102 protein-coding genes (2 of these 102 cut by a window edge) are annotated in these 115,343 nt (G+C 67.3%); 10 read left to right on the forward strand and 92 right to left on the reverse strand.

The genetic code is table 11. The annotated features are described in order from the left end of the window. Nucleotides 1-725: the 3' portion of an SDR family NAD(P)-dependent oxidoreductase gene (locus F464_RS0110140; RefSeq protein ID WP_018989692.1), read on the forward strand. The gene continues 19 nt to the left of window position 1, outside the view; the window shows 725 of its 744 coding nt (coding positions 20-744); the start codon falls outside the window, past its left edge; the stop codon is at nt 723-725. 239 nt (nt 726-964) lie between these two features. On the opposite strand, the gene F464_RS0110145 is transcribed toward F464_RS0110140, so the two are convergent. The 76 genes from F464_RS0110145 to F464_RS0110520 form a co-directional block, all read right to left on the reverse strand. Then, nucleotides 965-2,020, reverse strand: a complete 1,056-nt coding sequence (locus F464_RS0110145; protein ID WP_018989693.1) for a 2-oxoacid:ferredoxin oxidoreductase subunit beta — start codon at nt 2,018-2,020, stop codon at nt 965-967. Next, nucleotides 2,017-3,885 (reverse strand): 2-oxoacid:acceptor oxidoreductase subunit alpha, encoded by a 1,869-nt coding sequence (locus F464_RS0110150; RefSeq protein ID WP_018989694.1) that lies wholly within the window; start codon nt 3,883-3,885, stop codon nt 2,017-2,019. Before F464_RS0110150 ends, F464_RS0110145 begins: the two co-directional genes overlap by 4 nt. Beyond that, nucleotides 3,882-5,669 carry an FAD-dependent oxidoreductase gene (locus F464_RS0110155; RefSeq protein WP_018989695.1) on the reverse strand — a complete coding sequence of 596 codons (1,788 nt, stop codon included), beginning with the start codon at nt 5,667-5,669 and terminating at the stop codon, nt 3,882-3,884. The genes F464_RS0110150 and F464_RS0110155 overlap by 4 nt, the downstream gene beginning before the upstream one ends. Before the next feature lie 141 nt (nt 5,670-5,810). Then, complete coding sequence (locus tag F464_RS0110160) at nt 5,811-6,275, reverse strand: CBS domain-containing protein (protein ID WP_018989696.1); 465 nt, start codon at nt 6,273-6,275, stop codon at nt 5,811-5,813. An 18-nt stretch (nt 6,276-6,293) separates the two neighbouring features. Next, the gene (locus F464_RS0110165; protein ID WP_018989697.1) at nt 6,294-8,450 is read right to left on the reverse strand and encodes a 3-hydroxyacyl-CoA dehydrogenase NAD-binding domain-containing protein; all 2,157 of its coding nucleotides are present in this window, start codon (nt 8,448-8,450) and stop codon (nt 6,294-6,296) included. Nucleotides 8,451-8,477: 27 nt separating this feature from the next. Beyond that, nucleotides 8,478-9,683 carry an acetyl-CoA C-acetyltransferase gene (locus F464_RS0110170; protein ID WP_018989698.1) on the reverse strand — a complete coding sequence of 402 codons (1,206 nt, stop codon included), beginning with the start codon at nt 9,681-9,683 and terminating at the stop codon, nt 8,478-8,480. 34 nt (nt 9,684-9,717) lie between these two features. Further along, entirely contained in the window at nt 9,718-10,713 is a 996-nt protein-coding gene (locus tag F464_RS29875) for an LLM class flavin-dependent oxidoreductase (protein WP_018989699.1), read from the reverse strand. Between the two features lie 22 nt (nt 10,714-10,735). Then, nucleotides 10,736-11,665 (reverse strand): LLM class flavin-dependent oxidoreductase, encoded by a 930-nt coding sequence (locus F464_RS0110180; protein WP_018989700.1) that lies wholly within the window; start codon nt 11,663-11,665, stop codon nt 10,736-10,738. A 123-nt stretch (nt 11,666-11,788) separates the two neighbouring features. Next, complete coding sequence (cofE, locus tag F464_RS0110185) at nt 11,789-12,556, reverse strand: coenzyme F420-0:L-glutamate ligase (protein WP_018989701.1); 768 nt, start codon at nt 12,554-12,556, stop codon at nt 11,789-11,791. Nucleotides 12,557-12,559: 3 nt separating this feature from the next. Further along, a complete protein-coding gene (npdG, locus tag F464_RS0110190; protein ID WP_018989702.1) occupies nt 12,560-13,246 on the reverse strand; it encodes an NADPH-dependent F420 reductase in 687 nt (228 codons plus the stop codon). Nucleotides 13,247-13,313: 67 nt separating this feature from the next. Continuing rightward, entirely contained in the window at nt 13,314-15,773 is a 2,460-nt protein-coding gene (cofH, locus tag F464_RS0110195; protein WP_018989703.1) for a 5-amino-6-(D-ribitylamino)uracil--L-tyrosine 4-hydroxyphenyl transferase CofH, read from the reverse strand. Further along, nucleotides 15,760-16,509 (reverse strand): 2-phospho-L-lactate guanylyltransferase, encoded by a 750-nt coding sequence (gene cofC, locus F464_RS29880; RefSeq protein WP_018989704.1) that lies wholly within the window; start codon nt 16,507-16,509, stop codon nt 15,760-15,762. The genes cofH and cofC overlap by 14 nt, the downstream gene beginning before the upstream one ends. Continuing rightward, nucleotides 16,497-17,471, reverse strand: coding sequence for a 2-phospho-L-lactate transferase (cofD, locus tag F464_RS0110205; RefSeq protein ID WP_018989705.1), 975 nt, complete (start codon nt 17,469-17,471; stop codon nt 16,497-16,499). The genes cofC and cofD overlap by 13 nt, the downstream gene beginning before the upstream one ends. A gap of 26 nt (nt 17,472-17,497) precedes the next feature. Beyond that, nucleotides 17,498-18,613 (reverse strand): acyl-CoA dehydrogenase family protein, encoded by a 1,116-nt coding sequence (locus tag F464_RS28235; protein ID WP_018989706.1) that lies wholly within the window; start codon nt 18,611-18,613, stop codon nt 17,498-17,500. Continuing rightward, nucleotides 18,613-19,779, reverse strand: coding sequence for an acyl-CoA dehydrogenase family protein (locus F464_RS0110215; RefSeq protein WP_018989707.1), 1,167 nt, complete (start codon nt 19,777-19,779; stop codon nt 18,613-18,615). Before F464_RS0110215 ends, F464_RS28235 begins: the two co-directional genes overlap by 1 nt. Before the next feature lie 3 nt (nt 19,780-19,782). Further along, on the reverse strand, nt 19,783-20,859 hold the full coding sequence (locus tag F464_RS0110220; RefSeq protein WP_084600464.1) for an LLM class flavin-dependent oxidoreductase: 1,077 nt from the start codon (nt 20,857-20,859) through the stop codon (nt 19,783-19,785). Next, the gene (locus F464_RS29885; protein WP_018989709.1) at nt 20,856-21,899 is read right to left on the reverse strand and encodes an LLM class flavin-dependent oxidoreductase; all 1,044 of its coding nucleotides are present in this window, start codon (nt 21,897-21,899) and stop codon (nt 20,856-20,858) included. The genes F464_RS0110220 and F464_RS29885 overlap by 4 nt, the downstream gene beginning before the upstream one ends. Before the next feature lie 57 nt (nt 21,900-21,956). Next, a complete protein-coding gene (locus tag F464_RS0110230) occupies nt 21,957-23,621 on the reverse strand; it encodes a class I adenylate-forming enzyme family protein (RefSeq protein ID WP_018989710.1) in 1,665 nt (554 codons plus the stop codon). A 268-nt stretch (nt 23,622-23,889) separates the two neighbouring features. After that, on the reverse strand, nt 23,890-24,444 hold the full coding sequence (locus F464_RS0110235; protein ID WP_018989711.1) for a nuclear transport factor 2 family protein: 555 nt from the start codon (nt 24,442-24,444) through the stop codon (nt 23,890-23,892). A gap of 58 nt (nt 24,445-24,502) precedes the next feature. Then, nucleotides 24,503-25,279, reverse strand: coding sequence for an SDR family NAD(P)-dependent oxidoreductase (locus F464_RS0110240; RefSeq protein ID WP_018989712.1), 777 nt, complete (start codon nt 25,277-25,279; stop codon nt 24,503-24,505). 60 nt (nt 25,280-25,339) lie between these two features. After that, nucleotides 25,340-26,266: an amidohydrolase family protein gene (locus F464_RS0110245; RefSeq protein WP_018989713.1), complete on the reverse strand. Its 927-nt coding sequence runs from the start codon at nt 26,264-26,266 to the stop codon at nt 25,340-25,342. Between the two features lie 81 nt (nt 26,267-26,347). Beyond that, the gene (locus tag F464_RS28245) at nt 26,348-27,154 is read right to left on the reverse strand and encodes a tyrosine-protein phosphatase (protein ID WP_018989714.1); all 807 of its coding nucleotides are present in this window, start codon (nt 27,152-27,154) and stop codon (nt 26,348-26,350) included. Beyond that, nucleotides 27,151-27,894: an SDR family NAD(P)-dependent oxidoreductase gene (locus F464_RS0110255; RefSeq protein WP_018989715.1), complete on the reverse strand. Its 744-nt coding sequence runs from the start codon at nt 27,892-27,894 to the stop codon at nt 27,151-27,153. The genes F464_RS28245 and F464_RS0110255 overlap by 4 nt, the downstream gene beginning before the upstream one ends. A gap of 25 nt (nt 27,895-27,919) precedes the next feature. Beyond that, entirely contained in the window at nt 27,920-28,717 is a 798-nt protein-coding gene (locus F464_RS0110260; protein ID WP_018989716.1) for an SDR family NAD(P)-dependent oxidoreductase, read from the reverse strand. A 13-nt stretch (nt 28,718-28,730) separates the two neighbouring features. Beyond that, nucleotides 28,731-29,147, reverse strand: a complete 417-nt coding sequence (locus F464_RS0110265; RefSeq protein WP_018989717.1) for a nuclear transport factor 2 family protein — start codon at nt 29,145-29,147, stop codon at nt 28,731-28,733. Between the two features lie 49 nt (nt 29,148-29,196). Further along, nucleotides 29,197-30,234 carry an NAD-dependent epimerase/dehydratase family protein gene (locus F464_RS0110270; protein ID WP_018989718.1) on the reverse strand — a complete coding sequence of 346 codons (1,038 nt, stop codon included), beginning with the start codon at nt 30,232-30,234 and terminating at the stop codon, nt 29,197-29,199. 68 nt (nt 30,235-30,302) lie between these two features. Then, the gene (locus tag F464_RS0110275; RefSeq protein ID WP_018989719.1) at nt 30,303-32,261 is read right to left on the reverse strand and encodes an oxidoreductase; all 1,959 of its coding nucleotides are present in this window, start codon (nt 32,259-32,261) and stop codon (nt 30,303-30,305) included. A 248-nt stretch (nt 32,262-32,509) separates the two neighbouring features. Continuing rightward, a complete protein-coding gene (locus F464_RS28250) occupies nt 32,510-33,037 on the reverse strand; it encodes a nuclear transport factor 2 family protein (RefSeq protein WP_018989720.1) in 528 nt (175 codons plus the stop codon). A gap of 198 nt (nt 33,038-33,235) precedes the next feature. Next, nucleotides 33,236-34,375, reverse strand: coding sequence for a hypothetical protein (locus F464_RS0110285; protein ID WP_018989721.1), 1,140 nt, complete (start codon nt 34,373-34,375; stop codon nt 33,236-33,238). Between the two features lie 38 nt (nt 34,376-34,413). Then, nucleotides 34,414-35,631 carry a hypothetical protein gene (locus F464_RS0110290; RefSeq protein ID WP_026295902.1) on the reverse strand — a complete coding sequence of 406 codons (1,218 nt, stop codon included), beginning with the start codon at nt 35,629-35,631 and terminating at the stop codon, nt 34,414-34,416. Between the two features lie 85 nt (nt 35,632-35,716). Further along, on the reverse strand, nt 35,717-36,682 hold the full coding sequence (locus F464_RS0110295) for a phosphotransferase family protein (protein WP_018989723.1): 966 nt from the start codon (nt 36,680-36,682) through the stop codon (nt 35,717-35,719). Beyond that, nucleotides 36,679-37,122, reverse strand: a complete 444-nt coding sequence (locus tag F464_RS0110300) for a hypothetical protein (protein WP_157353675.1) — start codon at nt 37,120-37,122, stop codon at nt 36,679-36,681. The genes F464_RS0110295 and F464_RS0110300 overlap by 4 nt, the downstream gene beginning before the upstream one ends. Before the next feature lie 56 nt (nt 37,123-37,178). Beyond that, nucleotides 37,179-37,670: a nuclear transport factor 2 family protein gene (locus F464_RS0110305; protein WP_018989725.1), complete on the reverse strand. Its 492-nt coding sequence runs from the start codon at nt 37,668-37,670 to the stop codon at nt 37,179-37,181. A gap of 81 nt (nt 37,671-37,751) precedes the next feature. Next, nucleotides 37,752-38,561 (reverse strand): SDR family NAD(P)-dependent oxidoreductase, encoded by an 810-nt coding sequence (locus F464_RS0110310; protein WP_018989726.1) that lies wholly within the window; start codon nt 38,559-38,561, stop codon nt 37,752-37,754. 325 nt (nt 38,562-38,886) lie between these two features. Further along, nucleotides 38,887-39,645, reverse strand: coding sequence for an SDR family NAD(P)-dependent oxidoreductase (locus F464_RS0110315; protein ID WP_018989727.1), 759 nt, complete (start codon nt 39,643-39,645; stop codon nt 38,887-38,889). 23 nt (nt 39,646-39,668) lie between these two features. Further along, nucleotides 39,669-40,715, reverse strand: a complete 1,047-nt coding sequence (locus F464_RS0110320) for an NADP-dependent oxidoreductase (protein ID WP_232428884.1) — start codon at nt 40,713-40,715, stop codon at nt 39,669-39,671. A 28-nt stretch (nt 40,716-40,743) separates the two neighbouring features. Next, nucleotides 40,744-41,514: an SDR family NAD(P)-dependent oxidoreductase gene (locus tag F464_RS0110325; RefSeq protein ID WP_018989729.1), complete on the reverse strand. Its 771-nt coding sequence runs from the start codon at nt 41,512-41,514 to the stop codon at nt 40,744-40,746. Nucleotides 41,515-41,572: 58 nt separating this feature from the next. Continuing rightward, complete coding sequence (locus tag F464_RS29890; RefSeq protein ID WP_157353677.1) at nt 41,573-42,253, reverse strand: EthD domain-containing protein; 681 nt, start codon at nt 42,251-42,253, stop codon at nt 41,573-41,575. Nucleotides 42,254-42,294: 41 nt separating this feature from the next. Beyond that, nucleotides 42,295-43,041 carry a glucose 1-dehydrogenase gene (locus F464_RS0110335; protein ID WP_018989731.1) on the reverse strand — a complete coding sequence of 249 codons (747 nt, stop codon included), beginning with the start codon at nt 43,039-43,041 and terminating at the stop codon, nt 42,295-42,297. Nucleotides 43,042-43,099: 58 nt separating this feature from the next. Then, a complete protein-coding gene (locus F464_RS0110340) occupies nt 43,100-45,586 on the reverse strand; it encodes an efflux RND transporter permease subunit (RefSeq protein WP_018989732.1) in 2,487 nt (828 codons plus the stop codon). A 15-nt stretch (nt 45,587-45,601) separates the two neighbouring features. Beyond that, nucleotides 45,602-46,726 carry a WD40/YVTN/BNR-like repeat-containing protein gene (locus F464_RS0110345; protein ID WP_157353679.1) on the reverse strand — a complete coding sequence of 375 codons (1,125 nt, stop codon included), beginning with the start codon at nt 46,724-46,726 and terminating at the stop codon, nt 45,602-45,604. Nucleotides 46,727-46,805: 79 nt separating this feature from the next. After that, entirely contained in the window at nt 46,806-48,191 is a 1,386-nt protein-coding gene (locus F464_RS0110350) for a DUF1329 domain-containing protein (RefSeq protein WP_018989734.1), read from the reverse strand. A gap of 35 nt (nt 48,192-48,226) precedes the next feature. Then, nucleotides 48,227-49,891: a DUF1302 domain-containing protein gene (locus F464_RS0110355; protein WP_157353681.1), complete on the reverse strand. Its 1,665-nt coding sequence runs from the start codon at nt 49,889-49,891 to the stop codon at nt 48,227-48,229. Nucleotides 49,892-50,104: 213 nt separating this feature from the next. Next, nucleotides 50,105-50,506, reverse strand: coding sequence for a hypothetical protein (locus tag F464_RS28260; protein ID WP_018989736.1), 402 nt, complete (start codon nt 50,504-50,506; stop codon nt 50,105-50,107). Then, complete coding sequence (locus F464_RS0110365) at nt 50,503-52,263, reverse strand: FAD-dependent oxidoreductase (RefSeq protein ID WP_018989737.1); 1,761 nt, start codon at nt 52,261-52,263, stop codon at nt 50,503-50,505. Before F464_RS0110365 ends, F464_RS28260 begins: the two co-directional genes overlap by 4 nt. Before the next feature lie 546 nt (nt 52,264-52,809). Further along, entirely contained in the window at nt 52,810-53,994 is a 1,185-nt protein-coding gene (locus F464_RS0110370) for an MFS transporter (protein WP_018989738.1), read from the reverse strand. 59 nt (nt 53,995-54,053) lie between these two features. Beyond that, nucleotides 54,054-54,797: a TetR/AcrR family transcriptional regulator gene (locus F464_RS29895; RefSeq protein ID WP_018989739.1), complete on the reverse strand. Its 744-nt coding sequence runs from the start codon at nt 54,795-54,797 to the stop codon at nt 54,054-54,056. Nucleotides 54,798-54,842: 45 nt separating this feature from the next. Then, nucleotides 54,843-57,215, reverse strand: a complete 2,373-nt coding sequence (locus F464_RS0110380; protein WP_018989740.1) for a CaiB/BaiF CoA transferase family protein — start codon at nt 57,213-57,215, stop codon at nt 54,843-54,845. After that, nucleotides 57,212-58,423 carry an FAS1-like dehydratase domain-containing protein gene (locus F464_RS0110385; protein ID WP_018989741.1) on the reverse strand — a complete coding sequence of 404 codons (1,212 nt, stop codon included), beginning with the start codon at nt 58,421-58,423 and terminating at the stop codon, nt 57,212-57,214. Before F464_RS0110385 ends, F464_RS0110380 begins: the two co-directional genes overlap by 4 nt. A gap of 83 nt (nt 58,424-58,506) precedes the next feature. Beyond that, nucleotides 58,507-60,498 carry an oxidoreductase gene (locus F464_RS0110390; protein ID WP_018989742.1) on the reverse strand — a complete coding sequence of 664 codons (1,992 nt, stop codon included), beginning with the start codon at nt 60,496-60,498 and terminating at the stop codon, nt 58,507-58,509. A 162-nt stretch (nt 60,499-60,660) separates the two neighbouring features. Next, the gene (locus F464_RS0110395; protein ID WP_018989743.1) at nt 60,661-61,104 is read right to left on the reverse strand and encodes a universal stress protein; all 444 of its coding nucleotides are present in this window, start codon (nt 61,102-61,104) and stop codon (nt 60,661-60,663) included. 54 nt (nt 61,105-61,158) lie between these two features. Further along, complete coding sequence (locus F464_RS0110400; RefSeq protein ID WP_018989744.1) at nt 61,159-62,013, reverse strand: cache domain-containing protein; 855 nt, start codon at nt 62,011-62,013, stop codon at nt 61,159-61,161. Between the two features lie 443 nt (nt 62,014-62,456). Beyond that, nucleotides 62,457-62,861, reverse strand: a complete 405-nt coding sequence (locus F464_RS0110405; RefSeq protein ID WP_018989745.1) for a DUF6285 domain-containing protein — start codon at nt 62,859-62,861, stop codon at nt 62,457-62,459. After that, complete coding sequence (locus F464_RS0110410; RefSeq protein ID WP_018989746.1) at nt 62,861-63,871, reverse strand: phosphotransferase family protein; 1,011 nt, start codon at nt 63,869-63,871, stop codon at nt 62,861-62,863. Before F464_RS0110410 ends, F464_RS0110405 begins: the two co-directional genes overlap by 1 nt. Nucleotides 63,872-63,910: 39 nt before the next feature. Next, a complete protein-coding gene (locus F464_RS0110415; protein WP_018989747.1) occupies nt 63,911-65,083 on the reverse strand; it encodes an acyl-CoA dehydrogenase family protein in 1,173 nt (390 codons plus the stop codon). Nucleotides 65,084-65,119: 36 nt separating this feature from the next. Further along, a complete protein-coding gene (locus tag F464_RS0110420) occupies nt 65,120-65,971 on the reverse strand; it encodes a 3-hydroxybutyryl-CoA dehydrogenase (RefSeq protein ID WP_018989748.1) in 852 nt (283 codons plus the stop codon). Nucleotides 65,972-66,016: 45 nt separating this feature from the next. Next, nucleotides 66,017-67,204, reverse strand: coding sequence for an acetyl-CoA C-acyltransferase family protein (locus F464_RS0110425; protein WP_018989749.1), 1,188 nt, complete (start codon nt 67,202-67,204; stop codon nt 66,017-66,019). A 215-nt stretch (nt 67,205-67,419) separates the two neighbouring features. Further along, nucleotides 67,420-68,451 carry an NADP-dependent oxidoreductase gene (locus tag F464_RS0110430; protein ID WP_018989750.1) on the reverse strand — a complete coding sequence of 344 codons (1,032 nt, stop codon included), beginning with the start codon at nt 68,449-68,451 and terminating at the stop codon, nt 67,420-67,422. A 196-nt stretch (nt 68,452-68,647) separates the two neighbouring features. Then, complete coding sequence (locus F464_RS0110435) at nt 68,648-69,442, reverse strand: SDR family oxidoreductase (RefSeq protein ID WP_018989751.1); 795 nt, start codon at nt 69,440-69,442, stop codon at nt 68,648-68,650. A gap of 48 nt (nt 69,443-69,490) precedes the next feature. Continuing rightward, complete coding sequence (locus F464_RS0110440; protein WP_018989752.1) at nt 69,491-70,228, reverse strand: SDR family NAD(P)-dependent oxidoreductase; 738 nt, start codon at nt 70,226-70,228, stop codon at nt 69,491-69,493. 29 nt (nt 70,229-70,257) lie between these two features. Then, nucleotides 70,258-71,667 (reverse strand): FAD-dependent oxidoreductase, encoded by a 1,410-nt coding sequence (locus F464_RS0110445; protein ID WP_018989753.1) that lies wholly within the window; start codon nt 71,665-71,667, stop codon nt 70,258-70,260. A gap of 76 nt (nt 71,668-71,743) precedes the next feature. Beyond that, nucleotides 71,744-72,754, reverse strand: coding sequence for a hypothetical protein (locus tag F464_RS30910; protein WP_018989754.1), 1,011 nt, complete (start codon nt 72,752-72,754; stop codon nt 71,744-71,746). Between the two features lie 160 nt (nt 72,755-72,914). Further along, on the reverse strand, nt 72,915-73,655 hold the full coding sequence (locus F464_RS28270; RefSeq protein ID WP_018989755.1) for a TetR/AcrR family transcriptional regulator: 741 nt from the start codon (nt 73,653-73,655) through the stop codon (nt 72,915-72,917). 36 nt (nt 73,656-73,691) lie between these two features. After that, entirely contained in the window at nt 73,692-74,207 is a 516-nt protein-coding gene (locus F464_RS28275) for a VOC family protein (protein WP_018989756.1), read from the reverse strand. 10 nt (nt 74,208-74,217) lie between these two features. Beyond that, the gene (locus F464_RS0110465) at nt 74,218-75,273 is read right to left on the reverse strand and encodes a zinc-dependent alcohol dehydrogenase (protein WP_018989757.1); all 1,056 of its coding nucleotides are present in this window, start codon (nt 75,271-75,273) and stop codon (nt 74,218-74,220) included. 26 nt (nt 75,274-75,299) lie between these two features. Beyond that, nucleotides 75,300-75,785, reverse strand: coding sequence for a hypothetical protein (locus F464_RS0110470; RefSeq protein WP_018989758.1), 486 nt, complete (start codon nt 75,783-75,785; stop codon nt 75,300-75,302). Next, nucleotides 75,782-76,783 (reverse strand): phosphotransferase family protein, encoded by a 1,002-nt coding sequence (locus F464_RS0110475; protein WP_018989759.1) that lies wholly within the window; start codon nt 76,781-76,783, stop codon nt 75,782-75,784. The genes F464_RS0110470 and F464_RS0110475 overlap by 4 nt, the downstream gene beginning before the upstream one ends. Before the next feature lie 3 nt (nt 76,784-76,786). Then, a complete protein-coding gene (locus tag F464_RS0110480; protein ID WP_018989760.1) occupies nt 76,787-77,566 on the reverse strand; it encodes an SDR family NAD(P)-dependent oxidoreductase in 780 nt (259 codons plus the stop codon). Nucleotides 77,567-77,592: 26 nt separating this feature from the next. Next, a complete protein-coding gene (locus F464_RS0110485) occupies nt 77,593-78,006 on the reverse strand; it encodes a nuclear transport factor 2 family protein (RefSeq protein WP_018989761.1) in 414 nt (137 codons plus the stop codon). Between the two features lie 66 nt (nt 78,007-78,072). Beyond that, nucleotides 78,073-78,537: a VOC family protein gene (locus F464_RS28280; protein ID WP_157353683.1), complete on the reverse strand. Its 465-nt coding sequence runs from the start codon at nt 78,535-78,537 to the stop codon at nt 78,073-78,075. A 90-nt stretch (nt 78,538-78,627) separates the two neighbouring features. After that, nucleotides 78,628-79,902 carry a multidrug effflux MFS transporter gene (locus F464_RS0110495; protein WP_018989763.1) on the reverse strand — a complete coding sequence of 425 codons (1,275 nt, stop codon included), beginning with the start codon at nt 79,900-79,902 and terminating at the stop codon, nt 78,628-78,630. Further along, a complete protein-coding gene (locus F464_RS0110500) occupies nt 79,892-80,689 on the reverse strand; it encodes an enoyl-CoA hydratase/isomerase family protein (protein ID WP_018989764.1) in 798 nt (265 codons plus the stop codon). The genes F464_RS0110495 and F464_RS0110500 overlap by 11 nt, the downstream gene beginning before the upstream one ends. Nucleotides 80,690-80,729: 40 nt before the next feature. Beyond that, nucleotides 80,730-81,512, reverse strand: coding sequence for an SDR family NAD(P)-dependent oxidoreductase (locus tag F464_RS0110505; RefSeq protein ID WP_018989765.1), 783 nt, complete (start codon nt 81,510-81,512; stop codon nt 80,730-80,732). Then, nucleotides 81,509-82,618 carry an acyl-CoA dehydrogenase family protein gene (locus F464_RS0110510; protein ID WP_018989766.1) on the reverse strand — a complete coding sequence of 370 codons (1,110 nt, stop codon included), beginning with the start codon at nt 82,616-82,618 and terminating at the stop codon, nt 81,509-81,511. Before F464_RS0110510 ends, F464_RS0110505 begins: the two co-directional genes overlap by 4 nt. Next, nucleotides 82,615-83,814 carry an acyl-CoA dehydrogenase family protein gene (locus tag F464_RS0110515; protein WP_018989767.1) on the reverse strand — a complete coding sequence of 400 codons (1,200 nt, stop codon included), beginning with the start codon at nt 83,812-83,814 and terminating at the stop codon, nt 82,615-82,617. The genes F464_RS0110510 and F464_RS0110515 overlap by 4 nt, the downstream gene beginning before the upstream one ends. A gap of 149 nt (nt 83,815-83,963) precedes the next feature. Beyond that, nucleotides 83,964-85,103: a phosphotransferase family protein gene (locus F464_RS0110520; RefSeq protein ID WP_018989768.1), complete on the reverse strand. Its 1,140-nt coding sequence runs from the start codon at nt 85,101-85,103 to the stop codon at nt 83,964-83,966. Between the two features lie 461 nt (nt 85,104-85,564). Between F464_RS0110520 and F464_RS0110525 the strand changes: the two genes are divergently transcribed. The 8 genes from F464_RS0110525 (at nt 85,565) to F464_RS0110560 (ending at nt 94,003) form a co-directional block, all read left to right on the forward strand. Further along, on the forward strand, nt 85,565-86,254 hold the full coding sequence (locus F464_RS0110525) for a carboxymuconolactone decarboxylase family protein (protein WP_018989769.1): 690 nt from the start codon (nt 85,565-85,567) through the stop codon (nt 86,252-86,254). Next, nucleotides 86,251-88,386: a 3-hydroxyacyl-CoA dehydrogenase NAD-binding domain-containing protein gene (locus F464_RS0110530; RefSeq protein WP_018989770.1), complete on the forward strand. Its 2,136-nt coding sequence runs from the start codon at nt 86,251-86,253 to the stop codon at nt 88,384-88,386. Before F464_RS0110525 ends, F464_RS0110530 begins: the two co-directional genes overlap by 4 nt. 51 nt (nt 88,387-88,437) lie before the next feature. After that, nucleotides 88,438-89,640: an acetyl-CoA C-acyltransferase gene (locus tag F464_RS0110535; protein ID WP_018989771.1), complete on the forward strand. Its 1,203-nt coding sequence runs from the start codon at nt 88,438-88,440 to the stop codon at nt 89,638-89,640. Nucleotides 89,641-89,768: 128 nt separating this feature from the next. Further along, nucleotides 89,769-90,566, forward strand: a complete 798-nt coding sequence (locus F464_RS0110540) for an enoyl-CoA hydratase/isomerase family protein (protein ID WP_018989772.1) — start codon at nt 89,769-89,771, stop codon at nt 90,564-90,566. A gap of 21 nt (nt 90,567-90,587) precedes the next feature. After that, on the forward strand, nt 90,588-90,923 hold the full coding sequence (locus tag F464_RS0110545; RefSeq protein ID WP_018989773.1) for an EthD domain-containing protein: 336 nt from the start codon (nt 90,588-90,590) through the stop codon (nt 90,921-90,923). A 25-nt stretch (nt 90,924-90,948) separates the two neighbouring features. Next, nucleotides 90,949-91,746, forward strand: coding sequence for an SDR family NAD(P)-dependent oxidoreductase (locus F464_RS0110550; protein WP_018989774.1), 798 nt, complete (start codon nt 90,949-90,951; stop codon nt 91,744-91,746). After that, nucleotides 91,739-93,274, forward strand: coding sequence for a class I adenylate-forming enzyme family protein (locus F464_RS0110555; RefSeq protein WP_018989775.1), 1,536 nt, complete (start codon nt 91,739-91,741; stop codon nt 93,272-93,274). The genes F464_RS0110550 and F464_RS0110555 overlap by 8 nt, the downstream gene beginning before the upstream one ends. 87 nt (nt 93,275-93,361) lie before the next feature. Then, a complete protein-coding gene (locus F464_RS0110560; RefSeq protein WP_018989776.1) occupies nt 93,362-94,003 on the forward strand; it encodes a TetR/AcrR family transcriptional regulator in 642 nt (213 codons plus the stop codon). Here the strand turns inward: F464_RS0110560 and F464_RS0110565 are convergent, their stop codons facing one another. The 13 genes from F464_RS0110565 to F464_RS0110625 form a co-directional block, all read right to left on the reverse strand. Continuing rightward, on the reverse strand, nt 94,004-94,690 hold the full coding sequence (locus F464_RS0110565; protein ID WP_018989777.1) for a carboxymuconolactone decarboxylase family protein: 687 nt from the start codon (nt 94,688-94,690) through the stop codon (nt 94,004-94,006). Nucleotides 94,691-94,778: 88 nt separating this feature from the next. Continuing rightward, on the reverse strand, nt 94,779-96,284 hold the full coding sequence (locus F464_RS0110570) for an aldehyde dehydrogenase family protein (RefSeq protein WP_018989778.1): 1,506 nt from the start codon (nt 96,282-96,284) through the stop codon (nt 94,779-94,781). A gap of 321 nt (nt 96,285-96,605) precedes the next feature. Then, nucleotides 96,606-98,003: a DUF1329 domain-containing protein gene (locus tag F464_RS0110575; protein ID WP_088179115.1), complete on the reverse strand. Its 1,398-nt coding sequence runs from the start codon at nt 98,001-98,003 to the stop codon at nt 96,606-96,608. A 10-nt stretch (nt 98,004-98,013) separates the two neighbouring features. Further along, complete coding sequence (locus F464_RS0110580) at nt 98,014-98,616, reverse strand: response regulator transcription factor (protein WP_018989780.1); 603 nt, start codon at nt 98,614-98,616, stop codon at nt 98,014-98,016. Then, nucleotides 98,613-100,466: a sensor histidine kinase gene (locus tag F464_RS0110585; protein WP_084600469.1), complete on the reverse strand. Its 1,854-nt coding sequence runs from the start codon at nt 100,464-100,466 to the stop codon at nt 98,613-98,615. The genes F464_RS0110580 and F464_RS0110585 overlap by 4 nt, the downstream gene beginning before the upstream one ends. Before the next feature lie 169 nt (nt 100,467-100,635). After that, nucleotides 100,636-101,115, reverse strand: a complete 480-nt coding sequence (locus F464_RS28285; RefSeq protein WP_018989782.1) for a cache domain-containing protein — start codon at nt 101,113-101,115, stop codon at nt 100,636-100,638. A 9-nt stretch (nt 101,116-101,124) separates the two neighbouring features. Then, a complete protein-coding gene (locus F464_RS29900) occupies nt 101,125-102,138 on the reverse strand; it encodes a HupE/UreJ family protein (protein WP_084600470.1) in 1,014 nt (337 codons plus the stop codon). Continuing rightward, the gene (locus tag F464_RS0110600) at nt 102,135-103,082 is read right to left on the reverse strand and encodes a peptidyl-prolyl cis-trans isomerase (protein ID WP_157353685.1); all 948 of its coding nucleotides are present in this window, start codon (nt 103,080-103,082) and stop codon (nt 102,135-102,137) included. The genes F464_RS29900 and F464_RS0110600 overlap by 4 nt, the downstream gene beginning before the upstream one ends. A 56-nt stretch (nt 103,083-103,138) precedes the next feature. Next, a complete protein-coding gene (locus F464_RS0110605) occupies nt 103,139-105,064 on the reverse strand; it encodes a DUF3604 domain-containing protein (protein WP_198292256.1) in 1,926 nt (641 codons plus the stop codon). Nucleotides 105,065-105,119: 55 nt separating this feature from the next. Beyond that, entirely contained in the window at nt 105,120-107,573 is a 2,454-nt protein-coding gene (locus F464_RS0110610) for an efflux RND transporter permease subunit (protein WP_018989786.1), read from the reverse strand. A 27-nt stretch (nt 107,574-107,600) separates the two neighbouring features. After that, a complete protein-coding gene (locus F464_RS28295) occupies nt 107,601-108,761 on the reverse strand; it encodes a WD40/YVTN/BNR-like repeat-containing protein (RefSeq protein WP_084600472.1) in 1,161 nt (386 codons plus the stop codon). A 64-nt stretch (nt 108,762-108,825) separates the two neighbouring features. Next, on the reverse strand, nt 108,826-110,208 hold the full coding sequence (locus F464_RS28300) for a DUF1329 domain-containing protein (RefSeq protein ID WP_084600473.1): 1,383 nt from the start codon (nt 110,206-110,208) through the stop codon (nt 108,826-108,828). Between the two features lie 24 nt (nt 110,209-110,232). Beyond that, entirely contained in the window at nt 110,233-111,894 is a 1,662-nt protein-coding gene (locus tag F464_RS0110625; protein WP_026295907.1) for a DUF1302 domain-containing protein, read from the reverse strand. Between the two features lie 749 nt (nt 111,895-112,643). Here F464_RS0110625 and F464_RS0110630 point away from each other — a divergent pair. Further along, nucleotides 112,644-113,663, forward strand: a complete 1,020-nt coding sequence (locus F464_RS0110630; RefSeq protein WP_018989790.1) for an NADP-dependent oxidoreductase — start codon at nt 112,644-112,646, stop codon at nt 113,661-113,663. A 52-nt stretch (nt 113,664-113,715) separates the two neighbouring features. Here the strand turns inward: F464_RS0110630 and F464_RS0110635 are convergent, their stop codons facing one another. The 3 genes from F464_RS0110635 to F464_RS0110645 form a co-directional block, all read right to left on the reverse strand. Then, nucleotides 113,716-114,168 (reverse strand): nuclear transport factor 2 family protein, encoded by a 453-nt coding sequence (locus F464_RS0110635; RefSeq protein ID WP_084600475.1) that lies wholly within the window; start codon nt 114,166-114,168, stop codon nt 113,716-113,718. Between the two features lie 23 nt (nt 114,169-114,191). Next, on the reverse strand, nt 114,192-114,953 hold the full coding sequence (locus F464_RS0110640) for an SDR family NAD(P)-dependent oxidoreductase (protein ID WP_018989792.1): 762 nt from the start codon (nt 114,951-114,953) through the stop codon (nt 114,192-114,194). 81 nt (nt 114,954-115,034) lie between these two features. Next, nucleotides 115,035-115,343, reverse strand: the 3' portion of a protein-coding gene (locus F464_RS0110645) for an alcohol dehydrogenase catalytic domain-containing protein (RefSeq protein WP_018989793.1). It continues 741 nt past the right edge of the window; only the last 309 of its 1,050 coding nucleotides appear in the window; the start codon falls outside the window, past its right edge — the gene reads right to left on this strand; its stop codon occupies nt 115,035-115,037.

Consider the following 115,343-nt stretch of genomic DNA (forward strand, 5'->3'; position numbering starts at 1 on the left):
TCACCGACAAGGTCGTGCTGGTCACGGGTGCCAGCCGCGGCCTGGGGCGTGCGATGGCGCTGGGCTTCGCGGAATGCGGCGCGGACATCGTCGCGACGAGCCGCTCCGCCGAAAGCTGCGCCGAGGTCGTCGCGGAAGTCGAGCGGCTCGGGCGCCGCGCCGTCGCCATCGGCTGCCACGTCGGCAAGTGGGACGAACTGCCGCGGCTCGTCGCAGGGGCCCTCGAAGCCTTCGGCCGCATCGACGTGCTGGTGAATAACGCCGGCATCGCGCCGGTCGCCGACTCGTCCGCGGCGGTGAGCGAGGAGCTGTTCGACAAGATCGTGGACGTGAACCTGAAGGGCCCGTTCCGCCTTGCCGCGTTGGTCGCCGAGCACATGCGTACGTCCGGCGGCGGCGCCATCATCAACATCACCAGCACCGCCGCGATCCGCCCTGAACCGGTGTATCCGGTCTACGCCGCAGCCAAGGGCGCGCTCAACATCGTCACGCGCGCACAGGCGATGGAGTTCGGCCCCACGGTGCGCGTCAACGCGATCATGGCCGGCCCGTTCTGGACCGACATCTCGCGCGCCTGGCGCGAGGAGTACGACCGCAACGCGCCGTCGGCGGTGAAACGCATCGGCCGCCCGGATGAGATCGTGTCGAGCGCGCTATATCTGGCAAGCCCGCGTTCGAGCTACACCACCGGGGCGATCATCCAGCTCGACGGAGGAATCCTGTAGGGGAAGGATACGGTCGGCCAGGCGCCGGGCCCCGGCGCAGGCGTTGCAGATGCCGGCCGTCTTTCCGCCGCCGAGACGGATGCGGATCGGCTCAGCCCGACCTTCTCCCGCGGATGGCCCCTGGCGCGGCACCGGCTCGCCGGCCCCGCTTGCGCGCGCACTGTCGGACCACAGGTCGCGCACCCGGCGCGGCGAGTGTACGGCGCGGTCGAGCGAAACACGAACGGGCGTCACGCGGCTTACCTCAGCGACGCATTGAGTGCGGCCAGTGCGCCGCTGCCCGGACATAGATAGGCGTCCCCGAGCTGGTTGAGCGACTTCTCGACGGTGTTGAGGTGCGCGTGCATGTCCTCGCCGCTGCTATCGACGTACAGCAGGCCGGTGACGATCTCGCCCAGTGCCTGGCGTTCCTGCAGGTAGTTCATCGCGCCGATACGGTCCGACGGATCGTAATCGACGCCGAGCTTCCTCAGGTGCAGGATCGAGCCGTCGTGCTGCACCACGCGGCGCAGGCTGCCCGGCGGGTAGGAGGCTTCGATCTGCGCCTTGGGCAGGATCACGTCCAACCGGTTCACCGCCGCGTTGTGTTCGCGCACGTAGTCGTAGCTCTTGGTCGAGCCCGTGTGGTTGTTGAAAGTCACGCACGGGCTGATGACGTCGATGAAGGCCGGCCCACCGTGGCGCAGCGCGCCCTTGATGAGCGGCACGAGCTGCTCCTTGTCGCCCGAGAAGCTGCGCGCGACGTAGGTGGCGCCCAGCTGCAGTGCGAGCGCGGCCAGGTCGATCGGACTGTCGCTGTTGATGACGCCCTTCTTGCTCTTGGAGCCCTTGTCGGCGGTGGCCGAGAACTGGCCCTTGGTGAGGCCGTACACGCCGTTGTTCTCGACGATGTAGGTCATGTTCACGCCGCGGCGCATCGCGTGGGCGAACTGGCCGATGCCGATCGAGGCCGAGTCGCCGTCGCCCGACACGCCCAGGTACAGCAGGTTGCGGTTGGCGAGCGCGGCGCCGGTGAGCACCGAAGGCATGCGCCCGTGCACCGAGTTGAAGCCATGCGAGTTGCCGAGGAAGTAGTCGGGCGTCTTCGACGAACAGCCGATGCCCGAGAGCTTGGCGACCTTGTGCGGTTCGACGTCGAGGTCGAAGCAGGCCTGCACCACCGAGGCGCTGATCGAGTCGTGGCCGCAGCCGGCGCACAGCGTCGAGATCGCGCCTTCGTAGTCGCGGCGGGTGTAGCCGAGGGCGTTGCGCGGGGTGTCGGGGCGCAGCAGTTTCGGTTTGGCGAGATAGGTCATGGAGCCACCTTGCGCAGCGGGTTGGCGTGGGGTTCGAGGGCGCTGACCTTGAGTGCGGCGAGTTCGTCGGCGATGCGCCCGGCGATGAAGCCCGCCGTGATCGGCGTGCCGTCGTAGTGCAGCACGCGCACGAGCTTCTTCGGCGAGATTTCGCCCTCGTTGATGAGCATCGTGCGCAGCTGCGCGCTCTCGTTCTGCTCGACGACGAAGACCTGGTCGTGCGCGGCGATGAAGTCCATGACTTCATCGCTGAACGGGAAGGCGCGCACGCGCAGGGTGTCGAGGTGGAGACCGTCGTCCTGGAGCAGCGTGATCGCCTCGGCCATCGCCGGGCTGGTCGAGCCGTAGCAGATTGCGCCGACGCGGGTCGGCGCCGCGGCCTTCGTCAGCACCGGCGCGGGCACCAGCGTCTTGGCCGTATCGAATTTCCGCCGCAGGCGCTCCATGTTGTACACGTAGTCGGTACCGGCCTCGCTGTACTTGGCGTACGGGTTGCGCGTGGTGCCGCGCGTGAAGTAGGCGCCCTTGGTCGGATGCGTGCCGGGAATCGTGCGGTACGGGATGCCGTCGCCGTCGACGTCGAGGTAGCGGCCGAAGTCCTTGCCGGCTTCGAGGTCCTCGTGGCTCAGCAGTTTGCCGCGGTCGTAGCGGCGGCTGTCGTCCCAGTCGAAGGGCTTGCACAGGCGCTCGTTCATGCCAATGTCAAGGTCGAGCATGACGAACACGGGTGTCTGCAGGCGCTCGGCGAGGTCGAAGGCCTGCGCGCCGAGCGTGAAGCATTCGTAGGGGTCTTCGGGGAAGAGCAGCACGTGGCGCGTGTCGCCGTGCGACGCGTAGGCGCACGCGAGCAGATCGGACTGCTGGGTGCGCGTGGGCATGCCGGTGGAGGGCCCGCCACGCTGCACGTCGTAGATGACGGCCGGGATCTCGGCGAAATACGCGAGGCCGAGGAATTCCTGCATCAGCGAGATGCCGGGGCCCGAGGTGGCGGTGAAGGCGCGCGCGCCGTTCCAGCCGGCACCGATGACCATGCCGATCGCCGCGAGTTCGTCCTCGGCCTGGGCAATGGCGTAGCGGGCGCGGCCGCTGTCGGGTTCGGTGCGGAACTTGCGGCAGTAGCTGGAAAAGGCTTCGATGACCGAGGTCGAGGGGGTGATCGGATACCAGCCCGTGACGGTGGCGCCGCCATACACGGCACCGAGGCCGCAGGCGCTGTTGCCGTCGATGAAGATGCGGTCGCCGACTGCGTCGGCACGTTCGACACGCAGCCCCAGCGGGCAGGCGAAATGCTGGCGCGCGTAGTCGTGGCCGAGGCGCAGCGCCCGCAGGTTGGCGTCGATGAGCTTGTCCTTGCCGCGGTACTGCTCGGAAACGAGCCGTTCGGTGACCGCGAGGTCGATGTCGAGCAGCCCTACCAAGGCGCCGACGTACATGATGTTGCGCACGAGCTGGCGCTGGCGCACGTCGGGGTAGTCGCGGCTGCACAGCTCGGTGAGCGGGATGCCGATCACGCTGATGTCGTCGCGGAATTTCGAGCGCGGCAGCATCTTCGTCGAGTCGTACACGAGGTAGCCGCCCGGGGCGAGTTCGGCGACGTCGCGGTCCCAGGTCTGCGGGTTCATCGCCACCATCATGTCGCAGCCGCCGCGGCGGGCGAGCCAGCCGGCGCCGGAGACGCGCATCTCGTACCACGTCGGCATCCCCTGGATGTTCGACGGGAAGATGTTGCGCGGCGACACGGGCACGCCCATGCGCATGATCGCGCGCGCGAACAGTTCGTTCGCCGAGGCCGAGCCGGAGCCGTTGACGTTGGCGAACTTGATGACAAAGTCGTTGGTGCTGCGAATTGCCTGTCGGGTGTTCATACTGGGGTGACCTCCGCTCCGGCGTGCGCGGTGTGCAGGACGAACTTCTGCATGTCCCATGCGCCGGTGGGACAGCGTTCGGCACACATGCCGCAATGCACGCAGACGTTTTCGTCCTTGACCATGACCCGCCCGGTCTTGAGACCGTCGGCGTGGTACAGGGACTGTTCGGTGTTGGTGGCAGGCGCCTTCAGCCGCTGCCGCAGCTCGGCTTCCTCGCCGTCGGCCGTGAAAGTGATGCACTCGCTCGGGCAGATGTCGATACAGGCGTCGCACTCGATGCACGCGTGCGGCGTGAACACCGTGGCGACGTCGCAATTGAGACAGCGGGCGGCCTCCTTGCACGCCAACTCGACGTCGAAGCCCAGCTCGAGTTCGAGGCGCACGTCGCCGAGCGTCGCGGACAGGTCGCGCACCGGCATCTTGCGCCGGCGGTCCTCGGACACGTCGTTGGCGTAGCTCCACTCGTGGATGCCCATCTTCTGGCTGACGAGCCGGGTGAGCGGCGCCGGACGTAGCGCCACATCCTGCCCCTGACAGAACCGGTCGATCGAGATCGCCGCCTCGTGCCCCTGGGCGACGGCCGTGATGATGTTCTTCGGCCCGAACGCGGCGTCGCCGCCGAAGAAGACGTCGGGCCGCGTCGACTGCAGGGTTTTCGCGTCCAGCACCGGCATGCCCCAGCGATCGAAGTCGACGCCGATGTCGCGCTCGATCCACGGAAAGCTGTTCTCCTGGCCGATGGCGACGAGCACGTCGTCGCACGGCATGAGCACGGCCGGCGCGCCCGTCGACACGAGCGAACGGCGGCCCTTGGCGTCGTACTCCGCGCGGACCGTGTCGAAGCGCACGCCGGTGAGGCGGCCCTTGTCGTGCACAAATTCGAGCGGAACGAGGAAGTTGTGGATCGGAATGCCCTCGTGGATGGCTTCTTCCTTTTCCCACGGCGAGGCTTTCATTTCGTCGAAACCGCTGCGCACGACGACCTGCACGTCCTCGCCGCCGAGGCGCCGCGCCGAGCGGCAGCAGTCCATCGCGGTGTTGCCGCCGCCGAGCACGAGCACGCGGCGGCCGATGCTGGTGGTATGGCCGAAGGCGACGTTGGCGAGCCAGTCGATACCGAGATGGATGTTGGCCGCGGCTTCCTGGCGGCCCGGCAGCTCGGCGTCGCGGCCGCGCGGCGCGCCGGTGCCGACAAACACCGCGTCCCAGCCCGCGGCGAGCATGTCGCGCAGGCTGTCGACCCAGTGATTGAGGCGAACCTCGACGCCGAGTCCCTCGATGTAGCCGCACTCCTCGTCGATGATCGCGTCGGGCAGGCGGAATTTGGGGATCTGGCTGCGCATCATGCCGCCGGCAGAGGTGCCGCTGTCGAACACGGTGACGCTGTAGCCGAGCACGGCGAGGTCGCGCGCGACGGTCATCGATGCCGGCCCTGCACCGATGCAGGCGATGCGCTTGCCGTTCGGCTGCTGCGGCGGTCGCGGCAGGCGGTCGGTGATGTCGCCCTTGAGGTCGGCGGCGACGCGCTTGAGACGGCAGATTGCCACCGGCTGCTCTTCGACCCGGCCGCGCCGGCAGGCCGGTTCGCAGGGACGGTCGCACACCCGGCCGAGGATGCCGGGGAAGACGTTCGAGCGCCAGTTGATGGCATAGGCGTCGGCGTAGCGGCCGGCCGCGACGAGCCGGATGTATTCCGGAACGGGCGTATGCGCGGGACACGCCCACTGGCAGTCGACCACCTTGTGCAGGTAGTCGGGCGCGCCGAGGTCAGTCGGTTTCAAGGGCAATCCACCTCACAAAATAACGCCTGACCTTTCCAGTCTCCTCCGGTCCGGCCCTGCACTTTATAAAACATACGTGTTTGTTTTATTCTGAAGAGGGAGCGGAGCGCTGTCAAGCGGTTGCCGCCCTCCCCTGTGGTTTCAGCTTTCCGTTTCGGGTTCCGGCCAGTCGTTGATGTAGCGTTTGAGCAGCCGGTTCTCGAAACTGCATTCGGTGTAGGCGGCCTTGGCGACGTCCTGCAGCGAGATCACGCCGAGCAGGTGCTCGTCCCCGATCACGGCCAGGTGGCTGATGTGGTTCGCGGTCATCACCCGCCGCACGCAGTCGATCGAATCGTCGGGGCTGCCGAGGATGGGGTTGCCGTTCATGATCTCGCCGACCGGCTGGCCGAGCGCGCCGGCCCCCCGCGCGCTCAACGCGACGAGCACCTCGCGCAGCGTCATCAGGCCGTGCAGCTGATCGTCCTGCAGCACGACCAGCGACCCGACATCGTGTTGCACCATGAGCTTGAGGGCATCCAGCAGCAGGGTATCCGGGGGAACGCCGTGGATTTGCGAACCGCCCGCCCTGTCGCCCTTGATCTGGAGTATGTCGCGTAACAGCATGGTTTCCCCCTTGATGGTTTAAGCGGGCAGCGGATAGAAGCGCTCGCCGCTTTCAGCCCGTGCCGCCAGCCACGGCGAAGGCTCGAAACGGGCGCCCCAGCGGGCCGCGAGACGCCTGCATTGCGCGACGAAGGGCCGGATGCCGACGGTGTCGATGAACGACAGCGCGCCCCCGGTCCAGCCCGGATAGCCGACCCCGAGAACCGAGCCGAGGTCGGCGTCCGCCGCCTCGGTGACGATGCCCTGTTCGTAGCAACGCGCGGCCTCGAGCGCCTGGACGTAGAGCAGGCGCGTCTTCAGGTCCTCAACGTCCGGCTGCTCGGCCGCCGCCGGGAAGGCGGCGGCGATGCCCGGCCACAGGTGCTTCTTCGCGCCCGCGGGGTACTCGTACAGCCCGCCGCCCTGGCGCCGGCCCAGACGCTTGTGATCCTCGACGAGCGCGCGCAGCACCTCGCGCCCCGCGGGGTGCGTGAATTGCGCGGGCAGGCCGTCGGCCTCGGCCTGCTGGATGACTTTCCAGCGCAGCTCCTGCGTGGTCTCGTCGAGCACCGCGAGCGGCCCGATCGGCATGCCGGCGTTGCGCGCGGCATTCTCGATGAGCGCCGGTTCGACGCCGTCGGCAAGCATCTGCAGGCCCTCGTCGACGTAGGTGCAGAACACGCGCGTGGTGTAGAAGGCCGGACCGTCGTTGACGACGATCGGGGTCTTGCGCAACTGGCCGACGAGATCGAGCGCGCGGGCGAGCGCGGTGTCGCTGGTCTGCTTGCCGACGATGACCTCGACCAGCGGCATCTTGTCGACCGGCGAGAAGAAGTGCATGCCGATGAAGTTGGCGGGGCGCGAGGACTTCTCGGCCAACGTGCTGATCATCAGGGTCGAGGTGTTGCTGGCGAACACGGTGTCGGGGGCGATCACGGCCTCCGCCTTCGCCGTGACGCCGGCCTTGATCGCGCGGTCCTCGAACACTGCCTCGATCACGAGATCGCAGCCGTCGAGCGCTTCGTAGCGCGTCACTGGATGGATGCGCGCGAGCAGCGCATCCATTTTTTCCGCAGTGCTGCGGCCGCGTTCGAGGTCCTTCGCGAGGATGCGGCGCGAATATTCCTTGCCGCGCTCGGCGTTTTCCTGCGCCGAATCGAGCAGGACCACGTCGATGCCCGCAGAGGCCGCACAATACGCGATGCCGCCGCCCATCGTGCCGGCCCCGAGGATGCCGAGGCGGCGCACGGCCGATTTCGGCACTCCCGCCGGGCGGCGCACGAGCTTGTTGGCCGCGGTGCGGTTGATGAAGGTGGTGCGCATGATGTTGCGCGCGACGGGGTCGACGAGCAGGCGGCCGAAGTATTTCGCCTCGACCGCGAGGCCGCGGTCGATGGGCAGCTGCGTGCCTTCGAACACTGCCGACAGGATCGCCTTCGGCGCGGGGTAGTTGTCGAGGTAGCGGCCCCGCACGCCGGCAGTGCCGAGCATGAAGCTCTGGCTTGCATGCGGGGCGAGGCAGCCGACGCCGCCCGGCACGCGGAAGCCCTTCTTGTCCCACGGCTGCACCGGATCGGGCGATTCCAGCAGCCAGCGGCGGGCCGTGGCGACGACGTCGGCGAGCGGCGCCAGCGCATGCACGATGCCCAGCTTCGCCGCGGCGGCGGGCTTGACGTGATCGCCGCCGAGGATCAGCGGCAGCGCCTTCTCGATGCCGATCAGGCGCGACAGGCGTTGCGTACCGCCGGCGCCCGGCAGCAGGCCGATGGTGACTTCGGGCAAGCCGACGACGGCCTTCGGGTCGTCGGCAAGCACGCGGTAGTGACACGCCAGCGCGAGTTCGAGGCCGCCGCCGAGCGCCAGCCCGTTCATCGCCGCCGCCACCGGCTTGCCGCAGGTTTCGAGGCGGCGGAACAGCGAGGACAGTTCCCACACGCATTCGACGCCGCGTTGCGGGGTCCAGCCGCGGTCGTGCGCCTCGACCAGATCCTTGAGGTCGCCGCCGGCGACGAAGCCGTTGCTCTTGCCAGAGCAGATGATCACGCCGCGCACATCGACGCGGGCGACGACTTCGTCGAGCATCAGGCCGAGGTCGGCGATCAGTTCGTTGGCCAGCACGTTCATCGGGCGGCCAGGCAGGTCGATGGTGACCAGCGCGATGCCGTCCGCGTCGACTTCCAGTTTCAGTGTATTCATCGTTGTTCCCGGAATGTGACAGGCGTCTCAGACGCGCTCGATGATGGTGGCGGTGGCCATCCCCGCAGCCGCGCACAGGGTGATGAGCGCCGTATGGAGGTCGCGCCGCTCGAGTTCGTCGAGGACGATGCCGACCAGCATCGTGCCGGTGGCGCCCAGCGGATGGCCCATCGCGATGGCGCCGCCATTGACGTTCACGCACTCCGGCCCCACATCCATGTCGCGCATGAAGCGCATCGCGACCGCAGCGAAGGCCTCGTTGATCTCCCACAGGTCGATGTCCTTCGGCGTCATGCCGCAGCGCGCGAGCAAGCGGTGCGCGAGCGGACCCGGCCCGGTCAGCATGATCGACGGTTCGCTGCCGGCCGACATCCAGCCCCGTACCCGGGCGCGCGGCCGCAGCCCGCTGTCGCGGCCGAAGCCGGCGCTGCCGACGAGCATCGCCGCGGCGCCGTCGACGATGCCGCTCGAGTTGCCGCCGGTATGCACGTGGTTGATGGTTTCGATGCGCGGATAGCGGCTGATCATCACCGCGTCGTAACCGGCGTCGCCGGTCGCGACAAAGGCGGGCTTGAGCTTCGCGAGGTCCGCCAGCGAGCAACCGGGCCGGACGTGTTCGTCGCGGGCGCACACGACGTCGCCGATGACGTCGCGCACCGGTACCACGGAGCGCGCGAACCAGCCCTGCTCCCAGGCGTGGGCGGCGCGGCGCTGGCTTTCCACCGCGTAGGCGTCGAGCATGTCGCGCGTGTAGCCGTCCATGGTCGCGATCAGGTCCGCGCCGATCCCCTGCGGCACATAGTGGGTGTTCCACGTGACATCGGGATCGGTGTAGCACGCGCCGCCGTCGGAGAACATCTGCACGCGCGACATCGATTCGACGCCGCCCGCGACCATCGCCTCCGCCTGCCCCGCGATGACCTGCGCCGCGGCCGCGTTGACCGCCTCCAGGCCGGAGCCGCAGAAGCGGTTGATCTGCAGCCCGGGCACGCCCTGGTCGTAGCCGGCGACGAGCGCCGCCATGCGCGGCAGGTTGGCCCCCTGGTCGCCCACCGGGGTAACGCAGCCGAGGATCACGTCCCCGACCAGCGCGGTGTCGAGCCCGCTGCGGTCGCGCAGCGCGGCCAGGGTTTGCGCGGCCAGGCGCGTCGGCGTGATTTCGTGCAGCCCGCCGTCCGGGCGGCCCTTGCCGCGCGGCGTGCGCACGTGGTCGTAGATGAATGCACCAGTCATTCGGCTTCCTTCATGGAGTGGTGTCGCCCGCCGCTTACTTGCGGAATTCGGGCAGGACCTTGTTCGAGAACAGTTCGAGCTGCACCGGCGGGACGGTGATCGAGTGCACGCCGAGCTGCTCGAAGCGCTTCAGCTCGGTGACCACCATGTCGGGCGTGCCGCACAGCAGGCTGTCGACGAAGGCGACATAGGCGGGATGGTCGAAGGGCGGGTTGAACAGCGGTTCGCCCTTGTCGTCCATGAGGTAGCCGTAGCAGCGGATGTGCTCGTTGTAATACACCTCGAGGAACCAGTCGCGGGCGTCGCGCGCCTCGGCCAGCGTGTCGCCGACGAAGACGTCGCGGAACAGCGCATAACGCAGGCGCTCCGCGGGGCGGCCCGCCTCGCGGGCGAGACCGAGGTAGATGTCGACGATTTCCTTGGTGCGGTCGTAGTCGGAGTTGGCCAGCCAGTAGTCGAATCCGCCCGCCGCCGCGCGTTGTGCGCCGACGCGCGAGGTGCCGCCGCAAAACCACATGTCGATGGGGCGCTGCAGGGGCCTCGGCGACAGCTGCTGGTCCTTGTACTCGTAGTGCTTGCCCTGGAAGCTGAAACGCTCCTGGCTGGTGGCGAGGCGGATGATTTCCATCTGCTCCGACAGGCGTGCACCGCGGGTGTTCTTGGCAGTACCGATGCCGTCGAATTCCATCGGCCGGTAGCCCATGCCGAGCCCGAGCGTGACCCGCCCACCCGACAGGATGTCGACCGTCGCGGCGGCCTCGGCGGCACGGATCGGGTCGTACAGCGGCAGCAGCATGGCGCCGGTGATGAGACGGATCTTCGACGTCGCCGCCGCCGCGGCGCCGAGCGCCTGCAGCGGGAAAGGCAGGAAGCGGTTGTATTCGAAGTGGTGTTCGGAGGCGACGACGCCGTCGAAGCCGAGGCGCTCGGCCTCGACCGCGGTGGCGACGAGCGTGTCGTAGTTTTGCGGTACGGCGCCGGGTAAGCCGCGCAGCACGAATTGGCCGGCGAATGAGGTCCAGAATTCCATGTCGTTTTCCTTGCGATCTTTTTCAGGCCTGCAGTCTTGTCTGGACCTCGTTCGCAAAACGCTCGAGGTCGTTCGGGGCGGCATCGCGGTAACGCCACACGAAGTGGCCGATGCGGGTCGCGGCCGCGGCGGCGCGGATGGCGCAGGTGATGTCGTGGGCGGAGCCGCCGAAGGTGTGCGCGTCGGAGGCGCCGTCGATGGCGACGTTGCGCTCGAGGACGGCTTCGACCTCGTAGCTGTGGCGCCCGCAGCCGTCGGCGATCGCGCGGTAACGCGCGAGGCGCTCGATCGCCTCGGCCGTCGTCAGGTTGACGCCCGCATAGGGGGAGACGCCGTTGCGCGCCGCCCATTCGAGCGTTTCGTCGTCGTCGATCGCGACATACACGGGCAGGTGGGTGCTGACGGGCTTGGGCGTCAGCGCGAGGAAGTCGGCGGTCGTGCGGGTGGCGCCCCATTCCCACTGCGGCAGGTATTCGCCCGTCCACGCGGGGTAGCTCAGGCCGGCCGGCGCGTCGTCGGGGGTGTGCGTCGGAAAGCGCACGTACTTGCCGCGGTAGCGCACCTCGTTAGTGGCCCAGGCGCCGCGGATGAACTCGATGGTTTCGTGCACCATCAGCGGATCGACCTTCTGCCGGCTGGCCGGCGCGTACGCGACCCCGCCGCGGCCATGCGAGAACTGGTCGAGCAGCGTGATCTCCTCGGCCAGACGCACCGGAAACTCGCCCGCCACGCTGCGTGCCAGGGCGCGGCAGTGAATGCTCTTGGTGCGGCGCGCGGCAAAGGTCATGAATACGGCGGGCTGGGCGCAGCCGGCCTGGCCGGTCTTGCCCTCCGCAACCCACGCGCTGTCGAAACCCAGCGCATCGCCGCGCTCGATCTCGCCGATGACCCGGTGCCACTGCGTCGCGGCCGGCTCATCACCGCCCAGATCCCAGCTCAAGCCTACCTTCATATGACCTCCAATTTGGTGATTTGACTGCCGACCGCTCTAATAAAAACCAACACGGTCGTTTGTTTCTGAGAGATTAACACAACCGCCCGGGCTGTAAAGCCTTTCCCCGCGGCAAGCGCAGGCTCACGCGAACAGGTCTTCGGCGCGCGGGCGGATCAGCGAGGCCGAACCAGCCGTCGAGGGCCGCAGCTGCGCGCCGCGCACATGGACGACCGGGATCGCCTCGGCCGCCTGCCCCATCACGAACGACGCGGCCGCGGCGAGCTCGTCGGCCACCGCGACCTTGGTGATCTGCAGCGCCCTTCCGAAAAGGTCGGACTCGCCGATCATGTCGACCACCGGCTCGAAACCGGCCGTGCCGATTGCGAAGCCGGCGGTGCCGTCGCGCCACGGCCGGCCGGCGGAGTCGTTGATGATGATGCACAGCTCGGCACCGGTGGCCTCGCGCAGGCGTGCGCGCAGCTGCGCCGCGCTGCGGTCGGGATCGACCGGCAGCAGGAGCACGCGCGGGCGTTGCGGGTCGCTGCGGATGTTGGACTGGTCGATGCCGGCGTTGGCATGGACGTAACCGCGGCGGTGACGCACGATGACCGCGCCGCGCCGGTGGCGCATGACCTCGACCGATTCCCGCAGCATCAGCTCGACGATGCGCGGGTCCTTGTCCGCCTGCTCCGCCAGGGCCTGCGCCTCGGCCGACGGCTCGATGTCGTCGAGGTAGGCGTAGCGGTTTTCCGCTTTCGACACCACCTTCTGCGCCAGCACCAGCAGGTCGCCGTCGGCGGGTACGATCTGCGCGCGCGCGAGCGCATCGAGAATCATCGGCACCAGATCGTCGCCGGGTTCGACCAGCGGGAAACCGGGCAGTCCCGTCAGCTCCATGCGCGCGCTCATGATCTACGCTCCCGCTGCGGCGATGCCGGTGAGGCGAATCCCGGCATGACAGCCATACTGCTTGTTGATGAAGATCAGCGCCGAGGTCAGCGCCTCGACCGCCGCCGCATTGGCGATGCTGCCGGCGTGGAAGCCGCGCAGGCCCGCCGCCTCGACGAGGCCGATCACCGTCTGGCGCGCCTCCTTGCTGTCGCCGCACACCAGCACGTCGCAGTCGAAACCGTGGCCGTCCTTGAGGTGCTCGGCGGCGACGTTCTGGAAGGCGCTGACGACGCGCACCGACTCGCCGAGCAGGTTCTGCGCGATCTGCCCGGCCGAGCCTTCCGGCGGCAGCTGCACGCGCGCAACCTTGGGCGGCACCAGCGGCACGGTGACGTCGATGAGGATCTTGCCGGCGAGGGCGTCGCGGATCGATTCGAGCGTCGCACGCTGGTGGGCGAACGGCACCGTCAGCGCCACGACGTCGGCCTCGCGTGCGGCGGTCGGGTTGTCGGCCGCATGCACGCTCACGGCCTTGCGGCCGCGTTCGGCCATCACGGCGCGCAGCGCGGCGACCGCTTCTTCGGCCTTGTCCGCCGTGCGCGAGCCGATGATGACGTTGTAGCCGGCCTGCGCCCAGCGCCGCGCGAGGCCGGTGCCGAGGTCGCCGGTGCCGCCGATGATCGCGATGGTGGGGAGCTTGTCGGTCATGCAGGTTCTCCTGGAATGTCCCGCGCCATGCGCGGGGGATGGGATGGGTTGCAGCGGGTCGTCCGCGTCATACGCCGGCAGCGGCGCGCTCGGCGCCCTGTGCCAGCACCGGACGCACGACTTTGCGCGGCGGCGTGTTGACGATCTGCGCCAGCGGTGCCGCGGCGAACGAGGCCGCCCGCCGCTCCTCGGCCACGGCGCCGTAAGCGGTGCTGCGCTGGCGCGGCTCGCGCCCGGCGCTGCGGATCAGGCGCTCCATCTCGGCCGGGGGCTTCTCCTGGCCGTGCTGCGCGCCGGCGGCACGGGTGATCATCTCGTTCATCAGCGTGCCGCCGAGGTCGTTGGCGCCCGCCGCCAGCGCCACGAGCGCGCCGGCGTCGCCCATCTTCACCCACGAGGTCTGGATGTTGTCGATGAGGCCGTTGAGCACGAGGCGGGCGACGCTGTGCATCAGCACCGCTTCGCGGAAGGTCGGCCCCTTGCGTGCGCGCCCCTTCAGGTACATGGGCGCCTGTTCGCCGACGAAGGGCAGCGGCACGAACTCGGTGAAGCCGCCCGTCTGGCGCTGCAGCTCGCGCAGGCGGACGAGATGGCGCGCCCAGTGCACGATGCGATCGACATGACCGAACATGATCGTCGAAGTCGTCCTGAGGCCGACGCGGTGCGCGCTGCCGACCACTTCCAGCCACTCGTCGGTGCGCAGCTTGTCGGGACAGATGACCGCCCGCACCTCGTCGTCGAGCATTTCGGCCGCGGTGCCGGGCAGGGTGTTGAGCCCGGCATCGCGCAGCCGGCGCAGGAAGGTCTCCACCGGCATGTCGAGCGTACGCGCGCCCTGCGCCACTTCCAGCGGCGAGAAGGCATGCACGTGGATGTTCGGCGCCACGGCGCGGATCGTCGCGAGCAGGTCGAGGTACTTCTGCCCGGTGTACGCGGGGTGGATGCCGCCCTGCAGGCACACTTCGGTGCCGCCGCGCTCCCACGCCTCGCGCACACGCCGCGCCACCTCGTCGTGTTCGAGGTCGTAGGGCGCGCCGGCGAGCTTCTCGTTGTGCTTGCCCTTGGAGAAGGCGCAGAACTGGCAGTTGAAATAACAGATGTTGGTGTAGCTGATGTTGCGATTGACCACGTAGCTGACCGCCTCGCCGCAGCGGTGCCGGCGCAGCTGGTCGGCCGCCTGGCAGACGTAGGCGAACTCCGGGCCGCGCGCCTGGAACAGGCGCACGATCTCGGCCTCGTCGAGGGCGGCGCCGGCACTGGCGCGCGCGACGATGTCCATCACCTCGGGCGCCACGTCGCCGTCGGCGATGGGGGCCTGCGGCGCGGCCGCGGCCTCGGCGGGCAGCGCGCCGCCCTTGCCCGGCAGCCAGTCGTCGAGGCGCGGATAGCCCTCGGCATCGACCATCCGCAGCACGACCTTGTGCACCGTCGGCGCCAGCCACGTCGCGCCGTCGACGACGTACGACGGATACACCGTGAGGCGCTCGTGCAGGTACTTGCCTGCGGCGGCGGTCTGGCTTCGCAGCTGTTCCACATGCGGCCACGGCGCCTCGGGATTGACGAAATCCGGCGTCAGCGGCGACACGCCGCCCCAGTCGTTGATGCCGGCCGCGACCAGATGCGGCAGCTCGCCCGGGCTCAGATTGGGCGGCGCCTGGATGCTCATGTCGGGGCCGAGGACGAGGCGCGCGACGGCGATGGTCCACAGCATGTCGTCGAGATCCGGCTCGGGCGCGTCGGCCATCTTGGTGCCGGGCTTGGCGCGGAAATTCTGGATGATGATTTCCTGCAGATGGCCATATTGCGCATGCAGGTCGCGCAGCGCGAGCAGCGATTCGATGCGCTCGGTGCGCGATTCGCCGATGCCGATCAGGATCCCCGAGGTGAAGGGCACGCGCGCCTCGCCGGCGAGGCGGATGGTTTCGAGCCGGCGCTCCGGCGCCTTGTCGGGCGATCCGAAGTGCGGTTTGCCCCGCTCGCCCAGCGCTCCCGCGGAGGATTCGAGCATCAGGCCCATCGATGCGGAGACCGGACGCAGCACCTCGATGTCGGCCTGCGTCAGGTTGCCCGCGTTGATGTGCGGCAGCACGCCGGTTTCCTCGAGGACGCGGCCGGCGACATGCGCGAGATAGTCGATGGTCGACCCGAAGCCGAGCCACGCCAGCGCGTCGCGCGCCTCCTGCCAGCGCTGTTCGGGCTTCTCGCCGAGCGTGAAGAGCGCCTCCTTGCAGCCCAGCGCGGCCGCCTCGCGCACCGTCGCGAGCACCGATTCGACCGGGAGATAGGCGCGTCCGACGCTCTTCGGCGTGCCCGCGAAGGCGCAGTAGTGGCACACGTCGCGGCACAGCTGCGTGAGCGGGATGAACACCTTGCGCGACCACGTGACGAGGTTGCGGAAGCCGCGGTCGCGCACCTGGCGCGCCTCGGCCATCAGGCGTGCGGTATCGGTCTGGGTCGCGAGCGCGAGGGCTTCGGCCCGCGTGGGCAGGCGCCGCTGGGCGAGAAAGGGCATCTCAATGCGTGACATTTTCCTGGTCTCCATGGGGTCGGGGGGTACGCTTGCGCCGGTCGCCGTCTCCCGGACAAGCCGGGAGCGCGTGCAGGCGCCGCGCGATTCTTATGTGTTCGAGATAATTCTGGACGTGCGTGACGGGCTCGGCGCCGGTGCGGGCGACGAGTTCGGCGAGATCCTGCGGCCAGTCGACGTCGAAGGCGACGCCCGGCAGTTCCACCACGCGCAGGGTCGCCTCCAGCGCCACCGCCTGGCGGACGTGATGGACGAAGCTGTTGCGCCCGTACGCGAAGGTGAATTCGCGCGCCGGCGAGCAGATCATGCAGTTGGTGCCTTCGCGATGACGGTCCGGTGCGATGGTCACCGCCGGCCGCGACTGCGGCTCGTGGGCCAGCGCGAGGCGGGTGATTTCCGCCGCCGACAGCAGCGGAATGTCGGCATGCAGCACCAGCACGTCGTCGATGCCGGCGCGGGCGAGCGTGGCGACGGCGGCCTGCACCGTGCCGTTCAGCCCGCGCGCGCCGAGCGCCGATTCGGGCAGCCAGTCGGCGTGAAAGCGATCGACGAGGGGGCGCGCGCCCGGATCCCCCGCCACGACGACGGTCCCCGCCAGACAAGGGTGGTGCGCCAGCACCGCGAGCACGTCGGCGAGCATCGCCTTGACCAGTTCCTCGCGCTCGCGCGGGGACAGGATCCGGGCGAGGCGCTGCTTGGCGCGCGAAAACTGCTTCACCGGAATCAGGGCATGCATGGCGCCTCCTCCTCCTCGCGCAGCGCGCGCGCAAAGGCCAGCACCCGGCGCGCCAGGCCGACCTTGTCCTGGCGGTTGCGCATCAGCGTCGGCACCACCAGCACCTTGATGCCGAGTGCGCGGATGGCCGGCGCCTGGGCGACGTCGGCATCGTCGATGACGAAGCCGTCGATCAGCTCGCCGTAGTGGGCCGCCACCGCCTCGGCGGTCTGCGGCAGGTTCAGCTCCTGCATCATCTTCGCCGCAGGCCCCTTCACCGCCGCCCCGGCGATGATCGGCGACACGGCGATCACCGGGGCGGCGCTGGCGCGCAGCGCGGCCTCTACTCCCGGCAGGCGCAACATCGGGGCGACGCTGACGAAGGGATTCGAGGGGCAGATCACCGTCGCCCCGAGCGTAGGCGAGCGCAGGCTTTCGACAAGCTGCGGATGCGGGCGCGCCGCGTCGATGCCGTCGAAGCGGAAGCCGGCGACGCGCGGCTCGCAGCGGCGCCGCACGAAGTAGTCCTGGAACGGCAACTCGCCCGCTTCGGTCTGCACCATCGTACGCACCGGATCGTCGCTCATCGGCAGCAAGGTGTGCGCCACGCCCAGCGCGCGGCACAGCCGGCGGGTGACCTGCGACAGCGACTCGCCCGCGCGCAGGCGCTGGCTGCGCACCAGGTGGGTGGCGATGTCGCGGTCGCCGAGGCGGAACCACGTCTCGGCCCCGTAGCGCCCGAGCGCGTCCATGGCCGCCCAGCTTTCCCCGGCGAGGCCCCAGCCCTGCTCGGCGTTGCCGATGCCGGCCAGCGTGTACATGACGGTATCGAGGTCGGGGGAAATGCTCAGGCCGAGGTGGTCGAAGTCGTCCCCGGTGTTGGCGACGATCGTCAGCTCGCCGGGGCGCAGCTCGTCGGCGAGGCCCAGCGCCAGCTTCGCGCCGCCGACCCCGCCCGAAAGTGCCAGGATTTCCCGTTTCATCGCCTCGCTCCCGTCGCTCATGCCCGTCAGGCGTAGCAGTGCGCCATGTGGCGCGCCACCGTTTCGCGGTGCCAGCCCGCATCGCCGGCGGTCACGGCGTTGGCCCGCGCGCGCCGCAGATGCAGATGCACGTCCAGTTCCCACGTGTAGCCGATGCCGCCGTGCAGTTGCACCGCCGCCTCGGCCGCGTCGACCGCGGTCTCGCCGATGAAGGCCTTGGCCGCCGCCACCAGCGCGCCGGCATCGCCGCGCCGTTCGTCGAGCGCGAGGCAGGCGGCGTACAGCAGGCTGCGGCCGATCTCGACGTTCACCTGCACGTCGGCGAGGCGGTGGCTGACGGCCTGGAAGCTTCCGATCGCGCGGCCGAACTGCACGCGCTCCTTCGCGTAGGCGGTCGTCATCGCCAGGGCGGCCCCGGCGCTGCCGAGCAGGTCCGCTGCGACGAGCGCCGTCCATACTGCGTAGGCGTCGTGCGCCGCGCCGGCGTCCGGCACCATGCGCTGCGCCTCGACCCGCACGCCGTCGAAGCGCAGCTCGACGATGTCCTGCGCGTCGATGCGCTGCATCGGCACCGCTTCCACGCCGGCCGCGCCGGCTTCGACCGGCAGCAGCCGGACTTCGTCGCCGACCCGCGCGGCGACGAGGAACAGGCCTGCCGTGCTGCCGTCGGCGACGAAGATCTTGCTGCCCGACAGCCGCAGGCCACCGTCACCGGCCTGCGCCGCCATGACGACGGCATCCGGCCCCCAGGTGCCGTTGGGCTCTTCCACCGCGAGGGTCACGGGCAAGCTGCCGGCGATGATCCGCGGCAGCAGTTCGGCCTTCAGCGCCGCGCCGCCGCTGCGGTCGAGCGCGATCGCGCCGGCCAGCGTCGACGTCATCGCGCCCGGCAGCAGCGCGCGCCCGGCCTCTTCCGCCAGCAGCGCGGCGCCGATCACGCCCAGACCGCTGCCGCCGCCGGCCTCGCTGCAGCCGGCACCGAACCAGCCCATCTCCGCCAGCTCGGCCCACAACTGCGCCGGCATCCGCGACGGCGGCGTGTCGAGCGCGCGGCGCGCGGACTCGGCCTTCCAGCGCTGCGCGAGCAGGTCGCGGGCGATGTCGCGCAGCGCAACCAGTTCTTCGCCAAGTTCGAAATCCATCATGCCTCCCCGGTCGAACGCGGCAGGCCGAGCACGCGCTCGGCGATGACGTTGTGCATGATTTCGCTGGTGCCGCCGCCGATGCTGTAGCCGAGCGAATCGAAGTAGCCGGCCACGAGCCGCCCCTTGCCGACGACGTGGGGCGATTTCTTGGTCAGGCAGGCGTAAGGGCCGGCGTTGTCGAGCGCCGCGCGGGCGACCTTCTGCCGCAGCTTCGCGGCGAACAGCTTGCCCACCGAGGCCGAGGCCCCCGGCTGGCGCCCGGCGAGCTGGTCGCTCAGCGCGCGCAAGCCGAGGTAGCGCAGGCCTTCGAGTTCGATCCAGTACTGCGCCGCCTGCTGCCGCGCCACGGCGTCGGCGATCTCGCCGCCCGCCGCCGCTTGCCGCCACAGCCGTTCGAGGCTGCCTTCCAGCGAGATGACGCCGGACAGGCCGCTGCGCTCGTGGTCGAGCGTGCTGCGCGCGATCTTCCAGCCGCCATGCAGCTCGCCGACGAGCTGCTCGCGCGGGATGCGCACGGCATCGAAGAACACCTCGGAGAAATGCACGCCGCCGCCGGCGTTGCGCAGCGGGCGCACGCTGATGCCCGGCGTATCCATGCGGCAGAGCAGATAGCTGATGCCTTCGCGCTGGGGTGCCGACGGATCGGTGCGCACCAGCAGGAAGCACCAGTCGGCGATCGGCCCGAGGCTGGTCCACAACTTCTGCCCGGTAACGACGAAGTCGTCGCCTTCGAGCACCGCGCGCGTCGTCAGCGAGGCCAGATCGCTGCCCGCGCCGGGTTCGCTGAAGCCCTGGCACCACAGCTCCTCGCCGGACAGGATGCGCGGCAGGAAGCGGCGGCGCTGCGCCTCGGTGCCGTGCCGCACCAGCGTCGGACCGAGGATCGACAGGCCGATGGTGTTGATCAGCGGCGGCAATTTGGCGCGGGCCATCTCTTCCGACACGATCACCTGTTGCGTCAGCGTCGCGTCCTGCCCGCCGTAGGCCTTCGGCCACGCCAGGCCGACGTAGCCGGCCTCCCACAGACGCCGTTGCCAGTCGCGCGCGGCTTGCACCGGATCGGCCGCCTTCGCCACCGCGGCCGCGTGATGGGCGTTGGCGGCGATCCATTCGCGGCAGCGCAGCCGGTAGGCTTCCTCGGCGGCAGTGAACTTGAGGTCCATGGCTCAGGCGACGAGGCGGGTATGGAGTTGCGACGCCGCGACGCGGATGCTGTCGAGCACGTCCACATGCGCGCGCCCCGGCAGGTACATGCGGCACAGCAGGTGGTTGATGCCCACATCGCCCTTCAGGCGCAGCAGCCGCCCCAGCACCTCGTCGTGGCTGCCGTACAGCGCGCAGCCGGCCAACAGGGCCTCGTCGCTCATGCCGCGGATGACGGCGAGATCCTTCTGGTCCTCGCGCCCCTCGGCGCGCAGCGCGTCGATGCGCGCGCGCAGGCCCGGCAGCGCCTTTTCGCGGGCGACCTTGCCGTCGGCGGCGAGGAACAGCTCGCGCGCCAGCGCCACCTCGACCTCGCAGCGGTCGCGGCCGGCCTTCGCCAGCGCCGCGTCGTACCAGCCGACCTTGGCCCTGACCTCGTCCTCGGTTTCCAGCGACGACACCAGCAGGCTGTAGCCGCGCGACGCGGCCCACTCGATCATGGCGCGCGACGTGGCATTGACCCACAGCGGCGGATGCGGCAGCTGGATCGGGCGCGGCAGCAGGGGCAGGTATTCCGCCTCGGTCTGCCCGCGCCGCCACTGGTCGACGAACTTCCGCTCGCCGGGCTCGCGACGCCAGCCGCGCTCGCCTTTCGCGTGCAGCGGGAACACGTAGTGTTCGCCGATGTACTGCACGTTGCTTTGCGACCATACGGCGCGCACCAGATCGACGGCCTCGCGCAGGCACGCCTCGCGCTGCTCCCACGGCACGCCCGCGGCGGCGAATTCGCCGGCGCGTTCGCCGGCCGACACGCCCATGATCAGGCGCCCGCGCGACACGATGTCGACCAGCGCGTAGTCCTCGGCGCTATTCACCGGGAAATCCAGCGCCAGCTGGCGATTGGCCGGGCCGACGCGGATCGAGCGGGTGGCGGCCGCGGCTGCGGCGGCGAGCGGCGCGACTTCCGGCGTGCCGAGCGCGCCGTGGTGTTCCTCGAACAGCGCCGCGTCGAAGCCCAGGCGGTCGGCCTCGGCGATCTGCGCCAGCGCGTCGTGGTAGGAGCACTGCGGCCCCAGCGAATACAACAGACCCAGTCTCATTTCCGCCCCCCCTCGCGCAGCATCGGCATCACTTCCTTGGCAAACAGCTCCATCGACTCCAGCATCCGGTCATTGCGGAAATTGGCCCAGCTCAGGCGCGCCAGCAGCATGTCGACGCCGTAATCGACGACCGGGCGGAACATCTCGCGCACCCGCGCCGGACCGCCGCGCGGCCGGTTCGGATTGGTGATGAACTGCTCCTTCATGCCCGGCGGCGGCTCGGTGACCTGCGAGCCGTCTTCGTTGAACATGCGGAAGAAGCCGAAGCCGATGAACTGGTCGCGCATCGCCGGCCAGTAGTCCTGCTCGATCGTCACGGCGGCCTCCTCGTCGCTCGCGGCGAGATAGACGTCGACGAACTTGGCCCGCTTCAGGCTGGCCGGGTCGCGGCCGAACTCGCGCGCGAACTCGGCGTAGCGGTCGAACACCGTCATGCCGCACTCGGCGTCGCCGGTGGTGCAGTACGGCCAGCCGCGCTTGGCCGCCGCCTTGACCGACCAGTCGGCGAAGCCGCCGCACACCCACATCGGCACCTCGCGCTGGACGGGGCGCGTCTTGAGCGAGACGTCCTTGTAGTTGTAGTACTCGCCGCTGAAGGAGAAGGTCTCCTCGGTCAGCGCGCGGCGCACCACCTCGAAAGCCTCGATGAAGCGCGCACCGATGCGGCCGATCTCGACGCCGTGGCCGTGGAACTCTTCCGGCCGATAACCGGCGCCGAGGCCCAGCACCAGACGGCCGTTGGAAATGCGGTCGAGCACCGCCGCCTGCTCGGCGACCTTGAGCGGATCGTGCTGCGGCACCAGCAGCGCGCCGGTGACGAGCTTGATGCGGCTGGTCGCGAGCGCGACCGGCGCGAACGCGGTCAGCAGCGACGGACAGTAGCCGTCATACCAGAACGAGTGCTCGGTGAGCGCGAAGCCGTCGTAGCCGAGCTCCTCGGCGCGCCGCGCATGCACCACCAGGTCGTCGTACATGTCGGCGTGCGAACGCCGGTACGAATGGGGACTCTGCATCCCGTACGGTCCGATCACGATATCCATGGATTCCACATCCTCCTCAATGCTGTTCGACTGTCGGGAAACGACGGCCCGCAGCGGTCACTGCCCCGCCCGCACCGTTTCCGCCTGCGCGGCCTTCGCGCGGTTCGCGGCGTCCTGCTGCAATGCCACCTTCTGGATCTTGCCGGTGGGCGTCATCGGCATCGCGTCGAGCCTGACGAGCACTTCCGGGTACATGTACTTCATCGCCTTGTGTTGGCCGAAGAAGGCCTCCACCTCGGCCAGCGGAATGTCGCGGCCATCGCGCGTCACGAGGTAGGCGCACACGCGCTCGCCCAGGCGCTCGTCGGGCATGCCGACCACGGCCGAATCGAGCACGTCCGGGTGCTGGCACAGCAGGTCCTCGATTTCCTTCGGATACACTTTCGAGCCGCCGCGGTTGATGACCTCTTTCGCCCGCCCGGCAAAACACAGGTAGCCGTCGGCATCGACGAAACCGAGGTCGCCGGTGTAGAACCAGCCCTCGTCGTCGCGCGTCTCGGCCGTCTTCTGCGGTTGGTTGTGATAGCCGACGAACAGCGTCGGGCCGCGGAAGCAGATCTCGCCGACCTCGCCCGCCGCCAGGCGGCGCGAGCGGTCCTTCTGGTCCACGATCTTGAGCTGCGCGCCGAACACCGGCCGGCCGACCGAGTCGCGCACTTTCTCGTCGGGGTCGTCGGGCGAGGTGCGCGTATGCACGATCGTCTCACCCATGCCGTAGGTGTTGGCCGACTTGACGCCCCAGGTGCGCTGCAGCTCGGCGATCAGCTCGGGCGAGCTGCGCGCGCCGCCGACCGCCACCGACTTGATGCACGAGGTGTCGTGCTTGGCGAAATCGGGGTGGCGCAGGATGCCGTACAGGTGGGCCGGCGTTCCCGACAGCATCGTCACGCGCGCCCGCTCGATCATCCCCAGCAGCTCGCCCGGGCTGTAGCGGTCGAGCACCACCATCGGGAAGCCGCCGAACACGCAGTAGTAGGTCGTGAAATGGCCGAAGCTGTGCGTCATCGGCGAACAGGCCAGCATCACCGTGTCGGCCGCCATGTAGCCGGTCAACTGGCGGATCAGCGACATGATGGTGTTGTGGGTGTGCAGGAAGCCTTTGGGGTTGCCCTCGGTGCCGGACGTGAAGTTCAGATAGAACACGTCGTCGGCGCGCGGCGCGAGGCCCTCGAGGCGCTGCAGGTTGCCGCGCCCCTCCTCGATCAGCGCCGCGAGTGCGCATTCGTCCGCGCCCTTCGGCTCGCCGCGCGCGACGATGAAGTGGCGCAGCCCCGGCAGTTGCGGGCGCACCCCGCGGATCATGTCGGCATAGCCGAAATCCTTGAAGGAATCGGCCACGATCACCGCATCGGTGCCGCAGAACTGGAACAGGTTGGTGATTTCGCGCTCGCGGAACACCGTGTGCGTCGGCTGGATCACCGCGCCGATGCGCGACAGCGCGATCTGCAGGAAGCAGAACTCCACCCAGTTCGGCAGCTGCACCGCGACGATGTCGCCCGGCCCGATGCCGATCCCCAGGAGGCCCGCGGCGAGCGCGTCCGATTCGGCCTTGAACTCGGCGAAGGTGTAGCTGCGCGTCGTCGTGATCAGCGCGGTGCGGTCGGGGCAGCGGGCGACCGTGTCGTCCAGGCCCTGATGCAGGGTGTAGTCGGTCCACAGGCCGGCATCGCGCCAGGTCTTGCCGTAGGTTTCGGAAAAGCGGGGAAATTGATGTCGAGTCATGTCCGTCGAAAGCTTCCGTTGATGGTCACAAACGGGTCGCACATCCGGACAGACCGCTGCGTACCCGGTCACGGACATCCCTGCCACAGGCAGGAAGCTGCATCCGTTCCGGGGGGTCTCCTGTCCCGGTGACCCGTCCTTAAAAAACCGACGTGTCTGTTTGTTGTTGAGGCGATCATATCACACGGTTTACCGTTGTAAACGGCTGCACCGCAAATTTCAATCACGTCTGTTTTTATTTTCCGCGGGACGCCGCGGCGCAGCCGCTTCAGGCGCCGCGGAGCACGCGGTACGAGGGATCGGAGCGGTCGCGCGCGCCGTCGGCGAGAGGAATGCCGGGCCGTGCGGGCCGGATCAGGGGAGGTTCGGCAAAATCGGCCAGCGTGCGCTCCACCGGCTCGACACGGTTCCAGTCGAGCACTGACTGGCGATGGCGGATCGCCCACACGTCGTCGATGCATTCGAAGCGGTCGAGGTAACGTCCGCCGGCGAGGATGTCATACACGCCGCCGCCCCACGGCACCTGCAGCACGAGGTTCCAGTACGTCTCGACGCCGGCCCGGTCGCCGTCAAGTTCGATCAGGATGTTGCTGACCGCATGGCGCGTGACCACCATTGCGGCGTGCACCGGCCACAGCCAGTCGACGAAACCTTCCGGCGATCCGGCATACAGCGGCCCGTGGTCGTCGGTGCCGCCGGGGTGCCAGCAGGACAGGGTCAGTTCCCTGTCCATGCGGTCCATGCCGCGGCAGTAGCGGTGAATCACGTCGGTGATTGCGCAGCGTGCCGCCACTTCGGCGGCCGTGGGTGTTCTGACGCCCATCGTCTTCTCCCCTGTGCGCCGGACCGCTCCGCGGCCCGGCGGTTGGCCGGCGGGCGCGTCAGGCCGGCGCGCCGGGTGCGAATTCGAGAAAACCGCCCGCCGTCATGCCGCCATCGACGGCGATCTCGGCGCCGCACAGGTAGGTCGATTCGTCGCTGGCGAGGAACAGGCTGACGTTGGCGACCTCTTCCGGGCGGCCGATACGCTGGATCGGCTGACGACGGAACACCCGCTCCCACACCTCGGCCGGCACCACGTCGGTGCCGGCCATCGGCGTATCGACAGCGCCCGGGTGGATCGAATTGACGCGCACGCCGCGCGGCCCGAACTCCATCGCGGCGACCTTGGTAAGGCCGCGCAGGCCCCATTTGCTCGAACCGTAGGCCGCCATGCCGTTGGTGCCGTGCAGGCCCTCGGTCGAGGAGATGTTGATGATCGAGCCCTTGCCGCGCGCGAACATGAGCGGCGCGACCGTCTGCATGCCGAGGAAGGCGCCGCCGAGGTTCACCGCCAGCACTTTCTGGAAAGTGGCCGGATCGAAGTCGACGATCGTGCCGACGAGACAGATGCCGGCATTGTTCACCAGCACGTCCACGCCGCCGAAGCGATCCACCGCCTGCGCCGCACACGCCTTCCACGCGGCCGCGTCGGAGACGTCCAGATGCGCGAAAAGCGCGTTCGCACCCAGTTCGTCGGCCAGCGCGCGCCCTTCGGCGTCGAGCACGTCGGCAATCACCACGCGCCCGCCTTCCGCAACGAAGCGGCGCACCGTCGCCTCACCCATGCCCCGCGCGCCACCGGTGACGATGGCGGTCTTTCCCTCGATACGGCCCATGCTGTCTCCCTTCCCGTCGTTGTCGTAGTGAAGCGCCCGCGCGCTTCCGGTCGCGCTGCGTCAGCCGCGGTCGAGCGCCAGAAAGCGGCGGGCGTTGTCGTAGAGCACCTTGCGTTTCGTCGATTCGGCGATGTCGAGCTGCAGGAACTCCTCCTTGCAGCGGCGCAGGCCGAGGCCGTTGGTGCCGAACAGCACCTTGTCGCGGCCGCGGCCGGAATCCATGAACTTCACCAGACGGTCGTCCAGCCCCTTCGGGAAATAGCCCGAGATGTCGCCATACACGTTGGGATGGCGCCACAGCATCGAGCACCACTCGTCGACCCACGGCCACCCGGTGTGCGACAGGTTGATGCGCAGGTCGGGGAACTCGATCGCGACGTCGTCCGCGAGCATCGGGCGGCCGCAGTCGGAGGGCAGCACTTCGGCCGAATGCCCGACCTGGAAGCCCACCGCGATGTCCAGCTCGACGCACTTGGCGTAGAGCGGATAGAAGCGCCGGTCGTTGGGCGGCAAACCGTAGGACAGCGGATGGAACCACACGTAGTTGAAGCCGTATTCGCGCACGACGTGTTCGATCTCGCGCAGGCTCTCGCTGATGCGGAACGGGTCGTAGCTGGCCGCGCCCATGATGCGGCCGCCCGATTCGCGGATCGCCTCGCCGATCGGCTCGACCGGGCTGTTGAGGATGAAGTCGCGGTGGTAGTAGTACGACCACATCTTGGTCGCGCACACCGACACCTGCTCGTAGCCGTACTCGTCCATGCTCGCGAGGCAGGCCGCGACCGAGCGGTGACCGGCCAGCGTATCGCCCGCTTCGCCCTCCTTCACCTCCTTGCGCCGCCCCGACTCGTCGGCGAGCGACTTGAAGGTCGTGCGCAGCATGATCTGGAATTCGCGATACTCGAACGGCACGGTCGCGAGATCGCTACGGATCTCGCGCAGGTGATTCATGATGTCGATCGTCGGATAGTCGTTGAGATTGCTCATGTCGCTCACCGGGCCACCTCTGGGTGGTCCTCGTCGTTCAGTGTTGCGGGGCCGGCGATCCCCTGCCGGTCGTGTCGCGCCTCATGCCAGCAGCCTCGCCTGCAGGCCGGCGCGCGTGTCGTCGTCCAGGCCGCCCGCCACCCTGAGGTAGCGGTCGACCGAACCGTATTCCTGGTCGATGCGCCGCAGGGCCGCGTCGAGGTATTCCGCCTCGACACCGAACAGCGCGTCCAACATGGCGGCATCGGGTTCGCGGCCCACCTGGCTGCGCACGATGTCGCCGAGCGTTTCTTCGAGGCGCGGATTGCGTGCCACGCGTGCGGTGTGCAGGTAGTCCTCGTACACCACCTCGCGCGGCATGCCGAGCGCGAACAGCAGCATCGCCGCGACGAAGCCGGTGCGGTCCTTGCCCACCGTGCAGTGCAGTACGGCGGGCGGGCAGTCGCTCCGGGCGAGCCGCGCGAACAGGCCGGCGAGATGCCCCGCGAACGCTGCCGGCATCACCGCGTAGGTCGTGCGCAGCATCGCGCGCGCGCCTTCGCGATCGGGCCGTGCGCGCAGAATGGAAATCAGCGGTTGGGTACCTGCGCGCAGGTCGGCGTCGATGTCGCACGACAGCACTTCGGGCGGGCTGCCCGCATGCCAGCGGCTGGGCTGGGTATGCTTCTCGTGCGCGCTGCGCACGTCGATCACCAGCCCGATCCCCAGCTCGCGCAGGATGCCGAGGTCGCGGTCGGTGAGCCAGGTCAGCGCGTCGGAGCGGTACACCTGGCCGTGACGCACCACCCGCCCCTCGCCGTTGCGGTAACCGCCCAGGTCGCGGAAATTGGGCGCGCCGTCGAGGCCGATGCGCCGTTGGCCCACTGCGCCCACCGTGTCGGCGCTCACGGCTTCTGCACCGCTCCGCCGTCGACGATGAAGCCCTGGCCGCTGACGAAACCGGCGCCGTCCGACGCCAGGAACACCGCCACCGGGGCGATGTCGTCGGGCTGGCCGAGCCGCCCGAGCGCCGCCTTGCCTTCCCAGAAGGTGCGGAAGGCGTCGTCCTGGGCGAACGCATCGCGGGTGATCCCGGTCACCACCGCACCCGGCTGGATCAGGTTGGCCGTGATGCCGTATAGGCCCAGCTCGCTGGCGAGGCACTTCGTCAGGCCGGCGACGCCGTGCTTCGTCGTCGCGTAGGCCGACAGGCCGGCCGAACCGAAGGACGACATCACCGAGCCGATGTTGATGATGCGCCCCGACTTGCTCGACTTGAGCAGCGGCAGCGCGCCGCGGCACAGGCGAAACACCAGCGTCAGGTTGATCAGCACGGTCTGGTCCCACAGCTCGTCGCTGGTTTCCTCCAGCAGCGCATAGGGCGCCACGCCGGCGTTATTCACCAGCACATCGAGCCGTCCCCAGCGTTCTGCGGCGGTTTTCACGATCTGTTCGACCGCGCCGGGTGCGGTCAGGTCGGCCTGCATTGTCACCAGACCGGGCCGGCGCGCATCCTCCGCCGAGAACGCACTGCGGTCGACCGCCAACACTTCGGCACCGGCCTCGATATACGCATGGGCAATGGCCTGGCCGATGCCCGATGCCGCCCCCGTCACCAGCGCGACACGTTTTTCCAGCACTTTTTCCACGTTCAGCTCTCCACGCACAGGGGATTCAGATCGAGGTGCCGCCGTTCACATCGAGCATCGCGCCGGTAATGCCGCCGCCTTCCTCGGACGCCAGCAGCACTGCCATCGCCGCGACCTCGCCGACGGTGTTCAGGCGCTTGATCGCTGCGTTCTTGGCGTACTCGACCTTGTATTCCTCGTACGAAATCCCGTGCGTCTCGGCGACCTTCGGACCGACGGTCATCATCAGGTCGGTCTCGACCGCACCGGCGAGGATGGCGTTGCAGGTGATCCCGATCGGCCCGTTCTCGAACGCCACCGCCTTCGTGAAGCCGTTGATGGCGTGCTTGTTGGTGATGTAGTGGGACACGGCGATCTTGTTGGCCTGGCGCCCCTCGACCGAGGAGATGTTGATGATGCGGCCCCACTTCTTCGGGATCATGTGGCGCAGCGCGCGCCGCGTGCCCCAGAAGGTCGCGTTGAGCATCCAGTTGAGCGCCTCGTTCCACGCCTCGTCGGAGAGATCCACGACCGGGTTGAAGCCCGACGAGCCGCCGGCGTTGTTCACCAGGATGTCGATGGTGCCGTAGCGTTCGACGGTCTTGTCGATGAAGGCTTCGACATCGGCCTGCTTGGTGACGTCACCGGCGATGAAATACGCGTTGTCGCCGGCATCGAGCTCCTCGATCGCCTGGCGCCCCTTGACTTCCGAGCGCCCGCTGATGGCGACCTTCGCGCCCTCGGCGAGGTAGGCCTCGGCGATGCCGCGCCCGATCCCGCGCGTCGCGCCGGTGATCGCCACCACCTTGCCGGCGAGCTTGCCGGCCTTCGCTGCGTTACTCATGAGTGCTTCCTCTTCAGGTCTTGGCGATGCCAAGTGATTTATGGATGGCGCCGCTGTCGTGATAGTCGGCTTCGCGCGTGACCACGCCGTTGCTGATCTCGAGGAAGCTCATCCCCTCGGAACGCCACTTCTTCCCGCGCGCCACGGGGCCGAACATGTCGTCCCGCACCGTCGCGCTCATGACCCAGCTCAGCGCGACCCCCTGGTCGTTCACCCAGTACCGGTCGGGCAGCAGCACGAGGTCGGGCCACAGCGCGAGGCCCTCGGCAAAGAACTTGCGGATCGTGTCCCAGCCGCGGTGTTCGCCGCCGACGATGTCGTACAGCACGCAGTCCGGGGCGAGATACGGCTTCGGCGCATCGGCGTTGCCGCTGCTCCAGGCGGCAAACAGCTTTTCGGCCAGGTCGATGCGCGAATCGCGTTGACTCATGAATGGCTTCTCCTTGTCAGGCAGTAAGGGGCGTCGTGCGGTCGGGCGCTCACTTCCAGCGGTCGGGTCCGGACAGCACCGCCTTGATGCGCCGCGCGACCTCGGCCTCGTAGTCGAAATCCCAGGTCGCCTGCCACATCGCGTCGACGCGCGGGGTCGCGTCGTCGGCCAGCCCCTGCCGCAGGAACCACTCGTAGGTGTGCACGTGGCCGGTCCGGAAGTCGTAGCGCGGCTTGAAACCGAGCAGGCGACCGGCCTTCTCGATGCTCAGCGCGCTGTGGAAGAAGCTCCCGAACAGGTGTCCGAAGGCCGGCTTCGTCAGGTGCGGCAGCAGGTCGTCGGGCACCGGCACGATCTCGGGCGTCGCGCCGGCGATTTCCGCGAGCGTGCGCACGTACTCGTTCACCGTCACGGCCTCGCCGGTGATGTTGAAGATCTCGCCGGCCGCCGCGCGCTTGCCGACGCAGCTCGTCATCGCCTCGCACAGGTCGTCGACATGCCCGTAGGACACGGTCACCAGCCCGCCATGCGGCACGAGGATCGGCCGCCGCTGGCGCAGGCGGATGAACATCGGCGCTTCCATGTCGAAGATGTTGTTGTCCGGGCCGTAGATCGCCGCCGGGCGGATCACCGTCGCCGGAAAGCCGGTCTTCGCGTGACGCGCGATCAGCAGCCGCTCCATCGCCGCCTTGAAGCCGCCGTAGGTCTCCGGCCCTTCGATCGAATCGGGGTCCTCCTCGCGCCACGGCATGACGCCGCGGCCCTGCTTGTAGGCCATCACCGAGCTCGTATAGACGTAGCTGCCGGTGTGGCCGTCGAAGAGATCGATCAGCGTCTGCGCGTCCTCGCCGCCCGAGGCCATGACGAAGCCCGACACGTCGAACACCGCGTCCCAGTCCTTGCCGCCGAGCGCGGCGCGCATCGAGGCGGCGTTGGTGCGGTCGGCCGCGAGGTGCTTGACCCCGGGCGGCAGCGCCGACGGCGTCTTGCCGCGGTTGAGCACGGTGACGTCGTGGCCGCCCGCGACCAGCGTCTGCACCATGTGCTTGCCCACGAAAACCGAACCGCCCAGTACCAGTGCCTTCATCGTCTCGTCTCCATTTGTATTCTTGTGCCGCGGGGCGGCGCACGCGCCACCCCGCGTTCGCGCTCCGGTCAGATCGTGCGGCCGGCGCGGTCGCCTTCGCGGAAGGCTTCCATCGCGGAGCGCGCTGCGACGACGTCGCCCGCGGTGACGACCTTCCCGTATTTCTTCAGCATCCCCAGCAGCTCGTCGGCGGGCGTCGGCGCGATGCCGGCGACGACGAAGTCGAACGCCTCCTCGACGACCTCGCCGCTATAGACGTCGCGGTAGGCTGCCTTGCCGTCGCGGATGCCGGTGAAGACGGTGTTCGGGCGCAGCTGGACGCCGAGCTTGGGGAACAGGTTCAGGTAGTCGTTGAGGTTCGTGAAGCCCATGTTGGCGCCGAAGTGCAGGAAGGGCGTGACGACCGTGACCGCGCTGCCGCGCTGGGCGAGGCTCTCGGTGACGAGCGCCGTCTCGTAGTTGGCGCGCATATCGACCACCAGCGAGCGCGTGCCCTTGAGGTCGAACTTCTGGCCGTTGAAGAGCCCCTGCGCGGCGTCGTCCGACGAGATGACCGGCACCGAGTCGTCGCTCGGCGCGCCCAGCTGCGTGTTCGGCTTCGCGCCGGTCGCCAGCACGATCACGTCGGGCGCGAACGCCTTGACGAAGGCCTCGTCGACACGGGTCTGCGTCTGGACCTTCACCTTGAGGATCTGCAGCTCCTGCTCGATCCACGCCGTCGAGGACAGCAGGTTGGCCGCCGCGCCCATCGTCTCGACCTGGTTGAGCCGCCCGCCCAGGCGCCCCGACGCTTCGGCGAGCGTGACGTCGTGGCCGCGGCGCGCCGCGATCTCGGCCGCCTTCATGCCGGCCGGCCCGCCGCCGATCACCAGCACCCGCTTCGGCTCGGTCTTGACCGCATCGAGCGCCTTGAAGCGGTTCTCCTCGTTGACTTCGGGATTGTGGAAGCAGCTGATGTTGAAGTAGATCGCGCGGTCGATGCAGCCCTGCTGCGCCCCGGTACAGGTGCGGATGCGGTGCGCCTGGCCGGCCTCGAGCTTCTTGACGATGTCGGGATCGGCGATCTGGGCGCGCGTCATGCCGACGAGGTCGCAGTCGCCGGCCTGCAGCGCCTGTTCGGCCAGGTCGGTGGTGGGGATCTTGCCGACGCCAATGACCGGCACGCGCCCGCCGATCGCTTCCTTGAGGCCGCGCGTGAGCGGCAGGAATTCGCCGAACGGGTGGCGGTAGGAGCCGATGGCGCGGGCGTAATGCACGCCGCCGGCGCCCTCGGAATGGTTCAGGTAATCGAACAGCCCCGTGCCGACCAGCTCCGAGGCGACCTTGCACAGCCCCTCATGGCCGAGGCCGCCGTCTTCCGGCCGGATGAAGTCGTCCGACGACAGACGGAAACCCATCACGGCCTTCGATCCGATCGCATTGCGCACCCGCTTCGCCAACGTCTTGGCGAAATACATCGGCTCGCCCCACTTGTCGGTGCGCTTGTTGCCCCACGGGCTGAACGACTGCTGGATCAGGTAGCCGTGCGTGCCATGCAGCTCGACGCCGTCGATGCCGCTCTCGACGGCCACCACCGCGGTGCGCACGAACGAGTCGATGACCTCCTCGATCTCGTCGTCGCTCATCTTGTGCGAACCTTCGCCCTCCGACGAAGGCTGGCCGGAGAAGCCCCACAGCGGCTGGAAGTCCGCACGGCAGTCGGACTTGCCCGTCACGCCGTAGTGGAACAACTGCGAGATGCACTTCGTGCCGTGCCGGTGCAGGCGAGTGGAGATCTGCGCGAACTTCTTGCGGATGTCCTTTTCCTCGTAGAGGAAGTGGAACAGGTTGGGCGAAGTTTCGTGAACGTGCATCGCCGTGAAGATGATCAGGCCGGTGCCGCCTTCGGCACGCCGCTCCTGGTAAGCCATGTAGCCCTCGCCGCTCGAGCCGGGCTGGAAAAAACTCACGTCCGCAGCGTGCGCCGTCGACACGACGCGGTTCTTCAGTTCGATCGACCCCAGTTGCAAGGGACTCAGGATTTTCACGTTTCACTCCTCCGTTTCGCTTCCTGCGGGTCGTCATGGCCCGCGGGGGATGGGCTCTGCCTCTCTGTTGCGGTTGCCTTTTCTTGTGTTCCCTGCCGGCGACCCGGCCTCCCGCCGCCGCGAACCAACGCACCGTGCTTGGCCCGCGCGAACCCGCCCGCAGGCCTCACGGCCTGCGGCGATCAAGGGGAACGAAACGGGGAAACAGGCGCGCCGACGGCGGCCGAAGCGAAGGCCGCGGCCGGCTTTCAGCCGAGCAGCGCCCAGGACGGGTCGCCCTTGCCGTACTGGCCGCGCTTGGTGATCTCGCCGATGAGGCGCTTCTCCTCGACCATCGCGCTGACGGGCTGGTTGATGTCCCAGTCGAAAACGAAAGTGCGACGGGCGATCTTCCACACGCCGCCGCTGCGCCGGTATTCGTCGAGGTAGCGTCCGCCGATCAACTGGTCGAGGCGCTCGCCGTCGAGCTTCACGGTGCTCGCCGCGAACACGTACACCTCGCCGCGGGCGCTGTCGCCATCGAGGCGGAAGTGATGATTGGTGACGGTATGAAAGCTGCGCTCGCGCAGCTCGCTGGGAGTCGTCACGATGCGCACGAATTCGCTCGCCGGGCCCTGGAAGCCGCCGCAATCGACCTGCGCGTCGGCGGTCCATACCGAGCCGAACAGGTCCGCGTCGCCCCGGTCCGCGCCGCGGCAGTAGGTGACGCTCAGTTCGTATAGCGCCTGCTTCGATGCCAGCTCGTCGAGCAGGCGGTTGGCCGAATCCACGTTCATTGCTGTCTCCATCCCTGGTGTTGTCGTTGCAACCCGTCCGGCGTCATCGTGCCGCGTCACCGGCGTTACCGGCTGCCATGCGGCTGTTCCTTCCGGGCAAGTTACGCCCGCATAACAAACAAGTCAACTTGTTTTTTTCTATCCTGTGAAACGCCCGCGGATGCCTGTCTGCAGCCGCATTGCGGGCCTCGTCCCGCCTCACCGCAGCTCGTCCGAAAAGCCCGGATACGGCCCCGAGACGACGCATTCGAGGTGGCCGATACCGATCTCGGCGGGGTTGTCGCGGTTGGTGAAGCGGCCGAAATTCTCCGCCCACGCATCGGCACGCGCCTTCACCCGCCCGGCCGGATCGACCAGCCGCCCCGGCTGCGAGACGTCCCACACCTCGCCCTCGTGATGGTCGTCGCCACGGTAGATGCCGCGCCCGAGGTGGTCGTCGAAGCCCTGCCAGTAACCGCCCCCTTCGAGGTACACCGGATCGGTGATGACTTCGGCGAGAAAGCGCTCCCACACCCCGTCGGGCCGCTGCAGCGACACCGTGCCACGCCGCAGCCGCCGTGTTCCCGGCGCGAAGTCGAGTTCATGCTCCACGTTGACATAGGCGAACGGTTCGCGCGCGTCGCCGCGGGGATACAGACACACCGCCTCGAACATCGTCAACACTCCGGCCGCGCTGCGGTGAAACTGCCAGAAGACGCTGCGGTCCGGAAAGCGGATCCACACCCACTGGCGCAGCCCGATCGGTGCCGACGGCCGCCCCGGCGCAGCGTGCGCCAGCACGGGACCTCCGGTGGCGCCCAGCCCCCAGGAGTGGTCGCGCACGCCGGTCCAGCGCGTGGCGTCGACTTCGTGGCGCTCGCCGCCGACCTCCAGCCACCCCGTTACCGTGCACACCTGCGCGTAGTTGCTGCGCTCGCCGACCAGCCGGCCGCCGGACCACTGGCGCACGTATTCTTCGTTGTAAGGTTCGGTGACGCCTTCCCACACGAGGTCGTAGCGGATCCCGTACGGATTGTCGCCGGCGCGAATGCGCAGCCGCCGCAGCCCCTCGACGATCACCACCGCCATCGCGCCGCAGTCGAGATCGTCGATGCGCGGCCGCAGCCGGCGCGAAAAGCGCATGTTGTGCTGCCGCCCGCCCGATGCCACGCAGGTGAACGCGTCCATGACGTCGTTGTTGGCGTAGAGGCGCAGCCCGGAAAAGAAACCGACGCGCCCCGCGGCGTCGCCGAGCGCGAAGTAGTAGCCGTCGTTCCAGTGCGGCGAGCTGGTGCCGACGCTGTCGAAGGTCAGCCCCAGCTGGTGCCGCGGATATTCGTCCAGTTTCGTCAGTTTCACGGCGAATGCCCTATCTAAGGGGTGGGGACGGCGGCGCGTCAGGGATTCGTGATGCCGTCGAATTCGCCGATGATCGCCGCCTCCAGCATCCCCAGCCCGACCTCGCCGGGAGCGTCGAGATTGGTGAAGCGCGCGAACTGCTCGGCGTATTCCGCTCCCGGCGGCGCGGGAACCTCGTTCCCCTGCAGGTCGAACACCCGCACCGGATGCGAGACGTCCCACACTTCGCCTTCGAGCACGTCCTCACCGCGATACACGCCGCGCCCGAGCTTGTCGTTCCAGCCGCCCCAATAACCGCCGCCCTGCATGTACACCGGCTTGCTCAGCACGTCGATGCGGAAACGGTCGGCGCCGCCGTCCGGCCGGACGAGATCGACACGCCCGCTCTCCAGGCGCGGGAAGCAGCCCTGCCAGGTATGCTCGCCGATGCGCACGTCGCGGTAGGCCCAGCCCTCGCGGCCGGACTCGTACGGGTAATCGACGCGGCTGTGGATCGTGCTGGCGTCCTGGAAACCGGTGCCCGATGCCGAGTAGCTGCCGTCCTGGTTGCGTTTGAAGCCGTAAAACAGCGACCGTTCGGGGAAGCGCACCAGCGCCCAATGGCGCATGCCGGCCGAGCCCCACAGCGACTGGCTGCCCGCCGCCAGCGGCGGTGCTGCGTAGCGGTTGGGCTTCTCGCCTTCGCCGGTGTGGCCCATGCCCCACGAATGGTCGCGCGCACCGACCCAGCCGTCCTGCGGACCGAACGTCCACGAACGGTCGCCGATGCGCACCGTGCCGGAGACGTAGCCGAGCTGCACGTAGTTGGAACGCGCGCTGACCAGCCTGCCGTCGGCGAAATGCTGCACCGCCGGCGCCTCGTAGTACGGCGGCGCCGCGCTCTCCCAGCGGATGTCGAAAGCGATGCCGTGGCGGTTTTCCTCGCAGCCGAACTCGATCGTGCGCAGGCCGCGCACGATGCGCTGCCAGAACGGCCCGACGCGGACGTCGTCGATCGCCGGGCGCAGGCGGCGGCTCGCGCGCAGGTTGTGCTGCCGCCCGTCGCCGGTGCTGGCGATCACGTAGGCGTCCATCACGTTGGTGTTGTGATAGAGCCGGATCGCGGTGATGAGGTTGACCTCGCCTTTCGGGTCACCGATGCAGAACCAGTAGCCGTCGCTCCAGCCGGGGCTGGGGTTGGCCACCACGTCGAAGGTGTCCAGCGTCTGGTGGCGCGGCCACTCGTCCATCTCGGTCAGCCTGCACTGTCTGCTCATGCAGCGTCTCCTGCGAATATAGATAGGGGCCGGCGCCCGCCGCCCGGCCACGATGCCGGACCAGGCGCCGGCCCCGCCGCGGCGCTCAGCCTTCGAGCACCGTCTCGCAGAGCTTCTTGACGACGTCCAGATGCACCGCGGTGGCGATTGCCAGCAGGTTCGGCGCCGGATTGACGCCGTCGACGTAGAGCTTGTGCGAGGTCTGGTCGAGGCACACCCCTTTCAGGATGTTCACCGCCTTCCAGAAGTGCAGGCGGCTGCGGTCGAGCGGCTTGCCGATGGTGCGCTCGATGCGCGCGATCCAGTCTTCCTCGGGCAGGTACGGCGCGCCGCGCATCCAGATCACGTAAGCCCAGTCGTCGTATGGATCGCCCAGCGCGGTGAACTCCCAGTCGTTGAGGATCGCGATGCGCCCGTCGTGGTGCATATAGTTGCCCGGCCCGGGGTCGCCGTGCACGAGGGTGATTTCCTCGGCCGCCACCGCGTTGTTGCGCAGCCACTGCACGCACTCGGCCACGAGCGGCGACGGCTCGCCGACCACGTGGGCGCAATACACGCCGTACAAGTGGTCGACCGCGCGGCGCGCCGGCGCGGCCAGGGACTCCGGACGCTCCAGGTGGTCGAAGTTCGCCGTCTTGTAGTCGACGCGATGCAGCTTGTGCAGCAACTGCAGGTACTCGTCGACGACCTCCTCGGAGAACACGCTCGATCCGGGCACGAAATCCATCGTGAAGAAGGGCTGCCCGAGGACGTCGTTGGTGGTCTCGTAGGACAGCACCTTCGCCACGGGGAAGTCGACCTTGTGCAGGGCGCGCATCGTCGCGACCTCGTTGCGGCTGTCGGAGCCGAGGTGTCCCCACTGCTCGATGCGCGCGACGACCTTCTTCTCGACCGGCCCTTCCTCACCCTCGTAGGCGACGTCGAGGATGTACATCGCCCGCGACTGCCCCATGGTGATGCGCTTCTCGCCGCACAGCCTGAGCTCGCCCTTCGCCTTCAGGGTCCGGGCGAGATAGGCCTTCAGTTCCTTTTCGCGTTTCTTCAGGCTCATATCTCACCCGCCATGCCACGTACAAATGCACCCATCATCGGCGCGGCGGCGCCGATTTCCTCGTCGAGCTGCGCGTACAGTTCGGCGCGCAGGGTCTTCTGGATCGCCGCGGCGGTGTCGCCGGGGTTGTTCTGCCCCCACACCAGCATCTGCGACGCCGCCACGAACGGCGACTTCTCGGCGAACGCGGCGAGCAGGTCCTTGTCGCCGCGCTTGTCGACGACCGCTTGCAGGCTCGCCACCTTGGCCGCCAGCGCGCTGCGGTGTTCGGCGCCGCGGTCGCGGCCAAGGCCGCCCAGCGCGTATTCGAGGGCGCCGATCAGCAGGCTGGCGTTGAAGCGCGCCCATTCGTCCTCGGCCAGCGGCGCGACCACCTCGCGCAGGGTGACGATGCTGTTTTGAATGATCACCCGGGGGTCGGGTGGGACAGGTAAGGTCATGTTCCGGTACTCCGCGACATGCGTTGGATTCGTGTGTGAGCGGCGGCCGATGCCGGTCAGGCGCCGGTGATGGCGCCCCGTTCGGGACGGGTCATCTTGCGGCGGCGGGCGAAGTGCGCTTCCCAGTCGTCGCAGATGCCCTGCGGGCCGGACCAGTAATCGATTTCGAGGCACACCTTGCCGTCGCGGAACTCCAGCCGCGACATGCCTTCGCCGCAATGCCAGCGCCCGCGGTTTTCCGGCCCCTTGCTGTCGTCGGTGATCTGCAGGTACATCATCCACGACAGCGCCATGCCGTTATCGCCATTGACATAGACCTCTTCCGGCACCACGCGCAGCTTGCCCGCGGCCCAGCCCCAGAAGTCCATCACCTGCTTGTGGCCGCGCATCGGCTCGGCGTGTCCCGCCAGCTCGCCCGAATGCGACAGCGTGTCGCGCATGACGAAATCCTCGGTGACGAAGGGCACGAACGAGTCCGGCGTACTGCCGCACCAACCTTCGAGGAAAAGCCGCTTGCCAATCTCGATTTCCGCCTCGGTAACCGCCATCACACACTCCGTTCAGTAGTCATTAGAAAGTGCGGCGGTCCGCCACGCGACGCGGCGGACCGCCCCCGCTGCAGGCAAGCCTCAGGTCGCGGGTTCCGAGCTGACGTCCGGCAGGCGCAACAGGTGGTTGCCGCAGTCGACCGGCAGCACCTGGCCGGTCATCGACGAGGACAGGTCGCTGGCGAGGAACAGCGCGACGTCGGCGCAGTCATCCACCGTGGTGATTCGACCCAGCGGCGACTCCTTGATGAAGGCGACGCCGATCGGGGTGTTCTGCGTCGACATGTCGACACGCGTCTCGTCGATCGGGGTCATGCCGCCGTAGCTGTTCATCGCGGTCGGCACGAAGGTCGGCGCGAGGCAGTTGAAGCGCACCTTGGCGTGGCCGTACTCGCGCGCGGCGATCTTCGACACGAAGTGCATCGCCGCCTTGCAAGCGGAGTAGCTGGAGATGCCCACCGGCACCATCACGGCAGTCGCCGAGGTGACGCTGATCACCGAGCCGCCCCCGGTGGCCGCATGGGCATTGCCGAAATGCTTGAGGAAGTAGAAGGCGCCGTTGAGCTGGACATCGGTCACTTCCTTGATGCCTTCCGGGGTGAGCTCGGAAATCATCGCCGGGCGCACCACACCCGAGGAGTTGATGCTGAAGTCGATGCGTCCCCAGCGCTTCACCGCGGCGTCCGCCAGGGCCTTGACGTCATCGTATTTGGTGATGTCGCAACGCATCGGAATCGCGCCGGTCTTGGCCGCGAGCTTTTCGAGGTTGTCCATGCGGCGCGCCGCGATGATCAGCTTCGCGCCCTCTTCCGCGAAACGCTCCGCCATGCGCCAGCCGATGCCGCTCGAGGCACCGATGATCACGCCGACCTTGCCATCCAGAATACCCATTGTCTTCCTCCGGTGTTTTGAGTGGTTACGAAAGCTTTCGCCGCGATCGGCGGCGCACTTCCGGTCTGAAAAGAAACGCGTCCTGCAAACATCCCGGCAAGGGCGGGAGGCAGCCGGGACATGCTGTCCGCCGCACCGCCTGCCCTGTCGCCGGGCCGGTCAGGGTAGGCGCATAAACAATATTGATTCGTTCATGTACCAGCCATATACCCAAGTTACGCCCCGAAAACAAACAAGTCAACTTGTTTTTTTAAAGCCCGTAAAGCCTCCTTACGGCCTTCCCCGGCGCCGTCGCGCCACCGCGATCCAGGCCCGCGGAAACCGCTCAGCAGGCCCCCCAGCCGCCGTCGACCGACACCAGCGCCCCGTGCAGGAACGCGGCCCGGTCCGAGGCGAGCCACAGCACGCAGTCCGCGACCTCTTCGGCCGTCCCCAGCCGCCCCAGCGGATGCAGCGCTACCAGGCGCCGCTCGCGCTCGGGGTCGCGCGTGCGGCCGTCCAGCATCGGTGTGCGGATCATGCCGGGGCACACCGCGTTGATGCGGATGTTGCGGCCGCCATACTCGACTGCGCAGGTCTTCGTCAGCCCCGCCACCGCGTGCTTGCTCGCGACATACGCCGACCCGCCCGCGCGGCCACGGAAACTCAGCGCCGACGCGGTATTCACGATCACTCCGCCGCCCTGGCGCAGCATCTGCGCGATGCCGTATTTCATGCACAGCCACACGCCCTTCTGGTTGACGGCGATCACGCGGTCGAAATCGGCCTCCGACAGCTCCGTGATCGGCGTGGAGGGCAGCGTCACCCCGGCATTGTTGTGCATCACGTCGATGCGGCCCCAACGCGCGGCGACCTGCGCAACCAGCCCTTCGACCTCCGGGGCGCGGCTGACATCGACCTTGAAGAACGATGCACGGCCGCCCTCGCCAAGGATGCGCGCGGCCGTATCCTGCCCTTCGCGCTCCGCGACATCCGCCACGGCAACCCGCGCCCCGGCGCGCGCGAACGCGAGCGCCGTGGCCTGCCCGATGCCGGTGCCGGCGCCGGTGACCACCACCACCCGGCCTTCGAACTCCGCGTTCACGCGCCCTCCCTGCTCCGCTCCCGTCAGTCCGGCACCTTCACGACCAGGCGCCCGTCGTTGCCGCCGCTGAATAGTTGATTGAAGATCTCGGGGACCTTGTCGAAGTCGTCGCGCACGTCGACCTTCGCCACCATCCTGCCGTCGCGGATCCACTCGCCGATCTCGCGGTAGGCCGCCTCGCAGGCCGGCGTGCCGAAATAGTCGGACACGAGGAAGCCCTCGATGCGCGCGGTCTTGACCAGCAGGTTCCACATGTTGCGCGGCCCCGGCGGCGCTTCCAGGGCGTTGTACTGGGAAATCATGCCGCACACCGGGATGCGCGCCCACTTCGCCAGATTGCCCATCGCCGCATCGAGGATCTCGCCGCCGACGTTGTCGAAATACACGTCGATGCCGTCGGGAAACTCTTTCGCGATCGCCGCGGCGATGTTGTCGGAAGCCTTGTAGTCGATGCACACGTCGCAGCCGTAATCGCGCACCGCCTCGGCGCACTTGGCCGCGCCGCCGGCAATGCCGACCACCTTCGCCGCCCCCTTGAGGCGCGCCATCTGCGTCACCAGCGAGCCGACGCTGCCGGCCGCGCCGCTCACCAGCACCTTGTCGCCGGCCTTCATGCCCGCGATCGTCATCAGCCCGTACCACGCGGTGCCGCCGCTGGTGCCCAGCGCGTGCAGGTACATCGGCAGGTCGAAGCCGTGCGAAGTATCCATCGGCGACAGGACGCCGAGGTTGCCGCAACGCACCGGCGAAATCTGGCGCTCGCTGGCGATCATGTACTTCGCCCAGTGGCCGACGCCGGCGACGACCGTGCCGGGTTCCATCTGCGGATTGCGCGACGCCACGACGCGGCCGATCGTCACCCCCATCACCGGCCCGCCCAACGGCAACGGCTCGGTATAGCCGCCGCCGGGCGCCATCCACCCGCGCGTGGCGGGGTCCATGGCGAGGTAGAGCATCTTCACCAGCGTCTCGCCGGCTTCCAGCGGGCGTAGCGGCGACTCGCGCAACTCCATGTCGCTGCGCCGGACGGCCCCCTCCGGCCGCCGCACCAGAATCCACTGCTTGTTCATTTCGACGCCCATCTTGTCCCCCCGCCGCTCAGCGGCTGACGTAGCCGGCATCGACGCTCAGCGTCGCCCCGGTCACGTAGGAAGCGAGATCCGAAGCGAGCCACAGGCTCGCTTGCGCCACTTCGTCGGCGCGTCCGAAACGGTTGAGCAGGCTCAACTGCGGCGCGAACTGCTCTTCGGTCAGGTTGTTGTCGCGCAGCGCCCCGCGCAGCATCGGCGTATCGATCGCGCCGGGCGCAACCGCGTTGACGCGGATGTTGTGGGCACCGTTTTCCAGCGCCGCAACCTTGGTCAGGCCGATGACGCCGTGTTTGGCGGCAACGTAGACACCGTTGGTCGGCTGCGGCCGGAAGGAGCTCACCGAACCGATGTTGATGATCGAGCCGCCGTGCCCTTGGCGGATCATCTGCGACAGTTCGTATTTCAGGCACAGCGCGACGCCCTTGAGGTCCACGGCGATGACGCGGTCGAACTGCGCCTCGTCCATTTCCGCCAGCGGGTGCGAGTCGGGCGACACCGCCGCGTTGTTGACCGCGACGTCGAGCTTGCCGAAGCGCTCCACCGTCGCCTTCACCAGCGCCTCGACCTCGGCCGCGACGGCGACGTTGGCCTTGTAGAAGATCGCCACGCCACCGGCGCGTTCGATCTCGGCGACCACCTCGCGCCCGGTCTTCTCATCCACATCCGCGACCACGACCCGCGCGCCGGCTTCGGCGAACAGCTTTGCCGTGGCGGCCCCCATTCCCATCGCGGCGCCGGTGACGACCGCCACCTTGCCATCCAGCGTCAATGCAACCATCGTCTTTCCCTCGCAGTTTGCCCTATTGCGGCGTGCCGGCCCTTCCGCCACGCCCCGCTCATGCCACGCCCGCCCGGGCATACCACCCGGCGGGCACCACCACCTCCTCGCGCACCAGCATGCCGCGCGTAGCCGACGGATCGACCAGCGGCTGCCCGCGCGCCGCGTCGCGCAGCGCCCACTCGCCCCGCAGGCTGTCGAGACTGTCCCACCAGCTGCACTCGACCGCATCGAAGGGCGGCTCGCCCGCCCCGTCGACGGCCACGTACCGCGTCAGCCGCAGCGGTTCGGCCTCGGGCAGCAGCAGCGGCGTCTCCCCGTCCAGCCAGCGCGCCGCAAAGGCGTCCGCCGCAAACCGCGGATTGCGCCGGAACACCAGGATCAGCTTGACCGCGTCGCCGGGGAGCTCGCCCGCCGCCTCGCGCAACACCCGTTCGCGCGCGACACAGGCCACCGCCGGCGGCACCATGAAACGCGCCTCGTCGGGCCCCGCCCCGTGCAGGTATTCGGGACTCGCCACCAGCCGCTGCAGCGCGCCGATGTCGTCGATCCACAGCTCCGGCGCCCCGTCCGCCATCCACGCGAAACCGTCGAGGTGCGTGTCGATACGGTGATTCTGGATGTAGCCGCGCAGGTAGCCGGCCTCGACGAGCCGCAGCGCGTGCGCCTTGTGCACCGTGCGCCAGTACTGGCTGAAAGCCTCCAGCGTGAAATCCGGCCGCCGCAGCAGAAAGCTCATCACCTTCAACGCGTCGCCGCCCCCGCCTGCCGGCCGCCCGTTCACCGGCTGGTCTCGCCGTTGTCGATGACGATCTGCGAGCCGGTGATGTGGCGCGACTCGTCCGAAGCGAGAAACACCACCAGGTTGGCGACGTCCTCGGGCCGCCCCTGACCGTGGTGGCGCACCTGATCGAGGCCCGCCGACCCGGCATCGAGCGAGCTGATCGCCGAGGCCGTCATCGGCGTGTCGTGCGCCCCCGGCAGCACCGCGTTGCAGCGGATGTGGTAGCTCTGCTCCTGGCAGTGGGCGGCCACGCTGCGCGTCATCGACACGATCGCGCCCTTGGCCGCGGCGTAGGAAACGATCGGGCTCAGCCCCTTGATCGCCGCCACCGACGAGATGTTGATGATCGACCCGCCGCCGCTCTTCGCCATCGCCGGAATCGCGTGCTTGCAGCCCAGGAAGGTTCCCTCCGTCATGACTGCGCCGTGAAGGCGGAACTCCTCCAGCGAGGTGTCCTCGACGGTGCCGAAACGAACCAGCCCGGCATTGTTCACCAGCACGTCGAGGCGGCCGAACTTCTCGACCGTCTGCGCGATCACCGACTTCCACTGCGCCTCGTCGCGCACGTCGTGGGCGATGAAGATGGCGCCGGGGATTTCGGCGGCGACGCGCTGCCCCTGCGCCGCGTTCACGTCCGTCAGCACCACCTTCGCCCCTTCCGCCGCCATCAGGCGCGCATCCGCCGCGCCCAGCCCCGACGCTGCGCCGGTAACGATTGCGACCTTCCCTTCCAGTCTCTTCATTGCGCTCTCCACTCAGGACGAACAAGCCGCCCGCGGCTGCCGCGGGCGATCGAACCGGTCATGCCGCAGCGGCGGCGGTTTGCGCCACGCATTCCGCGGGCGCCGGCGTCGCCGCATCGGTCCCGGCGGACGCCGCGCCGGCCGGCGCCGACACCCCGCGCAGCAGCAGGTGCGACAGCGCCGGCACCAGGATCAGCGCGCCGAGCATGTTCCAAAGGAACATGAAGGTCAGCAGAATGCCCATGTCGGCCTGGAACTTGATCGGCGACCACGCCCACGTCACGACTCCGGCCGCGAGCGTCACGCCGACCAGCGCAACGACCTTGCCGGTGGTCGCCAGCGCCCGCCGATAGGCCTCGCCGACGCTGTGGCCGGAGCGCTGGAACACCAGCTGCACGCTCAACAGGTAGATCGCGTAGTCGACCCCGATCCCCACCCCCAGCGCCACCACCGGCAGCGTCGCCACCTTGACGCCGATGCCCAGGTACACCATCAGGGCCTCGGCCAGCACCGACGTGAGCACCAGCGGCACCAGCGCGACGATGACCGCGCGCCAGTTGCGGAAAGTGATCAGGCACAGCAGCGCGACTGCGGCATACACGTAGAACAGCATCTTGCGGTTGGCCTCGCGCACGACCATGTTGGTCACCGCGTCGACGCCCGCATTGCCCGCGGCGAGCAGGATCTCGCGCTCGTCGCCGCCGTGGCGTTGCGCGAACGCGGTAGCCGCCTGCACCACGCCGTCCAGCGTCGCCGCCTTGTGGTCGGCGAGGTAGGCCAGCACCGGGCTGAGCGAGCAGTTCGAGTTGAGGAACTCGGAGTTCCACGACACCGCGTTGTTGATCTGCGGGTCGATCAGGCTCTGGTTGTCGCTGATCGTGCCCCACTTGGGGCTGCCCTCGAACATGCCGGCCATGTAGCTGCGCACCGTACCGGCCAGCGAGGCAGTCCGCTGCACACCAGGCACCTGTGCCAGGGCCCAGTCGAGGCGGTCGATCTCGACCAGCGTCTCGTAGCTGCGGCAGCCGTCGTCGGGCGTCTTCACCATCACCGCGAACACGTCGCTGGAAATGCCGTAGTTGGTCGTGATGAAGGCGTTGTCGCGGTTGTAGCGCGAATCCGCGCGCAGTTCGGGGGCGCCCGGATCGAGGTCGCCGATCTGCAGCTTCAGTGACGCGGCGAACCCCGCCAGGCCGAGCACCAGCGCCACTGCCAGGCTGCCGACCGCCCAGCGCCGCTGCGTGAAGTTCTCCAGCCCGCGCCACACCAGATCGAAGCCCCGCGGTGTGCGGCCGGCGGCCTGCTCGACCGCGAGACTGCGTTTCGCCGCGGCGGGCGTCACGCCGATGAAGGACAGCATCACCGGGATCAGGATCAGGTTGGTGAAGATCAGCACGCCGACGCCGATACTGGCCGTCAGCGCCAGTTCGCGGATCACGGGAATGTCGATGATCATCAGCACCGCGAAGCCCACCACGTCCGCGAGCAGCGCGGTCATGCCGGCGAGGAAGAGCCGCCGGAAGGTGTAGCGCGCGGCCACCAGGCGGTGCGTGCCGCGACCGATGTCCTGCATGATGCCGTTCATCTTCTGCGCGCCGTGGCTCACCCCGATCGCGACGACGAGGAACGGCACCAGCATCGAATACGGGTCGAGCTGGTAGCCGAACAGCGACACCAGGCCGAGCTGCCAGACCACCGCCATGATCGAGCAGCCCAGCACCAGCACCGTGCTGCGGATGCAGCGCGTGTAGCTGTAGATGATGGAAACCGCGATCACCACCGCGATGAGGAAGAACAGGGCGACCTTCTCGAGGCCGGAGATCAGGTCGCCGATCAGCTTGGCGAAGCCGATCACGTACACCCGCACTTTCGCCCCGTCGCCGCTCGTGTAACGGCTGCGGATGTCCTCCAAGCTGTCGGACAGCTTCTTGTAGTCGACCGGCTTGCCCTCGGCATCGAGCGGACGCAGCGGCACCACGATCATGCTGGAGCGGTAGTCGTTGGCCACCAGACTGCCGACGACGTTGGCGCGCGCGATGTTGATGCGCAGGTCCTCGATGGTGCGCGGGCTGCCGTCATAGTCGTGCGGCAGCACCGGCCCGCCGGCGAAGCCTTCCTCGGTGACCTCGGTCCAGCGCACCACCGGCGTGAAGATCGACTTCATCCACGGCCGGTCGACGCCGGGCAGCAGGAACACCTCGTCGTTGATCTTCGCCAGTTGCTGCAGGTAGTCGGCGTTGAAGATGTCGCCGTCGACGGCTTCCACGACGATGCGCACCGAATCGCCGAGACCGCGCAACTCGTCGCGGTTCTGCAGGTAGTTCTGCACGAAGGGATGGCCCTGCGGCAGCATCTTGTCGTAGCTCGCGCTGACCTTCAGGCTGCTCGCCTGATAGCCGAGAAACGCCGTCAACAACAGGCACACGAGGATCAGCACGAGGCGGTTGTTGAAGATGATCCGCTCGAGGAAACTGCCGGATTGGTGGTCGAAATTGCGCGGGTCGCTGATCACCGCCATCTCGACGCTCTTGTAATGGGCTGCCATGTCTTTTATCCGTTCTCAGTTCGAACCACGTGCGGACGACGGCGTCGCGCCGGCCGGCCCGAGTCCCTGCGGCGCCGCCAGCGCCGCAGAGCGCACGCCCTCCGCCCCGACCAGCGCCAGGTTGCGCTCCCCGAATGCCGCCACCCCGCCGTAGGACATGGGGCGCGGCAGGCTCAGGGGACTGAAGGACTGTCCGTTGTTGCTGCTGATGAAGGCCGTGCCGGCCATGCTGACGAGCACGACGTCGTCGTTGCCGAGCAAGGCCGCGCCGGTCATCCCGGCGCTGCTGCCGAGATCGATGCGCTGCCACGTCTTGCCCGCATCCGCGCTGCGGAAGACGCTCCCGCGCATGCCGTGGGCCATCACCACCTTGCCCCCGACGGCGATGCCGAACAGGGTGCCGTCGTAGCCGACGTTGCCGGCGACGAAGCGGTCGGCGCCCGGGTCGTACTTCCACACGCTGCCGGTCTCGCCGACCAGGAACAGTCCCGACGCCCCGGCACCGATGTTGAAGAAATTGAGTTCGCGCGGGTTGTCCACCTTGTGCATCAGCGGCACCCAGCTCTTGCCGCCGTCGGTGGTGCGCAGGATGCGGTTGAACGTGCCGGCGACATAGCCGCGCTGCGCGTTCTCGAAATACACCCCGAGGAACGGCTGCGTGCCCCCCATCGCGACCACGTTCTTCTCGCGCGTGGCATATTCCCCGGCCTGCGCCAGGCTGCCGTCGGCCGCCGCGCGGTCGTAGTAGTCCACGATCAGCTGCGAGGCCGACTTGCCGTCGAGCTGGCGCGTCCAGCTCTTGCCGCCGTCGGCGCTGTGGATCACCACGCCGCCGTGGCCGACTGCCCATCCCAGCTCGGGCGACGGGAAATGCACCGCGAGCAGATCGCTGCTGACCGGCACCTGCGCCTGCGTCCAGCTGCTGCCGCCGTCGTCGCTGAATACGACATGACCCCGCTGCCCGACCGCCACCAGTCGCCGGCCTGCCGTCGCCACCGCCGTCAGCGGGCTCTTCGCCGCAAGGCTGCTCGCCTGCGCCGGAACCTCCGAGGGGTCCTGAAACCCCGCCGCCAGCGGTCCCGCCGCCAGCGCGAGGACCAATACGAGCAATCTCCCGCCCGCCCTTCCTGGACATTTCATGTTCATGCTCCGGAGTGCGCGTGCCGCGCGTGAAACCCAGACAAAAAGCGAGGCCGTGCCACGCACGGCCTCTCCGCTGCTAGCGCACGCCGCCCTGGCTCAGCGCGGACGACTCGTAGAAGTTCACCGGCTTGGCCTCGGACTCCTTGGTCACCACCATCATCCCGCCTCCGGCCGGCGTGTAGGCCTGACGCACGTAGGCGCCGTTGGTCAGGTCATGCACCACGAACTCGTGGGTGTTGTGGCCGGTGGTCTCGTAGAAGGGATAGAAGTTGGTCTGGCTCACGCGGTAAATCTTGCCCGCGTCGTCGTAGTTCTCCGCCATGCCAACTGCGGGGATGTCCTCGTCCCAGTAGATCACGCGGCGCGGATAGACGTGGCGCTTGCCCGGCTTGAGCGTGGCCTCGACCACCCAGACGCGGTGCAGCTCCCAGCGCACGCAATCGGGATTGAGGTGGTTGGGCGCGAACACCTTTTCCGACGAGCACTGCTTCTCGTCGTGCAGGCGGAAGGTGTTGTAGGGAATGAGCATCTCCTTCTTGCCCACCAGCTTGTAGTCGTAGCGGTCCTGCGAGCCGTAGAACACCTGGGTGTCATCGACGGTGCCGACGCCGCCGCCGGCCGGGCTGGGCGTGTCGTAGGCGACGTCGGGCGAGAGCTTCACGCGGCGCTGGCCGGGCAGATAAGTCCATGCGCGGCGGCCGACGTTGACCATGTCGACCGAGTCGTGCAGCACGAGAATCTCACCCGCCTTACGCGCCGGACCGGTCCAGTCGACGCGCCCGTACTCGAGGATCTCGTCGGCCGCGATCGGGGTGGTCCGCGCCGGGTTGAGCGTCGGGAAGGTCTGCCAGTACACGAAGGCACCGGTCTGGATCACGCGTCCGCGTGCATCGACCAGCGTCGAGGTCTGCGCCGGCGAATAGTACGCATACTGGTCGTACTTCATCGTGCGGTTCCACATCAGCTCCGAGCCGTTCTTCGGAATCGGGAACGGCACTCCGCCGTAGCACGTACCTGCCAGCTGCAGCAGGTTGTCGGCCAGCTTGCAGGTGGCCGCGTTCTTCAGCGTGTTGTCGACGACGTATTTCGGATACTTGGCGGTACGGTGGGTCGGATAGACATCCATGCGGAAGGTCGGGTACTTCTTCAGCAGCTCCTTCGAGCCCTCGGTGAGCTTGTCCGCGTACTGCGCCGCGTTCGCCGCGGTGACGCTGTAGAGCGGCTTCTCGGCGGCGAACGGATCGGGGCGGAAGCCCGGCTTGGCGGGGTCATAGCCGGCCGGCGGCTGGATGCCTCCGGCATATTCCGGAATGCTCTTGTCGGCGTTGCCGGCCTTGATCGCGCCCCACGGGGTCAGCGTGGTGCCCAGCTGCTTGATCTCGTCCGCCGTCAACCCCGCGGCGGCATTGCCGGCCATGCCCATCGCGACGATCAATGCCGCAGTCTTGCCATGCAGTTTCATTTGTCAGCTCCAGTGTCTTGCCGCTGCGAGGCGGCTCAGAATACGGTCTTGAAGGTCAGCGACACCCAGCCACGGTCGCGCAGGATGCCCGCGCCGTTGGTGGCTTCCCACGTTCTTGCCCCCACCCCCGGCACCGGCGTGATGTTCGGGCCGGTGGTGAAGTTGCCGATGTAGTCGTTGTAAGTGAGGTTCACGTTGTATTTGGAATAGATGTCGAGGCCGAGGCCGATACTCCACGCACCCGCATCCTGGGCGGCACCCAGCGGTGTCGGCGAGTTGCCCTTGAGGCCGATGCCGAAGTTCACCGGCATGGTCAGGTCGATGCCCGGCATCACCTGGAACCAGGTCGGGGTGATGCCCAGGTTGAACCCCCATGCCTCGTCGCTCGCACAGCCGGCCTTGATGCCGCCGCTGCAACCGCCGTACTTCGACCCCTTGTGCTTGAAGAAGGCCCGCGTCGAGTCGTTGACGTCGTCGAGTCGGCTGTACGAGATTTCCGCCGTCACTGCGGCCGAATCGAACAGCGGCGTCTGGCCGATGTAGGCGATCATGTTGAGCAGGCCGTGCCAGGTGCTGCCGAGCGCGAGCCCCGCGGCGTTGGACGTCAGCGGCGTATCCTCGCGGCGCGACACCTCGCCGCTCACCGACACGGCGCCCACCAGGCGGGAGAAGCTCACGCCCCACAGTTTGACGTCCTCGGCATAAGCATTGACGAGGCCCTGCGGGGTGGCGATCATCGTCGGGTAGCGGTCGTCGAAACGGCGGTAGTAGAGGCCGAGATCGCCGCCGAGCGTGTCCGACTTGATCTTCGTCATCACGCCCCAGCTACCGGTGTCGCCGGGCTTCTTGTGGGGACCGTGGTCGCGGTCGCCGAGCACCGGGAAACCGAGGAAATTGGTGCCCCCCAGAAAGCTCAGGTCCGCCCCGCCGAGATAGGTGCCGCCTTCGGGCAGGCGATGCGGATCCCATTCCAGGTAATAGTTCGCTGCGACGCTGATCTTGTCGGTCAGCTGTCCCGCGGCGGAGATCTGGTTCTGCGGCAGGAACAGTTCCTTCGCCTCGATACCGGGCGTCGAGGTCGCCTTGCGCAGGTCGAGCGGCCCCTGGCCGTAGGCGATGCTGTTGCCGAAGGTATACAGGGACTCGCCCCAATACACGTTGTGCCGGCCGGCGCGGATATTCACCGGCACGGAACCGAGATCGACGCGGGTGAAGGCGAAGGCGTCCAGCAGTTCGCCGGAGGTTCCGTACCAGCGCTTCACGTCGTTGGTGAACTTGTTGTGCGGATAGGCGGTGCCCAAGCCCGCGCGCTGGTAGGCCGGATGCCCCTTGACGTCCTCGTCGAAGGCCATGTCGCTCCAGCCCGTCGCCGAGACGCGGAAGCCATGGTTCAGCTTGTAGACCAGGTCGAATTCCGAGAGCAGGTCCAACCGATTGGTCACCACGTCGCCCTTGTCCCAGCCGTGGTTCGTCGCCTGCGACACCCACGCGTCACCCAGCCTGTTGTCGCGCTCCTCGACACGCCAACCGATGTTGTACTTGACCGTGTTGTCCCAGCGCACCACCAGGTCGTCACTGCCGGTGTCGAACTTGAACGCGCTTGCCGGCGACGCCGCACAGGCCATCGCCACCGCCGCCGCGACGCCAGCAACGCGCCTGCCACCCGCCCCGCACCCCGCACCTGTCCTGCTTCTTCTCATGTCATTCCTCCTCGCCTCTTTTTAATATTCCGGCCCAGGCAGACCGGAGATCCTGTCAACAACACATAAAACAAACCATCAGGTCGGTTTTAACATTGTCCAGCTTTCTCCCTTGATGCTTCGTACTGCAACCCCCTTTGCAACCTTCTTTGCAACCTCGGCGCGGACCCGCTCCCGCCCGCCCCGGCGCGCGCGGGCCCGCGTCAACCGGTTTCAGTTGTCCCTTGCGCCGTCGGCGATCCAGGCATGAATCCGCTCGCGCGTTTCGTCCTCCAGCGGCGGCTGCGCGAACGGCATGCGCACCCCGTTGCCGCCCGCTTCCAAGTGCGTCCCCTCGATCTTGTGCAACAGGTAACTGCCGGCCGGGTCTCCCGGCGCGACGAGTTGCAAGGGACTCTCTTTCGACTGGACCTTGACGATGCTGCGGTACGCCGCGGCGGGATAGAGCCTCATCCCGCCCGGCTCGTCACCGGTGAGATGGCAGGTAGCGCAGCGGGTACGCAACACCGGCACGATGTCGCGCGCAAAACTCACCTGCTGCGCCTGGGCCGCCGCGGCCCCCGCGAACGCGGTGGCCATCGCGGCGGCCACGGCCGCCCAGCCGCGCGCTTTCATGCCTTCTGAGCAGCCGCGTGCCGGCCGGCCAGATAGCCGAACGTCAGCGCCAGCCCGATCGTCCCGCCCGCGCCGAGATAGGCCGGCCCCGACGGACTGGCGATGCAGTTGCCGGCGCCATACAGGCCGGGAATCGGCTTGCCGTTCGCCGCCAGCACCTGGCCGTTCTCGTTGATCGCCGGCCCGCCATTGGTGTCCAGCGCGCCCGGCGCGAGGATCACCGCGTACAGCGACCCCTTGCGGTCGATCGGGTACATGGTGCTGTTCGGCTTGTCGTTGTCCGCGTAGGTGTTCTTCTTGCTGACGGGCGAAAACACCTTCTGCCATTGCCGGTCGTAGTCGTGCAGGCCGCGGTCGAAATCCTCGTCGCGTCCCGCCTCGGCGAAGCGGTTGAAACGTTCGATGGTGGCGTCGAGGTTCTCGGCGAAGTTATCTACGATGCGGTAGTTGCCCACCGCCGCCGACAGCGACGTCAGGCGCTTGCGGATGTTGTCGGCGAGCTCGCGCGAGTCGCGCCCCTCGATCAGCCATTTCGATTCGCGCTTGTCCAGCGGCAGCGGCAGCGCGCCGGCATAGCGGTTGAGGGTGCGGTCGTCGAACACCATGAACATGAACTGGTTCGGGTACTCGGCATTCACCGGATCGAAGCCGAAGTGCGCGCGCGTGCGGTCGTTGTAATTGCGCTTCTCGTTCACCACGCGCTTGCCGTACTTGTTCACGTGGATCATCGAGTCGCCCGGCGCGAAGAACACGCCGTGTCCGATGGCGCGGTTGTTGAGCGCGTCCTCAAGGATCACCGGCGTGCGCCATGCCGTGCCCAGCGAGCCCATCTTCGCCCCCGCCTGCTGCGCGATCGAGATGAAGTCGCCGGTCGAGCCGACCGCTGCGCAGGCGCCGTACACGCCCGGCTGGTGCAGCCGGACCAGTTCGAGGTTGTGTGCATAGCCGCCGGTGCCGAAGATCACGCCCTTGCGTGCCCGGATGCGCAGCGTCTTGTCCTTGTTGCGCACTTCCAGTCCGACCACGCGCTCGCCGTCCTTGATCAGTCCGACCGCGCGATGCTCGAGCAGGAAGGGCACCTTGTGCTGGGTCAGCCACTGCTCCAGTTGATAGGCGAGGCTGTTGCCCCCCGTCGTCGACCCCGCCCCGACCGCCGGCTCCAGGGCGCGCACGTTGTTGGCCTTGTTCTCCGCCAGGTGGTCGCCGTAGTCGGGCGGGAAGATGTTGACGTCCCACACCTTGAACTCGCGGAATTTCGTCGCCCCGATCTCCTCCATCCATTCGACCATCTTCGAGCCGTTGTCGTAGAAGGCCTCGAGCAGGCGGTAGGCCTCCGGGGCGAGCCCGAGCGTGGGGCTGTTGACGTCGTAGCACTCGGGATGCGAATAGCGGGCCATGTAGCGCAGGCAGTCGGCACGGTTGTCCTGCATGTTCTTGGCGGCGATGAAGCGGTTGTTGGGAATCCACGTCACGCCGCCCGACTTGCCGGTCGTGCCGCCCGCCATCGGCAGCTTTTCGACAACGACGACCTTGGCCCCCGACGCCACCGCGGTCACGGCGGCCGAACACGCCGCCGCGCCCGAGCCGACGCAGATCACGTCGGTCTCCATGTCCCACTTCTGCTCATCGCGGCTGCGCGTGGCGGCACTCGCCGGCATGGCCGCGACTGCCGCCGCGCCCGCCGCCGCCCCGGCCCCCAGCAGCACCTTGCGGCGCGCCAACAGTTTCCCCAGATCCTTCTCTTCCTTGCCGTTCATGCCAACTCCCCGCATTTTCAAGCCCGAACCGAAAAATCCGCCTCACGCGCGCTCCTGCGAAACTTAGTCGCGCGCACATGCGGCTCCAGATCCATCCGTGGCGAACAACACGACCGACCGGTCGGCTTGGTTTCGCCCGGATGCAGAATTAACGCATTCCGGTGAAACGGTCAACACAGGGATGTGCGGCGGTCGCGACGCAGCCGCCGGACACGAGAACGCGGGCCGAACGGCGCCGAGGAAATGTTCATGAACTGTCTCCTGTATCGTTGTGACCGGATCGACGCCGCTGCGGCGTTCCCGCGACCGGGATCCACCGCAAACAGACATGACCGGTTTTATTTTACCGCGCAAACCCCGCGTGCCCGCCCCTGTCCGAGCCACCCCGAGACGGCCGCGTCCGGCCCCTGCACTCTGGAGACCGCGCCGCCGCGCTCGACATAAAAGAACCGACACGTTGGTTTGTTTTTATGAGACTACGCCGAAAGACCAAGTTTGCCAAGTGCCCTTCCAAAAAAATTTCGCACTGCCGGCAGGGCTCCGCCGTCAGGGGCGCAGGCGCGCGCGGGCGAGCAGGATGACAGCGAATGCCGCCCCGCTGGCCGTCAAGGCGGCGGTGGTCCCGAAGCGCTCGGCGACGCTTCCCCACAACACGCTGCCAAACGCGCCCGATCCCTGAAAGACCACCAGGAAGACGCCCAACGCGCGAGCGCGCGCCGCGTCGGGAATATCCGCCTGCATCGCACCGATGCCGGCATTGACGACCATGACCCACGCCGCGCCGGTCATCCACACGAGCACGAGAAGCGCCTCCCTGCCGTGCGCGCGCGCGATGACGAGGGTGGTCGCGGCGCAAACCAGGATGGCGCATCCCACCACCGTCTCGCGTCCGTAACGGCGCGACAAGGCGCCCAGCAGCGCGGCGCCGGTCGCCGCACCGACGCCGGAGGCCGCCACCAGGAATCCGTACGCGGGCGCATCGCCTCCGAGGCGTTCGCGCACCAGCGCGGGCAACAGCGCGATCAGGCCCGCCCCGCTGGCAACGAACAGTCCGACCCGCAACAGCTGCGGGCGGCAACCGCGCGAGGCGCGCGCGAGGCCGACGATGTCGTCCGTGCCTGCGGCCCGCGCGGCAGGGGACGCAGGCGCGATGTGGCCCAGCGGGTCGAGAAAACGGATCATCGCGATGACGGCGCCGAAACCGGCCACCGCGCAGCCGAACACGGCGCTGCTGCCGTATCCCGCGATCACCATGCCGGCTGTCGCGGGCGCCGCGGCGCGGGCGAGGTTGTAGGGAATCGTCGCCAGGGTGATCGCATCGGAAAGGTGCTCCGGCGCCGCCGCGCGGCAATGACCGGAATGCCACGCCGGCGCCAGCAGCGCCGACAGACAGCCGAACAGGAAGGTCAAGCCCAGCAAGGCGGCCGGATGCACCTGCGGCGACAGGCTGACCGTCCACAACAAGGCCGCCGATGCCAGCATGCAGCACTGCACGCTCAGCACGTAACGCCGCAGGGCGAACCTGTCGGCCATGATTCCGCCGGCCAGCGCGAACAGGCACGCCGCGAGGCTGCTTGCGGCCGGCACCAGCGCAACCAGCAGCGGCGACGGCGTCAGCGAAGCCATCAGCCACGAAACGCCGACCGTCTGCATCCACACCGCGAAATACATGACGCACCCGCTCGTCCACAGCAGGCGGAAATTGCGCTCGCGCAGGGGAGCAAAACTCATCGCGCGGGCTCAGTCACCGAGCGGCCCGGACATGTCGCGCGCGACGGCGCGCCACCGCCTCAGGCCCGGGAGGCGAGATCGAGCGCCTCTATCGCTGCCTTGTCATGCGCCATAAGCGCCAGCAAACGCTCCATCCGCGAGATGCGCTCGGGGTCGAGATCGTCCATGTGGCTCATCGCCACGCCGCGGAAGGTGAAGTGGGCGATGTCGGTCAACAGCAGCAGCAGGTCGGACGACTTGTCGGCCCAGAACGGGAACACGCGCAGGATGATCGGCGCGATGCCGTCGTTGAGGATGTCCTGCGCCCGGCGCACGACCTTGGCGAGTTTCTTGTCGGTCCGCGCAGCCATCAGCAATTCGTGCGCAGCGGCAAACGACGGCAGCGAGTAGTAGGTGCGTACCAGCTCCATCGCCTTCAGCGTATGCGAAAGCTGCGCCTCGGCGCCGGCCGGCAGCGGCGGAACGATGGTCCGTGCCAGTTGCTCGAATTCCTCGAGCCGCCGCTCGGCGAGGTAGATCGCCGCCTTTTCGATGACGTCGGCACGCGAACTGAAATGGTGCATCATCGCGCCGCGCGAAACCTTGCCGCATTTAGCCACCAGCTCCATGGTGGTCTTCGCATACCCCTTGTCGATCAGGCACTTGATGACCGCCTCGAGAATGACGGTCTGCGTTACGAGGCTCTTCTCGGCCTGCTTGCCCGACGCGCGCACGGTCGCGAGCACGCGCGAATTCTTCCTGCCTATGCCGGGGCTGCCGGCGCTGCGCGAACGCACACTGCCGGGGGTGGTGGTTTTGCTCATGTGAAGTTATCGCCGCGATTGTTTTTTTAAATTATAACACTCTGATCAAACAAGGACTTGCGCATCCTTCAGATTGGCGATGGTGTTTTCGTCGAGTCCCAGCAGTTCGCGATAGACGTAGTCGTTGTGCTCACCGATCGCCGGAGTGGGCCGGCTCACCGCGGGCGGCGTGCGCGTCAGCAGCCACGGCGTCGCGTAGATCTCGCACGCCTCGAAGCTGCCGCCGTCATGCCTCACCTTCAGGCCCCGGCCGTCGAACACCTCATGGCCGTCGCGTTCGCCGAGCTCCAGCACCGGCGCGGCCGGCACTCCGGCGGCGGCCAGCGCAGCGACTGCCTCGTCGCGGTCGGCGGCCTCGCACCACGCGCGAACGGCGGCCCCGATCTCCCCTGCCCGTGCGCGCCGCGCCGCGGCCTCGCACAAACCTTCGTCCGCTGCCCAGTCGCCACGCCCCATCAGGCGGCACAGCGCCCGCCAGTCGCCGTCGTTGCGCACCGCCAGCGCCAGCCATTTTCCGCCGCCGCGCGCGGCAAAGATGCCGTGCGGGAAATAGTGCGGATGGGTATCGCCCTGTATGCCCGCTTCGCGTCCGTTGAGTTGGAAGTCCACCAGCGGCTCGCCGGTCGTGGCGCACATCGATGCCGTCTGTCCGAGGTCGACGAACTGCCCCGCGCCGGTGCGGTCGCGATAGGCGAGCGCCGCCAGCGCGCCGACGGCGCCCTGGATGGCCTGGGTGGTGTCGCCGAGGCCGAAACACATGAAGCCGGTGGCGTCGCCGTTGTCGGGATAGCCGACCACGCTGTCGAGACCGGCGTAGCCCGAGGCGATCGCCGCGAAACCCCGCATGTCGCGCTTGGGCCCTTCCTGCCCGGCCATGCTCATCGACACCACGATGATCCCGGGATTCTCCTTCGCCAGATCGGCATAGCCGAGGCCGTTCTTCGCCATCACGCCGGCGGCGAAGTTGTCCATCACGATGTCGCAACGGGCCGCCAGCTTGCGCACCAGTTCGGCGCCGCGCGGATCGGCGATGTTGAAGGTGGCAGACTTCTTGGAGCGGTTGTTGTGGCAGAAGAAATATGAGTTGTGCGCGTACAGGCGCATGTTGTCGGGGCGCAGCGTGGTCTCGATGCGGATCACCTCGGCGCCCATGTCGGCGAGCAGCTGGGCGGCCATCGGTCCGGCCCAGTTCCAGCCGAAATCGAGCACCCGCACCCCGTCGAGCGCGGCGCGCCCGCTGCCCGTTCCATGCAGCGCCCGCCGGCCGCCGCCCGCGGCACGCACCGCAGGACCATCCGCATCGAGCGCCGGCGCGGGCGCACGTATTGCCGTCGGCGTGCGCGAGAAGCGGTAGCCAGGCTTGGGGATGCGTACGTCGCGCCCGCCGATGGCGACATGCCCCCATTGGTCGCGGAACGCCAGCTGGCTGCTGCCGAGCACCTCGGGGAAGTCGTTCACCGAACCGATGATGAGCCCGTTCGCGTTGGCCAGCTCCTGCAATTGGGCGCGCGTATGCTGCTTGAGCCAGCCGCGGAAGGCGAGGTCCACCTCGCCCCCCTCGTCGAGCGCGCCGAGGTACAACGAATCGCGGTTCTGGCCCTCGTCGGCCCACGCCGGATCGCCCATCAGGCGGAGGTAGGAATGCCACTGTTTGCCATGGATCGTGGCGATGCAGACGTAGCCGTCCGCGGCCGCGAAGAAGCCGGTCGGGTACAGCGCGCCCTTGATCGTCCTGCCCGCCCGCTTCCATTCGATGCGGCGCTTGGCGGTGACCAGCGCCATGCCGCCCACCTGGTAGGCGAGCACCTGCGCCGACGAAATGTCGATGCCCTGGCCGCGCCCCGAGCGGCCGCGCTCGTGCAACGCGCACAGGGCCGCGGCGAGGCCGTGAAAACCTGCCTGGTAGTCCGCTTGGTCGAAGGGCAGCGGCAGCGGCGCGCGGTCCGGGCGGCCGATCGCGACCGGGAGCGCGCTGACGGCCTGAACGGTCAGCTCCGTGCCGGCGCGCTCCGCCCATTTCCCGGTGCGCCCGTACGGCGACAGCGACACGATGACCAGGTGCGGATGGCGCGCCTGCAGCGCGTCGAAGTCGAGCCCGTGGCGGCGGCGCGCGTCGGTGTCGAGATTTTCGACCAGCACGTCGGCGCCGGCCAGCAGCGAATGAAAGAATTCCAGCTCCGCGGCGTCATCAAGGTCGGCGACGATGCCCTTCTTGCCGGCGTTGAGCAAGTGGAAGAAGCCGCTGCGCTCCGGGTGCGGCAGATCCTGCGGAAAAGGGCCGCGCCGGCGCGCGGCGTCCCCCTGCGGCGGTTCGACCTTCACCACGTCGGCGCCCAGGTCCGCGAACAGACGGGCGCAGAACGGGGCGGCGACGCCGCTGCCGTACTCGATGACGCGCAGGTGGGCGAGCGCGCTCACGACACGGCTCCCGGACGCGCCGGCAGACACACCGTGGCGCTGCCGACCGAGGTCTTCTCGCCGCGCGGGTGGCTGACGCTCCAGATCTCCAGATCCACCAGATGGTCGTTCCCGACCACGCGCTTGCCGGTGACTTTGGCATGCAGGCGGATCGCGTCGCCCTGCCAGTGGAAGGCGAGGAAGCGCACCTGCAGGCGCCGCAAGCAGCCGTGGTCGCCCGCCCACGAAGTGAGCAGCTGGCTGTACCACGCGAGCCGCTCGAACCCGGCCTCGTACGCCGCCGGCATGCCAAGGTATTTCTGGCAGCGCTCGTTGGTCCAGTGAATCGCCACCGGCGGCTCGGGAACGTTCTCCTCGTTGCGGATCGCCAGCGCCGGGTAGCGGTCGTAGAGTTCGAGCGCCATCTCGTGCCCGACGAACCAGCCGCCGGGGCCGCGCACGAATTCGAAAGCGAGCTTGCTGGTCAGCGTCACCGGGCCCTTGATGATGTGCGGAATCTCGCCGCCGACCTCGACATCGCCGAACCAGCGCGGCTCGGCGCCGCGCCGGTTGGCGAGATTCTGGCGGCGATACTCGTCCCACACCGCCTCCAGCGCCTCATTGGTCCACTGCACCGGCTCGATCTTGCCGTACTTGGACGAGCCGGTGGCCTTCTTGCGCGAAAAGCGGTGCCACGAGGTGCGGTAGGTGGCGACGTCCTCGCCGGCGAGCGTGCGGATGGACGTCTCGTAGTCCTGGATGCCGGCCTTGCCGCCGGCGAACTCGCTGTCGACGATGCGCGCGCCGGTCAGGCTCGTCGCCACCTTCATCGGATCGTCCGCGAACAGCGGCCGCGTCCATTCGAACTCGCATTCGCGCCAGATCGCATGACAGCCCGGGAAGCCGTCGGTGGCGCCGTTCATCGCCTCGGTGTAGGCGAGCAGCGTCGGCGGCGCGAGCATGCGTCCCCACGGCGAACGGCGGGCGTAGGCGAGATCGGTATAGAGCGGATTCTCGTCGGCGAAGCCGCGCGCGAAGCGGCCGGCGGTTTCGAGGCTGATGAAGAAGTTCGACTCGCCGTAACCGGCGTCCCACTGGTTGGGCACCAGAAAACCGCGCATCAGCGAACCGCGCTCGGAGCGCTCCACGCCCCGGCGCTGCAGCAGCCGCTCCAGGTGCCCCTCGGTAACCTCACCCCACCCCTCTGCGGGCTTCTTCAATGCCGTCATGCTTGCTCCTCGTTCCTGTTGGTGTCGTCGGGCCGCCCTGCCAGGGCGTCTTCCGGCGTGTGTCATACCTGCATACCTGGCGCCTAGATCTCCAGCGCCACCATGGCGCCATGTCGGGTCGCCTCGGCGATGCGCCGCGGCACCCATGCCGAGCCGGCCAGATAGATTTCAGCGATGCTGCCGTCGGCCTTGAGTTGTTCGTAGAGCGACGCCTCGGGCACCGAACCGCACACCAGCACGACACTGTCGAAGCCGGTGTGGCGCAAGGGGCGCCCGCCGAAAGCCGAGACGAAATCGAGGCCTTCAGCGTCGATGGCCGCCAGGCGCAGGTTCGTGTGGATGCGGATACCGTGGCGTTCGAGCCGCTCGAACACGCTGCCGAGCGAATAGCGGTCGATGGCGGTGCCGAGTTGCGGCGACTTGTGGAAGATCTCCACCTCGCGACCCGATTCGGCGATGAATTCGGCGACATTGGGCGTCTCGAAGTAATCCTCCTGCGCGACCAGCGCGACCCGCCGCCCCGGCACGGCCCTGCCCTGCAACACGTCCCAGCCCTGCATCACGTGCGGCAGTCCGGTGCCGGGGATGCCCTGCGGCACCCGCGGCAGCGAACCGGTCGCCACGATCACCGCGTCGGGCGACAGCTTCCTGATCGCCTCGACGGTGGCGGGAGTCTCCAGGCGCAGATCCACGCCCAGACGGGCCATCTCGTTTTCCTGGAAGTAGATCTGGTCGCCGAAGGAGTCGCGCCCCGGCGCGTTGGCGGCGATGCGCAACTGGCCGCCGACTTTTTTGCCCTGTTCCAGCACCGTCACGCGGTGACCGCGCAGCGCCGCCACGCGCGCAGCCTCGAGCCCCGCCGCGCCGGCCCCGGCAACGACGACTTTCTTCGCCACCGGTGCGGGCCGGAAAGCGGATTTCCAGTGCAGCTCGTTGCCGATCGCGGGGTTCACCGAGCACATCGGCGCGCGCAACGAGTCGGGTACGTAGCTGTGCACGGCCTCGGCGATGCACCGGTTGCAGCCGATGCAGCGGCGGATCTCGATGAGCCGGCCCTCGCGCGCCTTGTTGGCGAACTCCGGATCGGCAATGCCGGCGCGGGTCATGCCGACGAGGTCGCAGCAACCTTCGCGCAGCAATTCCTCGGCCAGCACGGGGTCGTTGACGCGGCCGCTGAACAGCACCGCCACCTTGCCGTCGAGGTCGGCGCGCGCCGCCTTGCCGGCCTCGCGGTAGTCGGCGTGGCCGTGAAAGGATGGCGGCACGTAGGCATGCACGCCCCAGCCGTGGCCGACATCGATATTGACGAAGTCGAGCAGCCCCGTTTCGCCGAGATAGTAGGTCATCTCGCGCATCGCCATGTGGTCGTAACCGCCCTGGCGCGACTCGCAGCCGTTGATGCGTATGCCCACCGCCAGCCTGTTGCCGGTGCGGCTGCGGATGCGTTCCAGCGCCTCGACAACGAAGCGGATGCGCTCGCGCGCGCCGCCGCCCCAACGGTCGTTCCTGAGATTGGTGACCGGCGAAAGGAAGGTGTGCGGCAGCGTCTCGTGCGCACAATGCAGCTCGATGCCATCTGCGCCCGCGGCCTGGGCCGCGGCGGCGGCGTCCGCATAGGTGTCGAGAATGAACTCGATCATCGCGTCATCGAGCTGGTGCGGGACGTAATCGTAGGTCTCGGTCACCGGAACCGGCGACGCCGCCATTGCGTGGTTGAGGTGGGTGAGCTGGAAGACGGCCACCGCGCCGGCCTTGTGCACCTCGTCGCAGAAGCGGCCGACGGAACCGAGGAAGGCCGGCACCTGCCACAGCGCGGTCCGCACCGCCGCAGCGCCCGGGTAGAACTCGTCGCGCGCCCCGGCCGGCAGCGGCGAATTGAGCAGCCACGTCTCGCTGCCGATCCAGCCGGTACCGCCGCGCGCCTTGGCGACATGGTGCTCAATGAAGCGCTCGTCGAGCAGCCCGCCTGTGGCCGAGGCGCCGATCGAATTGGTGGTTTCGCAAATGCGGTTGGGCACCCGCATCGGGCCGACTTGAAGCGGCGAAAACAGGCGATCGAACCGCACACTGCTCATGCTCTACCCCTCCCTTGCCGACCCGGCGATGCTGCCCGGCACCTTGCCCGGGCCGCCCGCCGGATAATATAAACCGACGTGTTTGTTTGTTACGATGGTATGAAAAGCACGCGCGAAAGTAAAGCGTGCTTTCCCGGGAAGGCGGAAAAACCGGCCATCCGGTCAGCGGTACACGAGCACCGGGAACTTCGAGTGCAGCAGCACCTTCTGCGTCTGCGACCCGAGCAACAGCCCCTTGATGCCCCGGTGTCCGTGCGAAGCCATCAGGATCAGGTCGCAGCCGCACTCCTCGGCCGTGGCGATGATCGCCTCCCACGGCTCCTGGGCTGGCCGCGACCGCACCTGCGCGTCGACGCGGCCGTCGGCAGCGACCTTCGCCGCGCGCTCCAGCACCTCGCGCGCAATCTGCGCGCGCCGTGCCTGGTACTCCTGAGGATCGATGGTGCGCAGCAGCTCTTCCTCGCCATAGATCGAAGAGCCGGTATCCGGCGTGGCATAGAAGAAGGTGATCTTCGCGTCGGCTTCGCCGGCGAACGACACGGCTTTGCGGACCGCACCGTCAGAGAGGGAGGAACCGTCGATGGGAACGAGCAGATGACGAAACACGATGCAGGATTCCTTTAACCGTTACAGAAAGGGATTGGCACTGCCACACCCGGTTCAGGGCTGGTAGGCACCGACGGCGACAAGATATTTATCGACGCGGACGAAGAACGAGCGCTTGCGTTCGGTCTTGCGTGTCACCGGATTGAGCCAAAGGTAGTCGACTTCGCCTTCGCTCTTCGTTTTCGCGGTCTTGAGCATGGGTGCGATGACAGGCTTTCCGTCCGCATCCGTCAACCCGCGGACATCCTTGCCGACGAGGCGCGGCAACGCGCCGTGGGCGCGCATGCGGCCGTCCTCGGTACTCACGACGAAGACGTACAGGTCATCCTGGACGAAACCGCCGTTGAGGTCGTTGAAGCTCGCAAACGCTTTGCCGCCTTCCTGCTTCAGCTCGTGGACCGCACGCCACAGCAAGGCCTTCGCCTGCTCCTCCGAGGCGCGCGGCAGGTAGTAGCCCGCAACGAAGACGCGGTCGCCGACGGGCCGGAAATACGCCACCTTGCGCTCGATGCGTGCGTGCTGACGGTTGAGCCAGCGATATTCCACGTTGCCCGGACGTCCTGTCCGCGCCATTTCGAGAATTTCGCGCACGAACGGTTTGCCTTCCGCGTCGCGCAGGTCGCCGATGTCCCGCCCGACCAGAATCAGGGACGGGCCGCCGCTGATCTGCAGCACACCGTCCATGCCTACAACATAGACGTAGAGATCGTCGGTAACGAACTCACCCGGGCGGGTGAAGGCGCCGAAGGCGAGTTCGCCATCCTTCTCGAAGCGCGCCACGGCGCGGTCGAGCAGGTTCTGAACGCGGACCGAGTCCGCCGTCGGGGCGTCATCGGCGGCGCGGGCAACCGTCGTCGCGGCCAGGAACACGCCCAGACAGCACGTCAGCAAGAATCGAACAGGGTTCATCGCATCAGCCTCACAAGTTTTCTCTGCAGTCACCGTTGCAAGTGCCGGCGGCACTCCGGAATATGCCGTCAATGATGCCGGAAAAAATGGGCGTCGCGAACAAATGCACGATCGAGAGGAGAGGAGTCCCATCACGCAGACGATGACATCGCGACGCCCTACCACGGGAAAGCTGTTCCTCCGCGCACTAACCCAAAGCATGCGGAGCACCCGGCAAACGCACTGAATTGCCAAGGTTAGTGCAATATTACAAACAGACACGTTCGTTTGTCAATTGTTCGTTTGGCCAATTCGCCGAGCATTGCAAAGGCACGGCGTCGCCCATCCGGCATCATTCGTTAAACCAGCCTTGTCTGTTTTTTTGATTGATGGCGGCGCGGGGCGGCGTACCGCCCCCGGGAGGACGACGCGCCGGCGCCGAGCAGCGGGAGCGGTACCCGCGCTCATCCCCCCTGCCCCGCCAGATATTTCGGATTGCTTTCCATGACCTTGGTGCGGACGGTTTCGAGCAGGTGCCGGCGCGCGGCGTCCCGCCACGGGCCGGCGTCGCCCCGGCCGGCGCGGATCGCGTGCGCGAACTCGCGCTCGAGGCCGATGAGCCGGCGCCGCAGTTCGGCCCCGTCCGCCGGCCCGTCCCCCGCCGGGTGACCGAGCAGGCGCTGCAGCGAGTCCAGTTCGCGGCGCTCGCCGTCCTCGCCGTTTTGCAGCTGGCGCATGGCGATGATCATGGCGTTGGCGATCATCAGCGCTGCGTGCCGGTGCTCTGCGGCGAGCGCGGGCAGGAGCGCTTCGCGCAGCACCGTGCGCGCGGTTTCGAGCAATTGGGCGCCGGTCGGTTCGTCGCGCATCAGCGAGTCTCCGTCAGGGTGAGGATTTCGTATTCGAGTTCCGGCACGATGTGACCGGTAAGCGCGAGCATCAGCGAGCTCTCTTCGCCGCACAGGTGGCGTTCGGCCTGCTGCACGGCGATCACGGCCCAGTTCAGATGCGCCATCACTTCCCAGTAGTGGATGTCCTCGCCTTCGAGGCGCCGGCCGGTGACGCTCGCATAGCCGCGGTAGAAGTCTGCGCGCGCGCCGATGCCGCCCGCTTCGCCCTGTCCGCCGAAACGCCAGCACTTGGCGCAGAACCAGCCGACGTCCTCGAGCGCGTCGCCCCAGCCGGTGAATTCCCAGTCGAGGATCGCGGTGAGGCCGTTCTCGTCGACCATGTAGTTGCCGGTGCGGAAATCGCGGTGGCACAGGACGAGTTCGCCGCGCTCGGGGGCATGGATTTCGAGCCAGCGCAGGCCCCATTCGAGCGCGGGGTGGGTGCTGCGGTGGCCGTCGAGGAAGCGGCGCATGCGCGCGACGTGCTGCAGCGCGGGCGAGGAGCCGGGCGCGGGCAGGAAGGCGAGGTCCGTGCGCGGCGGGCGGATCGAGTGGATGCGCCCGAGCTCGGCGCCGAGGCGTTCGAGCAGCGCGCGCCGGTCGCCGCCGAGCGTCGCGTCGCGCACGACGAGGTGGGAGGCGGCGACGCCGCCGACGAAGCGCATGACGAAGAACTGTTTGCCGATGAGCGTCGCGTCGCGGCACAGCCACAGCGGCTCGGGCACGGTGACGCCGGCGGCGTGGGCGGCCTTGAGGAGCGCGAACTCTTCGGCGCGGCCGTGGCTGTTGGCGACGCCCGAGGGGGCGTCAGTGCGCACGACCAGCTTCAGTTCGGGGGCGAAGGGGCCGCCGCTGACGGCGGCGCGGATGAACCAGTTTTCCTGGATCGAGCCGCCGGAGAGGAGCTTCGCTTCCTCGATCGCGACGCGCTCGGCGCCGGCCTGCTGCCCGATGAATGCTTCCAGCGCGCTGCGCATCGGTTCGTTCATGGTGTGCACACTCGTCGGTGGTTCGGAAATGGGTTCGTCTCAGGCTTCGCGCGCGATGCCCTTGAGGACGCGCTTGGCGATGCTCCAGCGGTGCACTTCCGAGGGGCCGTCGTAGATGCGGAACGCGCGCAGGTCGGCGAAGATTTGCGCGACCGTGGTCTCGCGCGCGACGCCCTGCCCGCCGAGGATCTGCACGCAGCGGTCGACGATGCGCCAGCAGGCTTCCGAGACGAGCACCTTCGACATGCTGGAGTCGTGGATCGCGAGATGCCCCTGGTCGAGCACCCATGCGGTGTGCCAGATCGCCAGGCGCGCCGAGTGGAGGTCGATCTCGTTGTCGGCGAGCATGAAGCCGACCCCTTCGTGGCTGCCCAGCGGCCGGCCGAAGGCGTGGCGCCGGCGCGCGTAGTCGGTGGCGATGTCGTGGGCGCGCCGCGCCGCACCGAGCCAGCGCATGCAGTGCGTGAGGCGCGCCGGCGACAGGCGCACCTGCGCGTACTTGAAGCCTTCGCCGAGCTCGCCGAGGATGTCGGTGGCGGGCACGCGCAGCTTGTCCAGGCGCACGACGCCGTGCCCGCCGGGGAAGCAGGTGTCGAGCGTGTCCATCGCGCGCTCGACGACGAAGCCGGGACGGTCGGTGTCGGAGAGGAACATCGTCGCGCGCCCGTCTTCGAGCTTGGCCATGATGATGGCGAAGGCTGCGCCGTCGGCGCCGGTGGTGAACCACTTGCGCCCGTCGATGACGTAGTGGTCGCCGTCGCGCACCGCCGTGGTCTGCAGCATCGACGGGTCGGAACCGGCCCCGGGCGTGGGCTCGGTCATGCAGAAGCAGGAGCGGATCTTGCCGGCGGCGAGCGGGCGCAGCCAGCGTTCCTTGTGCTCGGGGCGCGCCACGACCTCCATCAGGTGCATGTTGCCTTCGTCGGGCGCGGCGATGTTGAGCGCGACCGGCCCGAGCAGCGAGTAGCCGGCCTCTTCGAAGAACACCGCCTTGGCACGGTGCTCGAGCCCGAGGCCGCCGAATTCCTTCGACACGTGCGCCGACAGCAGCTCGGCCGCACGTCCCTTGGCGATCAGCTCCGCGCGCAGCGCTTCGCTCGGCCCGTGTGCGGTGCGCCGCGGGTCGCGCTCGAACGGGATGATTTCCTCGGCGATGAAGCGGCGCACTTTCTGCTGCAGCGCCGACAGCTCTTCCGGCAGTTCGAAATTCATGGTTTGGTTCGCTCCCTCGCGATGTGGCGCCAGTGGTCAGGCGTAGTTGAAGAAGCCGCGCCCGCTCTTGCGCCCGAGGAAGCCGGCATCGACCATTTCCTTGAGCAGCGGCGCGGGCCGGTATTTCGGGTCGTTGAAACCGGCCTGGAACATTTGCAGCACCGACAGCATCGTGTCGAGGCCGATGAGGTCGGCGAGCGCGAGCGGGCCGATCGGCTGGTTGCAGCCGAGCTTCATGCCGGCGTCGATCTCCTCGGCCGACGCGAGCCCTTCCTGCAGCGCGAAAATCGCTTCGTTGATCATCGGGCACAGGATGCGGTTCACGGCGAAGCCGGGGCTGTTTTTGGCGACGATCGCGCTCTTGCCGATCGCGGCGACAAAGCTGCGCGCGGCGTCCACGGTTTCGGGCGCGGTGCATAGCCCCGGCACCAGTTCGACCAGCGCCATGACCGGCACCGGGTTGAAGAAGTGCATGCCGATGAAGCGCGCGGGACGTTTCGTCGCCGCGGCGAGGCGCGTCACCGACAGCGACGAGGTGTTGGTGGCGATCAGCGCGTCGGGGCCGACGATCTCATCCACCTGGGCGAGGATCTTCAGCTTGAGCGCTTCGTTCTCGGTCGCCGCCTCGATCACGAGGTCGACGCGCGCGAGCGCGGCGTAGTCGGTGCTGCCGCGGATGCGGTCGAGGCACGCGGCCTTCTGCGCGGCCGTGAGCTGCCCTTTCTTGATCAGGCGCTCCAGGCTGCCGCCGATCGTCGCGATCGCCTTGTCCACCGCGTCTGCCGAGATGTCGACCAGGACGACGGACAGGCCCGCCGCCGCGCACACCTGGGCAATGCCGTTGCCCATCGTTCCCGCCCCGAGGATGCCTACCGTACCGATACCCATGTTTCGCTCCCACAATGAATGCTGCAGATGTCCGCCCGCCGCGGCTTACAGCCGCTCGAAGATCGCGGCGATGCCCTGTCCGCCGCCGATGCACATCGTCACCAGCGCGTAGCGCCCGCCCGTACGGTGCAGTTCGTAGATGGCCTTGGTGGTGATGATCGCGCCGGTCCCACCGACCGGATGGCCGAGCGAGATGCCCGAGCCGTTGGGATTGACCTTGCGCGGATCGAAGCCCAGTTCGCGCGTCACGGCGCAGGCCTGGGCCGCAAAGGCCTCGTTCGATTCGATGACGTCAAGGTCCTCGACCTTCAGGCCGGTGCGCTCCAGCACCAGACGCGTCGCGGGCACCGGGCCGATGCCCATGTAGAGCGGCTCGACGCCGGCATGGGCGTAGCCGACCAGGCGCGCGAGGGGCTTGAGGCCCAGCGCCGCAGCCCTGCCCGCTTCGGCGAGCACCACGGCGGCGGCGCCGTCGTTGAGGCCCGAGGCGTTGCCGGCGGTCACCGTGCCGCCGTCCTTGCGGAAGGCCGGCTTCATCGCCGCGAGCGACTCCATCGTCACGCCGGTGCGCACATGCTCGTCGGTATCGAACAGCGCAGTGCCGCCCTTGGTCTTCACTTGGACGGGGACGATCTGGTCCTTGAAGTAGCCCTCGACGATGGCGACCGCGGCACGGCGCTGGCTCTCCAGCGCGAGCGTGTCCTGCATCTCGCGCGTGATGCCGTAGCGCTCGGCGACGTTCTCCGCGGTGATGCCCATGTGCACCGGCTTCCACGGGTCGTGCAGGATGCCGTTCATGTAGTCGACGAGGCGCGCGTCGAGCATGCGCGCGCCCCAGCGCAGGTTCGGCACGGTGTAGGGGCCGCGGCTCATCGATTCGGCGCCCGCACCGATCGCGAGGTCGCAGTCGCCCAGGCGGATCGCCTGCGCCGCCGACACGATGGCCTGCAGGCCGGAGCCGCACAGGCGATTGACGTTGAACGCCGGCACGGTCTCCGGGATGCCCGCATCCATCGCCGCGACGCGGCTCAGGTAGGCATCGCGCGGCTCGGTCGGGATCACGTTGCCCATCACGACGTGGCCGATCGCATCCGGCGCTGCGCCCGAACGCTCCAGCGCCGCCTTCACCGCGACCGTCGCCAGGTCCCCCAGCGGAATGTCCTTCAGCGACCCGCCGTAGGTTCCGATGGGAGTCCGGGCAGCTCCAAGCACGACTACTTCACGTTGCGACATATCTTCACCTGCCTCGCGTATGGGTTATGACAATGTCGCCCGGCGCCGCGGCGACCGGACCGACAAAAACAATACTGTCTTGTTTGTTTTACACATGGTAAGCCAGAACGGCCGTCCCAACAAGCCGCAGCGGCGTGCCGGATGCAGGGCCGGAAACGAACCCGCACCCGCTGCCACACCTGCCGGACCGGCAGACGGGCAGCACCGCGGCCCGTTCAGGCGCCCAGCGTCGCCACGTCGTCGTCGAGGCGCACCACCGTCTTGCCGGTGGTCTCGCCCGACATCAGGCGGATGAAGGCGGCCGGCGTATTCTCCAGACCGGTGGTGACGTTCTCGAGCGCCTTCAGCTGCCCGGACTTGATCCAGCCGGCGATACTCTCCTCGGCCTCGGCAAGAATCTCGGGATGCTCGAAGGCGAGAAAGCCGCGCATCGTGATGCGATGGACCAGCACCTGCCACAGGTTGCGCAGCGGATAGGGATCGCCCGCATTGTTGTAGTTGGCGACCATGCCGCACACGACGACGCGTCCGAAGTCGGCCATCAGCGGCAGCATCGTGTCGAGGACCCGTCCGCCGACGTTGTCGAAGTAGATATTCGCCCCGCCCGGGCAGGCCGCGCGGATCGCCCCGGCGAGGTCGTCGGTGGCGCGGTAATTCACCGCGGCGTCCATGCCGAGGCCGGTGACGATGTCCGCCTTGGCGGCACTGCCGACGATGCCGACGACCCGGTTGCCGCGCAGTTTGGCGATCTGCCCGGCGACGCTGCCGACCGCTCCGGCCGCCGCGCTCACCACCACGGTTTCGCCGGAACGCATCTCGCCGATCTTCTGCAGGCCGATGTAGGCCGTAATGCCCGACCAGCCCAGTGCGCCCATGTAGGCGGTGAGCGGGATCTGCGGGTCGACGCGAAGGTTCTCCATCGCGATGTTCGACGGGTTGAGGATCGAATAACGCTCCCAGCCGACATAGCCGCGGCCGTAGTCGCCTTCGCGGAAAACGGGATTGCGCGACTTCACGACGCGGCCCAGCACCATCGTCGGAATCAGGCCGCCGATCTCGACCGGTTTCATGTAGCTCTCGCGGTCATCGAGCATCCCGCGCGTAGCCGGATCGATGGCGAACACCTTGTTCTCGATCAGCACCTCACCGTCCGCCAGTTCCCTCACCGGCTCCTCGACGAGGCGGAAGTTTTCCGGCACCGGCACCCCGGTCGGACGCGAATTCAGCACCACCCTGCGATTCAACATGTCATTTCTCCGTCGCGGTCCGGTCGCTGCGACCCGGCGCCTCATCAAAGTTTTTCCGGTGCGGGGATAACGGTCACGCGGCTGCATGGTGCGCCGAAAAAACCCTGCCGACGGATTATAATCCAGCCGACCGGTCGGTCGTATATTTTTTGCTGTGCAGCGGACGCTTGCCTGCGCGCGCTGCACAACCATTTCGTCAGCGCGACGTGTCGGTCCCGTCCGCGAGCGCCGCGGCGATCTCGCTCATGCGCGGATTGCGCCGCAGCGTCAGGCCGCCATTGACCTGCAGGTTCTGACCGGTGACGAAGCATTCGTCCGCTGCCAGCCACAGCGCCGCCTCGGCGACGTCGTCGGCGGTGCCGACGCGGCCGAGCGGATATTCGCGCCGGAACAGCTCGACCAGCGCCGGACTGGCGAAGGCGGACGCCGCCATGGGGGTGTCGGTGATCCCGGGCGAGATCGAGTTGGCGCGGATGCCCCGCTCGCCGAACTCGTTGGCGACGCAGCGGATGACGTGGTCGATGCCGGCCTTGGTGCCCATGTAGGCGGCATGGTTGTCGAGCATGATGGTCGCCGTCGCCGACGAGATCTGGATGATCGAGCCGCCCTGCGTCATCGCCCGCACCGCTTCCTGGATGAACTGGAACGGTCCGGTGAATTGCACCGCGTTCATGTAGTCGAGGTCCTCGCGCGTGGTGTCGAGAAACGGTTTCAGCAGCCCGTAACCGGTGGCGTTGATGGCGACGTCGAGCCGTCCGAAACGCTTGACGGTGGCGTCGATCAGCGCCGCGACATCCGCCTCGCGCGTGATGTCGCACAGCGCATACGCGCCGCCGACCTCTTCGGCAAGCTGCTGCAGCGCCGCCGCACGACGGCCGGCCACCATCACCTTTGCCCCTTCGCGCGCGAAGCGCCGCGCGATCACCTGCCCCATGTTGTTGGCCCCCGCGGCCCCCAGCACCACCACCACCTTGCCCGCAACGCTGCCCATGCCTTTCGCTCCTCAACAAGAAAAATACGCTGCCGCGCCCTCCGGCCGCTACGCCGTGGTCCAGCCGCCGTCGACATCCATCACCATGCCATTCGCATAATCGCAGCCTGCGAGGAACATCGCCGCATCGGCCATGTTGGCCGCGCTGCCGGCCCGTTTCAGCGGAATGCGCGAGTCGATGAAGCCGCGCCGCACGATATCGTCGGGCGCCTGGCCGGCCACGGCGCGCTCGCGCTCCTCGGGTGTCAGGATCAGCCCCGGCGACAGCACATTCACGCGGATCCCGCGTGGTGCCAGTTCCAGCGCGAGTTGGCGCCCGAGCGAATTGACCGCGCCACACAGCGCCGAGCCGCCGGCATAGTTCGGGATCGCCGCCTTCGCCGCGATGCCCGAGCACAGCATGATCGAGCCGCCCGCGGGCATCTTCGGCACGGCGTGGTGGCACGCGTACATCTGGCCGAAGAAGCGCCCCGCGAATAGCTCCACCCAATGCCGCGGCGGCAGCTCGTCGATGGCACCGAACACCCAGCCGCCGGCGCAGGTCACGAGCAGGTCGACCCGTGCCAGCGGTTCGAACAGCGCCCTGACCTGCGCCTCGTCGGCGACATCCACGGCCACGCCGGCCGCGCCGTGCCCGATCACCGCGACCGCTTTCTCCAGCCGCGCCGCATCGCGCGCAGCGACCACCACGTGCGCGCCTTCCGCGGCGAAGCGGCGGCCGATCTCCAGTCCGATGTTGGAACTGCCGCCGGTGATAACGGCGGTCTTGCCCTCGAGCCTACCCATGCTCCCCTCCAGTCCGGCCGTGCCTAGCTTTACCGCGCCGCGGCCCGCGCGGCGTTCTGCCCCGCGAGCCGCCCCAGGATGACCGCGTTGGCGATGCTCAGGCCCCCGCCCGCGTAGCGCTTGCCCTGTATGCCGCCGACCACTTCGCCGGCTGCGAACAGGCCGGGGATGCGGCGCTGGTGCTTGTCGAGCACGCGGCACTGGCCGTCGATCTCCGGCCCGCAGCTGGTCCAGCCGATCACCGAGGCGCGCACCTCGATCGCGTAGAACGGCGCCTTGCGGACGGCGAAGCGCCGCTCGGCCTGCTTGAGGAATTCGCCGTCGATCCCGCAGTCGCAGTCGGCGTTGTAGTTCTCGACCGTCACGCCGAGGCTGATCGGGTCGACGCCGATCTTGCGCGCGAGCGCGCCGATCGAGTCGGCGACGAATACCTCGCCCTTCGCGATCCGGTCGCGGATCGTCTGGTGATCCCAGGTCGTCGCCGCAAGCTCGGAGTGGTAGGGATCGGAATACGCGGTGTCCACGCTGGCGTTCGCGAGCGTCGGCTCGTCGAAGATCGCGAACGCGCGCCGGTCGGTCTGGCTGTTGAGGATGTAGCCCGAGACGCTGTAGGGCACCGTCTCGTCCATGAAGCGGCGTCCTTCGCGATTGACGAGCATGATCCACGGCGGCAGGAAGGGCTCGACCACGCGGCCGGCCGCGCCCGACGCGGGCAGCGGCAGGCCGGTATCGAAACCGACGATGTTCGCGCCGACCTCCTCGCCCATCCTCAGGCCGTCGCCGAGAATGAAGGGCGCGTGCCAATGCACCGCGTAGACGCGATCGCCGTGGTAGGCCATGCTCGGCCAGTAGCGTTCGATCATCTCGCGGCTGTTGCCGAAGCCGCCGGTGGTGACGACGACCGCGCCCGCCCGCAGCTCGGCCCCAGCGGCGCGCACGCCGACCACGCGGCCGTCCTCGACGACCAGGGACTCGACACGGGTCGCGACCGCGGTCTCGACGCTGCAGGCCTCGAACGCGCGCACGATCGTCTCGCCGACGCTGCCCGCCCCACCGCGGCTCGGATGGCCGCGCGGCACCGAGTCGACGCCCGAGCACATCAGCCACTCGGGCGGAAACTCGGCGCCGTGCCCGATCAGCCAGTCGATCGCCTCGGGGCCGCGATCGCACAGCAGCCGCACGATAGCCGGGCTGAACTCCCACTGGTTGAGGTTCATCACGTACTCGTACATCGCATCGGCGGTGTCGTGGACGCCACGGGCCTTCTGCACGCTCGTGCCGGCCGCGTAGAACACCCCGCCCGACTGCAGCGTTGCGCCGCCGACGTGCGTGTCGGCTTCGAGCACCATCACCGACGCACCGGCTGCCTGCGCCTCGATCGCCGCACACAGGCCGGCTCCGCCGCCCCCGACTACGACGACATCAAAATCACGTTGCATTCGATTCTCCCCCGCTGGTGAATCCGTCCGTCCTTGCCGGCGTCGCACCCCTGCCCGGCCCGCGCCGGACGCCCGTTCAGTAGCGCCAGCGCGGCTGCGGATGCAGGATCGAGTATTCGGCGCAGCCGTAGCCGCGCTCGCCGGTCTCGACGATCTCGAAGTCGAAGAACGACTCGTAGCAGTCAAGCGTGCATTCGGCGTCATTCTCGCCGCGCATCAGGCCGTTCATCGTGTGCGCATGCTTGCGCCCGGTGCGCACGTGGATCACGTCGCCGCCGGGCAAGGTCAGCTCGTAGAGGAAGCTCATCGCGGTGCGGCGGTCGTCCTCGGTGCGGATGATGCAGCTCGCCCCTTCGATCGGGCGGCTGCCGCTCGCGTCGGACAGGAAGCCGCCGAAGCGCGGCGCACCCTGGTGCGGCACGACGAAGTCGGGATTCATCCAGCCGAAAGCGTTGAGGTGGAAGCGCTCGGTCTGGATCGACGGCCAGAAGTGGAACAGGCTGTCCTGGTAGGACAGCGGCGGCAGCTCCCACGGCGTCTCGCCGCCGAAGCGGTTGGTCCACGAGTGGTCGCGGTGCGCCCAGGAGTTGATCTGGCGGCGGCCGCGGCGCGGCCCCGCGCGCACCTCGAACTCGCCGGTGCACAACAGCCCCTGCTCGTAATGGCCGCCGTAGTTGTATGTGTCCGCGCTGGTCAGCGGGTTGCCGCCGAGGCAGTCCTTGTAGTCGAAGACCGGGAAGCGACCGGTATAGAGCAGGTCGAAGCCGTACTTCGGGCCGTCGAACTGGATGCGGATCTGCTCCAGCGGTTTGACGACCTGATAGCTCATGTGCCCGCCGACGAGCTTGTCGAACTTGCGCGGCGCGTCGGGGGCGAACGGCAGCTTGTTCGCCCATGGCTGCGCCACGCCGTCGATGACCATCATCGTGCTGAAGCGGCCGTAGCCCTTGTTGCTCACATGGAGGTGGTTGACGCCGAAGATGTCGGCCTCGCGGTCGCAGATCGAGAACCAGAAGTTGTCGCTGAACAGGGCATCGCTGCCCGCGGGGGCGAAGTGCAGGTACTCGTCGTCGGCATTTACGGTCATGACAGGCTTTCCTTGTGGTCGATGTTCGGGGCGCGAGGCTCCGGCCGCGCACCGCGTGGTTCCCGGGACCGGCCGCCTGCGGCCGGCCCGTTTCGTGATGACTGATGGATGATTCGCGGACGGCGCAGGCGCGCGCCGCCGGGACGCAGCGCCGGCCGCGCTAGCGCACGCCGCCCCGCACCAGCTTCATGTACACCGCGACGGCCGCATCGATCTGCCGGCGCGACACGCGCGTGCTGCGGTAATAGCGCCGGTACAGCGCGGTGCGCGCCGCGATCAGCATGTGCGCCAGCGCCTCCAGTTCCGCCTCGCCGTAGCTGGCGATCTCGCCGGCTTCGACGCTGCGCCGCAGCGACGCGATGTAGTGCGCCGTGGCCACCGCCAGATACTTGCCGTACGCGAGCGGCGCGGCGACCTCGGCCTCGTTGAGCACCCGGAACAGCCACGGGTGTTTGCGCATGTGTTCGAAGAACGCGCGGTAGCCGCGCTCCTCGATGTCGTAGAAACCGCTCGCGCCGATCACTGCCGTGCCCATCGCCTTGAGCAGGTCCAGGCCGACATGGGTAAGCAGTTCGTCCATCAGGGCCTGGCGCGACTCGAAGTAATGGTAGAAAGTCCCCTGCGCGATGCCCGCCAGCTCGGTGATGCGGTTGACCGAGGCGTCCCAGTAACCGTGCTCGCCGACCACCGTCGCGGCCGCCAGGAAGATCGCCTCGCGCACGTTCGTCACCCGCTCGGCGCGCGTGGGCCGACGGCTGCGGCCCGCGGGGCGCTTCTCGGTCGCCGCGGCGACCGCTGCGGTCCCGCCACGCCCTGCGCGTGCCCGACCGGCAGGCACCGCTGCGCCGTCCTCGGCCGCTTCCCCGGCCTTCATTCCCACGTCGAACTCTTCCGACTGCATCCTCGTCTCCCCCCCGATGTACGCCGCCGCTGACTCCTAACCGATACGGGCGGCATATGCCGCAGCCTTCATTTGCGCCATCGCCTCGGTCGTCGCCGCATCGAAGCCGAGAATCTCGATCACCGACGCCCCCGCCTCCTCGCAGTCGAAATAGGCGAACTTCACACTGCCCCCGCTCAGAACGCCCGACGACAGTTCCGGCAAACCCTGGCCGCGCAGGCGCGCGACGGTGGCGTCGAAGTCCGGCACCGCAAACGCCACGTGGTGCAGGCCGGGCCCCTTGCGTTCGAGGAACTCGGTGTAAATGCTGGGCCCGCGCAGCGATTCGATGAGTTCGACCTGTACCTCCCCCGCATAGCCGAGTGACAGGCGCATCGCCGAATCGGCCGGCCGGCCGCGGTAGCGGCTCTCCTCACCGAGCACGACGTCGAACCGCGCCCACGCCGGCACGCCCATCACGCGGCCGAACCATTCCTCCGCGGCGTCCAGGTCGCGCACCACCCAGGCGGTCTGAAAATAATGCGCGGACAGCGCCTCCAGCTCGTTCGTCATCGCGGTATTCCTAAGGGACAAGAATTACTTTCATGGCGCCGCGGCTCTTATCGGCGGCCACTTCAAAGGCCTCGCCGATCTGCTCCAGCGGCATCACGTGCGTCACCAGGTCCTGCATCGGCAGCTTGCGCGAACCCATCAGGTCGACGGTGTAACCGAAGTCGGTCTTCAATCCCTGCGTCCCGTAAGTCAGGCAGAAACGGTAGGTCACGTCCTTGAGCACCGATTTCCACGAGTCGAGCGGCACCAGTTCCTCCCACAACCCCAGCACCAGCACCTCGCCGCGCGGGCGCACGATGTCGGTCGCCTGGCCCAGCGTCGGCGCATGTCCGCCCACGGTCTCGATGACGATGTCCGCAGCGCCGCCGTCGAGGTGCGAGCGGATCTCCTCGACCGAGGCGTCGCCGCTGCCGCGCACGACCACGTCGGCGCCGAAGGCCTGCGCGAACTGCGCCTGCTGGTCGTACTTGGCGGTAACGATCACCCGGCCCGCACCCATCGCTTTCGCCGCGCCGGCCGCCGCCAGTCCGAGCACGCCCGCGCCGAGCACCACCACCTGCTCGCCGCCGCGCAGGCCGGCGCGCCGCAGCGCGCTGACCGGAGCCGCCGCCGGCTCGGCAATCGCCGCCGCGTGCGTCGCGACGGTGTCGGGCAGGATATGCAGACCGCGTTCCGAGAGCTTGAGGTAATCGACGTAGCCGCCGGTCGCATGGGCCGCCCGACCGGTGCACTGGTTCGGCCAGCCCGCCGTGCAATACGGACATACGCCGCACGCAGTGCTGTGAAAGAAGTCCACCGCGACGCGGTCGCCGACCTTGACGCGCCGCACCTTGCGCCCGGCTTCGGTGACGACGCCGCCGAACTCGTGCCCGGCAGCACCGGGCATCGGATAGCAGCACATCGCATTGGCCGAACCGCCCCCGTGCCAGAAATGCAGGTTGCTGCCGCAGATGCCGTGCCCCTCGACTTTCACGATGACGGAATCGTCATCGACCTCGGGCTTGTCGACCTCGACGATCTCGAACCTGCGCGGCGCCACGAGGGTGACCGATCGCATCTTCGCCATGCCTGTCTCTCCTTGCGCTGCCGCGATTACGCCGCCGCATCCGCGGCAAGGTGCTGCTTGCCCTCGCGGTCGCGCGTCGTCATTTCCTCGAACAACTGCACCGTCACCCCCTCCCCTTCGCGGCGCGCGCTGCGCACGAAGAAGCGCTGAATGTCGCGCAGGGTTTCGTCGGCCGCGGCGTCGCCGGCGCTGCGGCAGCGGGCGGCGAGCGCCTCCAGGCGCTCCTTGAGCGCGGCGTTCTCGGCCATCAGGGTATCGACGTGGACTTCGTCCGCTGCCGGCGGCGCCTCCGCACCGCAGCGCCGCAGCAGTTCGCGGGCCTCGTCGCTGTCGGCGCGGATACGCGCCAGCGCGGCCGGGGCGACGATGCGCGGCAGCTCTTCGAGCAGCGTCGCCAGCTGCTCGGCCTGGATGCGCGCCATCGCGTCGGAAAGATGCGGCAGGATCCACTCGCGCACGCAGGCGGCCATGCCCGCGGTGAGTTGCTGCAGCGGAACGGTCTGTTCGATCATGCGCCCATTCCTATCGCCGCGGCTTCGGCGGGTATGTTGTTGGCGAGCACGTTGCGCCCAATCTGCAGCAGGCGCAGGTCGGACGAGCGGCCGTCGGCGAACACCTTGAGGCCGGTCAGGCCGACCAGGTCGGCCTTGAGCGTTTCGAGCAGGGTCCAGTAGCGCACGCGCTCCTCATCGACGGCGATGCCCGACTGCTGCGAGTAGCGCTCGGCCATCTCCCCGCTGACGCTGCACCAGCCCGCGAGTGCCGGGATGCGCGTGAAGGCGATGTCGGCCATCGGATCGCCGATGAACACGCGCTCCCAGTCGAGCACGGCGCGGATGCGGCCGTCGCGCCAGACGAAATTGCCCATGCGATAGTCGTTGTGGATCAGCGACAGGCACGGGCTGCGCGGGCGGTTGGCGCGCAACCACGCGATGACCTCGCGCAGCACGGGATAGGGCCGCAGGCGGATGCGGTCGAGCACCTCCTCGCAGCGGTCGAGCGCCAGCGCCGCGGGGTCGCCGCGGTCGGCGGGCACGCCGAGGAAGGACAGCCCGTGCGCCTCCCAGTCGAACGTGTGCAGCTTCGCCAGCGCATCGACGAACTGGCGGTGCACCTCGGGGCGCGAGGCTGCGGGCAGGCTGTCGCTCCACGGCAGCGGCACGTCGCCGTCGACGAATTCCATGATGTAGAACGAGGTGCCGAGCAGCTCGCCGCCCGCATCGCACCAGTACACCCTAGGCACCGGCACGCCCGAATCGTGCAGAACGCTCAGCACGCGGAATTCGACGCTGGCATCGTAGGGTTCGAGCAGCCCGGCGCGCGGCGCCTTGCGCATGATCAGCGGCGCGCTGCGCGGGCCGTCCGCGTCGACCCAGCTCGCGCGCAGGCGCCAGGTTTCGTAGGAAAAGCCGCCGGGCATGCGTTCGAGGCCGCTGACCATGGCCGGCGCCCCGGTCCGGTCGGTGATGAAGCGGGCGAGGATCGCGCCGGCATCGGCGACGGACGGCATCGCTCACACCCCCCGCAACCCGGCGGTCGAGCCGCCGTCGATCAGATATTCGGCGCCGGTGACGAAGGCCGCCTCGTCGCTGGCGAGATAAGTCACCAGTCCGGCGATCTCCTCGACCGAGCCCATCCGCCCCAGCGGCGACAGCCCGCACAGTTGCGCCCGCGCCGCCGCCGGATCGGGCGCACCCGCCATCGCCTCGCGGATCATCTGCGTTTCGACGACGCCGGGATGGATCGTGTTGCAGCGGATCTTCAGCCCGGCATCGGCGCAGTGCATCGCGACGGACTTCGCGAGCAGGCGCTGCGCACCCTTGGCGACGCTGTAGCCGACGTTGCGCGGCAAGGCCAGGATGCCGTTCATCGACGAGTTGATGATGATCGAGCCGCCGGGGCCGCCGGGGTTGGCGCGCATCGCGGCGACAGCGTGCTTGCACGTCAGCATCGTGCCGGTGAGGTTCACGTCGATGATGCGGTCCCAGGCATCGGCCTCGATGTCCTCGATGTTGCTGTCCGCACCTTCCACGCCCGCGTTCGCGAAGGCGATGTCGAGCCGCCCGAAGCGCCCGCGGATCAGCTCCATCAGCGCAGTCCAGCCGGCCCGGTCATCGATGTGATGGGCATGGAAGACTGCCCCGGTGGCCTCGCACAGGGCGGCCGCACGCCCGGCGTTGGAGCCGGTGAACACCACGCTGGCCCCTTCGCGGCGGAAGCGTTCCACCGTCGCGGCCCCGATCCCCGCAGTGCCGCCGGTCACCAGCGCCACCTTGCCCGCAAGTCGTTCCATGTCGCTCCCCCGCCCGCCGGCGCCGCTCAGTCGGCCCGGATGGTCTTGTAAACCCGTTTCGTGAATAGCCACCGGCCGTCGATCCGCGCCAACTCGTCGTCATACTGGCCGCGCAGGCGCAGCACACGCCCGTCGGGATGCGGGAACACCTCGGAGGTGTAGGTGCGGGCCGTCGCGCGGTCGCCGTCGACCTCGATCGCCCCCGGCGTGGCGACGTAGGCGAGACCGGGATAGTCGCCCATCGAGCGGATCCAGCCGGCGACGATGGCCTCGCGGCCGCGGAAGCATTCGAGCCCGGGGTATTCGGGCAGGCGCCATTCGCTGTCCTCGGCCCACACCCCGGCCCACGCCGCGGCGTCGCGCTGCATCACCGCATCCCCGTACTGCTCGATCAGTTCGCGAATCGCGAGACGGTCTTCAATTGGTCCACTGAACGACATGCGCTGCTCCCCCAGGCAAACGGGCAGTTCGTGCCCGAACCTTCACAAGCAATCTGTTCTGTTTATTTACTGCGGCGATGCGGCGAACCCGGGCTGTCCGGTGAGCTCTTGCAGCTCGAACACGTTGCCGTCGGGATCCCGCCCGTAAGTCGCGCGCACGCTGCCGAAGTCCTGTGGCGGGCAGTGGAAGCGAACGCCGGCATCGACCATGCGCTGGTAGGCGGCATCGACATCCGCCACATCGAAGCACAGGTGGGTGAAGCCGTAGCGATTCACGGGGCGGTCGCCACTGCCCTTCGGCGCCTGGGCGGGGAAGGCGAACTGGAACAACTCGATGCAGGTCGGGCCGCGCTGCAGCATCACGGCCGTCGCCGCGGTGGCGGTCAGGGCCATGACGCGGTCGATCTTCGCCTCACCCGGTTGCCATGCCGTGCGCGACACCTCTTCGAATCCAAGCAGCCCGCAATAGAAATCGCACATCGGTTTCAGGTCGGGCGTCGAAATTGCAACGTGGTGGATCACACGGATCATGGAACAGACCTTGAATCGGTTGAGGAATCCGGTCCTGCCCGCGCTGCGCGCGGCCATAAGAACAAACCGTCCTGTTTTTTTGATAATGATTCAACAGTCAATGACTGTCAATTCATTTTTTGCACTTTGCACGACAGGCGCTTCCTCCTCTCCGCCGAGGTGCCGCAGCACCAGGAGCGCCATGACACCCAGGATCACGTACGCCCCCAGTACCGGGCGCAGCGTGCCGTCGAAGAATTGCCCGACCAGCCCACCGAGGAGCGCGCCGACGGTCATCGATACGAAGCCGAACATCGACGACGCGGTACCGGCGATGCTGCCGAGCGGATTCATCGACATCGCGGTGAGATTGGGCAGCAGCATGCCGAAGACGAACATGTTGCACGCCTGCACGCCGAGGAACATCGGCAGCGTGATGGCGCCGGCGACGGCCAGCGCGAGCGCTGCCGCGTTCGCGGTGACGAGGATGTACAGCCCCGCGCGAATCAGCTCCGCGCTGCCGAAACGGCGCACGAGGCGCGAGTTGGCGAAAGCCGCGGCGGACATCGCCAGCGAGACCAGCGCCAGCAGCGGCGTAAAGTGCAGACCGGCGTCGAAGGTACGCTGGAAGATGGCCTGCGCCGAGGATAGAAAGCCGAGATGCGCCCCCATCACGAGGCCGCATACGATCATGCAGACGAAGGCGACGCGGGTGCGGACGACCGTCCGGTAAGCGGCCGCCAGCGAACGCGGCGAGAGCGAACGGCGGCGCGCCGCCGGCAGCGATTCCTCGAGGCGCCACACCGCCCAGCCGAGCGAAATCCCCCCGACCACTGCAACCGCCGCGACGATCCAGCGCCACGAAGCGAACAGCAGGATGAGCTGCCCGAGCAGCGGTGCGACGATCGGCTCGAGCAGCACGACCGCCATCGCCAGCGACATGACCCGCGTCATCTGCGGACCCGCATGGCGGTCGCGCACGACCGAGAAGGTCACCACGCGCTGCGCGCCCGCGCCGATGCCCTGCAGCAGGCGTGCCGCGAGCAGTACCTGGAAGTCCTGCGCCAAGGCGCCGGCGACACTGCCTGCGACGAGAAGCAGCACGCCCGCGATGAACAACGGGCGCCGGCCGTAACGATCGCTGAGCGGACCGAACAGGAGTTGCGATGCACCGACGCCGAGTACGAAGACCGCGATCACGGCCTGGGCGCGATTCGAATCCGCCAGCCCGAGGTAATCGCCGAGCGGCAGCAGCGCGGGCAGCATCATGTCGACCGCCACCGCGCCAGCGACGAGGCTGAGCGCGACGAAGGCGACGAATTCGGCGGGCCCCATGCACGGCGCATCGTCCGCACCGACGCCCTCCGCCGGATCGCTAACTGCCACGAAATTCCGGCTTGCGTCGGCCGAGAAAGGCGGTCACCGCCTCGGAGAAATCGTGCGACCCGGCTGCGGCGAGGAAGGCTTGCAGTTCGGCGTCGATCTGGCCGGCGAGGTCGTTGTCGAACGAGCCGTAGAACAGCTGCTTGGTCCGTCCCAGCGCCGCCGTCGGCTGCGCGGCAAGGCGCGCGGCCAGCGCGAGAGCCGCGGCGTCGAGTTCCGCGTCGGCCACGACCCGGCTCACAAGTCCCAGTTCCAGCGCGCGCTGCGCGTCGATACGCTCGTCCAGCAGGGCCAGTTCCATCGCCCGACGCACGCCCAGCAGCCGCGGCAGGGTGTAGCTGCCGCCGCCGTCGGGCGAGGCACCGAGCTGACCATAGGCCAGCTTGCAGTTCACGGTGTCGCTGGCGATCACGACATCGCAGGCGCACATCAGCGAAAAACCGAATCCGGCTGCGGCGCCGCGCACAGCGCCGATCACCGGCTTGGCCATCGTCCGCAGGCTCGTGACGGCGCGTCCGACGTCGCTCACCAGCGCCCCGAGCTTCGCGTCGCGCTCCGCGGCAGCCAACCCGAGCAGTTCCGAGAAATAGCGGATGTCACCGCCGGCCATGAAATGCGGTCCGGCCCCGGTAACGACCACGCAGCGCACTGTCGCATCGGCGGCGGCGTCCGCCGCGATTCCCGCAAACCGGCTGGCCATTTCCGGGCCGATGGCGTTCATCGCCTCCGGTTGGTTGAGGACGATGCGCAACACCGCGCCATGCTGCTCGACGATGACCTTGTCACCCATGCCTTGCTCCCTTTTCCTGTTGTCGCCTGTCAACGGATTGTCACAGCGTATTCACAGTATGACCGCCGTCGACCACCAGCACCGCGCCGGTCATGTAGGAGGACGCAGCCGAAGCGAGCAGCAGCAGCGGGCCGACCAGTTCCGCGCTCTGCCCGAGACGGCGCTCGGGAATGCGCTTTATCAGGCCCTTGCCCGCGTCGGTGGCGAAGAAATCCCGGTTGAGAGGCGTTTCGACGTAGCCCGGCGCCAGCGCATTGACACGAATTCCATAGCGGGCGAGTTCCAGCGCCATGGCTTTCGTGAGCTGGATCAGCGCCGCCTTCGATGCCGCGTAGGCCGGCACCTGCTGTGCCACGCGCAAACCGAGGATCGAAGCGATGTTGATGATGCTGCCGGCCCGGCCGGCCTCCTTCATCGCCCGCGCCACGCCCTGCGCGACCCGCCACGAACCGTCGAGATTGACGTCCATGATGCTGCCCCAGTCCTGCTCGTCGACGTCGAGCAGCGGTTTCGTGAGGGTCACGCCGGCATTGTTCACGAGGATGTCGGGCACCCCGACGTTGGCGACGATCCACGCCAGGGCCTCGCTCACGCTTTCGGCGCGCGTCACGTCCATGGCCACCGCATGCGCCAGGTGTCCGCCCGCAACCAGCCCGGCCGCGACGTCGCGCCCCTGGTCGATGCGCCGGCCGGCGAGGACGACCACGGCCCCGGCTCCCGCGAGTGCCTCGGCGAAGTCGCGGCCGAGGCCGCTGAAAGCGCCCGTGACCAGCGCGATTTTTCCCGATATGTCGAACAGCCCTGCGGCATTCGAGATACTCATGCGTGCATCCCCCCTGCCGCCCCGTTCCGGCCGGCCGCGAGGTAACGGGCGAAATGCTCGTCGCGGCTGCCGAACAACGCCGCATTGACCATCAGGCGGCGGAAATAATGGCTCACGTCCAGCTCTTCGGTGACGCCCAGGCCGCCGTGCATCTGTACCGCCTCGTTGGCCACGTGGCGCGCTGCGTTGCAGATGTAGGCCTTCGCGCCGCTGACCACGCGCGCCCGCTCCGCGGCCGGCCGACCGAGCGCTTGCTGCGCCGCCAGGGTCAGCGCGGCGACTTCTTCCTGCAACAGGAACATATCGACGGCACGGTGCTGCAGGGCCTGGTTGGTGCCGACGGCACGTCCGAACTGCTTGCGGATCTTGAGGTAATCGCAGGTGGTCGCGACCAGCACGCGCACGGCACCGAGCGCCTCGGCGCAGGCCGCCACGGCCGCCTCGTCGAGCACCTCCGCAAGGGCCGCCTCGACCGCCGCCGCGTCTGCGCCGAGCGGCTCGGCGGGCGCACCGGCAAAATGCAGGTTCGCCGCACCCCGGCCATCCACGAGCCGGTAGCGCGTGATCTCCGTTTCCCCCGCTGCGGGATCGACGAGGTAGAGCCGCCTGCCGCCGTGGGCGTCATCCAGCGCGGAGACGATCAGGCGGTCGGCGACGTCGCCGTGCAGCACCGATATCTTTCTGCCCGACAGGCGTCCGCCGCGCACCCTGCAGGGACTGTCGGCGGGCTCGGCATCGGCGAAGGCGAGCCGCAGCGAGCCGTCGGCGAGCCCCGGAAACAGCGCCGCCTGCTGCGCCTCGCTGCCGAGTTTCACCACCAACCCGGTACCGACGATGGCGCTGGCCAGCACCGGCTCCATCAGCAGGCGGCTGCCCACCACTTCCATCAGCGCGCCGACCGCCAACGGATCGGCGTCGAGACCGCCGTGGGTCTCCGGCAGGCGCAGCGCCAGCCAGCCCAGTTCGGCGTAATCGCGCCACGCGCGGGCGCTGTAGCCGGTGGCCTCGCCGAGCACGGCGTGGCGCTGCAGGAAGCCGTAATTGTCCGCCGCATAGCGCGCCGCGCTGTCGCGCAGCATCGCGGCCGTTTCCAGATCCATGTTCATAGCCCCAACACTCCCTTGGCAACAATGTTGCGCTGGATCTCGGAGGCGCCGCCGAAGATCGTCGCGGCGCGGTTGTAGAAATGATCCTTGACGATGCCGCCCGCATCCTCCGGCCCCAGCGGCGGCGGCGCTGCGGCATGCAGGGCCGCCGCGTCCCAGGCGACGCCTGCCAGGCCCAGGGTGTCGACCGCCGCTTCGGCGATGTGCTGGTACAGCTCGGTGCCGCGCAGCTTGATCAGCGAGGCCTCGGCGCCGTGCTCGGTGCCGCGCATCATCGACTCCACCGCCTGGTAGGACGCCACTTCGAGTGCCATGAAGCGCAGCTCGAGCTCGCCGATGCGGGTTTCGAGGCGGTCGCGCGAGGCCGGTGCAGCCTCTGCCGCAAGACCCTTCAGACGCTCCAGCGCGTGCCACGCCATGCCGACGATGGCACCCGCGGTGCGCTCGTTCTTGAGCAGGTATTTGGCGTAGGTCCACCCCTCCCCTTCGGCCCCGACGAGGTTTTCGGCGGGAACGCGGACGTTTTCGAGCCACACCTCGTTCACGTGGTGATAGCCGTCCATGGTCGGAATCGGCTTCACGGTCACGCCCGGACTGCGCATGTCGATCAGCAGGAAGGAAATGGACTTCTGCGCCTGCTCGCCGCGCGCCGTCTTCACGAGACAGAACAACCAGTCCGCCCATTGCGCGTAGGTCGTCCACACCTTCTGGCCGTTGACGACATAGTGGTCGCCCTCGCTCGACTCCACCCGGATCGCCTCGGTGCGCAGGCCCGCAAGGTCGGAGCCCGCGCCCGGCTCCGAATACCCCTGGGCCCAGAAGTCATCGGTGGTCGCGATGCGCGGCAGGAAGCGCGCCTTCTGCTCCGGCGAACCGAAGGCATAGATCACTGGCCCCACGTACTTGACGCCGAAGGGGATCACCCACGGACAGCCGAGCCGTGCGAGCTGATCCTCGAAGGAGAAGCGCTCGAGCAGCGACCACGCCTGGCCGCCATATTCCTTCGGCCAGTGCCCGACGGCCCAGCCCTGATCGTTGAGCAGGCGCATCCAGCGGACGTAGTCGTCCTTGTCCAGCACCTGGTGCAGCCGCGACTTGCGCTTCAGGTCCACGGGCATCACCCCGTCGTAAAAGCTGCGGATCGCCGCCTTGAGGCCTTCGGCCCGCTGCCGGGCTTCGGTTATCGGATCGGTCATGACATTTCCTGCGCAATGGTCACAGTCGGAAGCGGACGCGCCCACGGCGGCTCCCGCTGCAGGGGCTCGCCGCCGCCGGAAGTGGCCGCCGGCCGCGAGTGGAAAGAGGGCCGTGTCGGCGCCGCCGCCGTGCCGGAACCCCGCCCGTTTCAGAAGCCGCCGCCCCCGTTCGCGAACCGCCACGCCGCCTTCGCCAGGGGACGGAGATTGGCCGTGATTTCCTCGGCATTGGCCGACGCGGCGTTGCCTTCCTGCAGGCGGAAGGCGATGCCCTGCAGGATTGCCGCAGTGCGGAACAGGTTGAACGCGCGGTAGAAGGGCAGCGTCGCATCGACCTTGAAGCCGGTGCGCTCGCCATAGCGCCGGATGTATTCCGTCAGTGTCGGGATCCCCAGCGCCGCGAGATCGGCGTCCTGCAGCGTGCCGCGCGCATCGACACCGGGCGGTCGGTACCACTCCATGGTGTGATACATCAGGTCGCCGAGCGGATGCCCGAGCGTCGACAGCTCCCAGTCCACGACGCCCACCACCCGCGGTTCGGTGGGATGGATCAGCAGATTGTGGAAGGAGTAATCCCCGTGGATGATCGACGACAGTCCGTCTTCTTCCGGCACGTTGGACGGCAGCCAGGCCATCAGCCAATCCATTTCGGGAATCGTCTCGATGCGCGACTGGTCGTACTGGCGCGACCAGCGCGAGATCTGACGCTCGAAGTAATTCCCCGGGCGGCCGAAATCCGCCAGACCGAGCGCGGCGTAATCGACCTTGTGCAGCCGCGCAAGGGTTTCGTTGGCCGAATCGAACACCGCCGCGCGCTCCTGCGGCGTGAGGTCCGGCATGCGACAGTTCCAGAAGATCCGCCCCGGCACATGGCGCATGACATAGAACATGCTGCCCAGCACCTCGCGGTCCTCGCAAAGCGTGAAAGGCTGCGGCACGGGGAAGCCCGGAATGCGCGACAGGGCGTCGATGACGCGGAATTCGCGGTCCACCGCATGGGCGGATTTCAGCAGCACGCCAGGCGGCTGGCGACGCAGCACGTACTTGGTCTGCGGCGTCTCGAGCAGGTAGGTCAGGTTCGACTGCCCCCCCTGGAACTGCCGCACCGTCAGCGGCCCGCGGAAATCCGGCAGATGCCCGCGCAGCCAGTCGTGCAGACGCCCTTCGTCGATCCGGGCGACCTGGCGGATCTCGCCCACCTCGCCGATATAGGCCTTGGGCTCGACACCCGTGGGCGACTCGCCGAGCACGGCATCCAGTTGTATCGCGCTGTTTGCTATTTCACCCATGGCATTCTTTATCCGTCGTTGGCACCGCGAGGATGCGAATTGGCGCTACCCAGGATCTCCGCGTCGTGGACACAGAAACCCGCGTTTTTCTTTTTTCGCCCCCCGCCTGCCGGGGCCGTTCGACTACGCGGTCTGGCCGCATAAATCGCCCGTACGTTCGGTCGATCCACACCCCGCATGCGGGCAGGGCAAAGCACCAGCTGTCCGGAGAAAGGTTATCGACCGACCGGTCGGCTGTCAACATGAAAAATGCGGCCCGCGTTGCGCCGCGTTCCCGACGAATCCCGGACGCCATCTGGTCATTGACACTCGACCGCCCGGTCGGTAGGCTTTTACGCGAAGGGACTTGTCCAACCTGCTGCAGACTGCCAACCTGCCGTGATCGACCGCCGGACGTAGCCGTCCGGCACGACGGCGGCAGCGCTCCAGACTGCAGCCGACCACACACCCGGGAGACCAAGGTGACCGAACCGAATGCCCTGCTCCAGTCGGAGCTCCTGAAACAACTCGCACCCTTCACGCGTTCGGGGTACGCCCTGTTCCGCGAGGTGATCGAAACCGATGGAGCGCTGCCCGCGAAACTGAAGTGCCTGCTCGCCGCGGTCGCGGCCTGCAACCGCGGCTACCGGGAGCTGGCGCGCAGCGAACTCGAACGCGCGGCAGCGCGCGGCCTGCCGCTCAATGAGGCGGCCAGCGGACTGATCCTGCTGAGCAGCCTGCGTGGCGAAGGTGCGGCGCTCGCCTTCGACGCCCTGCTCCATGCCGTGTATCCGCAGCAACCGGCGACCGTGCCGGATGCGCCGCTGGTGCGCGCCAACCCCGGCGAAGCCGAGGCGAACTTCAAGGCCTACTTCGGCACCATCCCACCTGCGCTGGCGACGCTGCTCAGGCTCGCACCCAAAGGCGCGGACGGCTATTTCCTGATGCGCAAGGGCACCATCGACTGCAACCAGCTCGACCGCAAGGCGGCCGAGCTGATGCTGGTCGCCGTCCTCGCGTCCGACTACAGCCCGATGGCGGCCACCCACATCCGCGCCGCGCGCGCGGTCGGCGCGAGCGACGAGGAACTGGCCGAGGCCATCCTGTGTGCAGTCCCGTGCGCCGGCATCGCCGCGTGGATGGGGGCAGGCGTGCTGCTGGAGGCCCAATGAGCGCCCCCGCCGAAGGCGGCGTGCCGCAGGCCGCGCAGCGCCCTGCCGTGGGCTATGCGCTGCATGGCGACATCGCCGTGGCGACCGTCGACAATCCGCCGGTGAACGCGCTGAGCCTGGCCGTGCGCAGCGGTTTGATGGCCGCCATCGGGCACGCGCTCGCCGACCCGCGGGTGCGGGCGCTGGTGATCATCGGCGGCGGCGCGACTTTCGTCGCCGGCGCCGACATCAACGATTTCGGCAAGCCCTACGAAGAGCCGAGCCTGTACGCGATCATCGACGCGCTGATGGCCAGCTCCAAACCCGTGATCGCAGCAATCCACGGCAGCGCCTTCGGCGGCGGCCTGGAACTCGCGCTGGCCTGCCAGTGGCGCATCGCCAGCCCCGACGCGCAGATCGGCCAGCCCGAAGTGAAGCTCGGCCTCATGCCCGGCGGCGGCGGCACGCAATGGTGGACGCGCCTGGCCGGCCCCGAGGTCGCCCTCGCCGTCACCACCGGCGGCCATCCGGTCGCCGCCCGCCAGGCGCACGAATGGGGCGTCATCGACCGCATCGCGTCGGGCCCGCTGCTCGAAGACGCGCTCGCGATGGCGCAGGATGTCGTCAGCGGCACCCTGCGTGCACGCCGGCTCAGCGAGGCGACCGACAAGATCCGCGACGTCGATCCCGCGCTGTTCGACGCATTCCGCGAGAAGAACGCGCGCAAGTGGAAGGGCCAGCTCGCGCCGAGGAAGATCGTCGACTGCATCGAGGCCGCCTGCCGCGTCAGTTTCGCCGAAGGTTTCCGCCTCGAGAAGGAGGCGTTCCGCGAGTGCGAGCACAGCTACCAGTGCCGCGCGCTGATCCACCTGTTCTTTGCCGAGCGTGCCGCCGGAAAGCTCCGCGACGCGTCCCGCGCGACGGCGGCGCCGGTGCGCACTGCCGGCGTGATCGGCGCCGGCACGATGGGAGCGGGCATCGCGATGAGCTTCGCCAATGCCGGCATCCCCGTGACCCTGCTGGACACCTCGGAGGAAGCCCTCCTGCGCTGCATGAAGACCATCACCGCCAACTACGCCACCTCGGTGAGCCGCGGCAGCCTGCCCCAGGCGAAGGCCGACGCCGCGCTCCAGCGCATCCAGACCGCCACCGGCTGGTCGGCGCTGGCGGACGCGGATCTCATCGTCGAAGCGGTGTTCGAGGACCTCGCCGTCAAGCAGGACGTGTTCAGGCGCCTCGACGGCATCGCGAAACCGGACGCCGTGCTCGCCACCAACACGTCGACGCTCGACGTCGATGCCATCGCCGGCGCCACCACTCGCCCCGACCGTGTCGTCGGCCTGCATTTCTTCAGCCCCGCCAACGTCATGCGCCTGCTCGAAGTGGTGCGCGGGCCCCGCACCGGCGCAGCAGCGCTCACCACCGCGCTGGGCGTCGCCAAGACTCTGCGCAAGATTTCCGTCATCGCCGGCAATGCCTACGGCTTCATCGGCAACCGCATCCTCGGCGCCTATGGCCGCGAGGCCGATTTCCTGCTGGAAGAAGGCGCCACGCCAGCGCAGATCGACCGCGTGCTCACCGACTTCGGCTTCCCGATGGGCCTCTTCGCGATGCGCGACATGGCCGGCCTCGACGTGATCTGGCGCATCCGCCGGCAGGAAAACCTGACCCGTCCCGCCCACCTGCGCTACTCGCCCATCGCCGACCGCATCTGCGAGATGGGCCGCTTCGGGCAGAAGACTGGACGCGGCTACTACCTCTACAAGGGGCGCGAGGCGATCCCCGACCCGGAAATCGAGACCCTGATCGCCGGCGTGTCGGCCGAGCTCGGCATCGTGCGCCGGGACATTCCCGACACGGAAATCCTCGACCGCCTGCTGTGCGCGATGGTCAACGAAGGCGCGTGCATCCTGGAGGAAGGCGTGGCACAGCGTGCCGGCGACATCGACGTCGTGTACGTGAATGGCTACGGCTTCCCGGCCAGCCGCGGCGGCCCCATGCAGTGGGCCGTCGAGACCGGACTGGCGTCGGTGTACCAGCGCGTGCTCGCCCTTCATCGGCAGCACGGCGAGTACTGGACGCCGTCGCCGCTGCTCGCGAAGACGGCCGCCTGCGGGCAGGACTGGGACGGCGCCGCCGCGCCTGCCCCTTGAACGCAACATGACGAACCTCAACCCACCAACCACTAACAGGGAGCGCACAAGATGCGTGACGCGGTAATCGTTTCCGTCGCCCGCACCCCGATCGGCAAGGCCTATCGCGGTGCCTTCAACAACACCCAGGGCCAGGCGCTGGCCGGCCACGTCGTGCGCGCCGCGCTGGACCGCGCTGCGGTCGAGTCCGACGCCGTCGAAGACGTCGTGATGGGCTGCGCAATCCAGCAGGGCACGACGAGCTTCAACGTCGGGCGCCAGGCCGCGCTGCGCGCCGGCCTGCCGACGAGCGTGCCCGGCATGACCATCGACCGCCAGTGCGGCTCGGGCCTGATGGCGATCGCCACCGCCGCGAAGCAGATCATCGTCGACGGCATGAACGTCGCCGTCGCGGGCGGCGTGGAATCCGTGTCGCTGGTGCAGAACGAGCACTACAACATGTTCCGCATCCAGGACCCCGTGCTCGACGAACGCGTCCCGGCGCTCTACATGTCGATGCTGGAGACGGCCGAGATCGTCTCCCAGCGCTACGGCATCAGCCGCGAGCGCCAGGACGAATACGCGCTGCGCTCGCAGCAGCTCACCGCGCGGGCGCAGGCCGAAGGGCGCTTTGCCGAAGAGATCGTGCCAATGGAATCGGTCATGGCACGTTTCGACAAGGCCAGCGGCAGCACTGTGTTCGAGACGGTGAGGCTCGATCGCGACGAAGGCAACCGCCCGCAGACCACGCTCGAAGACCTCACGAAGCTGGAGCCCGTGTTCAAGGGCGGCCAGGTCCTCAAGGAAGGCCGCTACGTCACCGCCGGCAACGCCTCGCAGCTCTCCGACGGCGCCGCCGCGCTGGTGCTGATGGAAGCGGGCGAAGCGGCACGGCGCGGCCTCATCCCGCTCGGGCGCTATCGCGGCATGGCGGTGGCCGGCTGCAACCCCGACGAGATGGGCATCGGACCCGTGCTCGCGGTACCGAAGCTCCTCGCGCAGGCGGGCCTCAAAGTCGAGGACATCGACCTGTGGGAGCTCAACGAAGCTTTCGCGTCGCAAGTGCTGTACTGCCGCGACACGCTCGGCATTCCCGACGAGCGCCTGAACGTCTCCGGCGGCGCGATCGCGGTCGGCCACCCCTACGGCATGTCCGGCGCGCGCATGGCCGGCCACATCCTGCTCGAAGGCCGCCGCCGCAAGGCAAAATACGGCGTCGTGACGATGTGCGTGGGCGGGGGCATCGGCGCCGCGGGCCTGTTCGAGATTTTCTGAAAACACGGCATTGACAAATATCGTTGCCGTGGTAAGGTTTCACTTAACCGACCGACCGGTCGGGTGCTAAATGAAGCCCGGGGCCAGCCCGGGTTCGGATTGAAATTCACACAGGAGCGGACACAGTCATGGAATTGGAAAAGGACGTCATCCAGTACGAAGTTGCCCCCAACGGCATTGCCACGATCTGGCTCAATCGCCCGCACAAGCGCAACTGCGTCAGCCCCCAGCTGCTGAAGGAACTCGAGAAGGCGGTCGACCGCGCCGCCGAGGACAAGGAAGCCCTCGCCGTGGTGTTCCGCGGCCGCGCCAACACCTTCTGCTCGGGCGCCGACCTCGACCTGCTGGTGAGCCCGGTGCTGCAGGAGACGACCACTTCGCTGCAGCTCGCGATCGACTCGGCGCGCACTTTCGACAAGATCTTCAACATGAAGAAGCCCACCATCGCCGCCGTCGAAGGTTTCGCGGTGGCCGGCGGCTTCGAGCTGATGATCTCCTGCGACTTCGCCCTCGCCGCCAATGAAGCCAAGATCGGCGACTTCCACATCCGCCGCGCGCTGTTTGGCGGTGCGGGCCCGATCTACCGCCTGCCGCGCATGATCGGCATGCGCCGCTCGAAGGAGCTGATGCTCACCGGCAAGCTGCTCACCGGCGTACAGTGCGCCGATTGGGGTCTGGTGAATGCCGCCGCGCCGCAGGCCGAGTTCGACAAGCTGATCCAGGACTTCTGCGCGCCGCTGATCGACAAGAGCCCGTTCTGCATGTGGATGACCAAGATGGCGCTGAACCGCGGCCTCGACGCCGATACGGATTCGCTAATCACGCTCGAGACCATGACCTGCAACGTCGTCCATCACTCGGAAGACGCGAAGGAAGGCGTGCGCGCCTTCCTCGACAAGCGCGCTCCGAAGTGGACCGGCCGCTAATCGACGGAGGCAGATAGGGATATGTCAGCAAGCCTGGTCATCCTGGCGACCCGCCCCCCGGAGTGGTCGCGCGAGCAATTCACCACCTGGTGGCGCAGCGAGCACGCGGACTACGCGAAGAAGCTCCCCGGCCTCGCCGCCTACCGCCACGGCGAGGTGACGTTCGATTACGATCATCCGGAAGGCCCCGCCTGGGATGGCCATGCCGTGCTGACCTTCCCTTCGCGCGAAGTGCTCGATGAGGCACTGCGCTCCCCCGAGTGGGCCGCCGCGGTGGCCCACGTCGGGCGGATGAAAGGAAAACGGATCGCCCTGATCAGCGAGGAAGTCGACCTCCTCGCGACACAGAACGCCTGAAACCCGGCATCGCAAGGACAACAAGGTGAGCGAAAACTTCACCCCGGGCTTCGTCGCCCGCCAGTTTCGCCTCGACGGCAAGGTCGCGCTGATCACCGGCGGCCGCGGCGCGCTCGCCGAGGCCATCGCCGCGACGCTGGCCGATCTCGGCTGCAGCGTCGCGCTGGCCTCGCGCCACGAACAGGAATGCGCCGACATGGCGGCGAGCTTGGCCGAACGCTTTGGCACCAAGGCCATCGGCCTGCGCTGCGACATCGCCAAGGAAGAAGAAGTCGAGGCGGCCGTCGCTGCGACCGTCGAGCGCCTCGGTGGCCTCGACATCCTGATCAACAACGCGGGCGCCTCGTGGTGGGGCCTGCCGGAAGAGATCCCGCTGTCGGGCTGGCGCAAGGTCGTCGATGTGAACCTCACCGGCACCTTCCTCGCCTGCCGCCACGCCGCGCGCCACATGATCGGCAAGGGCGGCGGCTGCATGGTGAATATATCGTCGGTGGGCGCGTTCCTCTCCTACCGGCCGGACGCCGGCCAGGTCGTGCCCTACACGACGACCAAGGCCGCGATGGTGCACCTCACCAGCGACCTCGCCGCGCAGTGGGCGCACCACGGCATCCGCGTGAACGCCGTCGCCCCCGGCTCGATCGAGACCGGCATGACCGAAACGCTCACCGAAGGCATCCAGCAGAAACTCCTCGACGGCATCCTGCTGCACCGCTTTGGCAAGCCCGCCGAAGTCGCACCGACCGTCGCCCTGCTCGTTTCCGAGGCCGGCAGCTTCATCACCGGCCAGACCTTCCTCGTCGATGGAGGCCAGTCGATTGCCTGAACGCAGCCCCACCCCATTCAGCGCGGACGGCCTGACCTGGACCGACGCATCGCTGTGGCGGCAGTTCTCGGCGTTGGCCGAAGCCGCCCCGGATGCGCTGGCCGTGGTCGGCGCCGACGGACGCCGCTGGAACCGCGGCGAACTCCGCACCCTAGCGCAAGCCGTCACCGCAGCCCTGCTCGCGGCCGGCGTGCGTCCGCACGACCGCGTCATGCTGCAGGGGCGCAAGACCGCTCCGGTGCTCGCCGCCGCGCTCGGCATCTCCGCCGCAGACGCGATCATCTGCCCTTACACGCCGGACCTCGGCGCCGCCGAGCGCACGGTGCTCGACGAACGCCTCGGCCATGCCGCCGTGATCCGCGACAGCGACGGCGATCCCATCCCCGGCGTGCCCGGCCTGCACCTGCGCTATCGCGGGCCGCAGGCGCAGCACGGCATCGACGAACGCGATGTGCAGACGGCGATGATCGGCTTCACCTCCGGCACCACCGGCGTGCCCAAGGGCGTGATGCACTCGTCAGCGGCGATGAACTACACGGTGCGCGCCTGCGAGCAGATCGCCGCTCTCGCGCCGGACGACGCCATTCTCGGCGTCGTGCCGCTGGGCAGCGCGCCCGGCTTCACCTTCACCGCGCATTTCTCGCTGGCCCTCGGCCATCCGCTGGTCATCGTGGATCCGTGGGACGCGCTGGAAACACTGAAAAGGATCGAGGAATACGGCTGCCGCTGGGGCATCTGCGTGCCCACGCACCTCGCAACGCTGGTCGAAGTGGCCCGCAGCGGCCGCTGGACACGGCCCAGCCCCCTCAGGGCGCTCGGCGTCGGCGGCAGCGCGATGACGCCGGAGCTGATCCGCGATGCGAAGGACCTGCTCGGCATCAGCGCGCTGCGCATGTTCGGCATGTCGGAATGCATGGGGCACGCCTCGACCCGCCCCGCGGATACGCCGGAGCGCCTGAGCCACTCCGACGGCAAGCCCTTCCCCGGCACCCGCGACGAAGCCTTCGACGGCGACCAGCGGCTGCTGCCACGCGGCGAACGAGGCCAGGCGGGCGTGCGCGGACCGTCGCTGTTCCTCGGCTATTGCCGCGGCCTGGGCGACCAGGAATACCGTCTCACCGCTGACGGCTACTTCCTCACCGGCGACGAGATCATCTGCGATGCGGATGGTTACCTCAAGGTCGTGGGGCGCATCAAGGACCAGATCATCCGCGGCGGCTACAACATCGACCCCGCCGAGGTCGAGGCGGCCCTGCTGCGTCATCCCGCGATCGCCCAGACTTCCATCGTCGCGGTGCCCGAACGGCGCCTCGGCGAGCAGGCCTGCGCGGTGTGCGCGATCCGCGATGGCTATGCGGCGCCCACACTGGACGAGATCAAGGACCACCTCGCAGCGATCGGCCTGTCGAAGAAGAAATGGCCGGAGCATTTGCTCGTGGTATCGGATTTCGTGTATACGACAACCGGTAAGATCGACAAGAAACGCCTGTCCAGGATGGTCGCATCCGAGCTGGGTCTCGGCGGGTAGCCCCACAGAAGGCGGGTCGACAGCGCGGGGCGGCAAATCCGGAATCCGTCCCGCGGCAACACTTCACACGGGATTCACGGGAGTCATATGAAAAGTCCAGTCAAGCCGGCGGAGCCGCCCAAAAAGAAGCGCGCCCGCACCACGACGGCGGCACATGACGAAAAGCGGCACGACATCATCGCGGCCTGCGCCTCGCTGTTCGACCGCGTCGGCTACCACGGCACCTCGATGCAGATGCTCGCGGACGAGGTCGGCCTCGGCAAGCCGACGCTGTATCACTACTTCGCCAGCAAGGGCGATATCCTCTACGAAATGCACCAGCTGCACATCGACGCGATGATCGGCGGCCTGCAAGGGGACCCGCAGCAGGGCGAGGCGCAGCCGGCCGAGCTGCTCGAACGCGCCTGCACCTCGACGCTGCGCGAGATCGCGCTGCACCCCGGATACGTGCGCGCCTTCATGGACCATTACGCCGAACTGGAGGACAAGCAGCGCGCCGAGATGCGTGAGCGCCGGCGCGAGTACTTCACGCGCATCACCAACATCATCCGCGACGGGATGAGCAAGGGTCACTTCCGCGAGATGGACCCCGAGCTCGCCACCCTCACCTTCGTCGGCATGTGCAACTGGGCCTACAAGTGGTATCCGCGCATGGCGAATGAAGTGCCGCCGGAGAAAATGGCCAAATCCATGTGCCAGTTGCTCCTGGACGGCTTCAACAAGCGTTGATCAGGCCGGCGCATCGATCGCGGTCGCGCCGCTGACCCACCCCGACAGACCGCTGGTCGCCACGGTGCACACGACCGCCTCGGCGATTTCCTGTTCGCTCGCTCCCGCGGTGCGCGCCCCTTTGATGTGCACCGCTGCGAGCGGGCTGTAGTCCGCGACCAGCACGGCCACCAGCAACAACTCCGAGTACTTCGGTCCGAGCCGCGTGCCGTTGATGGTGCCCTCGCGCATCAGGTAATACGCATCGGCCCCCAGCGGCAGCAGGCTGGCGAGCTTCCCCAGCGAGGGCGGCATGGAACCGAAATATGCGAGGAAGTTCTTCTCGGCCTCGCCGGGCGCCACATCGATCTCGCGCAGCGGCTCCTCCCCGCCCGTTTCGCCGGGATAGACGGCCTCCAGCGCATCGATGAAGGACAGCGCAGCGCCCTCGCCGCGCACGCTGCTGAGCACGATCGCCGCCGACGACGCCTCGTCGAAGCTCAGGCCCAACTCCTTCGCGCGCGCAAGCTCGCGCGCCGCCATTTCGCGGTAACCCTTGGTCGTCGCCGCCACCGCGACGAACAACACTTTGATCCTCGCCGGCAGCGCGCCGTCCTCCTCGATCACCCGCCTGAAGCGCGCATAGCCGCCCAGCGTGAGCGGTGCGATGCGCCGGAGCAGCGGCGAGCCCAGCAACCGGTTTTGCATGGTCACAACATCCCCCCGAAAGAAAGATTCAACGCGGGTGCCGCGCGTCAAGACCGGCACCCGCAAAGGCCGAACGGGCCCGGGACGCCTAGTCGAGATTGAACCAGACGCTCTTGACGTGCGTGAACTCCTCGATCGACACCGCGCCCAGACTGCGGCCGAAGCCCGAGGCTTTCACGCCGCCGTAAGGAACCGATGTCTCGTTGAGCTGGTAGGTGTTGACCCACACGGTGCCGACTTTGAGGCGCTGCGAGGCCCGGTGCGCACGTACGACATCGCGCGTCCACACGCCTGCGGCGAGGCCGAACTCCGTGGCATTGGCGATCGCCCAGGCCTCGTCGTCCGAATCGAAGGGAATCACCGCCATCACCGGGCCGAAGATCTCTTCCTGCGCGATGGCCATGTCGTTGCGCACCCCGGTGAAGATGGTGGGCTGGAAGAAATACCCATCGGCATCGTGCCGCCGGCCGCCGAGCGCGACCGTCGCCCCCTCGGCCCGGCCGATCTCCACGTAGCGGCTGACCTGGTCGAGCTGCTGCTGCGAGATCACCGGACCGACGTGCGTATCGGCGTCGAAGCACGAGCCGACCTTCAGCGCCCGCGATGCCTCGACCATGCGCGCCACGAATTCGTCGTGGATCGAACGGTGCACCAGCACGCGCGATCCGGCCGTGCAGATCTGCCCCGAATGGCCCCATACGGCCCACGCCGCCGCCATCGAGGCCCGTTCGATATCGGCATCCGCAAAGACCAGCTGCGGACTCTTGCCGCCGAGCTCCAGCGACACGCGCTTGAGGTGCGCCGCCGCGGCCGCCTGGATGCGCTTGCCGGTCGCCACCGAACCGGTGAAGCTGATCGAATCGACTTCCGGATGGTCCACCAGCGCGGCGCCGACCGAGTGGCCGAGCCCCTGCACGACGTTCACCACGCCTGCCGGCACGCCCGCCTCCAGGCACAGCATGCCGAACAGCAAGGCCGTCAGCGGCGTCTGCTCGGCGGGTTTGAGCACCACCGAGTTGCCGCACGCGAGCGGTGCAACCACCCCCAGCGGCACAGCCGACGGAGCGTTCCACGGCATGATCACGCCGCACACGCCGATCGGCTCGCGCACCTGCTGCACGACCAGATTCGCGCCGGTGGGCGACATCGCCCCCTCGATCTTGCTCGGCCAGCCGGCATAGTAGTTGGTGACGTCGATGCCGAACTGCACGAAGAAAGGCGTCTGCGCGCGGATGATGCCGCCGTCGAGCATGTCGAGATCCATCAGCACCTCGCGGTGCTCCTCGAGCAGCGCGCCGAGGCGTCGCAGCACGGCCTCCTTCTTCATCGGCGGTAGGTTGCGCCAGCGGCCGTCCTCGAAGGCCCTGCGCGCCGCCTGCGCCGCCCGGTCCGCCTCCACCGCACCGCCCTGCGCCACGCGGACGAACTCCAGGCCGGTGTTCGGATCGATGACCGGCATTGTGGCGCCGTCGGCAGACAGCACCAGCTCGCCATCGATCAGATGGCCGAGCCGGGTCTCCGTCAGAAAGCGCCGGGTCTTCGGCGACAGGGCGTGACCGCCGACCGACGCCTTCCCGCTAACCGCATCATTCATGCTCACTCCTCCAGTCGTCGTACGAAATGGCCGGACCCGCCCCGTTGCGTGCGCGCAGGGCGGCCGGCCGGGCATCCGCGAATCATCCGCAGGCAGCTGCGAAACCCGACCGCGATACCGGCCGGACACGAGGCGGCAACGCGCCCCAAAACAATGAAACCGACCGGTCGGTCGATACGCCGATTATAACGGCCGCCGAGGGGGTGTCAATGTCTCGTCAGAAGCCCCGGGCGGCTCATTGCTACCCTACGCCTGGGGTTCGCCTCCCGCGGCCCGCGTGCAGGCCCGGCATACTGATCCGGGCGGACCCGGCCCTGCCCGTCACTGCATGACCCGGCGAGTGAAGTTCCCGACCGAATAGAAGTCGCGGGGACGATGGGAATCGAGTACCGAAATCCCCAGACCGGCATCGCCGAAATGAAACGGCAGGATCCAGCTGCCTGTCCGCATGTCGATGATGATCGCCGTCAGCGGCCACCCGGCCTGCTTGTCATACATCCAGAAACCCAGTCCGAAATACCCCCGGTACAGACGTCCGCTGTGGTCCCAGGCGTCGGCCATGCCCCATGCCGGATAATCCTCGTCGATGTACCAGCGCCGGCGCGCATACTCGTGTCGCATGCCCGACTTCAGCACCGCCTCGACGACGAGCACCCGATGCAGTTCCCAGCGCAACAGATCCGGGTTCGGGTGATTCGCATCGGTCGCGAGCTGATCTGCCGCGGCGTAGGCGGCGCGGTAATTGCTGTACGGAATGATCATCTCCCGCACGCCGAGCAGGCGGAAGTCGAAACGGTCCATCTTGCCGAAGTACAAGCCCGACTCGTCGACGAACATGCCGCCGCCCGAGGAAACGATCGGGTAATCGTACTGCGCGTTCGGCACCGCCACGACCCTGCGGTTCTTGTGCTGATAGCGGTACAGGGTGTTGGTTTGCCGCACCGGGTCGATAAAGAAACTGACCAGGGTATGGTCCCCGGCGATATGCTGCGGAAAGTAATGAAATGCGGATCCCTGCACGCCGGGCTCGCCCTCGGCCACGTACTGTTCCGGCGTGAGAGCCGGGTTGTGGTAGCGAAGCTCGGTCGCCACCTCCTGGCGGCCGGTCACCGACACCTTGCCGACCGGATCGACCACCAGCGTCTCGGCCGAATATTGCATCGGCGCCCGATGCGCAAGCTGGACATTCCACATTGCCTCGATGCCGTTCCGGGGGGCGGGAAAAGGCGTGCCGCCGAAGCAGCCCGACAACGCGAGTCCGCCATCCTTCGTCCGGCAGCGGGCCCGGTTGCGGTTGCTGTGGTCGAGGAAAAAAGCGGAGTAATTGACGACCCGGTGGGTCGGATAGACATCGATCCTGAACGTCGCTCGTCGACGGAGCAATTCCTGTGCGGTCTCGCTCAGTTTGTCGCGGTGCTGGTCGAGGTTGTCGGCGGTAATGGTGTACAGCGGCTTCTCGGCGGCAAAGGGGTCCGCCCAGCGCCCCGATCCCGGCACGAAACCGGGCGGACGCGTGTCGGCCGGCAAGCCCCCGGACCAGGCGGGGATGGACCCCGTCCGGTTGGACTCCTTGACCGCCCCCCAAGGCGTCCAACCGGCGTTACGTCTGGATTCGTCCGCGGCAGAGTTCCCGCCCATGCCCGCATGCGCGCACGTCATCAGCAGCGACGCGACGACCGGGAATGTCAAAGGGCGCCAGGCTGCGGTCCTGAATCGCATCGCTTCCCCCTCAGAAGCCCAGCTGAACGGCCATTTGCACGAGGTCGGCAAGTGAGGCCGCACACATTTTTTCCATGATCTTCTGGCGATGCGCCTTGATGGTGCGCTCGACAGTGCCGAGATCGGAAGCGATGACGCGGTTGAGCTTTCCCGCCACAATTTCACCGAAAACCTCTTTCTCGCGGGCGGTCAGCGAGGCGTAACGCGCTTTCAGTTCGGCAGCATGCCGATGCTGTGACCACGCCCTGTCGTACTGCGCCAGGGCGGCGTCGATGGAAGCCATCAGGTCTTTGGCGAGCACCGGCTTGGTCAGGAAATCGACGGCACCATCCTTGATCGCCCGCACGCTCATCGGAATGTCGCCGTGGCCGGTGAGGAAGATGATGGGCAACAAGTCGCCGCGTTCGACCAGCCGCGCCTGCGTCTGGAGCCCGGAAATACCGCTCATCCGCACATCGAGAATCATGCAGCCCCGCCCGGCTGCGATGTCGGTGGCAAGAAACTCCTCCGCCGACGCATAGGCCGCGATCTTGTAGCCGTGGGCCGTGAGCAAACGGGAAACAGCCTTGAGAAAGGCCGCATCATCATCGACGATATGGATGGTGCCTGTCATGTTGGAAGCGCCGCCGGCAATATCAGACAAAAACGCGCCCCCCGTCCCGCCGCGCTTTGCACGTCGAGACGACTGCCATGCGCTTCGGCGATCGCCCTGCAAATGGCCAGCCCCATGCCCATCCCGGAATCCTTGGTGGTGAAGTGCGCATCGAAAATCCGCCCCAACAGTTCCCGGCGAATCCCCGGGCCATTGTCGCGAACATACAGTTCGACCGAATTCCCGTCCACGCTTCGATAGCCGAAGACAACTTCTCCCCGGGCGGGCGGCGACGCCTGCTGCGCCGCCTCGATACCATTCATCAACAGGTTGAGCACGAGTTGTTGCAACTGGACTCTGTCCGCCACCACCGCCGAAACGCCTTCGCCCGCCTCGACCGAAATCGAGACATCTTTCGAACGGGCATGCCACGACAGCACCCGGATCACCTCCTGCAATATCTGATCCAGTCCGCACGCTACCGGTGCGAATTCGCCTTTACGAAACAGCGCGCGCATGCTGCGGATGATGTCGCTGGCGCGCTGGTTCTCCTTGAGGACATCCGCCAGCACATCGGAGGCCTCTTCGATGGCCGGCGGATTCGCCTGCAACATGACCTGCATCGATTCTGCATTGCTCATGATGGCCGCGAGCGGCTGGTTCAACTCGTGCGAAATGCTGGCCGACAACTCCCCCAGCGCCGCCGTGCGATTGAGGTGCGCGAGATCGAACATCGAACGCCGAAATTTCATTTCGGCCCGTCTGCGCCGTCGGTATTCGGAGATGAGAACGAAGATCAGGCAGGTTTGCACGATCACGACGGCGGTCACAAGGACGATCTGATAGGCATAGCGCTCCCACAGGCCGGGCTCCTGGTAGAGGATTTCGCTCGCTGCCGGCAGTCTTTCCGGATCGACGCGGTAACGCTCGAGTACCCGCATGTCGAACGCGGGACGGCGGGTATCGAGGTACATGACCGGAATGGCCGAGGCGTCCTCGCGGTCGACCACCACCCTCCGTACGATGTGCGCGAGCTCCCGCGCACCGTCGACAGAGTCGGCGACGAGACCGCCGATCGCCCCGCTCCCCATGAACTTGCGTCTGGTGACGAACACCGGTTGATTCGCTGACGTGACCAGTTCGGCCAGCAGTCGGTCGGGCAGGAAATACTGTCCCGTACTGTCGTTGGTGATCCCCAGATATATGATGACCACGTCATCGCCGAGGTGCGAGATGGCTTCGCGCACCGCCGAAACGGGCATGCCGGTCATTACGTTGATTTGCTGATTGACGTTGGCCTCGATGAACTCGCGCGAGATGTCCAGCAGGTAATCCGACTGGCTTTCCGCATCTCCCAGGATGACGACCTCGCTCGCTCCCGGAATGACCTTGCGTGCCAGCTCGATGGCATCCGAAATGGACGAGACCATCGCCACACCGGTGACCCCGGGCGGCAGGGCAAGGCGTCCGATGTAGTATTTTTCGGTCCCGGAGAAAACGATCGGCGTCGCAAGACCGAATTCGCGCCGGTAACGAATTGCGAAATCGAGGCTTTCCGGCCCCACCGTGACGATCGCGTCGAAGACCTTGTCACGATATTTTTCCCGCAGCCAGCGCATGGTGCGCATCTGATGTTCCACCGCCGGGAAGCGCTGCAAATCCAGCCCCTCGGAATAGACTTCGACCGACTGGGGCAAAATTTCCGTAATGGCTGCCCGCAATGCGGCTAGATCCGTTACCTGGCCATTGCCGGAATAATCGCCCTGATCGAGCACCAGCACGCGGTACGGCTGGGCGCCGCAAGCAGCCAGGGAAAGGAAGGCCAGAAAAATGCCCGGCAACCACCGACACAGCGCCCCCCCCGAAAACATTTCCCGTCAGCCTCCCGAATCCGAGTCGTCCGCCCGCTCCCCTTCCGCACCCGCCTTCGCCACGCCTCGTGGTATCCGGAAAGCGCACGCGCCGGCGCATTGTCGCCATTTTCACACCGCAGACCGAAAAGTCTCAAACTGCAGCATGGCCGCGGCGCGGGCGCGCAGCTCATTTCCAGCCGCTGACCGTCAGGACACGTCCACCCACACTCCTGAAGTTGGTGAATTTGGTCGCCGCCTGCCCGGTCTCCGGATTGATCCAGCAGTATTCATAGGAGCCCCGGCGCTGTATCCGCGCCAATTCGACAAATTCACGCACGAAGAGCCTGCCCGTGCAATCCCGCAGCGCCCCCAGGTCGCGTCCCGCGCCGCCGGCAGCCCCCACGCCGCGGGCACTCGACGCGAGCAACCGCGCCTCGCCATCGATCAGCGAAACGTACAGGTCGCCGTCACGAAATGACTCCGGCCGGGTACGCATCCGCTCCAGGAATTCCGCCTCATCGGCCTCTAACATTGCCTGCGCGCGGTCGTGCAGGGCCTGCACGCGCGAAACGGCCATTTCCGGCAAGCCCTCTGGCGGTGACGCGATACCACTGCAGGCAACACTGCAAGACAGCACGCTTGTCGCAAGCGCAACGCGAAAGTCCATCACTCCACCTCACCCGCCGAACGCAACCAGACGCGACAGGAGCATCACCGACGCGAGGCTCCCGATCACATAGCCCAACGACTTCTCCAGTCGAGCCCCCGTCAGCGCCCATCCGAGGCGGCCACTGACGCGGAAACGGCGGTCGACGCACTGCACGCACCAAAGCAACAGCACCACCGCAATCTGACCGGCTTCGACGCCGAGATTGAAGAGGAACAGCGACAGCGCCATTTCTCCACGCGGAAGACCGATGTCGCTCAACGCCGTCGCAAAAGCAAATCCGTGCACCAGGCCAAAGGCGGTGGAAACGGCCACCGGATATTTCCACGTGAGGCTGTCGCGCCTCTCCTTCGCGATTTCGCAGGCGAGAAAGACGATGCTGAGCGCGATCGTGGCCTCCAGGGGCGGGGTCGGCAACTGCACCACGTCGAAGGCGGCCAGCGCCAGCGTTACGGAGTGGGACACGGTAAAACCGGTCACGGTGATCAGGATGCGTCGGCGAGTCCCTGCGATCCAGACCAGACACGCGACGAAGAGCAGATGGTCGTAACCGCTCAAAATATGCTGCACGCCGACCCCCAGATAGTCGAGCACCGGCAGGCCGGCGTGGCGATCCGCGAGAGGTTGCCAGGTCGTCCCGTCGGGCGGCAGGATTTCGGTGTGCTGCGCCCCATCCGACGCCGTGTAGCGCACGAGGGTCGATAACGAAGGGTTTCCCTTGGGGTATTTCAGCGTGAGGACGAAGTCGCGGGCCTCCGACGCACACTCGATCGCAATTTTTTGCACATATGCCTCGCCGCTGCGAACGATGCCGCCCTGCGCGGCGACCGCGCATTCCCGGGACGCCTCCAGCACGGGAAACTCGTCGACGGCAAGGCTGGTCGGCACCTGCAGGCGCCCGGAAAAGGAAAGGGGATTGCTCTGGCTGAGTTCCAGATACACCGGGCGACTGTCATGGGCGAACGCGATTCCCGTCCAAAAGGCAAGTAGCAGCCACCAACCACCATTGCGCAACCGCTTCATGATTGCCCACCCGTACGGTCCGGCAGCGGGTACTCACTGCGCACCTCGTATTTGTTGACGATCTCCCGCACCGAGGCCGCATAGCGCTCCTGCATCGCCTGATAACGGAAGGATTCTTCGACCTTGTCGCGAACCGCTTCGAGGGGCGGTTGATAGCCGCCCTCCTTTCGCATCAGCAGCACATAGTGCTTGCCGTGCGGAGACTCGAACGGCCCCTGCCACACCGTTCCGTTCGCCTCGGAGGCGAAGAGACGGTCGATCATTGCGGCGCCGAAATGGCCGACCAGTTCGCTGCGCGGCTTGTCGACGTAATTGATGTGATACAGAAACCGGTCGCCCAATATTCCCACCCGCATCGGGTCGGCCGATTTTGACTGCAAGACCCTTCCGACGCGCGCGACGGCCTTCTCCATCTCGTCGCCGGTACGGTCACGACCGCTGACGAAGACATGCGTGAAGGTCAGCGTCGGCTCGACGTAGTACTCGGCCTTGTGCGCCTCGTAGTAGTCCGCGATATCGCGGTCGGATACGTCCACTTCGGTCGGCACGCCGCTCTTCACCACATATTCCAGTTGCTGGACGAGACGCATTCTGGCCACATAGTCGTCGCGATCGAGGTGCATGGCCTTCGCCTCCCGATACACCGCCTCCTCCCGCACATATTCGCGTGCCAGATTTCGGACTTCGTCCGGTGACATCGACGCGAGCACCCTGCCGGACGTCTCCGCGTCGAATTTCTTTTGCCGAAACTGCAGATGCCGCAGCAGGTCACCCTCGCCGACATGGATGATCTTGCCGCCGTCGCGGCCGCTCACGAGGTCATAGGCAACGAAAAGCAGGCCGGCGATCAAAAGAAAATGCAGCAACGGTTCGTGAAATAAACGTCTCATGGCATTCGACTCCAACCCGGAAGGGACACATGCGCTGCGGGGCGTCTTCCGCATGACCGAAACTGCCCGTTCACCAGCCGCGGGCAACGGAGACATGCCCCGCGACGGGATCAGTTGATGGCCGAGTACCAGATCGGGGAGGTATAGGCCCGGTCCTGCACGACTTTGGCGACGCGCGGCGGCAATTCCGTCTTGAAGTAATGCGCGTCATACACGGTCCAGCGCGGCTTCGGAATCTCGATCACGCGCGCGTAATAGAACGCATCCTGCGCCGCATCGAATTGCGGATCGATCCATACCGCCGTCAGTTCGGGACTGCCGATGGCGTTGGTGTAGGTGGCGTTGGGCAGGTCGACGGTGCTGCCGACCGCCGGCGCCTTGCCGGTACGTTTGTCCACCTTCCGCCCGCCCGACAGCGCGACATCGTAGACCCGCTCGTGCGTCGCACCCTTGGCATCGATCCATCCCTTGATGATCTGGACGCGGTCGAGATTGGCCCCATCCGGATCGCGTGCCGCCGCCACCATGAAGGTCGGTGCGGTTTTGCCGGGCTGCCTGCCCAGGTCTCCGCCCATCGGTACGCCCTTTTCATAACCGGCGACCGCAAAGTCCGGGCGCTGCACATCCTTCGCCGCGAAATTCCAGCCGCCGAAGAAGCGCACCTGGATGCGGGGACCGGTCGTGCCGTACACCTCCCGCCGCTTGAACGCGTCGAACAGGGCCTCGCGCGTGTTCTCGGGCGCCCATACCGCTGCCAGCCCCGATGCACCGAGTTGCCAGTCTTCCTGCAGCACATGCGCCATTTTCGACGTTATCCGGTTGGCGCGCGGCTCGGAGTTCGCGAACTTGCCGAAAAAATTGTCCTCCTCGGTCGTGACCAGCGAGGTGTGCGCGTCGGTCGAGCCGATCATGCCGAACCTGAACGGATTCGCTCCGATATTGCGCTGATGACGCAAACCTTCGCGCAGGGCCGAGCGGGCATATTCGAAGGGCAGCATGTCGGGCGTCTTCTTTGCCGACAGGATGATGTTGCCTTCGTCCCATCGCTCGAAATCGGCAAATTCGTCCTGTGGCGAGAGTTTCGGATGTGTCTCGCCGTCCCCCTTGATCTGGGTCACCTCGGTCAGCGGCTCCCAGCGCATGCGGGCTTGTGCATAGGCCCGGTCGAGAGGTTTCCCGGAGATCGTGTGCGGCGCGAACATGCGTCCGTTGCTCACGTTGCCGTTGTGGGGAATCGCGAGCACCTCGCCGCTGCCGGCCGCCTCGTAACCTTCCAGTGCACGCCACAGCATCTCGGGGTCGGTGCTGTCCTGCGCCGAGAACGGCACGATGCGCCCGGTCTTGTCCATGGTGTCCTTGAAAAGCACGACCCGATGGAGGTTGTCGCCGGTGATCATCGAGGTCCATTCGTAGCCGCTGAACGCGGTAAATACGCCCGGCACGTTGTGCCGGTCGGCAGACTCGACGACTTCCTGCCAGATCGAACGCCGCAGCTTTTCGGGCGGAATGTTGGCCACATCGGTCGACTGCACGGCCGAGGCGAACTCGAGTCCAAGTTCCTTGCGCTTGTTGTCCCTGAAATAGCCGGCCCACCGCTTGCCGAGTTCCCAGTGCTCTGTCAGGGCGGAGTCCCCCTTGGCGAGTTTCGGAAATACGTCGAGATACTCCGCATGGTCCGTCACCGCGAGAAAGTCGAGCGGACGCCGAAGTTTGACCTTCATGCCGTTCGCCGCGGTCACGACCTCGCCGCGGGCAAACCGGTAGGCCTCCTCGCGCGAAAGGACACCCTCCATGGTGTACGCGTCGGCCGATGCCGCGGTATGAAGGTGGGTATCGCCCCAGTACAGATTGGTCATGTTGCGGTGACGCGCCGGCGGGGAGTAAGTCTCCACGCTATTCACTTCGACAACGTTCCGCGTCGGGGTCGCCACGCCGGGCTTGTCGTCGGCGCCTGAAGCCGTCGCACAGACCGGCAACACCATGATGCAAATCGAGTAATTGAGGGCCGTTTTCCGGAACCGCTGTAGTGCCTGCATTTCGTGATTCTCCTGGTTACCCTGATGGGGTTCATTGCGTCGCGGGACGCTCGCCTCACGCCACTTGACACACGACGGCGTGCGTTTCGCGCGTCGCCCTGTCCGCTCCTGCCGTCAATGTCGGCAGCAGGAAGTGGGAAAGGGCGGGAATCATGATCAGCGCGCCGATCATGTTCCAAAGAAACATGAAGGTCAGCAGAAGGCCCATGTCGGCCTGAAACTTGATGGGTGACCACACCCAGGTGACGACTGCTGCGGCCATCGTCAGGCCCACGAGCCCGACGATCTTGCCGGTGAACATCAGGGCCTTGCGGTAGGCCTGCGAGAGCGAATCTCCCGCACGCTGGCAGGTCAGCTGCACGTTCAGGAGGTACAAGGCGTAGTCGACGCCCACCCCCACGCCCAGGGCAATGACCGGCAACGTCGATACCTTGATGCCGATGCCCATCCACACCATGATCGCCTCGCACAGACACGAAGTGATCACCAGCGGCACGACGGCCACGAACACGGCGCGCCAGTTGCGAAAGGTCATGTAGCACAGCAGCGCGGTCACCGCGTACAACACCAGCAGCATCTTCGAATTGGCATCACGAACGACGATGTTGGTGACCGCCTCGATCCCGGCCGAACCCGCCGCGGGCAGGAACTGCAGCCCGGCCTGGTTGTGCTCAGCGGCGAACGCCTCGACCGCCTTCAGCACGCGGTCGAGCGTCGCGGCCTTGTGGTCGGTGAGATAGGCGACGAGCGACGCGACCGAGCATTTGGCGTTGAAGGCGCCGGGAACGTCCGACATGATCCGCTGCACCGCCGTCCCGATGGCGTTCGGTTGCTGGTAGAGCGAGGCCCACTTGACGCTGCCTTCGTTGTTACCCGCAAGCGTGCGCACTGCCAGGCCGTAAAACGAGGTGATGCCCTGCACCCCCTCGACGTGCTCGAGCTCCCATGAAAGCCGACCGGTTTCGAGTAAGGTTTCGTAACTGTCGCACTTGCCTTCCGCCGATTTGACGATCACCGCAAACTGGTCCGAAGACATCCCGTAATTGGCCGTCACGAACGCGTTGTCGCGGTTGTAGCGGGAATCGGCGCGCAGCTCCGGGGCGCCCGCATCGAGGTCACCGATCTGCACCTGCAGGCTGATCACGAAAGCGCCGACACCGATCACGGCAGCGACACAAATGGCCGCCAGAGCTCTGCCGGGTTGGGTGAAACTGTCGAAAAACGTCCACACCCCGGCGCCAATTCCACGCCCCTTCAATGTGTCCGTGCTTTCAGCCACGCTGCGTTGCGCCGCCTCGCGGCCGACTCCGGTGTAGGACAGGGCGACCGGTATCAGAATCAGCTTCGTCAGGATCAGGATCGACACGCCGATGCTGGTCGCGAACGCGAGATCCCGAATGACCGGAATGTCGATGATCATCAGCACCGCGAAGCCGAGGACGTTCGCCAGCAAGGCGGTCAATCCCGCCATGAACAGACGCCGGAAGGTATAGCGGGCAGCCACATATCGGTGGGTGCCACGGCCAATGTCCTGCATGATGCCGTTCATCTTCTGGGCGCCATGCGACAGACCGATCGCGAAAATCAGGAACGGGACCAGAATGGAATACGGATCCAGTTCATAGCCCAACAATTGCATCATCCCCAGCAACCAGATCACGCCGAGTGTGGCGATGGTTACGAGCAGGACGGTACTCCGGACGCAGCGTGTGTAAAGAAAAACAAATACCGTCGCGATCAGCGCGGAAATTGCAAAAAAACCCATCACCTGCCACAGTCCGGCGATCAGCTCGCCAACGATCTTCGCGAATCCGACAATATGGATTCGCACCGCGTCCGTTTCATGCACGCGCACCTTCTCTTCGAGATCGCGCGACAATTCGTGGTAGTCGATCGGCTTGCCGGTATCAGCGTAGCGATCGAGCAGGGGAACGATGATCGCGCTCGACTTGTAGTCGGTCGCCACCAGCTGGCCGACAATATCGCCACGATTGATATTGGTACGCAATTTCTGCATGTCCGCCGGCGTTCCATGAAAACCGTCCGGCATTACCGCCGCCGCCTCGATGCCATCTTCGGTCACCTCGGACCAGCGCACCACGGGCGCCCATAACCCTTTCAGCCAGGGCCGATCGACTCCCGGCAGCAGGCTGAGCGTGTCATGCACCTCCTGCAAGACGCGCATGTATTCGGGATCGAAAATGTCGCCATTCACATTTTCGACCACCACTTTGACGGAATTGCCGAGCCCCTTGAGTTCGCCCCTGTTCTGCAGGAAATTCTGTATGTAGGGATGAGACCCCGGAATCATCCGCTCGAAACTCGCATTCACCCTGAGCTGGCTCGCATGCCAGCCGAGAAAGACGCTCAGCACCACGAACGCGAAAATCACCTTGAGACGATTGTTGAACACGAACTGCTCAAGACGGCCGCCCGATTTACTGTCGAAATCGGCGACATTGGCCATCACAGGAAAGATCTGTGCGTCACCGCCGGAAACCGCTGCCATGAAATTGCTCCCCAATCCGCTGGTTGCCTACATTTCCGGAAGCGGCACATCCCTCGTACCGCTGCTTCCCACGACGAGCAAATGTCCGTCGCCGAGCTCGGCAAAGCTGCCGAGCGACATCGGATTCGAATAGGGAAGCTTGTCGAATCCGCCCCCGGTGCCGCCCCCGAACCGGATCTCGCCGTCACCGGAAACAAACAGCAGGCGTCCGTCGGCGAGAAGTCCTGCCTTGCTGATACCGCCGGCAAGGCCGGTGTCGAACCTCGACCACGTACGCCCCTTGTCCGTGCTTGCAAAGGCATTGCCGCGCAGGCCATATACGACGAGCAGCCTGTCGTCGCCGGTAACGCCGAAATAGCTTCCCCGGTAGGGGGTCTCAACGCGGACGAAACGCCCCTTGTCGTGGTCCAGCCGCAGAAACAGTCCCAATTCGCCGGCGATGTAGAGTTCGCCTCCGACGCGCCGGATATCGAACAGCGTGTAACCCGCATCGTTGTCGATCCGGTCGATCCAGGGGTGCCAGGTCTCCCCGCCATCCTCGGTACCGAGGATCAGGTTGAAGGCTCCGACCACCCAGCCGCGGCGCCCGTCGTCGAACCAGACGCCGAGGAAAGGCTTGTCGGCTCCGTCCTCCTTCAGGCGCGCCGCCTGATCCAGCGCCGCCATCGCGTCGGTCTTGCCGCGGCGGACGGTCTCCTCGTAATACCTGACGAGGATGTCGCCGTAGGTCCGGCCGGTGAGCATGACGCTCCAGCTCTGACCACCATCGACCGTTTTGAGCACGACACCGTCATGCCCAACCGCCCAGCCCACCTGCGCGGACGGAAATTGAACGGCGACCAGGTCCGAACTGACCGGAACCGGGGACTGTTGCCAGGACTTGCCGTTGTCCCGGCTCACGACGATATGTCCGCGCTGGCCGACCGCAACGATCGCACCGCCCGGCGTCCTGACGACATCGGTGAGCCGCGACCGGATCGCCCGCGGACTCATCCGCGCGGCCACCTCCAGCGGGGTCTTGACCTGTATGGCGTCGGCGCCGTATGCCGCAGGCGTCGTCGCCCCCACCATGGCCACGCCGAGCGCCAGGCCCTGAACAACCGCTCCAAACAACCTTCTCATACGCCAACGCCCCCGAAAATCACGGCCGCCGCTCCGCATGCCAGCCGGATGCCACGATTGATGCATCCGGCAACCGCTTCGCGGCTCTGTTCAGCTGCCCCGATGCGCCTCGGGGCAGCTCCGGTTCGCGTCAGCGCGCCGACCGCCGCGCCAGTCCCTCGGGACTCCACGTACTGGCGGTAAAAACCGTGTCGCGCGGGAAAATGCCGTGGTTCGGTTCGGCAAACTGGGTGTTGAGGTAATACACGCTGGTCGACAGGTCGTAGGTCAATGTTGCCGTTCCGACGGGTGTTCCCAGGTCGTAAGCCATGAACGGAAGTTGCGTCACCAGCTTGTGCAGCTTGCCGGCCTTGTCCCACGAATCCATCATCCCCGCGCCGTAGTTGTCCTCGTCGATGTAATAGCGGCGTTTTGGCGAGGCGTGGCGCTCCCCGGCCTTCAAGGTCGCCTCGACGACCCACACGCGGTGCAACTCCCACCGGATCAGGTCGGGATTCGGATGTCGTCCGCTGCCCGCGCTGGTGAGGTCTTCCATCTTCGTGTACAGCGTGCGCTGCGTGTTGTAGGGGATATACATCTCCTTCTTGCCGACCAGCTTCCAGTCGTATCGGTCCATCTTGCCGAGGAACAGGCCGATTTCGTCATAGAAGGCGGCGCCACCCGAGACGGTGGTCGGGAAGTCGTACTGGGCCTCGGGCGAGACACGCACGCGGCGGTTGCCTTGCTGATATTGGTAGAATTGGTTCTTGAACGCGACCGGGTCGGTCGTGTAGGTGAGCATGTTGCCGTCACCCGCGATGCGCGCCGGTGCGAGCTGCTTGACCATCGCGCGGAAGTAGCGCTGCCCCCCGGACTCGTATTCGGCCAGTGACGACTTCAGATCGTGATAAGGCGAGTCGACGAGAGTGTCCTGCACGGCACATTGGATCGGAGTGCCGTTGGCATCGACATACATGCCCTGCGAAATCATCGAGTAGTGGCCCGGCTTGGGCGCAGTAGTGTTGTTCCACATCACTTCCATGCCGTTTTTCGGGAACGGGAACGGCACACCGCCGAAACACCCCTTCAGCGAAAGACCGTTCTCCACCATCTGACAGCGCCCGACATTGGCCTTCGTCAGCTCGTTGAACCGGTCCGGATAACCCATCGCGCGGTGGGTCGGATAGACGTTCACCCTGAATGATTCGGGAAAGCGCTTGATGAGTTCCCTCGTCGCTTCGCTGAGTTTGTCCTGGTATTGCGCGAGGTTTTGCGCCGTGATCGACAGCACCGGTTTTTCGGCGGCATAAGGATCCACCCAGCGACCCGACTTGGGATCGAATCCGGGGGGGGCGTCCTTCTTCGTGAGCCCGCCGGTGTACCGTGGAATCGAGCCATCGGCGTTGCCCTCGATCTCCGCGCCCACCTGCGTCACCGTCTTTCCGAGTTTGTCCGCATCGTCCGCGGCACCGACCATTTGGACGGTGCCGGCAAGCACGACGGTCATCAACGTAGTGCACCGTTTGATCTGCATGGCTGTCTCCGTTACTTGTATTCGTCAAAAACTGTAGGCGTAGGTCAGGGTCACAACGTCGCGATCCTCGTAGGTCGCCATCGCCCCGTTGGTCTGGTTGAAGCGTCCGGCCGGGCTGCTGGCGCCGAGGAACTTGTCCTTGCCCCAGTAGTTCGTGTAGGCGAGTTCGAACTTGTGCTTGAGCTGGAAGTCCGCCGCGAGCGCAATGCGGAACACCGATCCGCCCTCGGTAATTCCGCCAGTCGGCGCATTGCCTTTCAGCCCCATCTGGAACACCAACGGCATACTCAGGTCGATGCTCGGCAAGGCCTGCTGCCAGGTGGGCGTGAATGCCAGTGCCAGGTGCCATGCGTCCTTGGTTGCACAACCCTTGACGATTTCCTCGCTGGCGCAGGCCACCGCATGGTCCTTGCTCTTGTAGAACGCCTTGTTCTTCGTCACCTCGTCGAGCCGCTGGTAAGTCAGTTCGACCACGAGCGAGGCGGTGTCCCACAGAGGAGTCTTGTTGAACAGGCTGGTGCTGTTGGCAAGAAAATGCCAAGTGTCGCCGCGCACCCCGTCCAGGTCCTGGCCGGGACGAAGCACGGGGAAGTTTGCCGCGGCCAGCAGGGGCGTATTGTTGCGGTGGGACACCTCCGCCGACACGGAATGACCGCCGATGATGGTCGCAATGCTCGCCCCCACGATCGAGATATCCCGCGCATAGACCGCGCGCGCCTCGAGCGGACCGCTACCCGGCCTGAACATCTGGATGAACGAAGGCCCCTTGTCGTCGAACCTGCGGTAGTACAGGCCGATACTCGCCTCGTCCAGGAATGCGGGACGCCAACGCATGTTGACGCCCACATCCCCTTTGCGCCCCTCGCGCGGATCACCCCACGGAATTCCCGGGGCAATGAAATCGGGGCCCAAAAGCAGTCCATCCGAAATGCCGAAGAAAGTTCCCCCTTCCGGCAACCGGCTCGAACGCCACTCCAGCGTGTACAGACCGCTGAACGACAGATTCGGATCGACCTGCCACGTGGCGGTCACCTGATTCAACGGCAGAACGGTTTCCTTGGCATTGGCGCCGGGAGACGTCGCACTCTTGAGGCCATCGGACGACGCCTGCGCAAAGGCCACCGAGTTGGCGCTCGCGGTGGGGAACACCGCCTCGCCCCACAGGCTCGCGTGGCGACCGGCCTTCAGCGCGAGCTCGGTCCCGCCAAGCTCGAGGTTGCCCCACAGAAAGGCATCCAGAACCTCGCCGTCCGGACCGCGGTAAAACCGCTTCGTGTAGCCCGAAAAGCGGTTCTTCGTGTAGGTTTCCCTTCCCGCCAGACGAGGATGGCTTTCCCCGGAAGCGCCATAGGCACCGTCGGCCCACGCGGCTGCGCTGAGGCGCAGGCCGGATTTCTGCTTCCAGGCAACATCGAGTTCGGTCAACAGATCGACACGATTGTTCACCATGTCTCCCTTGTCGAACAGGAATTCGGCCTGATCGTTCGCGTTGTTGTTGGCCAGCGCACTCTTGCGGTCGGCCACGCGCCAACCAGCGTTGTACCGAATGGAATTGTCCCAACGTACGTTCAGGTCGGAATTCCCGGTATCCATCTCGAATGCCAAAGCCCGTGTTGCAGGTAAAGCCGCCGCTATCGCCGCTGCGATCAGGGCGCCGCGTAGCCGCGGTTGCTCGATTACCTTCATGTTGCTGTCCCCTTTGGTGTGCGAATGCATTTGAGATCGACTGCACAAAATCAAAAAACAATTCGACATTCGGGTGATCGTATTCCCGCGCGGCATCAGCGCCGGCCTCACCTCTATTGTCTCTTCACTGCAACGAGCAACTTCCTGAAAACATCCAAACCATCTTCATCCAAACTTTTTTTGCTTTCCGGAATCTATTTCCTGCATTCCTTGCGTAGTCGCAATTGCCCAATTACGGCACTGGTCCGACACTCCCGCCCGGGAAAGGCAGGTTCAATATAACGACGCCAGGAATTCGTGAAAATTGTCCTTTGGTGAAACACTCGCCGCGCGACGTTCAAAAAAAGAAGGGCGCTTGCGCGCCCCAAAATCGCAGGAGGAGCGAGTCAAAAACTGTATCGGCGACGAACTGTTAATCGACGGATCCAATATATCCGTGCTGAGGCAGGATGAATATTGACCTTTGGGGAGCTGTACTTTGGTGCAATACGCGCCGGATCCCGATATTCCGGCATGGGGCATTTCACCCCGCGCGACCGGGCTTCATCCGTTTGCGGCGACGCCTGTTCGCGTCCATCCGGCAAGTCGATGCAATTGGAGGACCGGAAATATCGGCCGCACCGTGGACAAACTTACTTGCGGGCGCGGCTTCATGGCACAATATCGACCGTCCGGTCGGACGTTTTCATGAACCGACTTCCAAAGCGCCAAAACGGCGACACGAACCGGCCCCTTCAGGAGGAAATCCCATGAGCCGCGGCGAAAACAGGCAGATCCTGCTGCAACGACGACCGGAGGGCGCGTTGCGCGAAGACGACTTCGCGCTCGCCGCCTCCCCCATGCCGGAGATCCGGACGGGCCAGTTTCTGCTCAGGAATGCGTGCTTTTCTCTCGACGCCGGTTTCCGCAAGTGGATGAACGCCGGTGCCGACGACAACTACCTCAGCGCGATGGCCTTGGGCGCGCCGGTGCAGAGCATCGTGCTGGGCCATGTGACGGAGTCGCGGCACGCGGACTTCCCCGTAGGCAGCCTGGTGCTGGCGCGCGCGTCATGGGAAGAGTACAGCGCGCTGGACGGTTCGGATTTTGCGCAAAAACTCGAGCATGACGGCAGCTTCCCGCTGCATGAATTCGTCGCCGCGCTCGGCCCCACCGGCATGACGGCTTATTTCGGCCTGCTCGACGTCGGCCGCCCGCGCGCCGGCGACACCGTGCTGGTGAGCGCGGCCGGCGGCGCGGTGGGTTCGGTGGTCGGCCAGATCGCGAAGATTCTCGGCTGCCGCACCGTCGGCATCACCAGCTCGCCCGAAAAGTGCCGCTGGCTCACCGACGAGCTCGGCTACGACGCGGCCATCAACCACCGCGATCCTGCGGGGCTCGCGGCCGCAATGCGCGAGACGATGCCGGACGGTTTCGACGTGTACTTCGACAACGTCGGCGGCGCGATGCTCGACGAGGCCGCCCAGCACATGAAGCTCGGTGCGCGCGTGGTGCTGTGCGGCGCGATCGCCGACTACGACCGCAACGACCGCGAATCCGGCATGTTTCACATGTGGCAGTTCATCGTCAAACGCGCGACGGCCGCCGGCTTCATGTTCTCGGACTATGTCGAACGCTACCCGGAGGCGGTGCACGACCTGTCGCAATGGCTGCGCGACGGCCGGCTGAAGAGCGTCGTGGATGTCCGCCGCGGCATCGCCCAAACCCCGAAGGCGTTTTGCGACATGCTCTCGGGCGCGACGCGCGGCAAGTGCATCGTCGAGCTGTAACACCGCGGCAGCCGCGCCGCGCTCCGCGGCGCGGCGCAAGCTACGGCGCCCGCTACTCGGCGTCGGTCTTGCCGAGCCCGATGTCGCCCGCCGTCTGGAACATCGCCAGTTCGCGATGCACGATGCGCCAGCCCTCGGGGCGGCGCTCCAGCCGGTCGCTGTACTCCCCCCACACGGTCATGGTCTGCGCCGCCAGCGCCCCCAAGCCGACATGGATCGCCTGCAGGTAACATTTCGCGGTGGCCTTGTCGCCATCGACGGCGATGCGGAAATTCCCGAGCAGGTGCTGGGTGCGCCCGCAGGTCTGCAACACCCCGGAAATCATGTCGCGGATCGCGTCGCGACTGGAGAAGTCGCCGATCCCCTGGTACCACGCCGTCGCCTCGGGCACGAAAACCTCGTCGAGGCCTGCCCAGTCATGCTCGTCCAGCGCCAGCGCGTAGCGCACCAGCACGCGCTCGATGCGCTTCTCCTCGAGCAGGGTTTCCATTGTCACGTCTGTCATGGTTGCAAGTCCCTTTCGCGGTGTCAGAACAGGGTGAAGCCGCCGTCAACGGCGACGGTATTGCCATGGATGAAGCTCGCGTCGTCGCTGGCGAGGAAGGAGACCACGGAAGCCACCTCCTCGGGACGCCCCGGCCGCCCGGACGGCGCGCGCAGCTGCTTCTGGAAGTCGGCGCTGGCGTCGAGGAATTCCTTCGGCAGCTTCTCGATCATCGGCGTCATGATCACGCCCGGCGCGATCGCCACGGCACGAATGTTCTGCTGGCCGTACTCGTAGGCGATCTCCTTGGTGATCCCCACCACCGCGTGTTTGGCCGCGGTGTATTCGATGCCGGCGGTGGTGGCGACCAGTCCGGCCGTCGACGCGATGTTGATGATCACGCCGCCGCCCTGCTTGAGCATCTGGGGAATCGCCTGGCGGCAGAAGAAGAAGATGCTCTTGAGGTTCACGTTGAGCACGCGGTCCCACGATTCGTCGCTCACTTCCGCCGTCTTGACGAATTCGCCGACGATGCCCGCGTTATTCACCAACACGTCGATGGCGCCGAAGCTCGCCACCGTGTCGCGTGCGACCCGCTCGACGTCCTCGCGCCGCGCCACGTCCGCCTGCATCGCGAGCGCTTCGCCGCGCTCGGCGGCAATAAGGGCCACGGTGTCGCGCGCCGCGGCCAGGTCGAGGTCGGCCACCACCACGCACGCACCGTCGCGGGCCAGCCGGATGCACATCGCCCGGCCGAGCCCCGAGCCGCCGCCCGTCACGATCGCCACCTTGTTCTGCAGTTTCACTGTCGTCTCCTCGCTGTTCAGGAAATCCCGGGCCCTGCCCGCTCGACTGACATCGACGGCACGGCAGCCCCGGGGTGCAGCTCAGTTCAGGCCGGGCACCAGCACGCTGCGCCCGTGCACCTTGCCCGCGCGCATCTCCTGCAGCACGCGCGGCCCGTCCTCAATGCCGAAATAGTGGGCGTCGACGTGGATGCGCCCGTATTGCGCCAGCGCGATGACTTCCAGCAGCTCCGCACGCGAGCCCCACAACGGCGTGCATACCGAGCAGCCGAAAGGCAGGGTCATCTGGCTCAACGGCAGGACGCCGCCGCCGACGCCGACGACGGTGAGCTGGCTGTTGCGTCCGACCAGCTGCACGGCCAGGTCGAGCGTCGGCTGCAGGCCGACGAA

The sequence above is a fragment of the Aromatoleum toluclasticum ATCC 700605 genome (assembly GCF_000378245.1).
GTDB lineage: Bacteria > Pseudomonadota > Gammaproteobacteria > Burkholderiales > Rhodocyclaceae > Aromatoleum > Aromatoleum toluclasticum.

Coding starts and splice junctions, on each gene's coding strand:
- F464_RS0110500 (WP_018989764.1), bottom strand. CDS start 80,689: ATGGGTGACAAGGTCATCGTCGAGCAGCATGGCGCGGTGTTGCGCATC.
- F464_RS28285 (WP_018989782.1), bottom strand. CDS start 101,115: ATGGACTTTCGCGTTGCGCTTGCGACAAGCGTGCTGTCTTGCAGTGTT.
- F464_RS0110180 (WP_018989700.1), bottom strand. CDS start 11,665: ATGAAGGTAGGCTTGAGCTGGGATCTGGGCGGTGATGAGCCGGCCGCG.
- F464_RS0110535 (WP_018989771.1), top strand. CDS start 88,438: ATGCGTGACGCGGTAATCGTTTCCGTCGCCCGCACCCCGATCGGCAAG.
- F464_RS0110295 (WP_018989723.1), bottom strand. CDS start 36,682: ATGAGCCTGAAGAAACGCGAAAAGGAACTGAAGGCCTATCTCGCCCGG.
- F464_RS0110290 (WP_026295902.1), bottom strand. CDS start 35,631: ATGAGCAGACAGTGCAGGCTGACCGAGATGGACGAGTGGCCGCGCCAC.
- F464_RS0110485 (WP_018989761.1), bottom strand. CDS start 78,006: ATGTCGTTCAGTGGACCAATTGAAGACCGTCTCGCGATTCGCGAACTG.
- F464_RS0110610 (WP_018989786.1), bottom strand. CDS start 107,573: ATGGCAGCGGTTTCCGGCGGTGACGCACAGATCTTTCCTGTGATGGCC.
- F464_RS0110430 (WP_018989750.1), bottom strand. CDS start 68,451: ATGTTGAATCGCAGGGTGGTGCTGAATTCGCGTCCGACCGGGGTGCCG.
- F464_RS29875 (WP_018989699.1), bottom strand. CDS start 10,713: ATGGAATTCTGGACCTCATTCGCCGGCCAATTCGTGCTGCGCGGCTTA.
- F464_RS0110260 (WP_018989716.1), bottom strand. CDS start 28,717: ATGAGTAACGCAGCGAAGGCCGGCAAGCTCGCCGGCAAGGTGGTGGCG.
- F464_RS0110150 (WP_018989694.1), bottom strand. CDS start 3,885: ATGAACACCCGACAGGCAATTCGCAGCACCAACGACTTTGTCATCAAG.
- F464_RS0110385 (WP_018989741.1), bottom strand. CDS start 58,423: ATGACGGCATTGAAGAAGCCCGCAGAGGGGTGGGGTGAGGTTACCGAG.
- F464_RS0110600 (WP_157353685.1), bottom strand. CDS start 103,082: ATGCGGAAGACGCCCCGCAGCGCATGTGTCCCTTCCGGGTTGGAGTCG.
- F464_RS0110540 (WP_018989772.1), top strand. CDS start 89,769: ATGGAATTGGAAAAGGACGTCATCCAGTACGAAGTTGCCCCCAACGGC.
- npdG (WP_018989702.1), bottom strand. CDS start 13,246: ATGACCGACAAGCTCCCCACCATCGCGATCATCGGCGGCACCGGCGAC.
- F464_RS0110350 (WP_018989734.1), bottom strand. CDS start 48,191: ATGAAACTGCATGGCAAGACTGCGGCATTGATCGTCGCGATGGGCATG.
- F464_RS0110410 (WP_018989746.1), bottom strand. CDS start 63,871: ATGAACGAACCGATGCGCAGCGCGCTGGAAGCATTCATCGGGCAGCAG.
- F464_RS0110475 (WP_018989759.1), bottom strand. CDS start 76,783: ATGCCGTCCGTCGCCGATGCCGGCGCGATCCTCGCCCGCTTCATCACC.
- F464_RS0110435 (WP_018989751.1), bottom strand. CDS start 69,442: ATGGGCAGCGTTGCGGGCAAGGTGGTGGTGGTGCTGGGGGCCGCGGGG.
- F464_RS0110170 (WP_018989698.1), bottom strand. CDS start 9,683: ATGACTGGTGCATTCATCTACGACCACGTGCGCACGCCGCGCGGCAAG.
- F464_RS30910 (WP_018989754.1), bottom strand. CDS start 72,754: ATGACCGTAAATGCCGACGACGAGTACCTGCACTTCGCCCCCGCGGGC.
- F464_RS0110510 (WP_018989766.1), bottom strand. CDS start 82,618: ATGAACATGGATCTGGAAACGGCCGCGATGCTGCGCGACAGCGCGGCG.
- F464_RS0110345 (WP_157353679.1), bottom strand. CDS start 46,726: ATGAAATGTCCAGGAAGGGCGGGCGGGAGATTGCTCGTATTGGTCCTC.
- cofE (WP_018989701.1), bottom strand. CDS start 12,556: ATGAGCGCGCGCATGGAGCTGACGGGACTGCCCGGTTTCCCGCTGGTC.
- F464_RS0110575 (WP_088179115.1), bottom strand. CDS start 98,003: ATGCGATTCAGGACCGCAGCCTGGCGCCCTTTGACATTCCCGGTCGTC.
- F464_RS0110165 (WP_018989697.1), bottom strand. CDS start 8,450: ATGAATACACTGAAACTGGAAGTCGACGCGGACGGCATCGCGCTGGTC.
- F464_RS0110305 (WP_018989725.1), bottom strand. CDS start 37,670: ATGGCGGTTACCGAGGCGGAAATCGAGATTGGCAAGCGGCTTTTCCTC.
- F464_RS0110630 (WP_018989790.1), top strand. CDS start 112,644: ATGAGCCGCGGCGAAAACAGGCAGATCCTGCTGCAACGACGACCGGAG.
- F464_RS0110320 (WP_232428884.1), bottom strand. CDS start 40,715: ATGAACAAGCAGTGGATTCTGGTGCGGCGGCCGGAGGGGGCCGTCCGG.
- F464_RS28235 (WP_018989706.1), bottom strand. CDS start 18,613: ATGGATTTCGAACTTGGCGAAGAACTGGTTGCGCTGCGCGACATCGCC.
- F464_RS0110265 (WP_018989717.1), bottom strand. CDS start 29,147: ATGAGTCAACGCGATTCGCGCATCGACCTGGCCGAAAAGCTGTTTGCC.
- F464_RS28280 (WP_157353683.1), bottom strand. CDS start 78,537: ATGATCCGTGTGATCCACCACGTTGCAATTTCGACGCCCGACCTGAAA.
- F464_RS28270 (WP_018989755.1), bottom strand. CDS start 73,655: ATGCAGTCGGAAGAGTTCGACGTGGGAATGAAGGCCGGGGAAGCGGCC.
- F464_RS0110400 (WP_018989744.1), bottom strand. CDS start 62,013: ATGAACCCTGTTCGATTCTTGCTGACGTGCTGTCTGGGCGTGTTCCTG.
- F464_RS0110465 (WP_018989757.1), bottom strand. CDS start 75,273: ATGGCGAAGATGCGATCGGTCACCCTCGTGGCGCCGCGCAGGTTCGAG.
- F464_RS0110515 (WP_018989767.1), bottom strand. CDS start 83,814: ATGACCGATCCGATAACCGAAGCCCGGCAGCGGGCCGAAGGCCTCAAG.
- cofC (WP_018989704.1), bottom strand. CDS start 16,509: ATGCATGCCCTGATTCCGGTGAAGCAGTTTTCGCGCGCCAAGCAGCGC.
- F464_RS0110235 (WP_018989711.1), bottom strand. CDS start 24,444: ATGGGCGTCAGAACACCCACGGCCGCCGAAGTGGCGGCACGCTGCGCA.
- F464_RS0110625 (WP_026295907.1), bottom strand. CDS start 111,894: ATGAAGGTAATCGAGCAACCGCGGCTACGCGGCGCCCTGATCGCAGCG.
- F464_RS28295 (WP_084600472.1), bottom strand. CDS start 108,761: ATGCATCAATCGTGGCATCCGGCTGGCATGCGGAGCGGCGGCCGTGAT.
- F464_RS0110580 (WP_018989780.1), bottom strand. CDS start 98,616: ATGACAGGCACCATCCATATCGTCGATGATGATGCGGCCTTTCTCAAG.
- F464_RS0110545 (WP_018989773.1), top strand. CDS start 90,588: ATGTCAGCAAGCCTGGTCATCCTGGCGACCCGCCCCCCGGAGTGGTCG.
- F464_RS28275 (WP_018989756.1), bottom strand. CDS start 74,207: ATGACGAACGAGCTGGAGGCGCTGTCCGCGCATTATTTTCAGACCGCC.
- F464_RS0110355 (WP_157353681.1), bottom strand. CDS start 49,891: ATGAGAAGAAGCAGGACAGGTGCGGGGTGCGGGGCGGGTGGCAGGCGC.
- F464_RS28260 (WP_018989736.1), bottom strand. CDS start 50,506: ATGAAAGCGCGCGGCTGGGCGGCCGTGGCCGCCGCGATGGCCACCGCG.
- F464_RS0110480 (WP_018989760.1), bottom strand. CDS start 77,566: ATGGAACGACTTGCGGGCAAGGTGGCGCTGGTGACCGGCGGCACTGCG.
- F464_RS0110420 (WP_018989748.1), bottom strand. CDS start 65,971: ATGGGTATCGGTACGGTAGGCATCCTCGGGGCGGGAACGATGGGCAAC.
- F464_RS0110340 (WP_018989732.1), bottom strand. CDS start 45,586: ATGGCAGCCCATTACAAGAGCGTCGAGATGGCGGTGATCAGCGACCCG.
- F464_RS0110585 (WP_084600469.1), bottom strand. CDS start 100,466: ATGTTTTCGGGGGGGGCGCTGTGTCGGTGGTTGCCGGGCATTTTTCTG.
- F464_RS0110405 (WP_018989745.1), bottom strand. CDS start 62,861: ATGCGCGACGAACCGACCGGCGCCCAATTGCTCGAAACCGCGCGCACG.
- F464_RS0110565 (WP_018989777.1), bottom strand. CDS start 94,690: ATGCAAAACCGGTTGCTGGGCTCGCCGCTGCTCCGGCGCATCGCACCG.
- cofH (WP_018989703.1), bottom strand. CDS start 15,773: ATGTCACGCATTGAGATGCCCTTTCTCGCCCAGCGGCGCCTGCCCACG.
- F464_RS0110245 (WP_018989713.1), bottom strand. CDS start 26,266: ATGAGCAATCTCAACGACTATCCGACGATCGACATCATGAATCACCTG.
- F464_RS0110325 (WP_018989729.1), bottom strand. CDS start 41,514: ATGGTTGCATTGACGCTGGATGGCAAGGTGGCGGTCGTCACCGGCGCC.
- F464_RS0110240 (WP_018989712.1), bottom strand. CDS start 25,279: ATGGGCCGTATCGAGGGAAAGACCGCCATCGTCACCGGTGGCGCGCGG.
- cofD (WP_018989705.1), bottom strand. CDS start 17,471: ATGAAACGGGAAATCCTGGCACTTTCGGGCGGGGTCGGCGGCGCGAAG.
- F464_RS0110505 (WP_018989765.1), bottom strand. CDS start 81,512: ATGAGTATCTCGAATGCCGCAGGGCTGTTCGACATATCGGGAAAAATC.
- F464_RS0110215 (WP_018989707.1), bottom strand. CDS start 19,779: ATGGACCTCAAGTTCACTGCCGCCGAGGAAGCCTACCGGCTGCGCTGC.
- F464_RS0110445 (WP_018989753.1), bottom strand. CDS start 71,667: ATGCAACGTGATTTTGATGTCGTCGTAGTCGGGGGCGGCGGAGCCGGC.
- F464_RS29895 (WP_018989739.1), bottom strand. CDS start 54,797: ATGAGCAAAACCACCACCCCCGGCAGTGTGCGTTCGCGCAGCGCCGGC.
- F464_RS0110220 (WP_084600464.1), bottom strand. CDS start 20,859: ATGAGACTGGGTCTGTTGTATTCGCTGGGGCCGCAGTGCTCCTACCAC.
- F464_RS0110370 (WP_018989738.1), bottom strand. CDS start 53,994: ATGAGTTTTGCTCCCCTGCGCGAGCGCAATTTCCGCCTGCTGTGGACG.
- F464_RS0110145 (WP_018989693.1), bottom strand. CDS start 2,020: ATGACCTATCTCGCCAAACCGAAACTGCTGCGCCCCGACACCCCGCGC.
- F464_RS0110440 (WP_018989752.1), bottom strand. CDS start 70,228: ATGGGTAGGCTCGAGGGCAAGACCGCCGTTATCACCGGCGGCAGTTCC.
- F464_RS0110605 (WP_198292256.1), bottom strand. CDS start 105,064: ATGCAGGCACTACAGCGGTTCCGGAAAACGGCCCTCAATTACTCGATT.
- F464_RS0110570 (WP_018989778.1), bottom strand. CDS start 96,284: ATGAATGATGCGGTTAGCGGGAAGGCGTCGGTCGGCGGTCACGCCCTG.
- F464_RS0110160 (WP_018989696.1), bottom strand. CDS start 6,275: ATGCTGTTACGCGACATACTCCAGATCAAGGGCGACAGGGCGGGCGGT.
- F464_RS0110520 (WP_018989768.1), bottom strand. CDS start 85,103: ATGGGTGAAATAGCAAACAGCGCGATACAACTGGATGCCGTGCTCGGC.
- F464_RS0110560 (WP_018989776.1), top strand. CDS start 93,362: ATGAAAAGTCCAGTCAAGCCGGCGGAGCCGCCCAAAAAGAAGCGCGCC.
- F464_RS0110300 (WP_157353675.1), bottom strand. CDS start 37,122: ATGACCTTACCTGTCCCACCCGACCCCCGGGTGATCATTCAAAACAGC.
- F464_RS0110390 (WP_018989742.1), bottom strand. CDS start 60,498: ATGAGCAGTGTGCGGTTCGATCGCCTGTTTTCGCCGCTTCAAGTCGGC.
- F464_RS0110415 (WP_018989747.1), bottom strand. CDS start 65,083: ATGAATTTCGAACTGCCGGAAGAGCTGTCGGCGCTGCAGCAGAAAGTG.
- F464_RS0110530 (WP_018989770.1), top strand. CDS start 86,251: ATGAGCGCCCCCGCCGAAGGCGGCGTGCCGCAGGCCGCGCAGCGCCCT.
- F464_RS0110635 (WP_084600475.1), bottom strand. CDS start 114,168: ATGACAGACGTGACAATGGAAACCCTGCTCGAGGAGAAGCGCATCGAG.
- F464_RS29890 (WP_157353677.1), bottom strand. CDS start 42,253: ATGAGCTTTCTGCTGCGGCGGCCGGATTTCACGCTGGAGGCTTTCAGC.
- F464_RS29885 (WP_018989709.1), bottom strand. CDS start 21,899: ATGGATATCGTGATCGGACCGTACGGGATGCAGAGTCCCCATTCGTAC.
- F464_RS28300 (WP_084600473.1), bottom strand. CDS start 110,208: ATGCAGATCAAACGGTGCACTACGTTGATGACCGTCGTGCTTGCCGGC.
- F464_RS0110470 (WP_018989758.1), bottom strand. CDS start 75,785: ATGATCGAACAGACCGTTCCGCTGCAGCAACTCACCGCGGGCATGGCC.
- F464_RS28250 (WP_018989720.1), bottom strand. CDS start 33,037: ATGAACGTGGATTCGGCCAACCGCCTGCTCGACGAGCTGGCATCGAAG.
- F464_RS29900 (WP_084600470.1), bottom strand. CDS start 102,138: ATGAAGCGGTTGCGCAATGGTGGTTGGTGGCTGCTACTTGCCTTTTGG.
- F464_RS0110310 (WP_018989726.1), bottom strand. CDS start 38,561: ATGGGTATTCTGGATGGCAAGGTCGGCGTGATCATCGGTGCCTCGAGC.
- F464_RS0110365 (WP_018989737.1), bottom strand. CDS start 52,263: ATGAACGGCAAGGAAGAGAAGGATCTGGGGAAACTGTTGGCGCGCCGC.
- F464_RS0110335 (WP_018989731.1), bottom strand. CDS start 43,041: ATGAAGAGACTGGAAGGGAAGGTCGCAATCGTTACCGGCGCAGCGTCG.
- F464_RS0110425 (WP_018989749.1), bottom strand. CDS start 67,204: ATGTCGCAACGTGAAGTAGTCGTGCTTGGAGCTGCCCGGACTCCCATC.
- F464_RS0110230 (WP_018989710.1), bottom strand. CDS start 23,621: ATGACTCGACATCAATTTCCCCGCTTTTCCGAAACCTACGGCAAGACC.
- F464_RS0110270 (WP_018989718.1), bottom strand. CDS start 30,234: ATGAAGGCACTGGTACTGGGCGGTTCGGTTTTCGTGGGCAAGCACATG.